This window comes from Streptomyces termitum, assembly GCF_014650175.1.
Taxonomy (GTDB): Bacteria; Actinomycetota; Actinomycetes; order Streptomycetales; family Streptomycetaceae; genus Streptomyces; species Streptomyces termitum.
In genome coordinates, this window is sequence record NZ_BMUL01000016.1 from 1 (window position 1) to 113,927 (window position 113,927).

103 protein-coding genes and 1 riboswitch (1 of these 104 running past the window's edge) are annotated in these 113,927 nt (G+C 73.6%); of the genes, 56 read left to right on the top strand and 47 right to left on the bottom strand.

All coding sequences use genetic code 11. The annotated features are described in order from the left end of the window. Positions 1-886 precede the first annotated feature (886 nt). Both IE219_RS25210 and IE219_RS25215 read left to right on the top strand, forming a co-directional pair. Entirely contained in the window at positions 887-1,291 is a 405-nt protein-coding gene (locus IE219_RS25210; RefSeq protein WP_189981472.1) for a hypothetical protein, read from the top strand. Then, positions 1,284-3,263 (top strand): hypothetical protein, encoded by a 1,980-nt coding sequence (locus IE219_RS25215; RefSeq protein WP_189981473.1) that lies wholly within the window; start codon positions 1,284-1,286, stop codon positions 3,261-3,263. Before IE219_RS25210 ends, IE219_RS25215 begins: the two co-directional genes overlap by 8 nt. A gap of 13 nt (positions 3,264-3,276) precedes the next feature. On the opposite strand, the gene IE219_RS25220 is transcribed toward IE219_RS25215, so the two are convergent. Continuing rightward, positions 3,277-4,554, bottom strand: a complete 1,278-nt coding sequence (locus tag IE219_RS25220) for a serine/threonine-protein kinase (protein WP_268256860.1) — start codon at positions 4,552-4,554, stop codon at positions 3,277-3,279. Positions 4,555-4,579: 25 nt separating this feature from the next. Continuing rightward, the gene (locus IE219_RS25225; protein ID WP_189981477.1) at positions 4,580-6,379 is read right to left on the bottom strand and encodes an HsdM family class I SAM-dependent methyltransferase; all 1,800 of its coding nucleotides are present in this window, start codon (positions 6,377-6,379) and stop codon (positions 4,580-4,582) included. Positions 6,380-6,757: 378 nt separating this feature from the next. On the opposite strand from IE219_RS25225, the gene IE219_RS25230 reads away from it, so the two are divergent. The 6 genes from IE219_RS25230 (at position 6,758) to IE219_RS25255 (ending at position 18,298) form a co-directional block, all read left to right on the top strand. Further along, positions 6,758-8,428, top strand: coding sequence for a PD-(D/E)XK nuclease family protein (locus tag IE219_RS25230; RefSeq protein WP_189981479.1), 1,671 nt, complete (start codon positions 6,758-6,760; stop codon positions 8,426-8,428). Positions 8,429-8,453: 25 nt separating this feature from the next. Further along, a complete protein-coding gene (locus tag IE219_RS25235) occupies positions 8,454-9,623 on the top strand; it encodes a pPIWI_RE_Y domain-containing protein (protein WP_189981481.1) in 1,170 nt (389 codons plus the stop codon). After that, complete coding sequence (locus IE219_RS25240; protein ID WP_189981483.1) at positions 9,623-13,189, top strand: pPIWI_RE_Z domain-containing protein; 3,567 nt, start codon at positions 9,623-9,625, stop codon at positions 13,187-13,189. Before IE219_RS25235 ends, IE219_RS25240 begins: the two co-directional genes overlap by 1 nt. An 8-nt stretch (positions 13,190-13,197) precedes the next feature. After that, on the top strand, positions 13,198-16,098 hold the full coding sequence (locus IE219_RS25245) for a pPIWI_RE module domain-containing protein (protein WP_189981485.1): 2,901 nt from the start codon (positions 13,198-13,200) through the stop codon (positions 16,096-16,098). Continuing rightward, the gene (locus tag IE219_RS25250; RefSeq protein WP_189981487.1) at positions 16,095-17,519 is read left to right on the top strand and encodes a hypothetical protein; all 1,425 of its coding nucleotides are present in this window, start codon (positions 16,095-16,097) and stop codon (positions 17,517-17,519) included. Before IE219_RS25245 ends, IE219_RS25250 begins: the two co-directional genes overlap by 4 nt. Before the next feature lie 290 nt (positions 17,520-17,809). Next, on the top strand, positions 17,810-18,298 hold the full coding sequence (locus tag IE219_RS25255) for a carboxymuconolactone decarboxylase family protein (RefSeq protein ID WP_189981489.1): 489 nt from the start codon (positions 17,810-17,812) through the stop codon (positions 18,296-18,298). 265 nt (positions 18,299-18,563) lie between these two features. Here IE219_RS25255 and IE219_RS25260 read toward each other — a convergent pair whose 3' ends face one another. After that, positions 18,564-18,776 (bottom strand): DUF4287 domain-containing protein, encoded by a 213-nt coding sequence (locus tag IE219_RS25260; protein ID WP_189981491.1) that lies wholly within the window; start codon positions 18,774-18,776, stop codon positions 18,564-18,566. 242 nt (positions 18,777-19,018) lie between these two features. Between IE219_RS25260 and sigJ the strand changes: the two genes are divergently transcribed. The 3 genes from sigJ (at position 19,019) to IE219_RS25275 (ending at position 22,162) form a co-directional block, all read left to right on the top strand. After that, the gene (sigJ, locus tag IE219_RS25265) at positions 19,019-19,957 is read left to right on the top strand and encodes an RNA polymerase sigma factor SigJ (protein WP_189981493.1); all 939 of its coding nucleotides are present in this window, start codon (positions 19,019-19,021) and stop codon (positions 19,955-19,957) included. A gap of 115 nt (positions 19,958-20,072) precedes the next feature. Then, the gene (locus IE219_RS25270) at positions 20,073-21,266 is read left to right on the top strand and encodes an NAD(P)/FAD-dependent oxidoreductase (protein WP_189981494.1); all 1,194 of its coding nucleotides are present in this window, start codon (positions 20,073-20,075) and stop codon (positions 21,264-21,266) included. Next, positions 21,263-22,162 (top strand): NAD-dependent epimerase/dehydratase family protein, encoded by a 900-nt coding sequence (locus tag IE219_RS25275; protein ID WP_189981496.1) that lies wholly within the window; start codon positions 21,263-21,265, stop codon positions 22,160-22,162. Before IE219_RS25270 ends, IE219_RS25275 begins: the two co-directional genes overlap by 4 nt. Positions 22,163-22,183: 21 nt before the next feature. Here IE219_RS25275 and IE219_RS25280 read toward each other — a convergent pair whose 3' ends face one another. The 4 genes from IE219_RS25280 to IE219_RS25295 form a co-directional block, all read right to left on the bottom strand. Next, on the bottom strand, positions 22,184-22,627 hold the full coding sequence (locus tag IE219_RS25280) for an iron chaperone (RefSeq protein ID WP_189981498.1): 444 nt from the start codon (positions 22,625-22,627) through the stop codon (positions 22,184-22,186). Positions 22,628-22,683: 56 nt separating this feature from the next. Continuing rightward, positions 22,684-22,953 carry a helix-turn-helix transcriptional regulator gene (locus IE219_RS25285; protein ID WP_189981500.1) on the bottom strand — a complete coding sequence of 90 codons (270 nt, stop codon included), beginning with the start codon at positions 22,951-22,953 and terminating at the stop codon, positions 22,684-22,686. 19 nt (positions 22,954-22,972) lie between these two features. Continuing rightward, a complete protein-coding gene (locus tag IE219_RS25290; protein ID WP_189981502.1) occupies positions 22,973-23,383 on the bottom strand; it encodes a VOC family protein in 411 nt (136 codons plus the stop codon). Positions 23,384-23,455: 72 nt separating this feature from the next. Continuing rightward, positions 23,456-25,069 carry a proline-rich domain-containing protein gene (locus IE219_RS25295; RefSeq protein ID WP_373298883.1) on the bottom strand — a complete coding sequence of 538 codons (1,614 nt, stop codon included), beginning with the start codon at positions 25,067-25,069 and terminating at the stop codon, positions 23,456-23,458. Positions 25,070-25,184: 115 nt separating this feature from the next. Between IE219_RS25295 and IE219_RS25300 the strand changes: the two genes are divergently transcribed. After that, on the top strand, positions 25,185-26,156 hold the full coding sequence (locus IE219_RS25300) for a D-2-hydroxyacid dehydrogenase family protein (RefSeq protein ID WP_189981503.1): 972 nt from the start codon (positions 25,185-25,187) through the stop codon (positions 26,154-26,156). Positions 26,157-26,264: 108 nt separating this feature from the next. Here the strand turns inward: IE219_RS25300 and IE219_RS25305 are convergent, their stop codons facing one another. Together IE219_RS25305 and IE219_RS25310 are read right to left on the bottom strand one after the other, a co-directional pair. Then, positions 26,265-26,621, bottom strand: coding sequence for a GntR family transcriptional regulator (locus IE219_RS25305; RefSeq protein WP_189981505.1), 357 nt, complete (start codon positions 26,619-26,621; stop codon positions 26,265-26,267). A gap of 2 nt (positions 26,622-26,623) precedes the next feature. After that, positions 26,624-27,667, bottom strand: coding sequence for a DUF1648 domain-containing protein (locus IE219_RS25310; protein ID WP_189981507.1), 1,044 nt, complete (start codon positions 27,665-27,667; stop codon positions 26,624-26,626). Between the two features lie 142 nt (positions 27,668-27,809). Here IE219_RS25310 and IE219_RS25315 point away from each other — a divergent pair, with 142 nt between their 5' ends. Next, a complete protein-coding gene (locus tag IE219_RS25315; RefSeq protein ID WP_189981509.1) occupies positions 27,810-28,784 on the top strand; it encodes a S8 family serine peptidase in 975 nt (324 codons plus the stop codon). Between the two features lie 20 nt (positions 28,785-28,804). Here the strand turns inward: IE219_RS25315 and IE219_RS25320 are convergent, their stop codons facing one another. Then, positions 28,805-29,674 carry an alpha/beta fold hydrolase gene (locus IE219_RS25320; protein ID WP_189981510.1) on the bottom strand — a complete coding sequence of 290 codons (870 nt, stop codon included), beginning with the start codon at positions 29,672-29,674 and terminating at the stop codon, positions 28,805-28,807. A gap of 202 nt (positions 29,675-29,876) precedes the next feature. Between IE219_RS25320 and IE219_RS25325 the strand changes: the two genes are divergently transcribed. Beyond that, complete coding sequence (locus IE219_RS25325) at positions 29,877-31,511, top strand: ABC-F family ATP-binding cassette domain-containing protein (RefSeq protein WP_189981512.1); 1,635 nt, start codon at positions 29,877-29,879, stop codon at positions 31,509-31,511. Positions 31,512-31,672: 161 nt separating this feature from the next. Here the strand turns inward: IE219_RS25325 and cobN are convergent, their stop codons facing one another. Further along, positions 31,673-35,287, bottom strand: coding sequence for a cobaltochelatase subunit CobN (cobN, locus tag IE219_RS25330; RefSeq protein ID WP_189981514.1), 3,615 nt, complete (start codon positions 35,285-35,287; stop codon positions 31,673-31,675). Positions 35,288-35,325: 38 nt separating this feature from the next. Then, a riboswitch (cobalamin riboswitch) is annotated at positions 35,326-35,462 on the bottom strand. Between the two features lie 77 nt (positions 35,463-35,539). On the opposite strand from cobN, the gene IE219_RS25335 reads away from it, so the two are divergent. Genes IE219_RS25335 through IE219_RS25345 form a run of 3 tightly spaced genes read left to right on the top strand, consistent with a single transcriptional unit; the run spans position 35,540 to position 38,906 of the window. Continuing rightward, a complete protein-coding gene (locus IE219_RS25335) occupies positions 35,540-36,778 on the top strand; it encodes a ferredoxin-like domain-containing protein (RefSeq protein WP_189981516.1) in 1,239 nt (412 codons plus the stop codon). Positions 36,779-36,780: 2 nt separating this feature from the next. Then, positions 36,781-37,416 (top strand): precorrin-8X methylmutase, encoded by a 636-nt coding sequence (locus tag IE219_RS25340; protein ID WP_189981517.1) that lies wholly within the window; start codon positions 36,781-36,783, stop codon positions 37,414-37,416. Continuing rightward, complete coding sequence (locus IE219_RS25345; protein WP_189981519.1) at positions 37,413-38,906, top strand: precorrin-2 C(20)-methyltransferase; 1,494 nt, start codon at positions 37,413-37,415, stop codon at positions 38,904-38,906. The genes IE219_RS25340 and IE219_RS25345 overlap by 4 nt, the downstream gene beginning before the upstream one ends. Here IE219_RS25345 and IE219_RS25350 read toward each other — a convergent pair. Beyond that, positions 38,897-40,495 carry a serine hydrolase gene (locus tag IE219_RS25350; protein ID WP_189981521.1) on the bottom strand — a complete coding sequence of 533 codons (1,599 nt, stop codon included), beginning with the start codon at positions 40,493-40,495 and terminating at the stop codon, positions 38,897-38,899. The genes IE219_RS25345 and IE219_RS25350 overlap by 10 nt on opposite strands. A gap of 230 nt (positions 40,496-40,725) precedes the next feature. Beyond that, a complete protein-coding gene (locus IE219_RS25355) occupies positions 40,726-41,454 on the bottom strand; it encodes a cobalt-precorrin-6A reductase (protein ID WP_189981523.1) in 729 nt (242 codons plus the stop codon). A 12-nt stretch (positions 41,455-41,466) separates the two neighbouring features. On the opposite strand from IE219_RS25355, the gene IE219_RS25360 reads away from it, so the two are divergent. Beyond that, positions 41,467-42,588 carry a cobalt-precorrin-5B (C(1))-methyltransferase gene (locus IE219_RS25360; protein WP_189981525.1) on the top strand — a complete coding sequence of 374 codons (1,122 nt, stop codon included), beginning with the start codon at positions 41,467-41,469 and terminating at the stop codon, positions 42,586-42,588. 374 nt (positions 42,589-42,962) lie between these two features. On the opposite strand, the gene IE219_RS25365 is transcribed toward IE219_RS25360, so the two are convergent. The 8 genes from IE219_RS25365 to IE219_RS25400 all read right to left on the bottom strand — a co-directional run bounded on the left by IE219_RS25365 (position 42,963) and on the right by IE219_RS25400 (position 46,838). Next, positions 42,963-43,565, bottom strand: a complete 603-nt coding sequence (locus IE219_RS25365) for an NsdA family TPR-like regulatory protein (RefSeq protein WP_506004933.1) — start codon at positions 43,563-43,565, stop codon at positions 42,963-42,965. Positions 43,566-43,829: 264 nt separating this feature from the next. Then, positions 43,830-43,967 (bottom strand): hypothetical protein, encoded by a 138-nt coding sequence (locus IE219_RS25370; protein WP_189981528.1) that lies wholly within the window; start codon positions 43,965-43,967, stop codon positions 43,830-43,832. A gap of 2 nt (positions 43,968-43,969) precedes the next feature. Beyond that, a complete protein-coding gene (locus IE219_RS25375) occupies positions 43,970-44,170 on the bottom strand; it encodes a hypothetical protein (protein WP_189981530.1) in 201 nt (66 codons plus the stop codon). After that, the gene (locus IE219_RS25380; RefSeq protein ID WP_189981532.1) at positions 44,167-44,325 is read right to left on the bottom strand and encodes a hypothetical protein; all 159 of its coding nucleotides are present in this window, start codon (positions 44,323-44,325) and stop codon (positions 44,167-44,169) included. Before IE219_RS25380 ends, IE219_RS25375 begins: the two co-directional genes overlap by 4 nt. 148 nt (positions 44,326-44,473) lie before the next feature. Then, positions 44,474-45,316, bottom strand: a complete 843-nt coding sequence (locus IE219_RS25385; RefSeq protein ID WP_189981534.1) for a helix-turn-helix domain-containing protein — start codon at positions 45,314-45,316, stop codon at positions 44,474-44,476. Next, the gene (locus tag IE219_RS25390; protein WP_189981536.1) at positions 45,313-46,056 is read right to left on the bottom strand and encodes a DUF6879 family protein; all 744 of its coding nucleotides are present in this window, start codon (positions 46,054-46,056) and stop codon (positions 45,313-45,315) included. The genes IE219_RS25385 and IE219_RS25390 overlap by 4 nt, the downstream gene beginning before the upstream one ends. A 153-nt stretch (positions 46,057-46,209) precedes the next feature. Next, entirely contained in the window at positions 46,210-46,455 is a 246-nt protein-coding gene (locus tag IE219_RS25395) for a hypothetical protein (RefSeq protein WP_189981538.1), read from the bottom strand. Continuing rightward, positions 46,452-46,838: a hypothetical protein gene (locus IE219_RS25400; protein ID WP_189981540.1), complete on the bottom strand. Its 387-nt coding sequence runs from the start codon at positions 46,836-46,838 to the stop codon at positions 46,452-46,454. Before IE219_RS25400 ends, IE219_RS25395 begins: the two co-directional genes overlap by 4 nt. Before the next feature lie 17 nt (positions 46,839-46,855). Here IE219_RS25400 and IE219_RS25405 point away from each other — a divergent pair, with 17 nt between their 5' ends. The 3 genes from IE219_RS25405 to IE219_RS25415 all read left to right on the top strand — a co-directional run bounded on the left by IE219_RS25405 (position 46,856) and on the right by IE219_RS25415 (position 49,093). Then, positions 46,856-46,993, top strand: coding sequence for a hypothetical protein (locus IE219_RS25405; RefSeq protein ID WP_189981542.1), 138 nt, complete (start codon positions 46,856-46,858; stop codon positions 46,991-46,993). A 972-nt stretch (positions 46,994-47,965) separates the two neighbouring features. Continuing rightward, on the top strand, positions 47,966-48,454 hold the full coding sequence (locus IE219_RS25410; RefSeq protein WP_189981544.1) for a helix-turn-helix domain-containing protein: 489 nt from the start codon (positions 47,966-47,968) through the stop codon (positions 48,452-48,454). Positions 48,455-48,523: 69 nt separating this feature from the next. Next, positions 48,524-49,093 (top strand): GNAT family N-acetyltransferase, encoded by a 570-nt coding sequence (locus IE219_RS25415; protein WP_189981546.1) that lies wholly within the window; start codon positions 48,524-48,526, stop codon positions 49,091-49,093. A 1-nt stretch (position 49,094) separates the two neighbouring features. Here IE219_RS25415 and IE219_RS25420 read toward each other — a convergent pair whose 3' ends face one another. Genes IE219_RS25420 through IE219_RS25440 form a run of 5 tightly spaced genes read right to left on the bottom strand, consistent with a single transcriptional unit; the run spans position 49,095 to position 51,600 of the window. Beyond that, positions 49,095-49,769, bottom strand: coding sequence for a nucleotidyl transferase AbiEii/AbiGii toxin family protein (locus IE219_RS25420; protein ID WP_189981547.1), 675 nt, complete (start codon positions 49,767-49,769; stop codon positions 49,095-49,097). Between the two features lie 14 nt (positions 49,770-49,783). Next, positions 49,784-50,137 carry a transcriptional regulator gene (locus tag IE219_RS25425; protein ID WP_189981549.1) on the bottom strand — a complete coding sequence of 118 codons (354 nt, stop codon included), beginning with the start codon at positions 50,135-50,137 and terminating at the stop codon, positions 49,784-49,786. Between the two features lie 52 nt (positions 50,138-50,189). Then, positions 50,190-50,861: a hypothetical protein gene (locus IE219_RS25430; protein ID WP_189981551.1), complete on the bottom strand. Its 672-nt coding sequence runs from the start codon at positions 50,859-50,861 to the stop codon at positions 50,190-50,192. A 50-nt stretch (positions 50,862-50,911) separates the two neighbouring features. Then, positions 50,912-51,325, bottom strand: coding sequence for a PIN domain-containing protein (locus tag IE219_RS25435; protein WP_189981553.1), 414 nt, complete (start codon positions 51,323-51,325; stop codon positions 50,912-50,914). Then, positions 51,322-51,600, bottom strand: a complete 279-nt coding sequence (locus IE219_RS25440) for a CopG family transcriptional regulator (RefSeq protein WP_189981555.1) — start codon at positions 51,598-51,600, stop codon at positions 51,322-51,324. Before IE219_RS25440 ends, IE219_RS25435 begins: the two co-directional genes overlap by 4 nt. 124 nt (positions 51,601-51,724) lie before the next feature. On the opposite strand from IE219_RS25440, the gene IE219_RS32595 reads away from it, so the two are divergent. Then, on the top strand, positions 51,725-51,799 hold the full coding sequence (locus tag IE219_RS32595; protein ID WP_099895366.1) for a 50S ribosomal protein bL37: 75 nt from the start codon (positions 51,725-51,727) through the stop codon (positions 51,797-51,799). 65 nt (positions 51,800-51,864) lie between these two features. Here IE219_RS32595 and cobM read toward each other — a convergent pair whose 3' ends face one another. From cobM to IE219_RS25455, 3 genes are all read right to left on the bottom strand, one after another. Further along, entirely contained in the window at positions 51,865-52,614 is a 750-nt protein-coding gene (cobM, locus tag IE219_RS25445; protein ID WP_189981558.1) for a precorrin-4 C(11)-methyltransferase, read from the bottom strand. Further along, positions 52,611-53,837, bottom strand: coding sequence for a precorrin-6y C5,15-methyltransferase (decarboxylating) subunit CbiE (cbiE, locus tag IE219_RS25450; protein WP_189981560.1), 1,227 nt, complete (start codon positions 53,835-53,837; stop codon positions 52,611-52,613). The genes cobM and cbiE overlap by 4 nt, the downstream gene beginning before the upstream one ends. 262 nt (positions 53,838-54,099) lie before the next feature. Further along, positions 54,100-54,240, bottom strand: coding sequence for a DUF6126 family protein (locus tag IE219_RS25455; protein WP_189981562.1), 141 nt, complete (start codon positions 54,238-54,240; stop codon positions 54,100-54,102). A 128-nt stretch (positions 54,241-54,368) separates the two neighbouring features. Between IE219_RS25455 and IE219_RS25460 the strand changes: the two genes are divergently transcribed. From IE219_RS25460 to IE219_RS25470, 3 genes are all read left to right on the top strand, one after another. Continuing rightward, positions 54,369-55,445 (top strand): LLM class flavin-dependent oxidoreductase, encoded by a 1,077-nt coding sequence (locus IE219_RS25460; RefSeq protein WP_189981564.1) that lies wholly within the window; start codon positions 54,369-54,371, stop codon positions 55,443-55,445. A 6-nt stretch (positions 55,446-55,451) separates the two neighbouring features. Next, on the top strand, positions 55,452-56,075 hold the full coding sequence (locus IE219_RS25465) for an FMN reductase (RefSeq protein WP_189981566.1): 624 nt from the start codon (positions 55,452-55,454) through the stop codon (positions 56,073-56,075). Between the two features lie 159 nt (positions 56,076-56,234). Beyond that, on the top strand, positions 56,235-56,669 hold the full coding sequence (locus IE219_RS25470) for a universal stress protein (RefSeq protein ID WP_189981568.1): 435 nt from the start codon (positions 56,235-56,237) through the stop codon (positions 56,667-56,669). Positions 56,670-56,744: 75 nt separating this feature from the next. Here IE219_RS25470 and IE219_RS25475 read toward each other — a convergent pair whose 3' ends face one another. Then, on the bottom strand, positions 56,745-57,149 hold the full coding sequence (locus IE219_RS25475) for a hypothetical protein (RefSeq protein ID WP_189981570.1): 405 nt from the start codon (positions 57,147-57,149) through the stop codon (positions 56,745-56,747). Positions 57,150-57,314: 165 nt separating this feature from the next. Between IE219_RS25475 and IE219_RS25480 the strand changes: the two genes are divergently transcribed. The 6 genes from IE219_RS25480 (at position 57,315) to IE219_RS25505 (ending at position 63,522) form a co-directional block, all read left to right on the top strand. Continuing rightward, positions 57,315-57,764, top strand: coding sequence for a DUF7144 family membrane protein (locus tag IE219_RS25480; RefSeq protein ID WP_189981572.1), 450 nt, complete (start codon positions 57,315-57,317; stop codon positions 57,762-57,764). Between the two features lie 8 nt (positions 57,765-57,772). After that, the gene (locus tag IE219_RS25485; protein ID WP_229849997.1) at positions 57,773-58,237 is read left to right on the top strand and encodes a hypothetical protein; all 465 of its coding nucleotides are present in this window, start codon (positions 57,773-57,775) and stop codon (positions 58,235-58,237) included. A gap of 70 nt (positions 58,238-58,307) precedes the next feature. Next, positions 58,308-58,544: a DUF2630 family protein gene (locus IE219_RS25490; RefSeq protein ID WP_189981573.1), complete on the top strand. Its 237-nt coding sequence runs from the start codon at positions 58,308-58,310 to the stop codon at positions 58,542-58,544. A gap of 60 nt (positions 58,545-58,604) precedes the next feature. Next, complete coding sequence (locus IE219_RS25495; RefSeq protein ID WP_189981575.1) at positions 58,605-60,596, top strand: FUSC family protein; 1,992 nt, start codon at positions 58,605-58,607, stop codon at positions 60,594-60,596. A 395-nt stretch (positions 60,597-60,991) separates the two neighbouring features. Beyond that, a complete protein-coding gene (locus IE219_RS25500) occupies positions 60,992-62,464 on the top strand; it encodes an APC family permease (RefSeq protein ID WP_189981577.1) in 1,473 nt (490 codons plus the stop codon). 65 nt (positions 62,465-62,529) lie between these two features. Then, positions 62,530-63,522: a hypothetical protein gene (locus IE219_RS25505; protein WP_189981579.1), complete on the top strand. Its 993-nt coding sequence runs from the start codon at positions 62,530-62,532 to the stop codon at positions 63,520-63,522. Between the two features lie 73 nt (positions 63,523-63,595). On the opposite strand, the gene IE219_RS25510 is transcribed toward IE219_RS25505, so the two are convergent. Beyond that, positions 63,596-65,671: a PhoX family protein gene (locus tag IE219_RS25510; RefSeq protein ID WP_189981581.1), complete on the bottom strand. Its 2,076-nt coding sequence runs from the start codon at positions 65,669-65,671 to the stop codon at positions 63,596-63,598. A gap of 271 nt (positions 65,672-65,942) precedes the next feature. Here IE219_RS25510 and IE219_RS31960 point away from each other — a divergent pair, with 271 nt between their 5' ends. Beyond that, complete coding sequence (locus tag IE219_RS31960; RefSeq protein WP_229849998.1) at positions 65,943-67,922, top strand: VWA domain-containing protein; 1,980 nt, start codon at positions 65,943-65,945, stop codon at positions 67,920-67,922. Between the two features lie 53 nt (positions 67,923-67,975). Here IE219_RS31960 and IE219_RS25520 read toward each other — a convergent pair whose 3' ends face one another. Further along, the gene (locus IE219_RS25520; protein ID WP_189981583.1) at positions 67,976-69,094 is read right to left on the bottom strand and encodes a sensor histidine kinase; all 1,119 of its coding nucleotides are present in this window, start codon (positions 69,092-69,094) and stop codon (positions 67,976-67,978) included. Then, positions 69,091-69,744: a response regulator transcription factor gene (locus tag IE219_RS25525; protein WP_189981585.1), complete on the bottom strand. Its 654-nt coding sequence runs from the start codon at positions 69,742-69,744 to the stop codon at positions 69,091-69,093. Before IE219_RS25525 ends, IE219_RS25520 begins: the two co-directional genes overlap by 4 nt. A 90-nt stretch (positions 69,745-69,834) precedes the next feature. Here IE219_RS25525 and metG point away from each other — a divergent pair, with 90 nt between their 5' ends. From metG to IE219_RS25550, 5 genes are all read left to right on the top strand, one after another. Next, a complete protein-coding gene (metG, locus tag IE219_RS25530; protein WP_189981587.1) occupies positions 69,835-71,442 on the top strand; it encodes a methionine--tRNA ligase in 1,608 nt (535 codons plus the stop codon). Between the two features lie 195 nt (positions 71,443-71,637). Next, complete coding sequence (locus IE219_RS25535; RefSeq protein ID WP_229849999.1) at positions 71,638-72,144, top strand: hypothetical protein; 507 nt, start codon at positions 71,638-71,640, stop codon at positions 72,142-72,144. Between the two features lie 66 nt (positions 72,145-72,210). Then, on the top strand, positions 72,211-72,714 hold the full coding sequence (locus IE219_RS25540) for an Imm50 family immunity protein (RefSeq protein WP_189981589.1): 504 nt from the start codon (positions 72,211-72,213) through the stop codon (positions 72,712-72,714). Continuing rightward, complete coding sequence (locus IE219_RS25545; protein WP_189981591.1) at positions 72,701-73,108, top strand: Imm50 family immunity protein; 408 nt, start codon at positions 72,701-72,703, stop codon at positions 73,106-73,108. Before IE219_RS25540 ends, IE219_RS25545 begins: the two co-directional genes overlap by 14 nt. Before the next feature lie 71 nt (positions 73,109-73,179). Then, positions 73,180-73,710 carry a GNAT family N-acetyltransferase gene (locus tag IE219_RS25550; RefSeq protein ID WP_373298884.1) on the top strand — a complete coding sequence of 177 codons (531 nt, stop codon included), beginning with the start codon at positions 73,180-73,182 and terminating at the stop codon, positions 73,708-73,710. A 187-nt stretch (positions 73,711-73,897) separates the two neighbouring features. On the opposite strand, the gene aspS is transcribed toward IE219_RS25550, so the two are convergent. Next, complete coding sequence (gene aspS / locus IE219_RS25555) at positions 73,898-75,682, bottom strand: aspartate--tRNA ligase (RefSeq protein WP_189981593.1); 1,785 nt, start codon at positions 75,680-75,682, stop codon at positions 73,898-73,900. Positions 75,683-75,819: 137 nt separating this feature from the next. On the opposite strand from aspS, the gene IE219_RS25560 reads away from it, so the two are divergent. After that, positions 75,820-77,937, top strand: coding sequence for an ATP-binding SpoIIE family protein phosphatase (locus tag IE219_RS25560; protein ID WP_189981595.1), 2,118 nt, complete (start codon positions 75,820-75,822; stop codon positions 77,935-77,937). Positions 77,938-77,947: 10 nt separating this feature from the next. Here IE219_RS25560 and IE219_RS25565 read toward each other — a convergent pair whose 3' ends face one another. From IE219_RS25565 to IE219_RS25575, 3 genes are all read right to left on the bottom strand, one after another. Beyond that, positions 77,948-79,030: an AI-2E family transporter gene (locus tag IE219_RS25565; protein WP_189981597.1), complete on the bottom strand. Its 1,083-nt coding sequence runs from the start codon at positions 79,028-79,030 to the stop codon at positions 77,948-77,950. A 222-nt stretch (positions 79,031-79,252) separates the two neighbouring features. Continuing rightward, positions 79,253-80,077, bottom strand: coding sequence for a pirin family protein (locus IE219_RS25570; protein WP_189981599.1), 825 nt, complete (start codon positions 80,075-80,077; stop codon positions 79,253-79,255). 177 nt (positions 80,078-80,254) lie between these two features. Further along, complete coding sequence (locus tag IE219_RS25575; protein ID WP_189981601.1) at positions 80,255-80,749, bottom strand: SseB family protein; 495 nt, start codon at positions 80,747-80,749, stop codon at positions 80,255-80,257. A gap of 168 nt (positions 80,750-80,917) precedes the next feature. Between IE219_RS25575 and IE219_RS25580 the strand changes: the two genes are divergently transcribed. The 3 genes from IE219_RS25580 to IE219_RS25590 all read left to right on the top strand — a co-directional run bounded on the left by IE219_RS25580 (position 80,918) and on the right by IE219_RS25590 (position 84,654). Beyond that, positions 80,918-82,744: an acyl-CoA dehydrogenase gene (locus tag IE219_RS25580; protein ID WP_189981603.1), complete on the top strand. Its 1,827-nt coding sequence runs from the start codon at positions 80,918-80,920 to the stop codon at positions 82,742-82,744. Between the two features lie 189 nt (positions 82,745-82,933). Continuing rightward, the gene (locus IE219_RS25585; protein WP_189981605.1) at positions 82,934-84,241 is read left to right on the top strand and encodes a M18 family aminopeptidase; all 1,308 of its coding nucleotides are present in this window, start codon (positions 82,934-82,936) and stop codon (positions 84,239-84,241) included. 68 nt (positions 84,242-84,309) lie between these two features. Then, positions 84,310-84,654 carry a hypothetical protein gene (locus IE219_RS25590; protein ID WP_189981607.1) on the top strand — a complete coding sequence of 115 codons (345 nt, stop codon included), beginning with the start codon at positions 84,310-84,312 and terminating at the stop codon, positions 84,652-84,654. A gap of 19 nt (positions 84,655-84,673) precedes the next feature. On the opposite strand, the gene IE219_RS25595 is transcribed toward IE219_RS25590, so the two are convergent. Further along, a complete protein-coding gene (locus IE219_RS25595; protein WP_189981609.1) occupies positions 84,674-86,491 on the bottom strand; it encodes an NHL domain-containing thioredoxin family protein in 1,818 nt (605 codons plus the stop codon). 227 nt (positions 86,492-86,718) lie between these two features. Here IE219_RS25595 and IE219_RS32335 point away from each other — a divergent pair, with 227 nt between their 5' ends. The 3 genes from IE219_RS32335 to IE219_RS25610 are packed head-to-tail and all read left to right on the top strand — an operon-like array spanning position 86,719 to position 89,589. Further along, the gene (locus IE219_RS32335; RefSeq protein WP_189981612.1) at positions 86,719-88,302 is read left to right on the top strand and encodes a hypothetical protein; all 1,584 of its coding nucleotides are present in this window, start codon (positions 86,719-86,721) and stop codon (positions 88,300-88,302) included. A 3-nt stretch (positions 88,303-88,305) separates the two neighbouring features. After that, entirely contained in the window at positions 88,306-89,055 is a 750-nt protein-coding gene (locus tag IE219_RS25605) for a bestrophin-like domain (RefSeq protein ID WP_189981614.1), read from the top strand. A 48-nt stretch (positions 89,056-89,103) separates the two neighbouring features. Beyond that, positions 89,104-89,589, top strand: a complete 486-nt coding sequence (locus IE219_RS25610; protein WP_189981616.1) for an LURP-one-related/scramblase family protein — start codon at positions 89,104-89,106, stop codon at positions 89,587-89,589. Between the two features lie 25 nt (positions 89,590-89,614). Here the strand turns inward: IE219_RS25610 and IE219_RS25615 are convergent, their stop codons facing one another. Both IE219_RS25615 and IE219_RS25620 read right to left on the bottom strand, forming a co-directional pair. Next, positions 89,615-90,829, bottom strand: a complete 1,215-nt coding sequence (locus tag IE219_RS25615) for a trans-sulfuration enzyme family protein (protein WP_189981618.1) — start codon at positions 90,827-90,829, stop codon at positions 89,615-89,617. A 147-nt stretch (positions 90,830-90,976) separates the two neighbouring features. Continuing rightward, on the bottom strand, positions 90,977-91,786 hold the full coding sequence (locus tag IE219_RS25620; protein WP_189981620.1) for a carbon-nitrogen family hydrolase: 810 nt from the start codon (positions 91,784-91,786) through the stop codon (positions 90,977-90,979). A gap of 163 nt (positions 91,787-91,949) precedes the next feature. Here IE219_RS25620 and IE219_RS25625 point away from each other — a divergent pair, with 163 nt between their 5' ends. After that, on the top strand, positions 91,950-92,777 hold the full coding sequence (locus tag IE219_RS25625; protein WP_189981622.1) for a maleylpyruvate isomerase family mycothiol-dependent enzyme: 828 nt from the start codon (positions 91,950-91,952) through the stop codon (positions 92,775-92,777). 43 nt (positions 92,778-92,820) lie between these two features. Here IE219_RS25625 and IE219_RS25630 read toward each other — a convergent pair whose 3' ends face one another. Together IE219_RS25630 and IE219_RS25635 are read right to left on the bottom strand one after the other, a co-directional pair. Then, positions 92,821-94,134 (bottom strand): MFS transporter, encoded by a 1,314-nt coding sequence (locus IE219_RS25630; RefSeq protein WP_189981624.1) that lies wholly within the window; start codon positions 94,132-94,134, stop codon positions 92,821-92,823. Beyond that, positions 94,131-94,805 (bottom strand): GntR family transcriptional regulator, encoded by a 675-nt coding sequence (locus IE219_RS25635; RefSeq protein WP_189981626.1) that lies wholly within the window; start codon positions 94,803-94,805, stop codon positions 94,131-94,133. Before IE219_RS25635 ends, IE219_RS25630 begins: the two co-directional genes overlap by 4 nt. Before the next feature lie 396 nt (positions 94,806-95,201). Here IE219_RS25635 and IE219_RS25640 point away from each other — a divergent pair, with 396 nt between their 5' ends. Then, positions 95,202-95,903: a hypothetical protein gene (locus tag IE219_RS25640; protein WP_189981629.1), complete on the top strand. Its 702-nt coding sequence runs from the start codon at positions 95,202-95,204 to the stop codon at positions 95,901-95,903. After that, a complete protein-coding gene (locus tag IE219_RS25645) occupies positions 95,900-97,045 on the top strand; it encodes a hypothetical protein (RefSeq protein WP_189981631.1) in 1,146 nt (381 codons plus the stop codon). Before IE219_RS25640 ends, IE219_RS25645 begins: the two co-directional genes overlap by 4 nt. A gap of 3 nt (positions 97,046-97,048) precedes the next feature. Here the strand turns inward: IE219_RS25645 and IE219_RS25650 are convergent, their stop codons facing one another. The 3 genes from IE219_RS25650 to pdhA are packed head-to-tail and all read right to left on the bottom strand — an operon-like array spanning position 97,049 to position 100,627. Beyond that, positions 97,049-98,452: a dihydrolipoamide acetyltransferase family protein gene (locus IE219_RS25650; protein WP_189981633.1), complete on the bottom strand. Its 1,404-nt coding sequence runs from the start codon at positions 98,450-98,452 to the stop codon at positions 97,049-97,051. A 13-nt stretch (positions 98,453-98,465) separates the two neighbouring features. Continuing rightward, entirely contained in the window at positions 98,466-99,446 is a 981-nt protein-coding gene (locus tag IE219_RS25655; RefSeq protein WP_189981635.1) for an alpha-ketoacid dehydrogenase subunit beta, read from the bottom strand. Positions 99,447-99,448: 2 nt separating this feature from the next. Then, on the bottom strand, positions 99,449-100,627 hold the full coding sequence (gene pdhA, locus IE219_RS25660) for a pyruvate dehydrogenase (acetyl-transferring) E1 component subunit alpha (RefSeq protein ID WP_189981638.1): 1,179 nt from the start codon (positions 100,625-100,627) through the stop codon (positions 99,449-99,451). Between the two features lie 363 nt (positions 100,628-100,990). On the opposite strand from pdhA, the gene IE219_RS25665 reads away from it, so the two are divergent. From IE219_RS25665 to IE219_RS25675, 3 genes are all read left to right on the top strand, one after another. Then, positions 100,991-101,650: a response regulator gene (locus IE219_RS25665; protein WP_189981640.1), complete on the top strand. Its 660-nt coding sequence runs from the start codon at positions 100,991-100,993 to the stop codon at positions 101,648-101,650. A 109-nt stretch (positions 101,651-101,759) separates the two neighbouring features. Continuing rightward, positions 101,760-102,191 carry a pyridoxamine 5'-phosphate oxidase family protein gene (locus IE219_RS25670; protein ID WP_189981642.1) on the top strand — a complete coding sequence of 144 codons (432 nt, stop codon included), beginning with the start codon at positions 101,760-101,762 and terminating at the stop codon, positions 102,189-102,191. 15 nt (positions 102,192-102,206) lie between these two features. Next, positions 102,207-103,238 (top strand): phosphotransferase, encoded by a 1,032-nt coding sequence (locus tag IE219_RS25675; protein ID WP_189981644.1) that lies wholly within the window; start codon positions 102,207-102,209, stop codon positions 103,236-103,238. A 21-nt stretch (positions 103,239-103,259) separates the two neighbouring features. Here the strand turns inward: IE219_RS25675 and IE219_RS25680 are convergent, their stop codons facing one another. Beyond that, the gene (locus IE219_RS25680; RefSeq protein WP_189981646.1) at positions 103,260-104,879 is read right to left on the bottom strand and encodes a protein kinase domain-containing protein; all 1,620 of its coding nucleotides are present in this window, start codon (positions 104,877-104,879) and stop codon (positions 103,260-103,262) included. Positions 104,880-105,175: 296 nt separating this feature from the next. Here IE219_RS25680 and IE219_RS25685 point away from each other — a divergent pair, with 296 nt between their 5' ends. From IE219_RS25685 to IE219_RS25710, 6 genes are all read left to right on the top strand, one after another. Continuing rightward, a complete protein-coding gene (locus IE219_RS25685; RefSeq protein WP_189981648.1) occupies positions 105,176-106,795 on the top strand; it encodes a protein kinase domain-containing protein in 1,620 nt (539 codons plus the stop codon). A gap of 131 nt (positions 106,796-106,926) precedes the next feature. Then, positions 106,927-107,727: a hypothetical protein gene (locus IE219_RS25690; RefSeq protein ID WP_189981650.1), complete on the top strand. Its 801-nt coding sequence runs from the start codon at positions 106,927-106,929 to the stop codon at positions 107,725-107,727. Between the two features lie 96 nt (positions 107,728-107,823). Next, complete coding sequence (locus tag IE219_RS25695; RefSeq protein ID WP_189981652.1) at positions 107,824-108,519, top strand: PadR family transcriptional regulator; 696 nt, start codon at positions 107,824-107,826, stop codon at positions 108,517-108,519. A gap of 207 nt (positions 108,520-108,726) precedes the next feature. Beyond that, entirely contained in the window at positions 108,727-109,470 is a 744-nt protein-coding gene (locus IE219_RS25700) for an ABC transporter ATP-binding protein (RefSeq protein WP_189981654.1), read from the top strand. Next, positions 109,467-112,322 carry an ABC transporter permease family protein gene (locus IE219_RS25705; RefSeq protein ID WP_189981656.1) on the top strand — a complete coding sequence of 952 codons (2,856 nt, stop codon included), beginning with the start codon at positions 109,467-109,469 and terminating at the stop codon, positions 112,320-112,322. Before IE219_RS25700 ends, IE219_RS25705 begins: the two co-directional genes overlap by 4 nt. A gap of 122 nt (positions 112,323-112,444) precedes the next feature. Further along, a complete protein-coding gene (locus tag IE219_RS25710; protein WP_189981658.1) occupies positions 112,445-112,999 on the top strand; it encodes a bacterial proteasome activator family protein in 555 nt (184 codons plus the stop codon). Positions 113,000-113,170: 171 nt separating this feature from the next. Here the strand turns inward: IE219_RS25710 and IE219_RS25715 are convergent, their stop codons facing one another. Then, positions 113,171-113,927, bottom strand: the 3' portion of a protein-coding gene (locus tag IE219_RS25715) for an NAD(P)H-quinone oxidoreductase (RefSeq protein WP_189981660.1). Its footprint extends 224 nt past the window's final position; 757 of the gene's 981 nt are visible here — the last part of the coding sequence; the start codon falls outside the window, past its right edge; it ends in the stop codon at positions 113,171-113,173.

Genomic DNA, 113,927 nt, shown 5'->3' on the forward strand with positions numbered 1-113,927 from the left:
CGGGCAGCAGCGGCCGGACGAACTCCCACTCGGCATCCGACAGTTCATGGCGACGTATCACAGCACCATGATCCACCAGCGGTGATCATTTGAAGACACTGCCTAGTGCGGGAACCACTCGGTCAGCAGGTCGGAATCGATGTCGCCGTACCGACTCAACGGAGAAGGAACGCGGTGGGGCCTCGTTCATGGGCACGAGAGGCCGGCCGCCGGGAAAAGAGACACGTCTTCCGCCCGCATGCTGACAGCGTGCCGATCAGGACTGCGCCCTCGTTCCGAAGAGGGGTCCCACATCCACAGCTCAGCCCCTTCCCGGGGAACACCAGAACCGGCCGGCTCGCGGGAAGAGGGCCCGGGTGGCGGTCCGGACCTCTCCCAAAGCCGGCCCTGCCGGGACTCGAGGGCCTCGACCGCACGCTCCCCCCTCCCGCAGCCAACGGAAAACGGCACGTTCGAACGCCACTCCCTCACCACAAGACCTCCGACCTCGAACGCCGCCCCTCCCGACGGCCAAGACTTCACCGAACGCCCCGCCGCCGGCTTGCACGCTGCGTGTTCACGTGATTACAGTCCGGCCGAGCGACCCGCTCGGTGTCCGACACCATGGCGGCGCGGCCTGCCCGGTGCCCAGGTTCCGGGTCGTCGTGTCGTCTTGCCGCGCTCCTCGAGAACGAGGCTGCCCACCGCCTTCTCTCCAGGGCCGGATGGTGCGCGGTCCGTGCGGCACCAGAGGTCCGAGGTTCTCTTTCCCGCCCCGGACCGACACGGGTGGAGGTCGGCGGTCGGGTACGCCCGCGTTCTCTCGCTCTGTCCGGCACACCCGTAGTCGGGCAAGCAAGGCGCCAACGCCGATGAGACATCGGCCGACCCAGCGGAGCGCGGTCCCGTGACGGAGACGACCAACACCTTCTTCATCCCCCTCGACCAGGCACAGGTCAGCCTCGTGGCCGCCGTGCTGCACCGGGCCGCCCGGGACTGCCGGGCCGTGGAAGCGCCCGGAATCTCGGCGAACGACCGCTCGGTGGTCACCCTCGGCCGCATGGCGGCGCGGTGGGCGGCCATCTCGGAGCGCGAGGAGCACTGCGATGTCGTCAGCCTCCACGGCGACCGGCTGTACGGCGTCTCGCTCACCCCGGAGGAGTGGTACCAGGTGCGAGCAGCGCTCAGCGAATACGCCGCGCGTCTGACGCGGGCCGTGGGCAACCCGCCGTCCCCGCACGAGAACCGCAGGCAGGCGACACGGGCCCTGCTCCTCGTGGACCGCATCACGGAGGTCATCACCCGTGACTGACAATCCCGTGGAGCCGGGCGGAACGGTGGAGGAGGAGACGACGGTCCCGGGGTGGCAGCCCGCCCCCTGGACACTGCCCCGCACCGCGGCGGTCGACAACCTCGCCGACGCCCTGCGCGGACACGGGCTCACAGAGGGCGGGGTGCGCGCGATGGCCCGGGCCGCCGTACGCCCGGACGACATGCGGCGGAGGCTCACGGACCCCGCCGAACTGAGGGTGCAGGGCGGGACCTTGCTGATCGCGGAGACACGGCTGTGGTCGGCGACCGTACTTCCCCACCCCGCGAACCCCCGGGAGTACGGGCACCGTCAGTACGCGCTGTCGGGCTCGGGGACGCGACGGTCCGCTCTGGTCGAACCACGGTCTGCCCCGGGCGGCACAGCGGAGTTGGAGATGCGCGCCGGAACACCGTCCAGCCTCGCCCAACGCCTGGAGGACGCGAAGGGCCGGCTGGTCCGGGACAACCCCCTGGCCCAGGACATCGCCGTCGAGGGAGTACTCCAGCCGCTGACCGTGGTCCCCCTGACGGTGGTGCACGAGAACGGCCATCCCGACTGCGCGCTGCTCATCGCGGCCGACGGGTCGAGCCGGATCAGCGCGGTGCACGAGCTCCTCGACTACCGGCCGGCGAAGATCGCGTACGAGTGGGGGGCAGACGATCGGAAGCTCCGCGGCGAGATCAGCCGCTGGGCCCGGCTGGTACGGAAACAGGGGTGGGCGGAGCTGACCGAGGACGAACGGTGCAAGATCCGCGCGCTCAGCGTCCCCGCCCGCGTGGTCGTGGGGTTCCTCCCCGACGCCCGTACGGGGCAGATGTTCCATACGGCTGTACGCAACTTCATCGGCCTCACCCACATCCGTCCGCCGCGCCCCTACGGGCCGGCCGTGGAGAACGAGGCGAAGGCGGACGCCGTCCTCGACAGTCTCGCCGAACCGGGACGGTCCACCACGGCCCACATCACGGAGGCGGAGAAGCGGTGGTTCGCCGGAACCACCTCCCGCGAAGAGCTGAAGACGGCCGGACTGGGCCATGAGCTGGACATCCGCGCGGAAGAGATCGTCCGCTCGCTGCTGGGCGGCGGGATCGGAACCGCGCGGCGGGTCAACGAGGGCATCCGGTCCCTCACCGCGAAACAGCGGCCGAAACGGGAGGAGCGCGTCGACGTCGCCGTGGAACTGATCCTGCGCCCGATGCGCACCGGGCTGAGCGACGACGCCAAGTTCGTCCGTCCGCGCCGCGCGGTGCTCCAGCGCGCGTACCGGCTGCCGGAGATCGAGGAACTGCGGGCCGAGGTGCGGTGGGAAGGCCCCGGAACGGACGGCCGCGCCCTGGAGAAACTGCGCGACGCGGCCCTGGACGAAGCGGACCGGGGCCTGGGCGACAGCGGCAGGCTCGGCCCCGCGCAGACCGAACTCGCGGTGAAGGCGGCCTACCACATGGCGATGGCCGAGCCGATGGCACTGCAGCGCGAAGTCTTCGGCGGCGGGGAGGAGGACGACGACCGGGGGGCCGCGACGGTGCTGCGGGCCATGCTGTCCCGGCGGCGCGGCATCCTCCAGGCGTACGAGGCCGTCCGGGCGGGACGGGCGGGCGAACGGCTCCACGAGGTGGACGAGAGCGGCAGCCTCATGGTCACGGCCGAGGGCCGGCCGAGAATCCTCACGGACGCGCTGGTGCGCCACGCCTACAGCGGCGGGCCGGTGCCGCTCGAAGACTCCCGAGTGGGTGGCAAAGCCGCCTCCGTGAGCTGGGCGTGCGTGCGGGAGAGCGTCGACAGGCTGCGCAGGGACGTGGACGGGATGGCACGCGTGCCCGTGGAAGAGGGCGGGCCGAGCTTCGTCTCCCAAGAGGGCTGGGACCCCTCTCAGGTGAAAGATGCGCGGGACGCTCTCGACCGCGTCAGCCGCAGGATCGCGGGATGGGCGGACCGGGCCGAGGAGCGGGCCGAGGCCGCGGCGACGGAGTCCTGATCTCCCGGTCCGTTCAGCCGCACCGGGCAATGCCTTCCTCAGCCCGGGCCAGGTACACCTCCAGCCCGCGCACACCGGTGGTGTCCTGCCGGATCGCCGTGTAGATGTCCCGGGCCGCCTCGCGGTCGGACTGGACGAGCAGGGAATCCGCCAGATCGAAGCGGAGGTCCAGCACTTCGTGGGCACGCAGGCCGTACTGATCCGCCAGGTCCGGCAGACGTTCCCTGAGCAGATCCACGGCCTTCGCCGGTTCCGTCCCGAGCAGGCGTCGCACCTCGTGGTGGAGGTCCTTGGCGTCGGCCCTCGGCCGATACGTGCGGGAGACGGTGCCGGGCAGCTCCACCCGAGGGCCGGTCAGCGGCACGTCCTCGGGTGCGAACGGCAGGCGGAAGGGGCGGGTGGGGTCCGGGAAGACGTAGTCACCCGGCGGATCGTCCCCATCGGCGGGCAGATGGACACGGAGGATCTTGTTGACCTCGTCCGCGTCGGCGGGACGGTCCGCCGGGTTCTTGGCGAGCAGGCGGTCGACGAGATCCAGTACCGCTCCGGGCAGTCCCTCGCGGAGCCCGCCCAGCGCGTCGGGTGTGACGGCGGTGTGCATGTGGCGGAGTGCGAACTCGTCTTCCTGGGGGAAGACCGCACGGCCCGCGAGCATCTCGTACAGCAGGCAGCCCAGGGCGTAGAGGTCGGACCTGCCGGTGACCTGTCTGCCCTCGTACTGTTCGGGCGACATGTATCCGGGGCTTCCCGGATTCCTTCCCGTCCTGGTGAGTCTGGTGTCGACGGCGGCCCCCTCCACCCGGGCGATGCCGAAGTCCAGGACCTTGGTGTGGCCCTGCTCGGAGACCATCACGTTGGAGGGCTTCAGATCGCGGTGCACGATACCCGCGCGGTGAGCGGCCGCGAGGACGGCACAGATGGGCACGATGATGCTGACGGCCACGGAGAGTTCGAGCGGACCGCACTCCTCCATCAGCTCGTCCAGGGTCGAACCCTGGACGAGCTCCATGACGAGATAGAAGTGCCCGTGTTCTTCTCCCACGTCGTAGACCGATGCCACCCCGGTGTTCGTGAACCGTGCCGCCACTCCCGCCTCCTGCTGGAAGCGCTTCAGCATCTCGTCCCGGTCCGGAATGGTCAGGGCCGCGGCGGGGTTCGCGAACTTCACCGCGACCACGCGGCTGAGCCTCACGTCATACGCCCGCCAGACCATCCCCATGCCACCGGCGCGCAGAGGTCCGTCGAGCCGGTAACGGGAGTTCAGGACGTGACCCTGCCGAATCTCAAACATGCCGTCGGTCTCTTCCCACGGTGCCTCAGCCCCGTCTGTCGTCGTCGATCGGGTCGGCCAGCCCGGCGGCCAGCGCGTCCGCCAGGCGGCGGGCGACGCGGCGGCCGTGCTCGGCTGCCTGGTCCAAGAGTTCGTCGAGCCGCGCGACGTCCCGGAAGGCACGGCCTATCCGGTGCTGCTCGGCCGGCTCCCGGACCGGGAGGAAGACACGCCCCGGATCGAGGCGGCTCGGCCGTCCGGTGGTCCCCGCCGAGGTTCCGGAACGTCCGACACCGGGTCCTCCGGTCAGCGCTCCGGCCAGGAACCAGGGGTCCAACAAGTCCCGCTCGGGACGCAGGACGGTGATGCTCTGTCCGACGGCGGCACCGTACTCCCGCGGATCGGCGGGACGCGCGCTCTGCGGCGAGCCGGCGAACACCAGGACGTCTCCCTCGCTGATGAGCTCGTTCTCGGGGGCGTACGTCCAGCGGCCCGGCGGCATGCGGGACTGTCCGTCGATCAGGTTGAGGAGCGGGACCCGTGCCTCCGCTCCGTCGGGTGCTTCCCGGGCGGAGGAACCGCGCCACATCCGCAGGGCACCGGAACGGCTGAGATCCTCCAGCGAGACGAGCACCTGCGGGTCGGCCGCCGGGACCTCCCTCACCGTGGGAAGGACATCCGTCAGCTCGGCCAGTGTCCGGAGCCAGTGGGTCCGGTCCTCCTCCAGCTGTACCGGATCGAAGGTCTCATCGGGGTCCGTGCGGACGTGGCGCGCGGGGGTGATGTCCACTTCCTCGTCGAGGAGTTCGATGACGGGGACCGCACTGGAGACGGCCAGGTCGAGTTCTGCTCCCGTCCGGAAGTGCCGCCACGCCTCGGTCACGGCGGTGTGCACGGTCTTCCAGTCCGTGCCGGTGGCACGGTTCTCCGAAGCCGCCTCGACCAACGGTTCCACGTCGACGAAGAGCACGTCGGAGGAGGGCGGCTCGTTGCTCGGCTGGGCGATCCAGAGGTGGGTTCCCAGGGAGTGGGTGGAGGCGGAGCCGGACGGCAGGGCCACGACCGCGCGCAGTGTCCCGCGTCGCAGCAGTTCGGCTCGGATGCGGCGGCCCGAGGACCTGGCCGCTGCCGCCGCCGGCATCAGGAAGACCGCGCTGCCGCCACCGTCCAGATGGGCCAGGCAGTGCTGGACCCAGGCGAGTTCGGGCTCCCCCTTCGGAGGCAGGCCGTAGGTCCACCGGGTGTCGTATCCCAGCTTCGAGCGGCCCCAGTCCCGCTGGCCGGACGGGAGGTTGCAGACGACGCCCCGCACCCGTGCGGCGGTGTGGGCGTCCTCCAGGAGAGAGTCCCCCGTGGCCACGGTGACGTCGTGGTACCCGTGGAGCCGCAGTCGCACGTCCGCGACCTCGGCGAGATCGGGCTGGATCTCCTGGCCGAACAGGGAGGCGGTGCCGTTCTCCGCGGCCTGGAGCAGGAGTCCGCCCGTCCCGCACGCGGGGTCCAGCACGGCGTCGGGTGCCGTGCCGTCCGCGGAGCCGGCCAGGGCACACATCAGCGACACCACCGGGGCGGGGGTCACCTCCGCCTGGCGGGCGTGCGCCTCCGTCCAGCGGCTGAGCAGTTCTTCGAACGCCTCGGCCGCGCCGAGGCGATCCCCGAGCGCGTCGACATGGACGCCCAGCTCCGGGGGCAGGCCGCCGGTGTCCGTCTCCGTCCGGTCGGAGTGCCGGGGCGGGTCCTCACCGAGCAGCCGGAACCCGACCGCGGCGAGTATTCCGCCGGGCCGTCCCGGGTCTCGCAGGGCGTCCATGGCCTGCCACACCTCGTCGACCGGCGAGAGTCTCACCGGTCGACCGTGGGCTTCGAGCCAATCCACCACTTCCGGCAGGGAGAACTGCGGACTCGCCGCCGTACCTCCTACCGGGGTGGGAAACTCCGCGTACCTCCGGCGCCAGTTGCTCACCGCCGCCGGCCCGACCCCGGCGATACGGGCGATCTCGGTCGCGGTGACCGTGACTCCGTTCGTCATGGTGATCCTCCTCGCGGGACATCTGCCGAGGATCATAACCCTAGTGATCGTTGATTCAAGTCACTCGAAAGAGTCTGTTGACGCCTTTCACAAAGAAATGCTCCTATGGGGTCCCGTCAAGGTCGATGCCATGGAGATCGCATGCCTGCGTGGACGCCACCCCGTGAGAGCACGTGGACCAGCGGACTGATCCGCGTGTTCGCGGGATCCTTCCTCCGCCCGAACGCCCACGGCAGCTGCCCCTACAAAGGAGCGCTGAAGGCCCGGACCGGGATCAGGCTGGCCCAGGGCCCGCTTCCCGCGTACAAGGCCGACCCCCGGGAGGGCTTCAACCTCGGGCCGCTCGGAGAGACGCTCGACCTGATCGAGTACGAGCACGCCGAACCCGAGGAAGCCCTCCGCAGGGCCCTGGCGGCCACACGGGAGCGGCCCCGGGCCGATCCGGGGCTCGCCTCCTGGACCCGCTCCGCGCTCGAACGCTACTTGGAGAACAGCACCCCGGGCCTGCGGCCGATCCCCTACTCCTGGGTGCTCGTCACCCGACTCAAGAAAACCGACGGCCGCGGCGCCCGACGCTACGAGCAGTGCGTCTGGGGACGCCCGTACGCCTCGGCCGACGGACGGGTGCGAGAACTGCGCGTCCCCGTCGCCAGGGCGCTGAGCGGACCCGGCAGGGAAGCCGCGGAGCACATCGGACACGCCGAACGGGCCGACCTCGCGGCGGCCGCGCAGGTCGTGGCCTTCGGCGAGCCCCACCGGTTACCGAACCGCTTCCACTGGAGCGACGCGGCACAACCCGTACGGGACATCGGCGAAGCGGCCTGGCGAGAACCCGAAGAAGTGAGGATCACCGAGGTCAGCTGCCTCGACGGGGAACGGCGCGAGGTACTCGCCGAAGGCCCCGAGGACGTGGCCCGGCGCTACGCCGCCCACGGCCTCCCGAAGCTGACCGCCGCCGTCTCCGCCGGCGTCTTCCTGCCCGGCCACGACTGCGAGGACTGCAAATACGCGCCCAGCTGCCCCGCTCTGCCCCGCCTCGGCGGCCTCCTGGCCATCGAGGAACGGAACCGGCCGCGCCGTACTTGGTCGATCACCAACGGACGGTCGTACGCCGGCCGTCCGGACCGCGACGAGAGCTGCCCCGCCCGGGAGCGGCTGCGCCGGCTCCGGCTGCCGGACCCCGAGGCCCGCGCCCTCACTCCTCATGTGGTCCGCGGCCACGCCGTGCACACCTGGATCCAGCAGCGCCACGAGGCCCACCCAGGAGTCGCCTGCCGTCCCGACGACGCCCCCGACGGCCGAACCTCCTGGTCGGCGGGGCGTTGGACGGTCCCGCCGGAGCAGGCGGACCTCGGTGCGCGGATGGTCGCCGCACACGCCCGCCACTGCCCGTACGGGCTCTCCACCGTCAGCGAACTGGTCCACGAACGCACCCTCGTGGTGCACGACACCGCCGCCGACGTGGTGGTGCTCGCCAAAACCGACACGCTCTATCTCGACGGCACCTCCTGGGTCTACCGGGAGACGAAGACGGACGCCCGGTCGGACCCCCCGCCGGAGACCGACCTCCTGCGCGAACGGCCGCAGCTCGCACTCGCCGTCCTGCTCAGCACCAGCCCGGTCCTCGGCGAGGACGTCTCCGCCACGCGGGTGGAGCTGGAGGTCCTCGGACCGCATGGCGCCCGGCTCACCGTCATCGACCCCTTCGACACCGAGATCCGCGCCTCGGCACGCCGGGTCGTACGGTCCCTGGCCTCCGACTGGCACGCGGACACCACCGCGATCGCCCGTCCGGGCCCGCACTGCAAGACCTGCGAGATGTCCGTCTGGTGCCGCCCCGGTCTTCCCGACCCGACGAAAGGCTGAGATGAATCCCGACCGGACAGTTCACATGGCCCGGTGGTCGGAGGCGGACGGCGTACTCCTGCTCCGGAGCGTCGCCACCGCCATGGTCCGCCTCAGCGAGGCCGGCGACCCGGGGGCGGCGTCTGCCGTGCCGTACCCCGAGGAGGCGCAGCGGGCCCTGAACACCACGGTCCTCACCTGCCTGCTGCTCAAGGCACGCCCTCCGGAGAGCCTTCCCGAACTCGTCGAATGGGCGGCATGCCGACCGCTGGACCAGTGGCCCGTCACACTTCCGCCCGACGTGGTGCCGCCGGAGGCTCGGCTCCTCTACGAAGCCACCCGGCAACCGACCCAGCTCTGCTACGAATGGGCCGTGGACGCGGAGGACTCCGCGGCCCAGTACTCCGGGCAGCACCACATGAGTGTCGTGGCCCAGCGGTGCCGCGAAGAGAAGTACCCGGAGGCGTACCGGGCCTTCCGTCTCCTGCTGGTGCGACGCCCCGTACTGACCCACCGTGAACTGGCCACCCTCCCCGCGGCGGCGGGCAGCGACCTGGGGTCGCTCGGCGACCTGCTGTACGACGTCTACCAGCCGGCACCGGCCGGCCATCTCGACCGGGAACGGCGCAGCTACGTCTCCTGCGCGCACTGCCACGGCCTGCTGCATCCGACGACCGGGGGCGGACTGTGGTGCGAGCAGCGGCGGTGCCGCGAGGCCGGCACCGTCCGGCGCGGACGCGAGTACCGGGCCGACGAGAACGGCGGAGTCCAGCTGCTGATCAGGCCGCTGCGGCAGTGGGTGTCGGCACCCGGCCTCATGGAGAAACGGCTGGCCGACCAACTGGCGAAGGTCGGGGCAGAGGTCGAACTGTGGCCCGGCTTCGGCGCGTACGGCATGCGCGTACGGTTTCCCGACGGCACGACTCTGGCCGTCGACTGCAAGGACTGGACGAGCCCGGCCCTGCTGGGCCGCCGGGCCGCCCCGCCGCCGCCCGACCCGCCGTACGACCGCTGCCTGTGGGTGATACCGGCCGGCCGACTCCGCGATCACCCCGGCTTCCGAGAGGTCTTCGAGCGCTACCGGCCATCCGCGTCGCCAGAACTCATGACCGACCGGGAACTGCTCCGCACCGCCCGGCGGCTCGTCGCCGCCGGCCGCCCGTACGAGGACATCGACCCGGCCGTGCCCGGGGAAGCACCGGAAGGACTGTTCTGATGCGTGACCGCAGCTCCTGGTTCGCCGAGCTCTCCCCTCGCGTCCGCGCCGCCTGGCCCAAGGACCGCGGCCCGATCCGAGCGACCCGTCTCTTCCGGGTGGAGCTGGGGCTCTACCTGCTGGAACGTCTCCGCCCCGGCGAGCCGGCCCGCGCCGCGTGGACGGTCCTCGGGGGCTATCCCTTCGCCCTGGTCGGGGACCGGACACCGGAACGGGAGAGGATGCTCCAGGTCGCCCGGCACCTGCTGTGGATGCTCCGGCGCCCCCGCACCTGGGAACGCGCACTCAGGCAGTACGCCTCCTTCCCCACCGAGATGCGCGGTTACCTGGTCACCGACCACGACGCGCCCGCCCGACGGCAGGAACCGGCCATCGCCTCCGATCGCTGGAAGACGTACGAACGGGCCCTCACCACCGCTCCCCCCTTCCACCTGCGGCAGCGGCTGAAGATCGCCAGGCCGGGAAGGTCCTACCGCTTCCCTCAGGGCAAGCTCCTCACCTCGGTCCGGCTGCCCGAGCACCTCCCGGTCGGCACCGCCCGGCCGCACGGCCTCCTGCGCCCTCCCGGGGCGGGGCGTCCGATCGAGACGACCTGGGACGAACTGCTGGCGACCGCCGCGTGGATGGACGAGCGGTTGAGGATCACCGACCCGCGCAAGACCTGGCACAACCGGGTGCAGCGAGTCGAACTGGACCTGCTCGATCCCGAAGGAACGGCCTACCGGCCGAGCCGGAAGCTGTCCGTCGACGGCCTCTTCCATCTGGTGGGCATGGTCGGCGCCGGCAAGAGCACGCTGCGGGACGTGCTCACCGTCCAGGCCGCCCGCGAAGGACGGAAGGTGACCATCGTCGTGGGGGACGTCGCCGAGCAGCTGACGCTGGTGGCCCTCTTCCGTACGCTGAAACTGAAGGTCGCCCCCGTCCTGGGGTCCTCCACCCGTGCCCGTAACACCCAGCGCATGCACCGCAGGCTCGCGGGCGCCGGCGCGACGTCCCTGCTCGGCCACAAGGCCAGGCACTTCACCTATCTGAGCACCGCCTGCCCGCTCGACGCCCTGCGCGGTACCGAAGCATCCCAGCCCCTGGACATCCTCGAATCGCCTTGTACCCGCCTGTACTCCGCGGACCCGCGGAAGGCCACGCCGAAACCGGCCGGGGCGAACGTGCCGACCCCGGAATCACCGACCGCCGACGAGCCCGGCGAGACGAGCACCGGCCGATCGGACACCGGGCACGGATGTCCCCTGTGGTCCGAGTGTCCCCGGCAACGCGGCGCCCACGACCTGGTCGACGCGGACATCTGGGTGGCCAACCCCGCCAGCCTCCTCTACGGACTGGTCCCCCGGCACCAGAACCGGGAACGGGCCCGGTTCCTGGAGGCCGCCTGCGTCCGGAGCGACCTGATCATCGTGGACGAGGCCGATCGCGTGCAGATGCAGCTCGACTCGATGTTCGTGCCTTCCGCCACCCTCGTCGGACGCGCACCGGACTCCTGGCTCGACGAACTGCAGGCCCACACGACCGACGAGTTCGCCCGGAACGGGCGCCTGCAGCTGTCGGACACGGACGTGGACCGCTGGTCCTCCGCCCTGACCGCGTCGATCGCCGCCACCAACCGGCTGTACTCGATGCTGATGCGCCACCGCAAGCTCCGCACCTGGGTGCAGGCCGACTACTTCAGTACGTGGACCCTCCAGCAGAAGCTGGTCGAGGACTGGTTCCGGGACCGCCCCGCCTCCGACGGCCACAACGCCCAGGACGAGGCCGATGACGAGACGGACGACGAATTCGAGGAGGATCTCTCCGAGGAGGACGACCCGGACGGCACCGATGCCCACGACACCCCAGAGGACGAGGAACCGACGGACCCGCACGGCGCGCGCCGTGCCGCGGTCATGGAGGTGCTGGACGCCTTCCGCGACGAACCCCTCGGAGGCGTCCGGCCCGGCTCCCCCGAGCTCGCCGAACTGGTGGGTCTCGCCCACGATCTGCTGCACACCCTGGACGAGGACCGCACCCGCGTCAGGGCCACTGCCACACTGCGGAAGCTGTCCGGGGTCGACCCCGCCTCCGCGGACGAGCTCCACGACAAGACCATGCGGTTCGAGTTCACCCTGCTGCTCGGGGTGCTCCAGCAGCGCCTCGACGTCCTCACCGAGCTGTGGCCGACGGTGGAGGCCGCGCTCAACCTGGAATCGACGGACAACCAGCTGTCCCGCCGGCCCCCGCTCGACTACGGCCCCCTCGTCCCGGAGTCCCCGATGGGCAACATCCTCGGATTCCAGTTCCTCACCGAGGAACCGGACGCCGTACCGGGCTCCGGAAGCGCCATACTCCGCTTCTTCCGCTGCGCCGGGGTGGGCCGGTCCCTGCTGACCTCACTGCACGAGGTGTCCTCGCTCGACGGCGCCCCGTCGGCCAACGTCCTCCTGATGTCGGGGACCAGCTGGGCGGGCACCGCGGTGGGCGCCCACGTACTGGCGCCGGTCCGCGCCATCCTGAAGTCCTCCCCCAAGGAACGCAGTGCGCTGCGCCGCACCTCCTTCCGGAAGATCTTCATCCCGGGGCCCGACGGGAAGCCCCTCCACCTGTCCGGCATGCGGCCCGACCGCCGGCCCAAGGTCCTGGAGCTGATGCTCGAAGGTCTCGCCCGGCCCCGGGGAGACCAGCTCCAGAGCGACTTCGAACAGGAACTGAACCTGATCGGGAGCGCCAGGAGGAAGCGCCTGCTGGTGCTCGTCGGCTCCTACGAGGAAGCCCGCCGGGGCTTCCAGCTCCTCGACGGCATCCCCCGATGGAAGGGAAAGGTGCGCCGGCTGATCGCGGACGACGCGGAGCTGGAGATCTCCTTCGGTGGGGCCACGCCGGGAGACCCGTCCACGGTGACCGAGCCCGGAACGCTCCGGCGCGGTGACGTCGCCTCCTTCGGATCCATGGATGCCGAGATCCTCATCGCACCACTCATGTCCGTGGAACGCGGGCACAACATCCTGAACGACGCCGGACAGGCGGCGATCGGCTCGGTCTTCTTCCTGGCCCGGCCCCACCCCCGCCCGCACGACATCGGTCTGGCGGTCCAGGGCATCAACAGCTGGGTGACCCGCCTGGTGGACGGCGACGGATTCGACGAGTTGGTCTCCTCGGCTCCGGACCTCAACCGGGCCGGACGCACCTTCCGCCGGGAGGCACGCGCCCGGTGGCGTCACCTGCTCACCCGGAGAATGGCCTGGCGGCATCTGAATGACGAGGACAAGGCCGCTTTCACCTGGGACCGGCTGGTCGTGATGTGGCAGGTGATCGGACGTCTGGTACGGGGCGGGGTCCCGGCCCGGGTCGTCTTCGTGGACTCCCGCTTCGCCGAACGCGAGGCCGCCGGCCTGGGGCCCGACACCTTCCGCACCGGACTGCTCGCCAGCATGGTCCACGTCCTGGCCCCGTACTTCGACGACGCCGGACCGCTCCCCCTCGATCAGCGGCAGCTGGTGCAGACCCTCTACGAGCCCCTCTACCTGGCACTCAAGAACGTCCCCACCCACCAGCCGGACGCACCGCGCCGCGCGACATGAGGAACCCCGTGATCCGCTACGACACCATCAGACTCGCCGGTTACGTCCCCGACCCGGACGCCGAGTGGACCGTCCCCTACTACACGCTGGCCCTCCCCCGGCCCCAGCGGAAGCTGCTCCTCGACCTCTACCGCCTGGGACTCAAGCGACCGGACGACTGCCTCGCCGTCCCGGTCGGCCGTCTCAACTCCCTCTTCCAGGCCCTGGCACCCGAAGTGGTCTCGGTGGCGAAATGGCTCGACGTCTCCCACGACGAGCCCTGGCTGTACGCCCGCGACCCCGTGCCCGCCGACGTCTTCGCGACACTGATGCACGCCTGGGTGAACGACCTGCGTCCCGAGCCCGAGCACCGGCAGGCGGTCCGTGAGGCGCTCGACGCGTTACGCCCCGGCGAACTCCGCTGGGAGCGGTGCGAAGTCCCCATGCTGGCCCGGACGCCGACGCCCGCCGGTACGGCGCAACCGGACGGGCGGCTCTACCAGTTGCTCCCCGACGCTCTCGCCGGTCTGGCCCTGGACCTGGCCCCGTTCTCCTACCCCGGCGGATCCCTGGGATTCCGCGGTGTGGCCCGACGGCCCTCCGACCGGGGTGCCGAACTGCTCTCCTGGCCGCCCGACCGGTACGAGGACCGCGACGGGCGGACGTGGTGGTTCTCGGCCCTCCTCACGCTGACCCTCCAGACCGTCCCGTTCTCCCCGGAGTTCCGGGTCCACCTGCGGTGCGGTGTCCGGCGATGGGCGACTCGGACGGGGCCGAACGGCCTGTACCTCCCGCCCCGGCGCGCCGCCTCGGTCTACCTGCTGGCGAACGCGCCGTGGATCGACGACGGTACGGAGAGCCGGGCCTCCGCCCGCTTCTCGGTGGGACGCCTCCGGTATGACCGCGCACTCCGCACCCGCCGATGGGAGGCGGGCGGGCCCGACGGAATGCTCTCCCGGTTGCGGCTCCGGCAGCCGTTTCCCCAACCCGACAACCTCATCGGCGACCCGACCCGCTGGCTCGCCGGTACGGGGGGAGTCACCGCCGCCGTGGTGCACAGTGCTCCGATGGGCTCGCACGGGGTGAAGGCCGGCTTGATGCCCGGTGATCGCGTCCCGCTCACGGAATGGTTCGAGCAGGCCCTGCCCGAAGGGCTGGTCCGGACCCCGGACCCGGTGCGGGCGAACCGCCGGCCCGCCGTGCGGAGACCGGCCGGGCGGCGTACCGGGGAAGTCCTCGACCCGGACACGCGGGAAACCACGGACCGCCGCCGGGACATGGCCGAACTGCTGGCGGGAGAGCCCTTCCGGGCCGAATTCCTCTGGCTCACCGAGCCCATCAGGGACGCGGGCGTCCAGGCACTCGCCACCCTGCTCGGCCTCGACGGGGAACCCGTGCGGAAACCCGCCGGGGAGGCGTCCTCCTCTGACGGGGAGACGCTCTCGTGGCAGACACCCGAGCTCTCGGTGGAACTGCGCCTGGCGCGTATCGGCGGACTCGCCGACAGTCTCGCGCTCTCCCCCGTCGATCAGAGGAGGACCAGCGCCCTGCACGCGGCCATCGCGGACCGCCGCGCCCAGGTCGTACGGCGTCTGCCCGCCGCGTCGGCGGGCGACCGCGTCTCGCTCACCCTGCTGGAGATCCATCCCAAGGACGCCTACGTTCCGCGCTCCGCCGATCCCAAGTTCGCCCTGCGGCTGGGGTTCCGGGACGCGAAGCGGGTGACCCAGTTCGTGGTGAACCCGCGCCGGGTGCCGGGCAAGCCCGCGAAAGCGGACGAGGCCCGGGCCAGGAAGCTCGAAGCGTGCTGGACGGACGGCTTCCGTCAGCTCGGCCACCGCGCCGTACCCGCCCACGGTCTCGGTCCGGAGATCCCCGCGGACACGCAGTACGCCGCCCTGTGGCTGGTCAAGCGGCGCCGGGACGGACCGACCCGCCGGGCGGACCTCGTGCCGATCGCCGTCCGTGTGCGCCCCGACGACCCCGCCCCGGAGCGCATCACCGGCTGGGACGTCAGGACCGGCGAGTGGGTCCCGTACCCGATGCTCCTGATGCGCCTGGCCGAATCGGCCGAACTGCCGACCGCCGACGATCCCGACGATCCCGACGAGGAGCCGCTCCCCGAAGGCACGGGCAGCCCCGCGGGGACGGAAGACGGCGACACCCCCGATCAGGACGAGGACCAGAACGGCCCCACCGAACGGCATCGGAGGATCGTGGCGGACGCCGTGCAGGAAGTCCTGTTCGGCCTGCGCGACCGCCCGACCCTGCTGCTGGTCCACGCCCAGAACGCCCGCCGGCTGTGGCCGTGGCTGCAGGACGGCCACATCGAGCCGGACAGGGTCCGGATCCACGGCCGGCCGGCCCAGCGGCTCGCCGTCCAGGGCCCCGGCCTCCGCCTGGTCCGGGTCCGGGAAGGCACCGACACCGAAACCCCCCAGTGGTGGGGCCACGGACCGCAGACCTCGGACGATGGAGAAGAGGAGGAGAGGGTCGGCATCGCCACCGGGCTGTGGAGACCGCCTGGCCACGCCCCGCGGAACCGGGTGTTCGGTAGCACCGGCGAGAAGGCGGGGCCAGGTACGAAGGCGTCCGTCATGGCATCGCGCTGGGCCTTCCGCGCCTACACCAGGAAGGGGAAGACGGGTTCCACGATCGACACCGATCGGCCGGCGTGGAACCCCGGACTGCTGGAGATCGTCGTCGCGGGATGCCTGCCCGACGACGACCCCGAGCTGTGGGCGACTCTCGCCCACCGGCTGCGGCAGTCGCCCGGACGGGCACCCCTGCTCGCCCTGCCGCTCCCGCTCCACCTGGCTCGCAAGGCCACCGAGTACGTCCTGCCCACCACCCGGGACCAGCCGACGGAGCCCGAAGAAGACGACGGAGCCGTTCAGCTCTGCTTCGACCTAGGAGTGATCGCCCCATGAGCAACACCGACCTCCACGGCATGTGGGCCGACGCCCACGTCTCCTACTCCGCGCCGACGGGGCCGGGCATCGCCCACCGCTCCGACCCGCTCGCCGAACAGGCGGCGGCGTGGAACACCCGGCTGACCGAAGCCGCTCCTCAAGGAGCCCTGCTGACCGACAACGCCATGTTCGCGTCGCTGCGCGGCGGGAGCACCCAGCACCTGCTCCACGTCACCCACTCCTTCGACCGCATCATGCACGACGGCGCGCTCCGGCCGTCGGGCGGCTGCCTGGTGGGAAGCCTCTACTGCGCACCGCTCACGCCCACGTCCGGAGGACTGCGCATGCACAACCTCGCCGAATACGTCCTCACCAGGGAGGCACCCGCCTCCCTGGCCCGCTCCCCGTTCTCCGGGCAGGTCACGACCCCGTTGGTCCTGGAGGTCACCACGCCGCGCCACGGCTACCGCGGCCTGGCCGGCATCGACTACCTCCGGCTGGGCTCGATCCACCTGCACAACTACCGCGAGCTGGAGGACCTCCTGGGACCCGCGGAACGGTGTGAGCTCCGCGAGGCGGTGGTGAGCCGGGTGAGGAACTCGGCGGACTTCCTCGGCCTGGCGGCCGCCATCGCCCACCGGCCGGAACCGGCGGAGCACGAGGCGTTCCCCCGCCTCCTCTCCGAGACCATTCCCCGGCTCCCCGTCCTGGGCTACGTCTACTTCGAGGCCCTGTCGGAGTACCTCATGCTGTACTCCCGCTCGCCCCACACCCAGCGGTTGGCGGAGCGGGGAGAATTCAACAACTGGCTCTACAAGAAAGTGCTGTTCGAGGGGTTCCCCGGAACAGCGGGCCACTTCGACCTGGCGCGGTTCCGTCCCGGCTTCGCCCTCCTGGAAAAGATCCTGGCCCAGGTGGACCCGAGCATCGAGGCGGCCCATGCCCGAGCTCATCTCACCGCACGGATCAGCCACCTGACCACCGCTCGTTTCCTCGGACCGGAACAGGCCCCCGAGCAGTGGCATCGCATCCGGTGGGACTTCGACCACGTCGCGGAGGCCTTCGGCCCGCTCCTGGGGCACCTCATCCACCGCGAGCTGCGCCGCTTCCACCGGTACCCGGACTTCTACCACTTCTTCGACACGCGCAAGGCCGTCCAGGCATGGAACTACTGGAACCACATGGACATCGCACTGCCCTTCAACGGGACCATTCCCAAAGGGGAGATCGGCATCAATCCCGCCTACTCCGAGCTGGACTACCGGGTCTGGCGGGCGGAACTCGGCGACGACGGCCTTCTCCACCCGGTGCAGGAGGTCCCCCTGCGACTGACGCCCCGACTGGTCGACACCCAGCACACCCTGATGCGTGACAGCCGGACGGCGGGCAGGCGCGACATCCCGCGGAAGACCCGACGGCTGGCCGACTCGGTTCTCTGACGGCGAGCACGCCCAGGCGGAGAAGCGGGGTGCTTCCCGGTCCGAACGGGTGGGCCCGGCCCCCGCCGACCGCGCCCATGGTGAATCCCCAAACCGATGACCTGGGGATTCACCATTCTCCGACCTCGGCGAGAACCATCCGGGGGCCTTCGGCAGGGCAGCTTCGCTCCCCTTCCTCTGCCGCCTTCTCTCTTTCTTCTTTCCGGGATCCGTCACATCTCCGGGAGCGCGTCCGTCAGTCCTGTGAACGCGCCGAACGGAGCGAGAACGAAGCGATGAGGAGAGACACCATGACGAAGCCCTCGATCTCCCGGATGCCGAACCCCGGCGAGTTCGTGCCGGAGCTGGCCGACATCAGTGCCGCGCTGTTCCGGGCGACCGGGAACCAGTCGGTGCCGCGGACCACGATCAACCTGGTGCACCTGCGGGCCGGACAGATCGTCCACAACACCTATCTGACGGTCCTGAACACCGGGTTCCTGCGGAAGGCGGGCGAGTCCGAGGAGCGGATCACCGCCGTCGCCTCCTGGCAGGACGCCCCCTTCTTCACGGAGGCCGAGCGGGCGGCGCTCGCCCTGGTGGAGGCCACCCTCCAGCCCGCTCCGCACGGCCGGGAGCGCGTCTCCGACGAGCTGTACGCCGAGGCCGCCCGGCACTACGACGACAAGGCGCTGGCCACCCTGACCGTCGCGATCGGCCAGATCGGCTTCTTCATCGCGCTCGCCGTCATCGGCAAGCCGCAGCCGGTCACCTCGCTCGCCGCCGAGCAGTGGGACTGACCGCCGGACGAGTCGGGGGACGGGGCCCCGGGCGGGCCGTCGGACGGGCCTTGTCGGAGCCGGGGGTCACGGTTCCCGGCATGGCGATCAGACCTTCGACGCGGTGGCGTGACCGGCTGGACGACGAGGCGGCCCGGCTCCGGGCCGGGACCCTCTGGCGCTGAACGCGATCAACGAGGGGCACGGCGTCGCCGTCGAGGGGCTCGCCGCCCGGCGCGGCATCGACCGCACCGAGATCACCGACGACTGGCGCGACTGGTGACGGTCACGAGCCGCTGCCCTCGGCGAGGGTGTGGGCGACGAGGGCGTTGGCGTGGCCGTGGCCGAGGCCGTGCTCGGACTTGAGCCACCCGACCAGTTCCATGTGCCTGGTCAGCGGGGAGGAGCGGATGAGCTCCTTCCACTCGGCGATCGGGCGGCCGTACTTCTTCTCGATCGAGGGGAAGTAGCTGGCGGGGCCCTTCACGGCGTCGGTCATGGGTGCCTCGTTCCGTAGGTGGTGGATCCTGCTGATGACGGTGCGGGAAGAGCGCGGTCGGGCCGTGGCCGGCGGGGGCCGCGAGGAGAGAGCGATGGTACGGGGGGAGCGTCTCGGTCGTGACGGGCCTTCCTCACCGCGGGGTTGTCGCTCATATGACCGACGCGATCGAGCGGACTCATCGCCCCGGCGGTGTGTCCTGGGTCACCTTCCGGGGCCGTGGGGGTGCCTAGGATGGCCGCATGGCGCTGACCGTGGGGGACGTGGAGCTGTTCGAGCGGGCGCGGCCGCGCCTGGAGGCCATCGGGTACCGGCTGCTCGGCTCGGCGGGGGAGGCGGAGGACGCCGTGCAGGAGACGTTCCTGCGCTGGCAGGCCGCCGACACCGGGCGGATCGAGGTGCCCGAGGCGTGGCTGACGAAGGTCCTCACCCACTACTGCCTGAACCAGCTGACGTCGGCGCGGGCCCGGCGCGAGACGTACGTCGGGCAGTGGCTGCCGGAACCGCTGCTCGCCGGGGACCCGATGCTCGGCCCCGCCGACACCGCCGAGCAGCGGGACTCGGTGTCGTACGCCGTGCTGGTGCTCCTGGAGCGGCTGTCGCCGAACGAGCGGGCGGTGTACGTGCTGCGGGAGGCGTTCGGCTACCCGCACCGGGAGATCGCCGCGATCCTTGACGTCAGCGAGGCCGCCAGCCAGCAGATCCACCACCGGGCCCGCAAGCACGTGGCGGCCGGGCGGGCGCGGACCGAGATCGACGGGGCGGCGGCGCGGCGGGTCGTCGAGGAGTTCCTGGCCGCCGCGACCAGCGGCCGTACCGAACCGCTGATCCGGCTGCTCACCTCGGACGCGGTGGCCGTCGGCGACGGCGGCGGCAAGGTCCCGGCGCGGGCGAAGGCGTTCGAGGGCGCGGTGGCGGTGGCCACGTTCCTGCGCGGCCTGTTCAAGCCGGGTCCGGCGAAGCGGAAGCTGGTCGGCGGGGTGCCGGAGATCCACGTGGTCTCGGCCAACGGCGGGCCCGCCTTCCTGGCGGTCGTGGACGGCCGGATCGTCGGGGTGAGCTGCCTGGAGGTCACGCCGGACGGCGTCGTCGCGGTGCGCAGCCAGGTCAACCCGGACAAGCTGGAGCGGGCGAACGCGTGGTGGCGGGGGCGGGAGGACGAGCCGCTGTACGTGCTCTGACCCGCCCCGCGCATGGTGTGATGCAGGTCACGTCTCATATCTGTCAGGGATCGCCCGGCCGTCCGGTTCAAGGGACGACACAGCACGGCGGAACCCCCCAGACAGGAGCACGGACATGCAGCACCGCATCGTCGTCCTCGGCGCCGGCTACACCGGCGCCGTCGCCGCCGGCCGCCTCGCCAAGCGGCTGCACCGCGAAGACGTCTCCCTCACCCTCGTCAACGCCGAACCCGACTTCGTCGAGCGCGTCCGGCTGCACCAGCTCGCCACCGGGCAGGAGCTCGCGCCCCGCCCGTTCGCCGGCATGTTCGCGGGCACCGGCGTGGCGCTGCGGCTCGCCCGGGTCACCGCCGTCGACGCCGACCGCCGCACCGTCGCGCTCGACCCGGCCGACGGCGGCGCGGCGGAACTCCCGTACGACACCCTCGTGTACGCGCTCGGCAGCGGCTGGGACGACGGCGGGGTGCCCGGCGTCGCCGCCCACGCCCACGAGGTCTCCAGCCGGCCCGGCGCCCTCCGGCTCCGCGACCGGCTCGCCGCCCTCGGCGCGGGCCGGGGCGTCCTCGTCGTCGGCGGCGGACTGACCGGCCTGGAGGCCGCGGCCGAGATCGCCGAGGCCCGCCCCGACCTCGCCGTCTCCCTCGCCACCCGCGGCCCGCTCGGCGACCGGCTCTCCCCCAAGGGCCGCGCCCACCTGCGGAAGGTCCTGGCCGGGCTCGGCGTCACCGTCCACGAGCACACGGCCGTCGCGGAGGTGGCCGCCGACCGGGCGACGACCGCCGACGGAACGGTCCTGCCCGCCGACGTCACCGTCTGGACCACCGGCTTCGCCGTCCACCCGATCGCCGCCGCCACCGGGCTCGCGCGCACCGACCGGGGGCAGATCGTCGTCGACCGCACCATGCGCTCGGTCTCCCACCCCGACGTGTACGCGATCGGCGACGCCGCCATGGCCACCGGCCCCGGCGACCTGCCGCTGCGCATGTCCTGCGCCTCGGGCGTCCCCATGGCCTGGCAGGCGGCCGACGCCCTCGCCGCCCGGCTCACCGGCGGCACCGTCCCCGAGGTGCCCGTCCGCTACTTCCAGCAGTGCGTCTCCCTCGGCCGGGGGAACGGCCTGATCCAGTTCGTCACCGCCGACGACCGGGCCGTGGACCGGGCCCTCACCGGCCGGCTCGCCGCCCTCTACAAGGAGCTGATCTGCAAGGGGGCGGCCTGGGGCGTCGCCCACCCCACCCTCGGCCTGCCGGCCCGCCGCCGCCGCGCCACCGCGGCCGCCGCCCGGACGACGGCCCCGGCCACCGCGTGAGGGTCCTGCTCGCCGGGGCGACCGGCGCGATCGGACGGCCGCTGGTCCGCGCCCTCGTCCGCGACGGACACGAGGTGCTGGGCCTCGCCCGGTCGGAGGGGTCGGCGGCGGCGGTACGGGCCCTGGGCGGCACGCCCGTCCGCGCCGACGCCCTCGACCGGGAGGGGCTGCTGCGGGCCGTGGACGGGCTGTCCGCCGACGCGGTCGTGCACCAGCTGACCGCCCTCAGGACGCCCCGCCGCACCCTCGCCGCCGACGATCCGAGCACCGTGCTGCGGGACCTCGGCACCGTCCACCTCCTGGAGGCGGCGGGCGTCCTCGGCGCGGGCCGGTTCGTCACCCAGTCCCTCGTCCTCGGCCACGGCTACCGCGACCACGGCGACCGGGTCCTCACCGAGGAGGACCCCTTCGGGGTGCGCACCGGCACCGTCGCCGACCACGTGGTCACCGGCCTCCTCGCCGCCGAGGAACGCCTCTTCGCCGCGGACCACGTGGTGGGGATCGCCCTGCGGTACGGGATCTTCTACGGCCCCGGCACCTGGTTCGACCCCACCCCCGGCAGCCGCACCGTGCCCGTCCCCCTCGGCGGGGGCGGCACGGTCCCGTGGGTCCACGTCGACGACGCCGCCGGGGCGACCGTCGCCGCCCTGGAACGGGGCCGGGCGGGCGAGGCGTACACCGTCACCGACGACCGCCCCGCCACCTGGGGCGAACTCGCCGCCGCCCGCCCCGGCCGCCGCCTCCTCCTCCCGGCCCCCCTCCTCCGCCTGGCCGTCCCCTACCTGGGCTGCCTCATGCTCGACACCCACCTCCGCACCTCCCACGCCAAGGCCACCCACGACCTCGACTGGACCCCCCGCCACCCGGACCACCGGTCGGGGATGCGGGCGGGGTGAGGGGGCGGGGGCGGGGCAGGGTCAGGAGGTGGCTCGGGTGAGGAGGGTGGTGATGAGGGACTCGGTGGCGGGGGTGAGGGCGGTGAGGGCGAAGGCGGTGGGCCACATGGCGCCGTCGTCGAGGGCGGCGGAGTCGTTGAAGCCGAGGGTGGCGTAGCGGGCCTTGAACTTGCCGGCGCTCTGGAAGAAGACGACGACCTTGCCGTCGCGGGCGTAGGCGGGCATGCCGTACCAGGTCTTCGGGGCGAGGTCGGGGGCCGCCTTCTTCACGAGGGCGTGGACGCCCTCGGCGAGGGCGCGGTCGGCGTCGTCCATCTCGGCGATCTTCGCGAGGAGGTCGGCCTCGCCGTCGGCCTTGGCCCTGCCCTTGGCGCGGGTGCCGCGGACCTCCTTCGCGCGCTCCTTCATCGCCTCGCGCTCCTCGGCGGTGAAGCCTTCCTGGGCGGTGTTCTCGGTGGCGGCCATGGTGCTTCCCCCTGGGGTCGTGGTGCGGTGGTGTTCCGTCGTTCCCTGCTGTGTTCTCAGGCTAGGTTTCCGGGGTCCCCGGGGGCTTCTCCGAAACTGACCGGTGCGCGGAGCGCGGTGACGTACGCGTACGGGGTGGTGCCGTACGCCTCCGTGAAGGCGCGGTGCAGCGCCTCCGGCGTCAGGCCCGCCTCGCGGGCGAGGGCCGGGACGTCGAGGGGGCGGGCGCGGTGCCGGGAGATCCGGTCGCGGACCCGGCGCAGGGTCCGCAGCCGTCGGAGCCGTACGTCCTCGGCGCGGGCCGTCGCCCATCCGGGGTGGCACATGGCGGGTCCTCCTGCCTGCTCAGCGGGCTTCCTGGACGCGGATCAGGTTGCCCGCCGGGTCGCGGAAGGCGCAGTCGCGGACGCCGTACGGCTGGGTCGTCGGCTCCTGGACGACCTCGGCGCCGCCGGCCGCGACCTTCGCGAACACCTCGTCCAGGTCCGGGGTGGCGAGCAGGATCCAGCCGTACGTGCCCTTCGCCATCATCTCCGTGATGACCCGGCGCTCCTCCTCCGTGACGCCCGGGTCGACCGCGGGCGGGGCGAGCAGGATCGACGTGCCGGGCTGACCGGGCGGGCCGACGGTGATCCAGCGCGTCCGGCCCTGGCCGACGTCGGCGCGGACCTCGAAGCCGAGGAGGTCGCGGAAGAAGGCGAGGGAGGCGTCCGGGTCCTCGTGCGGGAGGGCGGTGGTGTGGATGGTGAGGTTCATGGGCGTGACCGTAGCGGGGCGGCGGGGGCGGCGCTTCTCCGTTCCGGACTTCCTCCGGGAGGGGCCCGGGCCTCAGGGGTCCGGGGTGTCGTCGGCCAGGAAGTCCGTGACCGCCAGGGCGAAGAGGAGGGCCAGCGCCAGGCCGATCACCACCCAGCCGGTGGGGTACGGCCACAGCACGTACGCCACCGCCGCGGCGGCCACCAGGATCCACACGATCCAGGCGCGGAAGCGGCGGACGAAGCCGCCGACCGGGCCGAGCCGCATCCCGGCCCGGTCCGCCGTCGCGCGGGTGGCCCCGATGCCGGAGCGCCACAGGCCGCGCGCCAGGACGGCGGGGCGGCTCGGGCCGGTGAGCCAGGCGGCGAGGGCCACCAGGACGCCGAGCGCGGCGCAGACCCGGACCGAGGTGCGCAGGTAGCGGACGAGCGCGTCGTAGACCGAGCCGGCGGCGGCCGGGGAGACGTCGGAGGGCAGGGCGTTGAGGTAGACCGTACGGAAGACGGTGAGTGCGATGCCGAGGACGAGGGCCGCGGCGGCGAAGCCGAGGGCGCCCGCGACGAGGGCCCGGCGGCGGCGCACCGCGAGCAGGATGCCGCCCGCGAGGAGCACCACGGCGATCACCGGCAGCCAGGTGCCGAGCTTCTGGAGCAGCGCGAAGCCGGTCTTGGCCTTGCCGATGTCGTCGGAGCGCAGGACGGTGAAGTCGGTGTGGATCTCCGGGATGTCGGCGGCGACGGTGAGGCCGGAGGCGACCAGGCGTTCCTTGACGCGGTCGATGACCGGGGCCAGGTCGATGGTGACCTGGTCGGTCTCGATCTTCACCGCCCCGTCCTCGTCGCCGGTCAGGGCGCGGTCGAGGGAGGTGTGGACGGCCCGGTTGGCGTCGGTCCAGACCGTCTCGAAGGCCGGGGAGGCGACGACGTCCTGGGCGCGCTGGTGCACGAAGTCGCCGACGGCGCTCTCCAGCGAGCCGCCCAGCTTGCCGAGGGCCTTCTCGACCAGGGGCCGCTGGTCGGGGGCGACGCCCTGGAGGAGCGAGGCCAGGTCGATGTGGTCCATGACGGCGGTGGTCACCCGGTCGGCGACGGCGGCCTGGACGTCCGGGTCGGAGGCGAGCGGCCGCACGGTCCGCACGTACCGGTCGGTGTCGCCGACGATGTCGGCGGTCCAGGCGGCGACGAGGCCGAGCGGGACGAGGAGGCAGCCCAGGAAGACGAGGACGCCGGAGAAGAAGGAGCGGAGCCGGTGGTGCTCCCTCGCCGGCCGGGCGGCCTTCTCCCGCGCCTCCAGGGCGGCGATCCTGGCGTGCAGGGCGGTGAGCTCGTCCGGGGCGGGAGGAGTGCCGGAGCCGGGAGGGGCGGCGGGGCCGGAGGATTCGCCGCCGCCTGCGGGCATGGCGCCGCCCACGGACTTCTCGCCGCCGAAGGGCTTGGCTCCGCCCACGGACTCGGCGTCGCCGACGGGCTCGGCGCCGCCGAAGGGCTTGGCCCCGCCCGCGGGCCTGTCGTGAGCCGTCGGCGGCTCGTCGGGAGCCGTCGGCGGGCGGACGGGAGCCGTCGGCGGGTGGTCGTGCGGCGGGTGGCCCGTGGGGCCGTCGTCCCGGGGCGGGTCCCCGTTCCCTCCCCCGTCGTGCCCCCGGCTCTCCCCCGGGCCGTCTGTCGCGGCGTCGCCCGTCGTTCCCATGCGGCCACTCTGGGGGCGGGACGCCGGTCCGGCCCGCGTACGGGTCCGTACGGGTGACGGCCCCGGCGCCCGCCCGGCCGGGTCCGGAACCGGGGCCGTACGCGATCATGCGGGCATGACTTCTCCGCTGCCGCGCTGCGCCGTGCTCGACGACTACCAGGGGGCCGCCCTCGCCTCCGCCGACTGGGGGCCGCTCGCCGGGCGGGTCGAGGTGCGGACGGTGCGCGAGCACCTGGACGGGCCGGACGCGGTGGCCGCCGCCGTCGGCGACTGCGAGATCCTCGTCGTCATGCGCGAGCGGACCCCGCTGGACGCGGACCTGATCGCCCGGCTGCCCCGGCTGCGGCTGGTCGTCACCTCCGGGATGCGCAACGCCTCGATCGACCTGGCCGCCTGCCGGGAGCGCGGCATCACCGTCTGCGGCACCGCCAGCGGTTCCGAGCCGCCCGCCGAGCTGACCTGGGCGCTGATCCTCGGGCTCGCCCGGCACCTCGTCCCCGAGGCGCGGGCGGTGCGGGAGGGCGGGCCCTGGCAGTCGACGGTCGGCACCGACCTGGCGGGCCGGACCCTGGGGCTGCTGGGGCTGGGGAAGATCGGCGGGCGGGTCGCCGCCGTCGGGCGGGCCTTCGGCATGGAGGTGCTGGCCTGGAGTCCGCACCTGACGCCGGAGCGGGTCGCCGCGCACGAGGGCGTACGGCTCGCGGGGAGCAGGGCCGAGCTGTTCGCGGCGAGCGACGTGGTCTCGCTGCACCTGGTGCTGTCCGACCGCACCCGGGGGATCGTCGGCGAGCCGGAACTGCGGGCGATGCGCCCGTCCGCGTACCTGGTGAACACCTCGCGGGCCGGGCTCGTGGACGGGTCGGCGCTGCTGCGGGGGCTGCGGGAGGGCTGGTTCGCGGGGGCGGGGCTCGACGTGTACGAGACGGAGCCGCTGCCCGTCGGCGACCCGCTGCGCACCCTGCCGAACGTCCTCGCCCTGCCCCACCTCGGCTACGTCTCCAGGGCCAACTACGCCCGCTACTTCGGACAGGCGGTGGAGGACATCACGGCCTGGCTGACGGGCGAACCGGTCCGGGTGCTGGGCTGATCCCGTACGAGCACCGGGCCGGGCCCGCAGAGGTTGCGGGCTGATCGCGGTACGGGTGCCGGGCCGGGCCCGTGCGGCGTCGTCGGGTCGGGCCCGGACCGTACGTCCTCAGGCCAGGCTCGTCCGGGCCAGTTCCACGAACTCCTCCTCCGTGAGGCCGAGTTCGCGGGCCTGGGCGGCGGCCTCGCGGAGCCGGGCGACGAGCCGGGCGCGGTCGGGGGCGGCGGCGCCGGGGACGACGACGGCGCCCCGGCCGCGCCGGAGCTCGATGAGGCCCTCCTCGCGGAGCCGCTGGTAGCCGCGCAGGACGGTGTGGACGTTGACGCCGAGGGAGTCGGCGAGTTCCCGTGCGGCGGGGAGCCGCTCGCCGGGCGCGGCGGAGCCGTCGGCGAGGGCGCCCCGGACGCAGGCGGCGATCTGGTCGCCGAGCGGCACGGAGGAGGCGGGGTCGACACGGAAGAGCACGGTCAGAGCCTCGCATCCCGTTCGGCGAGGGTGTTGAGGAGGGCGGCGGCGGTGCCCGCGTCGGGCACGGTGACGACGAACTCGCGGCCGTTTCCGCGCCGGACGGCCAGGGCCTCGCCGGAGCGGAGCACCACGCCGGAGCGGTGGGCCCGGACCCGGTAGCCCCAGCCGCCGAACTCGCGCAGGGCCCGCACCTCGCGGACGTCGGCGCCGGTGATCTCGGCGAGCGGCACGTGGACGCGGGGCCGGGGGAAGAGGGTGGAGCGGACGGTGAGGCCGTGCCGGTCGACGACCACCCGGACGCGGGCGAGGGCGAGCCCGGGCACCGCGACGGCGACGGCGAGCAGCAGCAGCGGCCACGGCCCGAGGAGCGCGGCGAGGACCCCGCCGGCGAGGAACAGCAGGGCGAGCGCGGTGAGCGGGGCGGACGCGGTGGCGCGGGACCAGCCGGCGGCCTCGCCCGCGCCGAGGTCGAGCCGGGGCGCCCCGGGGGAGATGCGGATGCCGGTGGCGGTGGCGTCCTCGGGCGGGACGAGCCGGGACAGGCCGTGTCCGGCGAGGGCGAGGACGGCGCCGGCGCCGAGCGCGATCGCGAGGTGGGAGAGCGGGGAGCGGACGTCGGCGGCGGTGGCGGCGTCGAGGTTGTCCCGGACGACCAGGCCGAGGAGCGTGCCGATGAGTCCGGAGGTCAGCCAGGCCCCCCACAGGGCGCTGCGGTGGGTGAAGACGGTCCAGGCGGCGCCGAGGGCGAGCGGGACGGCGGCGGCGAGGACGGCGAAGGCGGTGGGCCCGGTGAAGCCGTCGGGGACGCCGTCGAGGCCGAAGTGGGTGGCCAGCGGGTCGGGGAGCCGGTCGCTCCACAGGGCGATGAGCAGCGGGGTGACGGCGGCGGCGAGGACGAAGGGGAGCGCGGTGAGGACGCGGAGCCGGAACGGCACGTGCAGGCCGAAGCGGACCGGGGCGTCCGGCACGGCCTGAGCGCCCGGCGTGGACGGTGCGGGCGGGGTGTCCGGCGCGGACGACGGACGGGACTCGGCAGGGTTCATGACAACCTCCTTGTTCGCACTCTACTAGAACAAGTGCGTTTACGAGAGAGGGTGCGCCGCTCCTTCTCCGGATGCGGCGCCCGGAGCGCGCCTGTTCACTGGTCCCCACGCTGACGAATGCCGTCGAACGGGGAGATTCCGCATGCGCCGCCGGCCCGCCGCCCTCACCGCCCTGCCCGTCCTGACGGCACTGACCGCCGCCCTCCTCACCGGCTGCGGCAGCGATCCGGAGCCCGACCCGCTGCGCGGGCAGCAGTGGGCGCTCGACGCGCTGAAGCTGCCCGGGGCGTGGAAGACGTCGAAGGGCGACGACACGGTGATCGCCGTCGTCGACACCGGGGTGGACCCGGGACACCCGGACCTCAAGGGGCGGCTGGTGGACGGCTACGACTTCGTCGACGGGGACGACGACCCCAAGGACCTCAACGGCCACGGCACCCACGTCTCCGGCATCGCCGCCGCCCACACCGACAACGGCGTCGGCATCGCGGGCGGCGCGCCGGGCGCCAGGATCATGCCGGTGCGGGTGCTGGGCGCGGACGGCAGCGGCAGCGACGCGAACATCACCAAGGGGATCGTCTGGGCCGCCCAGCACGGCGCCGACGTCATCAACCTCTCGCTCGGCGAGTCCGGCCTGATGGCCCGGCTGCTCCAGGGCGGCGTCCTCAACCAGGCGATCTCCGCCGCCGACGCGGCGGGCGCGGTCGTGGTCGCCGCCGCGGGCAACGACGCGACCCTCCTCCAGCCGTACAAGGTGGCCACCCCGGTGCTCGTCGTGAACGCCGCCGACGCGCAGGGGCGGCCCGCCTCCTTCACCAACTTCGGCGCGCAGGACGCGGTCGCGGCCCCCGGCGTGGACATCCTCTCGACGCTGCCGACCTACACGTCGAAGGAGACCCTCAAGAACACCACCGGGTACGGGAAGCTCTCCGGCACCTCGATGGCCGCACCGTACGTCTCCGCCGTGGCCGCGCTCCTGCACCACCAGGGGCTGAGCCCGGCCGAGATCAGGCAGACGATCCGGAGCACGGCGAAGAACCCGGCGAACGCCCCGAAGCTGGGCCTCGGGAACGTGGACGCGGCCGCCGCCGTGAAGGCGGCGGCCGACAAGAAGTAGCCCCCGGAGGGCGGTGCGGGTCAGCCCTCCAGGACCTCGCGCAGCTTCTTCGCGAACTCCTCCGGCGCCCCGTGCTGCCCGAACTCCCCGCCCAGGAAGCCCGCGTGGTTGCCGGGGAAGACGGCGAGCGGGGTGCCGAGGAGGGCCGCGATCCCGGCGGCGGAGCGGGCCGCGAACTCGCCCGCGGACTCCTCACCCGCGGCGATCACGACGCGGGTGGGCGCCGCCTTCAGGGCCTCGGCGTCGGGCTCGTAGGAGGTGCAGCCGCGCATGTTCCGGCCGAGCAGCGGGTCGTCACGGCGGCCGTCGTCCCCGGCCGGCAGGCCGAAGGTCTCCGGCGGGGCGGCCGGCAGGGAGGCCCAGTCGGCCGGGAAGGGGCCCTGGTGGCCGGTCAGCGAGATGAACTTCGCCATGCCCGCCGCCCAGCCCTCCCGCTGGTAGACGTCGTACACGTCGGCGCAGGCCGCGGCGGCCTCGGCGCGGTCGGGGAGGGCGGCGGAGGTGGGCGGCTCGTGGGCGACGAGGGTGTGCACGAGGTCGCCCCGACGGGCCACCGCGGCGAGGAAGTTGACGGCTCCTCCGCTGCTGGCGAAGGCGTCCACCGGACCGGCGTCCAGCGCCTCGACCAGGCGGATCAGGTCGTCGGCGTGCTCCTCGGGCCGGATCTCGACCGGGCCGCCCTCGTCGGTCGTGCCGCGGCCGGTGCCGCGCGGGTCGTAGGTGACGACGGTCCGGTCGGGGAAGTGGGAGGCGAGGGTGGCGAAGCCGGTCGCGTCCATGGGGGAGCCGACGAGCAGCAGGGGCCGGGGGTCCGTCCCGGTGCCGGGCCGGACGTCGTAGGCCAGGGTCGCTCCGTCGGTCGCCAGGGTGCGGGTGGTGGTGTCGGCCATCGTTCTCTCCTCCGTGGGTGCTGTCACAGGAGGAGACACCGGGCGGCACCGGAACTCATCGCCGGGGCGGGAACGAATGTCCGCCACCCTCCCACAGGACAAGCCAAGACGAGACGATCCGTCTTGTGAAGCCCGCGCCCATGCCGTACGGTCAAGCCATCGAGACGAACCGTCTCGTTTCCCCGACGGAAGGAGACCGCCCTTGTTCCGTGCCCGACTCACCGAGGTCACCAAGCGCCACGACGACCGGCACGCACCCCGCCGGACCGTCCTCGACCGCGTCTCCCTCACCGTCCGGCCCGGCGAACGCCTCGGCGTCGTCGGGGACAACGGCTCCGGGAAGTCCACCCTGCTCCGGCTCCTCGCCGGGGCGGAGACCGCCGACAACGGCACCGTGGACATCGACGCGCCCGGCGGCCTCGGCCACCTCGCCCAGACCCTCGACCTCCCCCCGACCGCGACCGCCGGCGACGCCGTCGACCACGCGCTCGCGGAGGTACGGGAGCTGGAGCGGGCGATCCGGGACGCCGAGGCGACCCTCGACCCCGCCGGACTCGACCCGGCCGGACTCGACCGGTACGCGGCCCTCCTCGCCGCCCACGAGGCGCGCGGCGGCGCCGGGGCCGACCGGCGGGTGGAGACCGTGCTGCGCCGGCTCGGCGAGCGGGCCCCGCTCGACCGCGCCCGGCCGCTCGGCACCCTCTCCGGCGGGCAGCGCGCCCGCCTCGCCCTCGCCGGAGTGCTCGCCGCCGACCCGGAGCTGCTGCTCCTGGACGAGCCGACCAACGACCTGGACGACGCCGCCGTCACCTGGCTGGAGGAGCGGCTGCGCGCCCACCGGGGCACGGTCGTCGCGGTCTCCCACGACCGCGCCTTCCTCGACCGGGTCGCCACCGCCGTCCTGGAGGTGGACGAGGACCGGCACACCCTGCGCCGGTACGGCGACGGCTACGCCGGCTACCTCACCGGACGCGCCGCCGAACGGGCCCGCAGGGTGCGGGAGCACGAGGAGTGGAAGGAGGAGGCCGCCCGCCTGCGGGCCCTCGCCGACGTCAACATCGACCGCTTCTCGGCCATCCCGCGCAAGGCCCCCGCCGCCTTCAGCGGGGCGGGCGCCTTCCGGGCCAGGTCCCGGGCGCACGGGGCGATGAGCCGGATCCGGGCCGCCCGGGAGCGGCTGGCCCGGCTCGACGCGCACCCGGTGCCGGCGCCGCCCGAGCCCCTGCTCTTCCGCGCCGCGCCGGAGGGCGAGGGCGCGCCGGTCGAGCTGACCGGGGCGGCCGTCGCGGGCCGGCTCGCGCCGGTCACACTGCGCCTGGAGCCGGGCGAGCGGCTGCTCGTCACCGGGCCCAACGGCGCGGGGAAGAGCACCCTGCTGAAGGTCCTGGCCGGGGAGCTGGCCCCGGACGCGGGGAGCGTGCGGGCACCGCGCCGGACCGGGCTGCTCCGCCAGGACACGGCCCCGCCCACCGACCCCCGCACGGTCGGCGCGGCCTTCGGCGAGGGCCGGGAGGGCGAGCTGCTCGCCCTCGGCCTCTTCACCGCCCGCGACCTGGCCACCCCGGTCCGGCTGCTCTCCGCCGGGCAGCGGCGGAAGCTGGAGCTGGCCCGCCTGGTGACCGCCCCGGCCGACCTGCTGCTCCTGGACGAGCCGACCAACCACCTGGCGCCCGCGCTGGTGGAGGAGATCGAGGCCGCGCTCGCCTCCTACCGGGGCACCCTGGTCGTGGTCAGCCACGACCGCCGCCTCCGCGCCGGCTTCCGGGGCCGCCGCCTCGCGCTGGAGGCGGCAAAACCGGCGGACGCCGAAGGGGTCGCGGCCCTGACGGGGGCCTAGGTCCTGTCCGGCGGATCTTCGTGGATCAGCCCGCGGCGTCTGGTGCGTTCTCTCGGCGTGCGCCCGGGTCGCCCTCGTACTGGACGTACTAGGGCGATCCGGGCGTGCGGCGAGAGGACGTGCCAGGCGTCGCGGGCCCGCGAAGATCCGCCGGACACGGCCTAGCCCTCGTCCTCCAGGTCGCCCTCCGTCTCCAGGAAGACCTGGCGGAGGGCGGCCAGGGTCTCCGGGTCCGGCTTCTCCCACATGCCGCGCGACTCGGCCTCCAGGAGGCGTTCCGCGATGCCGTGCAGGGCCCAGGGGTTGGCCTCCTGGAGGAAGGCCCGGTTCGTCTCGTCGAGGACGTACTCCTGGGTGAGCTTGTCGTACATCCAGTCGGCGACGACGCCGGTCGTGGCGTCGTAGCCGAAGAGGTAGTCGACGGTCGCGGCCAGTTCGAAGGCGCCCTTGTAGCCGTGGCGGCGCATCGCCTCGATCCAGCGCGGGTTGACCACCCGGGCCCGGAAGACCCGCGAGGTCTCCTCGACCAGGGTGCGGGTGCGGACGGTCTCCGGGCGGGTCGAGTCCCCGATGTACGCCTCGGGGGCGGTGCCGCGCAGCGCGCGGACGGTCGCCACCATGCCGCCGTGGTACTGGAAGTAGTCGTCCGAGTCGGCGATGTCGTGCTCGCGGGTGTCGGTGTTCTTCGCCGCGACCGCGATCCGCTTGTACGCGGTCTCCATCTCGGCGCGCGCCGGGCGGCCTTCGAGCCCGCGCCCGTACGCGTACCCGCCCCACACCGTGTACACCTCGGCGAGGTCGGCGTCGGTGCGCCAGTCCCGCGAGTCGATGAGCTGGAGGATGCCCGCGCCGTAGGTGCCGGGGCGGGAGCCGAAGATGCGGGTGGTGGCGCGCCGCTCGTCGCCGTGCTCGGCCAGGTCGGCCCGGGTGTGGGCGCGGACGTGGTTCGACCCGTCCGGCTCGTCCAGGGCCGCGACCAGCCGGACGGCGTCGTCGAGGAGGGCGATGACGTGCGGGAAGGCGTCGCGGAAGAAGCCGGAGATGCGCAGCGTGACGTCGACGCGCGGGCGGCCCAGCTCCTCCAGGGGGATGGCCTCCAGGCCGTTGACGCGGCGGGACGCCTCGTCCCACAGCGGGCGGACGCCGAGCAGCGCGAGCGCCTCCGCGACGTCGTCGCCGGCGGTCCGCATGGCGCTGGTGCCCCACAGGGAGAGGCCGACGGAGGTGGGCCAGTCGCCGTTGTCGTCGCGGTAGCGGGTGAGGAGGGAGTCCGCGAGGGCCTGGCCGGTCTCCCAGGCGAGCCGGGACGGCACGGCCTTCGGGTCGACGGAGTAGAAGTTCCGGCCGGTCGGCAGCACGTTGACCAGTCCGCGCAGCGGTGAGCCGGACGGGCCTGCCGGGACGAAGCCGCCGTTCAGCGCGTGGACGGCGTGGGTGAGTTCGTCGGTGGTGGCGGCCAGGCGCGGCACGACCTGCTCGCAGGCGAAGCGGAGCACCGCCGCGACGTCGGGGCCGTACGGCTCCGCGAGCGCGGCGACCGCGTCGGCCGACCAGTCGGCGGCCTCCATCGCCTCGACCAGTTCGCGGGCCTTCGCCTCCGCCTCGTCGGCGGTGCGGCGGGTCGCGGCCGACTCGTCGAGGCCGAGCGCCTCGCGCAGGCCGGGCAGGGCCTGGGTGCCGCCCCAGATCTGGCGGGCGCGCAGGATGGACAGGACCAGGTTGACCCGGTCGGGGCCGGCGGGCGCGGTGCCGAGGACGTGCAGGCCGTCGCGGATCTGGGCGTCCTTGACCTCGCACAGCCAGCCGTCGACGTGCAGCAGGAAGTCGTCGAAGCCGTCGTCCTCCGGCCGCTGCTCCAGGCCGAGGTCGTGGTCGAGCTTCGCGGCCTGGATGAGGGTCCAGATCTGGGCGCGGATCGCGGGCAGCTTCGCCGGGTCCATGGAGGAGATCTGCGCGTACTCGTCGAGGAGCTGCTCCAGGCGGGCGATGTCGCCGTACGAGTCGGCGCGGGCCATCGGCGGCACCAGGTGGTCGACCAGGGTGGCGTGCACGCGCCGCTTGGCCTGGGTGCCCTCGCCCGGGTCGTTGACGAGGAACGGGTAGACCAGCGGGATGTCGCCGAGGGCCGCGTCCGGGCCGCAGGCGGCGGAGAGGCCGGCGTTCTTGCCGGGCAGCCACTCCAGGTTGCCGTGCTTGCCGAGGTGGACCATGGCGTCGGCGCCGAAGCCGCCGTCCTCCGCGCGGGCCGCGATCCAGCGGTAGGCGGCCAGGTAGTGGTGGGAGGGCGGCAGATCGGGGTCGTGGTAGATCGCGATGGGGTTCTCGCCGAAGCCGCGCGGCGGCTGGATGAGGACCAGCAGGTTCCCGCGCCGCAGGGCGGCGAGGACGATGTCGCCCTCCGGGTCGCGGGACCGGTCGAGGAACATCTCGCCGGGCGGCGGACCCCAGTGCTCCTCGACCTTCTCCCGCAGTTCGGCCGGGAGTTCGGCGTACCAGCGCCGGTAGTCGGCGGCCGGGATGCGGACCGGGTTCTTCGCCAGCTGCTCCTCGGTGAGCCAGTCCTGGTCGTGGCCGCCGGCGTCGATGAGGGCGCGGATCAGCTCGTCGCCGTCGCCGGAGACCAGGCCGGGGAGGTCGGCCTCGGGGCCGAAGTCGTACCCCTCCGCGATCAGGCGGCGCAGCAGGGCGACGGCGGAGGCGGGGGTGGCGAGGCCGACGGCGTTGCCGATGCGGGAGTGCTTGGTGGGGTACGCGGAGAGGACGAGCGCCAGCCGCTTCCGGGCGTTCGGGATGTGCCGCAGGCGGGCGTGGCGGACGGCGATCCCGGCGACGCGGGCGGCGCGCTCGGCGTCGGCGACGTAGGCGGGCAGGCCGTCGGCGTCGATCTCCTTGAAGGAGAACGGGACGGTGATGAGGCGGCCGTCGAACTCGGGGACGGCGACCTGGCTGGCCGCGTCCAGCGGGGACAGGCCCTCGTCGTTCTCCTCCCAGTTCGCCCGCGAGCCGGTCAGGCACAGCGCCTGGAGGACGGGCACGTCGAGCCCGGCGAGCGCCCCGGCGTCCCACGCCTCCTCGTCGCCGCCCGCCTGCGCGGCGGCCGGCTTGGTGCCGCCGGCGGCGAGGACGGTGGTGACGATCGCGTCGGCCTCCCCCAGCACGGCGAGCAGCTCCGGCTCGGGGGCGCGCAGGGAGGTCACGTACAGCGGGAGGGCGCGGGCCCCGGCGTCCTCGACGGCGTCGCAGAGGGCGCCGACGAAGGCGGTGTTCCCGCTCATGTGGTGGGCGCGGTAGTAGAGCACCGCGACCGTCGGGCCGTCGGTGGCGCGCGCGGTCCGCTCCAGCGGGCCCCAGGTGGGGGCGGCGGCCGGGGCCTCGAAGCCGTGGCCGGTGAGCAGCACGGTGTCGGAGAGGAAGCGGGCCAGCTGCGCCAGGTTGGCGGGGCCGCCGTGCGCCAGGTAGGCGTGGGCCTCGGTGGCGACGCCGACGGGCACCGTGGAGGCGGCCATCAGCTGGGCGTCGGGGGCCTGTTCGCCGCTGAGGACGACGACGGGCCTGCCGGTGGCGAGGACCGCGTCGAGCCCCTCCTGCCAGGACCGGACGCCGCCGAGGAGGCGGACCACGACCAGCTCGGCGCCGTCGAGCAGGCCCGGGAGGTCGTCGAGGGGCAGCCGGGAGGGATTGGCGAAGCGGTACGCGACCGGGGCCCCGGGATCGGCGGAGTTCGCCGCGCGGGCGCTGAGCAGGTCGGTGTCGGAGTGCGACAGCAGCAGGAGCATGGCGAGGCTCAGGCCCTTCCTCGGGGTTTCCGCGCCCCGGGTGGTGATGGTCGGCGGGAGTCTCTGACTCGCCCGTGCCGTCGCCGGCCCGGGCTCACAGTGGCGGGACCGCGCCGGATTCGCACCGGGCTTCCTCCCCGGGGTCCTGGGACCCCATGCCGATCTGCATAGTAGAGCGTGCGCCCACCGGACCGGAGGGCCCCGGGAGAGTCGACCGGATCACACCCGGTGGCCGTCCGGTTCCCCCTGGGTATGCTCGCCGCCATGCCGCCGACCCCACCCACTCCGCCCGAAGCGGGCGAAGCTCTCATAAGGGACCGTGGCGACGCGTGCCCGGGGGCGCTCCGGCTGCATGCCGCCGCCGACGGGTACCTCGCCCGACTCCGGCTGCCCGCAGGCAGACTGACGCTGCGTCAGCTCGATGTGCTGGCCGGTGCGGCCGAGGCGCTCGGGGACGGCTCCCTCAGCGTCACCTCGCGCGGCAACGCCGAGCTGCGCGGCCTCGACGGCGGCTGCGGCGCCCGCCTGGCCGGCCTCCTCGCCGACGCGGGCCTGCTGCCCTCCCCGACCCACGAGCGGGTCCGCAACATCGTCGCCTCCCCCGCCGCCGGACTCGACGGACTCGGCCACGCCGACGTGCAGTTGTGGGCCCGCGCGCTGGACGCCGCCCTCTGCGCGGAGCCCCGCGCGGCGGCCCTCTCCGGCCGTTTTCTGCACGTCCTCGACGACGGCCGCGGCGACGTCGCCGGCCTCGGCGGGGATGTGACCTTGGTCGCAGCCCCGGGCGGCGCCGCGACCCTCGTCCTCGGCCCCCGGGCGCTGCGCGTGGCCGCCGCCGACGCCGTGCCCGCCGCCCTCGCCTGCGCCCTCGCCTTCCTGGCCGCCGCCGAAGCGGCCGGGACCGGCGCGTGGCGCCCGCGCGAGCTGCCCGCCGCGCACCTCCCGGAGTGGGGCGCCGCGCTGGCCCGCGCGGGGATCGCCGCGGAGCCCGTACCCCTTCCTTCCCGTCCGGGGGTGCTCCCGCCCGCACCCGGTCCGCTCGGGGAGCGCGCCGTGCACGTCCTCGCCCCCCTCGGCCGGCTGACCGCGGCGGCGCTGCGGGCGCTCGGCGCGGGCGCGGACGAGGTGCGGCTCACCCCGTGGCGGGGGGCCGTCGTCGTCGGCGCGACCCGCGACCGGCTGCCCGCGCTCGCCGCCCACGGCCTGGTCACCGCCCCCGGCGACCCCCGGACCGGCGTCACCGCCTGCACCGGCGCGCCCGGCTGCGCCAAGTCCCTCGCCGACGTGCGGGCGGACGCGGCGCGCGCCCCCGGCGGGCCGCTGCCCGTGCACTACTCCGGGTGCGCCCGCCGCTGCGGACACCCGCACGGACCCCGGACCGAGGTCACCGCCCTCGGCCCCGACACGTATCTGCTGGACGGCGCCCCCGTCCCGCGCGCCGCCCTGGCCGAGGCCGTCGCGGCGGCCCGGACGAGCCCGATGGAGAGCTGAGGATGTACGAGTACGAGAAAGACGGCGCCGAGATCTACCGCCGTTCCTTCGCCACGATCCGCGCCGAGGCGGACCTCTCGGGCATGCCCGAGGACGTCGCCACCGTCGCCGTCCGCATGATCCACGCCTGCGGCATGACCGACCTCGTCCGGGACATCGCCTACTCCCCCGGGGTCGTCGCCCGCGCCCGCGCGGCGCTCCGGGCCGGCGCCCCGATCCTGTGCGACGCGCAGATGGTCGCCTCCGGCGTCACCCGCCGGCGGCTGCCCGCCGACAACGAGGTGCTGTGCGCCCTGTCCGACCCGGCCGTCCCCGGGCTCGCCGCCGAACTGGGCACCACCCGCTCGGCCGCCGCCCTCGAACTGTGGCGGGACCGCCTCGAAGGCTCCGTCGTCGCCATCGGCAACGCCCCCACCGCCCTCTTCCACCTCCTGGAGATGATCGCGAAGGGCGCGCCGAGGCCCGCCGCCGTGCTCGGCATCCCCGTCGGCTTCATCGGCGCCGCCGAGTCCAAGGACGCGCTGGCCGCCAACGACCTCGGCCTCGACCACCTGGTGGTGCGGGGCCGGCGCGGCGGCAGCGCCATGACCGCCGCCGCCCTCAACGCGATAGCGCACGAAGCGGAGATCCAGCAGTGACCGTTGCGAAGGGCAAGCTGTACGGCGTCGGGCTCGGCCCCGGCGACCCCGAACTCCTCACCCTGGCCGCCGTGAAGGCCATCGCCGGGGCCGACGTGATCGCCTACCACTCGGCCCGCCACGGCCGCTCGATCGCCCGGTCGATCGCCGCCGGGCACCTGCGCGAGGACCACGTCGAGGAGCGGCTGGTGTACCCGCTCACCGTGGAGACCACCGACCACCCCGGCGGCTACCGGGGCGCGCTCGACGACTTCTACGAGGAGGCCGCGGCCCGGCTCGCCGCCCACCTCGACGCGGGCCGCACGGTCGCCGTCCTCGCCGAGGGCGACCCGCTGTTCTACGGCTCCTACCAGCACATGCACAAGCGGCTGGCGCACCGGTACGAGACCGTCGTCATCCCCGGCGTGACCTCCGTCAGCGCCGCCGCCGCCCGGCTCGGCGAGCCGCTGTGCGAGGCCGAGGAGGTCCTCACGATCGTCCCCGGCACGCTGCCCGAGGACGAGCTGGCCGCCCGTCTGGCGGGCACCGACTCGGCGGTCGTGATGAAGCTCGGCCGCACCTTCCCGACCGTGCGGCGGGCCCTGGAGCGGGCCGGCCGGCTCGACGACGCGCGCTATGTGGAGCGGGCGTTCATGCCGGGCGAGCGGACCGGGCACCTCACCGACGTGGACCCGGAGACCGTCCCGTACTTCTCCGTCGCCGTCCTGCCCTCCCGGATCGACCAGGAGCCGCCGGTACGGGAGCGGGGCGAGGTCACCGTCGTCGGCACCGGCCCGGCCGGGGCACCCTGGCTCACCCCCGAGTCGCGCGGCGCCCTCGTCAACGCCGACGTCCTCGTCGGCTACACCACCTACCTCGACCGGGTCCCCGTGCTGCGCCCCGGCCAGATCCGGCACGGCTCCGACAACAAGGTCGAGTCGGAGCGGGCCGAGTTCGCCCTCGACCTGGCCCGGCGCGGCCGGAAGGTCGCGGTCGTCTCCGGCGGCGACCCCGGCGTCTTCGCGATGGCGACGGCCGTCCTGGAGGTCGCGGCGGAGGAGCGCTACGCGGACGTGCCCGTCCGGGTCCTCCCCGGGGTGACCGCCGCCAACGCGGCCGCCGCCGCCGCGGGCGCCCCCCTCGGCCACGACTACGCGACGATCTCCCTCTCCGACCGGCTCAAGCCCTGGGACGTCATCGCGGCCCGGCTGCGCGCCGCCGCCTCCGCCGACCTCGTCATCGCCCTCTACAACCCGGGCTCGAAGTCCCGCACCCACCAGGTCGCCGCCGCCCGCGACCTCCTCCTCGAACTCCGCTCCCCCGACACCCCGGTCGTCGTCGCCCGCGACGTCGGCGGCCCCGGCCAGTCGGTCCGCGTCCTCACCCTGAAGACCCTGGACCCGGCGGAGGTCGACATGCGCACCCTGCTCCTCGTCGGCTCCTCGCAGACCCGGGTCACCACCCGCCCCGACGGCACCACCCTCACCTGGACCCCGAGGCGCTACGGCTGACGGGTGAAGGTGCCCAGGCCCTCGGCGTCCAGGTACTCGACGGTGAGGGACCTCCCGTCGGCGGCGAAGGTGACGCCGGTGCGGCCGACGGCGTTCTCGCCCCGGGTCTCCATGCTGAAGGTGTTCCCGCTGTAGGGGGCGAGGGGGTACGACTGGGGCCGCGGGCCGAGGCGGAGGGTGAGGGTGCCGTCCTTCGCCGCGACGACCTCGGCGCGGCCGTAGTAGGCGCTGGTGTAGGTGCCCGTGAGGGCGTCGGCGGGCCGGGCGGGGGCCGCGTCCTTCGGCGGGTGGGCGTAGTCGGTGCCGGAGCGGGCCGCCTCCACCTGCTGCCGGTAGAGCCCGTCCACGAGGGGGAGCCAGTCCCGGCTGACGCTCCCGGTCCCGGCGAGGTCGAAGAAGTCGAGGGCGACGGCGTCGGCGACGCCGACCGGGGAGGAGTTGGTGAGGACGACGATGCCGAGGTCCTCGCCGGGCAGCATCGTCACGTTGGTGTGCGCGCCCAGGGCGAAGGCGCCGGTGTGGGAGAGCTTGAGCCGGCCGGCGTCGTCGTAGCCCACGTTCCAGCCCAGGCCGTAGAAGCCGGTGCGGCCGGCCGGGGCGTGCGGCGGGCTCGCGACCGCCTCGGGCCAGTGGGTGCGCCGGAGGGCCTCGGCGTCGACGATCCGCTTCCCGTCGAGTGCGCCGTCCGCGAGCTGGAGCCGCAGCCAGACGGCCATGTCGCGGGCGGAGGAGCTGACACCGCCGGCCGGGGACTGCGCGTCCGGGTCGCGCACGTGCGCCGCCTTCCACTCCCCGCCCTCCTTCACGTGGCCCCAGGCCCGGTCGGGGGCGTTCACGAAGTCCTCGAAGCGGGAGCTGGTGGACGTCATCCCGGCGGGCCGGTAGAGCACGTCCTCGGCCAGCTCCTCCCAGCCGACGCCCTTCTCCTCGGCGACGGCCTGCGCCGCCGCCGTCAGGCCGAAGTTGGTGTAGGCGTAGCTCGCGCGGAACGGTGTCAGCGGCTCGTACCGCAGGTGGGACAGGATGTACTCCCGGTCGTAGCCGAGGTCTTCGAGGAGGTCGCCCGCGTGGTCGGGCAGGCCGCTGCGGTGCGCGAACAGGTCGGCGGCCGTCACGTGCGCGGTCACCCACGGGTCCTTGAGGGCGAAGTACGGCACCCGGGGGGCGACCGGCTTCTCCCAGCCCTCGACGCCGACGGCGCCGGAGACGACGGTGGAGGCGATCGGTTTGGAGACGGAGGCGAGCTGGAAGACGGTGTCGGCGTCGACGCGGGCGCTCTCGCCGGCCTTCCGCACCCCGTACCCCTTGAGGTGCACCACCTTCCCGTGATGGACGACGGCGACGGCGACGCCGGGCACGCCGGTCCGCTCCATCGCCGCCTCCACCACCCCGTCCAGCCGGTCCACGGCCCGCCGGACGTCGGCGTCGTCCAAGACGGGCGGGGGCTGGGCGGGCGGCGGGGTGGCCGCGAGCGAGGGGGTCGGCGTGGGGGTGGGGGCGGGCGTGGGGGCCGGCGGGGACGGGGCGAGCGCGGTGGAGCCCAGGAGCGCCGCCAGTCCCGCCGCGACGAGCCAGCGGACGGTAGCCACGCCTCCATTGAACGCCGGGGCACCCGTTCTGTCGCGCGGGGCCCTCGTCCACGGGGACAGGGCCTAGGTCCTGTCCGGCGGATCTTCGTGGATCAGCCCGCGGCGTCTGGTGCGTTCTCTCGGCGTTCTCTCGGCGTGCGCCCTCGTACTGGACGTACTCGGGCGATCCGGGCGTGCGGCGAGAGGGCGTGCCAGGCGTCGCGGGCCCGCGAAGATCCGCCGGACACGGCCTAGGCGCGGGCGTGGACCCAGGCGGCGGCCTCGTCCGTGGACGTCACCGCCGGTACGCCCTCCGGCACCGGCGGGCGGCGGACCACGACCACCGGCAGGCCCGCCTCGCGGGCGGCGGCCAGCTTCGGGGCGGTCGCGGCGCCCCCGGAGTCCTTCGTCACCAGGACGGCGATCCGGTGCCGGGCGATCAGCTCCCGCTCGCCGTCCAGGGTGAAGGGGCCCCGGTCCAGGAGGAGTTCACAGCGGGCGGGCATCGGCACGTCGGGGGCGTCCACCGACCGCACCAGGAACCACTCGGGGCGCTCGGCGAAGGCGGCGAGCCCCAGCCGGCCGGTGGTCAGGAAGACCCGGTCGCCGAGCCCGCCGAGGAGCCCGGCCGCCTCCTCCAGGGAGGCCGCGTCGCGCCAGTCGTCGCCCTCGCTGCGGACCCAGCCGGGGCGGCGCAGCGCCAGCAGGGGAACATGGGCGGTGGCGGTCGCCCGGGCCGCGTTGAAGCTGATCCGCTCGGCGAAGGGATGGGTGGCGTCGATGACCGCGTCCACGGCGTGCTCGCGCAGCCACTCCGCCAGCCCCTCCGGCCCGCCGAAGCCGCCGATCCGCACCTCCCCGGCGGGCAGCCGGGGCGCGGCGACCCGCCCCGCGAGGGAACTCGTCACCCGGGTGCCGGGGTGCAGCAGTCCGGCCAGGGCGCGGGCCTCGGCCGTCCCTCCGAGAATGAGCACGTGCATAGGAGCCCCTTCGTGAGCGGTACCGGCGGCGGGCGCGAGGCCCAACTCAAGCACACCGGCCTGCGGCCCGGGTGGACGACCGGCGCGTGTGCGACGGCCGCGACGACCGCCGCGTACACGGCGCTGCTCACCGGCGACTTCCCCGACCCGGTGACGATCACCCTGCCGAAGGGCCAGACCCCGGCCTTCGCGCTGACGGCGGAGGCCCTGACGGCGGACTCCGCGATGGCGGCGGTGGTGAAGGACGCGGGCGACGACCCGGACGTCACCCACGGCGCGGTCGTCCGCTCGACGGTCCGCCGCCTGCCGCCGGGCTCGGGCGTCGTCTTCCGCGCGGGCGACGGCGTCGGCACGGTCACCCTCCCCGGCCTGCCCCTGGAGGTCGGCGAGCCGGCCATCAACCCGGTGCCGCGCCGCATGATGCGCGAGCACGCGGCCGGGGTCGCCGCCGCCCACGGCACCACGCCGGACGTCGAGGTCACGATCTCCATCGACGACGGCGCCGAGATCGCCCGCTCCACCTGGAACCCGCGCATCGGCATCCTCGGCGGCCTGTCCGTCCTCGGCACCACCGGGATCGTCGTGCCGTACTCCTGCTCGGCCTGGATCGACTCCATCCGGCGCGGCGTCGACGTGGCCCGCGCGGGCGGCCTCACCCACGTCGCCGGCTGTACGGGCTCCACCTCCGAGCGCACGGTCCGCGAGGTGTACGACCTGCCGGACATCGCCCTCCTCGACATGGGCGACTTCGCGGGCGCGGTCCTCAAGTACGTCCGCCGCCACCCGGTGGACCGCCTCACCGTCTGCGGCGGCTTCGCGAAGCTCTCCAAGCTCGCCGCCGGCCACCTGGACCTCCACTCGGCCCGCTCCCAGGTCGACAAGGGCTTCCTGGCCGCCCTGGCCCGCGAGGGCGGCGCGTCCGCCCCGCTGGCGTCCGAGATCGCCGCCGCCAACACGGGCCTCGCCGCCCTCCGCCTCGCCGAGGCCGCCGCCGTCCCCCTGGGCGACCTCGTCGCCGCCCGCGCCCGCGACGAGGCCCTCACGGTCCTGCGCGGCGCCCCGGTCACGGTCGACACGCTCTGCATCGACCGCGCGGGCACCCTCGTGGGCCGCTCGACCCCGAAGGGACCGTGACCCCGCGCGGACGGTCCGAGCGGGTCCGGACGGTCAGCGCGATTCGCGCGTCATGCAGGCGAAGACGGGCGAGTCGGGGAACGGCTGCTGCCTGCCGATCGTCCGGCAGCTCCGTGATCATGGAGGACCACCAGCGGGTCTCCGCCGGGAGGGGGCAGCCGAAGGCGAATCCGACCGGCTCCCCGTCCTCGGTGGCGAAGGCGGCGCTCCAGCCGGACCGCGCGGCATAGGCGGACAGCCGCTCGTCGAAGCGTTCCACGTCGTAGAACGGCCCGGTGAGGCCGAAGCCCGGTGCCGGACCTCGGCGTGGATGTCGAGGAGGTGCTGCCTGATCTCGGGGAGTCGCTCGGCGGTGTAGTGCCGGATCTCGGTGGTCATTGCGGCCTCCTCGGGCGGTACTGGTCCATCCACTCGGTCGCGCACCGGGCGCCGGAAGCCACGGATCGCAGTTCCGTCGTGAGCTCCGTGAGCAGCCGGGTCGTGCGCTCGGTCAGCGAATCACCCGGTTGCGCGGGCAGTACAGAGAGGGCGGTCGAGCATGCCTGCTCGGCTTCGCCCTGCCGGAGCTGGGCCAGTGCCAGGTGGCACCGGTAGTACGACCTGTTGCGGTTGAAGCCGGGCCGCAGCAGGACCAGGGTGTGGTGGAGATGGGCTTCCGCCTCCTCGTGGCGGCCGATCCCGGCATGGACGAGCGCGGACAGGCCGTGCAGCTCCGCCCTGTCGTAGAAACCCATCCAGACAGGCCGGTCGGCACGGGGATCGGCGACGTCGAACGCCTTGACGGCATGTTCCAGCGTTCGTAGCGCGGCGATGCCCTGCCGGGCCCCGGCGTAGGCACCGGCGAGGCGTGCGTGGGCCAATGAGCGGAAGATCGGGTCCTTGCGGCAGGCCGAGGAGGAACGCGCGGCGGTCGCTGCGGCGGTTGTCGGCTCTCCGGCACCTGCCGGGTCCGCCGACCGCTCGCCAAGGCTTACCAGGGAGCTTGCTGTCTAGCAAGCACCAACACTGGCGGGAGAGAGCAGGGCGCGAAGGAGAAACAGCCAGGCCCCAGCGCTGTAGCACTGGGGGCCTGGCCGACCACTCCCTGAGCCTGGGGGCAACAGGAGGGCCGGTCCGGAATTCGAGTTGAGAACAGGGCTGGTGATCCTCGCCTCAGCGTCCTGATTCGACCGCCGAGGTTACTGGCGTGGGTGGGGCAGGCGTACGGCCCGCTGGCCAGCGTCGGCGCCCGCGCCCAGGAGTCAGGAGGGCGGGGCGGGGCGTCCGCAGTCCGCTTCGGCAGGGTGGAGCCGTACGGTGGGCGCGGCGCCGCTGCCCGAGTCGGGGATGTGCTCGATGGCGGCGCCGGTGATCGGTTGGCCGCAGCGGTCGCACGTCATCGTCAGGTGGTCTCCTTGTCGTCGTGGCAGCGGCACCAGCAGGAGCGGGGCAGGATCTCCGTCGGGCCCGTGGAGAGGGCGAGGACGAGCCCCCCGGGGTCGCAGGAGGCGTGCCCGTAGGAGAGGGTGCACGCGCCGGAGATCGTCCGGGTCCCGCGGGGTGCCGCCGGATCGGTGCGGAGGTACAGCGGCTGTTCCGTCATCCGGTCGCCGCCGGCGGGGTGCTGCTGGCGTTGGTGAACGTGTAGAGCGGCAGCTCGCCCCGCTCGGCCGCGCAGGCGCGGTGGGCGTAGATGTGGGTCGGCAGGCTGCCCGTCGAGGGGCTGGACCGGGCCGCGTACTCGGCCCGGATGCACACGTCGGCCCCCGGCTCCGGACAGTGCGTACAATGCCGGGCTGAGCTGCTGGTTTGCGTCGCCATGATGCGACGGTAGGGCGTGCAATTGCGCGGGCGTCGAGGGATTGCCCTGGATTTCTCGCAGGGCCCTGCCGGTTCCTCGGATTGCTCACACAGGGCCGAGAGAGGTCCTCACGCGGCCGATGAGGGCACGCGCTTGTCGACGCTGGACGGCGGACTCCCATAGCCAGTCCCAGGCCCGTTCGTACGTCTCAATGGACGCGGCGTCGGCGAGCCACATCTCGGTGCCGATCGTCTCGACGATGACGAGGCGCCGGTCGTAGATCCAGAAGCCGTGCGACGGCGCGGCCCGGAGCTCGGCGGCGAGGGGCACGATGCCGAGTTCCACGGTGCCCAGGCCGATCACGGACATGAGCCGGTCCAGCTGCGCGGCGTGGACGTGAGGGAGGCAGGTCCGGGTGTGGAGGGCGGCCTCGTGGACGAGGAACAGGAACCGCTTCTCGGGGTCGTAGAGGGCCTCCTGCCGCCGCATCCGCATGCGGACGGCGTCCTCGACGTCCCGGGGCGACTGGCGGAACTCCGCTGCCGCAGAGATGGTGGCGTGCGCGTACTCCGGCGTCTGGAGCAGGCCGGGAATGCAGAACGGTTCGAGCGCCCGGGTGACCGTGGTGACGGCGGTCTCGGCGATGGCCTGCTCCTGGCGGGGACGGTGGCCGGCGACGAGCTGACGCCGCCAGGACCGATAGGTGGTCTCCAGCCCCAGGAGGCGGGCCTTCAACTCGGGCACGGTCTCCGGGCGGCCGACGGCGGCGGACCATGCCTCCAGGTCGGTCACGGCCGGGGTCTGCTTCCCGGTCTCCAGCTTGGACACCTTGGACGCCTGCCAGCCGAGCTTGGCGGCGAGCTCCTTCCCGTTCAGGCCGGCCTCGGCGCGGAGCTCGCGGAGGCGCGCGCCGAGGCTTTCCCTACCGGTCTGGAAGTCGGTCGTCACATGGCCGACGGTACCCGCTGTGCGTAGTCGCGGGTGGGGATCGCGTGATGCCACGCGGCGTCGCGGGCCTGGCAGGCGGCGGCGATGTCGGCCGGGTCCTCGGAGAGGATCACGCCGAGGGTGGTGTCGTCCTCGTCGAACACGAACCGGGCGAGGATCTTCGAGTCGAAGAGCCAGAAGTCGTAGTCCGGCAGGCCGAGCGCCATGGCCTGTGACCGGGTGAGGTTGCGGATGTCCTCGCCGGAGGCAACGTTGCCGAGGCCGGAGGCGAGGAGGAACGCCTGCCCGTCGGTCATCGGCTCGTCGACCAGGCGGACCCGCTCGAACCGGCGCCCCTCGGCCGCGGCCCTGGCGGTGTTCTCGCGCCACGCGTTCGGCGGCTCGGCGGTGAGGTCGGCGCCGGCCTTCCAGGCGGCCCACGACTCGCTGTTCCGGTCGGAGGCGTACCCGCGGCGGGTCTCCAGCCGCCAGGCGGTGTGCTCGAACTCCTGGAAGAGGTGGCGGATCTCCGCGAACGGCACCATGCCGCGCGGCTCGTGGCGCGGGGCGAACCGGGTGAGGAGGCTACGCGGGACGGTCACGAAGGTCTCGTGCTCCTTGACGTGCCGGAGCTCGGCGAGCTGCTCGGGCGCGGTGACGCGGTCGCCCTGGACGAGGATCTGATCGGTGCCCTCGACCTCGTAGAGGGTCGGGCAGTCGCCGTCGCGGCTGGTGGTGCCGAGGAACCTGAGCGCGGACACGGGGTCTCCTGTCGGTCGGGAGAGCCCAGGATGGCCCGAACTTGCTCGGGGCGGGCGGGGGTTGCTTCGGATTGCTCGCGTAGCAGACGACCAGAACGGTTGCTCGAAACAACGAAGCCGCCCCCTCCGCCGAGTTGGCGGAGGGGGCGCGGGTCAGCGTCCGAGGAGCTGGTAGAGGCCGAGGCCGCCGGCGGCGGCGAGTCCGGCGATGCTGGCGAGGGGCCACCGGGAGCGCTCCAGGGCGTCGAGGCGGGACTCGTGGTCGGTGAGGCGCTGATCGGTCTGGTCGCCGCGCTGGACGAGGAGGGCGGGCGAGCCGTCCACGCGGGCGAGCCCGACCTCGACGCTGCCCCGGAGCTGCTCCGGCTCGACCGCGACGGGCTCGGTCGGCTGCGTCACGAGCGGTCCTCGGTGGCGCGGGCCGCGCGGCGCAGGGCCTCACCGAGGTCCCGTTCGAACGCGGGGCTGTCGAGGCGCAGGCGCACGGGCACGGTGTCGGTGGGCTTCTCGTACGCGGGCGGGCGGGCCCAGCCGAGGAGGATTCCGGCGATCAGGCGGAGGGGCTCCCAGCCGATGCGGGCGGCGCCGGTCTCGGCCAGGCGCAGGAGCACGTAGTAGACGAGGGTGATCGCGGCGGTGATGCCGCCGGCGACCGCGGCGGAGTCGGCCTCGATGCCGAGGGCGCCGGTGACGGTGAGGACCCACCCGGCGAGGAGCGGGACGACGGTGCGGAGGAGCGAGGCGAGCAGGCGAAGGCACCACTGAACACCTACTGCCGACACGGAAGCGAGGAAACGTCATGAGCACCGTCATGGTGGAGATCGGCCCCCGGCCGACCGGCCCGGATGAGCCCGGGCAAGTGATCGTCCTGGACGATCTGGAGGTGCCGGCCGAAGGCGCCGTCCCGGGCTGCAACGACGACAACCCGTACCGGTAGGAAGACGACCGGCCGCACAGAACCACGGGGGCTCCGGGTGTTCTTCCGCCCGGGGTCCCCGCACTCCCGCCGTCCCGTGAAAGGCTGGTCCCATGGCGACCCGCCGCATCGGCCTGGACCGGCTGCCGCCCGCCGCCCGTACCGCCGTCGAGCCAGGCCGCGCGCGCCCGGTCGACTGGGCCTGGGCCACCCGTGGCGCGGCCTGGCTCGACGCCGGGTACTGGGCCGTCTGGCTCGTCGCCGCAGGCCATACCCCCGCGTCCGCCGAGCGCTGGGCCGCCGAGGTCCCCTCTTGGAGCACCGCCCCCGCCGAAGGCGTCACCGCCTTCGCCGCCGCCAACGCCCGCCTCTGGTCCGAGAACGCCGCCGCCGACCCGAGTGCCTGGACCCGGCGCCTCGCAACCGCCGCCACGACCTGGCACACGTACCGCCGCTCCGGGTGGTCCCCGTGGCTCCGCCCGGATGTCCCAAGGGCACCGGTCCCGGCCTGCCGCTGCCGCCTTCCAGGACCGGCCCGCACTCGGAGAAACCACCTGGGCCACCACCGGGCGCCGCCGTCTGCCCGGGCCCACGAAAGCACGCCACGACGGCGGGACAGCCGGGTGGTCGTGCGCCACGTATGTCTCCATCAGCCACCCACCGGTACCGGCCACTCCTCCTCGTCGTTCACGCGCCTCAGCCCAGGTCAGCCGGAGGACGCCCCCTGCGGATGCCACGCGGCGGGGGCCTTGACCACTTAAGACAGGGCGTTCACGGCAAGCCGCTGACCTGGGACAAGACGGTCGCCCTCTTGCGCTCCTGCAAGATTTCTATTCAGATTCGGATAGAAGTTTAGCTTCCGCAGATTCAGCGATCTCTTCCTGAATAAGGTGACGCATGAGCGGGGCACCCCATCCCTCCCCGCAGACCCTTATCGAATCGCGGCGGAGGTAGCCTGTGCGTGCGGCCCGACGAGTGACCAGGATCGAGACGGTGAACCGCCGCACGGGCGAGATCCAGGACCTCACCGTGCACTCGTCGCTCAGCACGGGTTCGGGCATCTGGTTCCGAGGAGGTGGCTACACCACGATGGGGTACGAAGCGCACAACGCCCTCGCCGAGGCCGACCTCAGCGGGGCCTCCTACAAGCTGTTCCACAAGATGTGCGCCCTGCAGAACCGCAAGGACCACGGCTTGGTGCGCGTCGAGAACCAGACCAGGTTCGCCGAGCAGGTCGGCATGTCCCAGTCGTCGGTCTCGCGCGCGCTGAAACAGCTCGCCGAGCACGGGTTCATCTATCCCGACGGGCGGGACTGGCGCCTGCGGGCCGATTTCGTCTTCAACGGCAATGGAACCGCCCAGGGGCAGGCCATCGGGAAAATCCCCGCTGACGCCCCCGACCCGTACGCGGACGCCGGAAACGGCGGCGGACTCACACTCATCGACGGCGGCGCCGGAGAACGTACCGACGACCGGACGTGACGCGACCGCGCTCGTCCGAGCCCGGTAAACCGGGCGACAACGGGGTCCGGGCGTTCGGAGAATGCGTGGATGGCCGACTTCTCGCGCAAGCCCACGCTGACCGGTGATCTCGTCGTGCTCCGTCCGGTGACGGAGGAGGACGTGCCCGCGCTGCTGCCGATGTTCGAGGATCCGGAGGTCACGCGGCTGACCGGGTCGCACACGCGGTTCGACGAGGGGGAGCTGCGGGCCTGGTACGGGTCGCGGGGGGAGCGGGACGACCGGCTGGACCTGGCGGTGGTGGAGCGGGCCACGGGGCGGGTGGTGGGGGAGGCGGTCCTCAACGAGTGGGACCCGGGGAACGAGAGCTGCGCCTTCCGGATCTGCTGCGTGCCGGAGGGGATCGGGCGGGGGCTCGGCACGGAGGCGACGCGGCTGATCGTCGGGCACGCCTTCGAGGGGCTGGGGCTGTACCGGGTGTGGCTGGAGGTGTACGCGTTCAACCCGCGGGCCCGCCGCGCCTACGAGAAGGCCGGTTTCCGGCCGGAGGGCGTGCTGCGCGGGGCGCTGCTGTGGGAGGGCGAGCGGGTGGACGCGACGCTGATGTCGGTGCTGGCGCCGGAATGGGCGGGGCGGGCGGAGCGGGCGGCGCTGGGCTGAGTCAGGGGTCCTCGTCCGGCGGGGCGCCTTCCAGGAGGCGTTCGCCGATGTCGTCAGCCCAGTGCTGGGCCCAGCGGCGCAGGGCGGTGATCCGGTCCGCGTCGAGGCCGAGCGCGGTGAACTCGTCGTCGTCGATCCAGACCGTCCCGTCGAGCTTCGCCCGGAGCTCTTCGAGGTCGAAGCCGTCCCGGGCGTGCTGCCTGCCGAGCTCTTCGAGCTCCTCCGGGCTCCAGCGGGCCGCCGCGGCCCGGACGTCGACGAGGTCGCGGGCCATGCCCCGGTCGGCGAGGGCGCGGACCTTGGTGCCGACGACGTCCCGGAGGGAGAGGAGCAGGCCGAACTCGCGCCGTTCGGGAGGCCCGCACAGGACCTCCTTGAGGACGTCGACCTCGCACGCCTCGCCGGTGGCGGGGTCGGTGGCGATGAGGCGGGCGGAGAGCGGGTCGGTCTCCACCGTCCGCACCCGCCAGCCGCGCGCCTCCAGTTCGGCCCGCAGGTGGGCGGCGATCTCGCCCATTGGCCGGGGGTTCTCGGTGGCGACGTCGAGGTCCCGGCTCAGCCGGTCCACGAGGCCGTGCGCCTGGACGGCGTAACCGCCGGTGAGGACGAGGGGGTACTCCGTGCCGGCCGCGAGGACGTCGTCGAGGAGGCGGCGGTGGAGCCCGGTGAGGCGCATCCCGTGCGGCCGGTTCAGCCCGCGCGGCCGGCGGCCGGCACCGGCGCGAGCTCGTGGAAGGCGTCCTCCCAGACGACGCGGAGGTCCTTGCTGACGAGGGCGCGCAGCACGGGCCACATCTCGACGAGCAGGTCGCGGTTGAGGTGGCGGACGAGGTCGTCGCGGCCGCCCTCGGCGAGGACGGTGCGGTAGCAGCTCATCCGCAGGCGGGGCCGGTCGAGGTCGTACTCGGTCAGTCCCGACCAGGCGAGGTGGAGCGGCAGCCGGACCGTGCCCCGGTCGGGGCCCCGCAGGGCGGAGAGGTCGGCGGGGAGCCGCCGGGCGAACCGCTCGCGCCGCAGTTCCGAGACGGTCGTCTGCTGTGCCATACGCGATTATCCCCACACCCGGCGGTCCCCGTGTCCCCGTCCGCCCCTCCGGTCACGGGTAGCCGATCTCCGCGCGGTCCTCGTCCAGGTCGGCGAGGCCGAGCCCCGGGTGGAGGGCGGTGACGACGTCCTGGGTGAGCGGGCGCAGGGCGAGGACGTGGCGGACGGCGTCGAGGTCGACGGCCGTCTGGTAGTAGTCGGACGCCCACGCGGCGTACGCCTCCGGGGTGCGGTCGACGAGCAGGGCCAGGAAGCGGGCGGCGCCGTCCGGGTCCTCGTGGTCGGCCAGTGCGGTGAGGTCGACGGGCCCGGTGCGCCAGGCGGTGTCGCCGGTCTCGCGCCACAGGCAGGCGGTGGTGACGTGGACGTCGTCCTCGTCGAGGAAGGCGGATTCGGTGAGGTACTCACGGAAGGCGTCGGGGACGCCGTCGAGGACGCCGGGCCAGGGGGCGCCGTCGGCGAGGGGGCCGTACGGGCTGATCGGCGACTCGTGGTCGAAGACGCGGGCGAACGCGCCGGCCGGGGAGAGCACGATCGTGTACTCGCCGCCCTGCCCGTCCTTCATGGACGCCAGCTGCTCGGTCTCGGACCAGTGCGCGTCGTAGGAGTAGAACCGGCCCTCCCACCGCGGGCTGAGCACGGCGTCCAGCATGGCGAGCCCCCGGGAGTGGTCGCGCAGTTCCTCGATGCCCGGCAGCGCCCGGGCGACGTCGTAGACGGTCATGGGTCCATTGCAGCGCATGCGGGGGCCGGTGCGGCACGGGCCCCGGGGCGTCAGACCTTGACGACGAGGATCCGGTCGGGGACCAGCTTCTCCAGGTCGTCCGTGTCGGACGTGAAGAGCATGACTTCGCCCGGCTGTCGCCGTGCGACGACGGCCAGTACGGCGTCGATGGCGTACTTGTGCCCGTGGAGTCCGGCGTCGGCGAGGAGGCGGCGGGCTTCGCGGGCCTCCTCCTTGCCGACGTCCGCGACCCGGACGCGGGAGAGCACCCAGTCCCAGCGCCGCTCGGTCGTCCTGCCGTCGTACGCCTCGACGAGGGTCATGGGCGAGGTCACCACCTCGACCTCTCCCCGGGCGGCCGCGTCGAGACGGGCCATCATCACGCGGTCGCCCCGTACCGCGAGCGACAGTGCCTGGCTGTCCAGGACGAAGACCTGGAGCGGCCGGTGCGCCGGTGGCGTCACGCGGCCTCGCTCCCGCGCGTCTCCCGAGCCTGCCGGCGGCGCTCGTGCTCGGCATGGAATGCGTCCATCTCCGCGCGGACGGCGGCCCGCTCCTCCTCCGTGACCGGGCCGTGCTCCTCCTCCAGCCAGCCGACCAGTTCGCGGAGCCGGTCACGGTCGCGCTGCCTGCGCAGCGCCTCCGTGATGTACGCCGACAGGCCGCGCTCGGCGGTCTCGGTGCGGATCTCCTCCAGGAGGTCCTCGGGGATCGTCACCGTCACCTTTTTGGTAGCCATACTCATGACCATACTTCCCGGGCTCGGCGCGGTGCGGCGTTTTCGGAAGGTCGCACCCGGATGCGGGTCCCCGGGCGTGAATCTACGCTTACCGGGACATCACCCCCGTGAGAGAGGGAGTCCCATGGCGAAGCGCGGCAACAAGAAGCGGGCGCGCAAGAAGAAGAAGGCGAACCACGGCAAGCGGCCGAACGCCTGAGGCGCCGGGGCCCCGGGGAGGGGAGACTCCCCGGGGCCCCGGCGCGTCCGCGTCCGGCGGGTCCGTCAGCAGGTGTGGCGGTCGCGGGCCGGGTCGTAGAGGTGGCTGTCGCGGAAGGCGGAGGCGGCGAGGGTGCGGCCGACGAGGATGACGGCGGTCTTGGTGATGCCGGCCTCCCGCACCTGGTCGGCGATGTCGGCGAGGGTGCCCCGCAGGATCGTCTCGTCGGGGCGGCTGGCGAGGGCGACGACGGCGGCGGGGCAGTCCGCGCCGTAGTGGGGGAGGAGTTCGGAGACGATCCGGTCGGCGTAGCGGGCGCCGAGGTGGAGGACGAGCAGGGCGCCGCTGCGGCCGAGGGTGGCGAGGTCCTCGCCCTCGGGCATGGGGGTGGCCTGCTGGGCGACGCGGGTGAGGACGACGGTCTGGCCGACGGTGGGGACGGTGAGTTCCCGCTTGAGGGCGGCCGCGGCGGCGGCGAAGGCGGGGACGCCGGGCACGACCTCGTACGGGATGCCCAGCGCGTCGAGCCGCCGCATCTGCTCGGCCATGGCGGAGAAGACGGACGGGTCGCCGGAGTGGAGGCGGGCGACGTCGTGTCCGGCCGCGTGGGCGGCGGCGATCTCGGCGACGATCCCGTCGAGGTCCATCCGCGCGGTGTCGACGAGCTTGGCGCCGGGCGGGCACTCGGCGAGGAGTTCGCGGGGGACGAGGGAGCCGGCGTAGAGGCAGACCCCGCAGGCGGCGAGGGTGCGGGCGCCGCGGACGGTGATGAGGTCGGCGGCGCCGGGGCCCGCGCCGATGAAGTGGACGGTCATGCCTCTGGAGAACCCTTCGTTACGGACCATTGGGTGACGGGCATCGCGGTGCGCCAGCCGGTGAAGCCGCCGACGGGGACGGCGGTGGAGACCGCGAGCCGGACGAGTTCGCCGCCGTGGCGGCGGTACCGGTCGGCGAGCAGCGCCTCGGATTCGAGCGTCACGGTGTTGGCGACGAGCCGGCCGCCGTCGGGGAGCGCGTCCCAGCAGGCGTCGAGGAGGCCGGGGGCGGTGAGGCCGCCGCCGATGAAGATGGCGTCGGGGGTCTCCAGGCCGGCCAGTCCGGCGGGGGCGGCGGCGGTGACGACGCGGAGGCCGGGGACGCCGAGGGCGGCGGCGTTGCGGATGATGCGGGCGGCCCGTTCGGGGGAGCGTTCGACGGCGACCGCCCGGCAGGTGCGGTGGGCGCGCATCCACTCGATGCCGAGGGAGCCGGAGCCGCCGCCGACGTCCCAGAGAAGTTCGCCGGGGGCGGGGGCGAGGGCGGCGAGGGTGGCGGCGCGGACGTGCCGCTTGGTGAGCTGCCCGTCGTGCTCGTACGCCTCGTCGGGCAGGCCGGGGACGGCGCCGAGGCGGCGGGTGCCGGGGTCGCGGACGCAGTCGAGGGCGAGGACGTGGAGGGCGTCGGTGCGCGGGTGCGGCCAGTCGGCGGCGGTGGCGTCGAGGGTCCGCTCGGCGGGGCCGCCGAGCTGTTCGAGGACCCGGATCCGGGTGCCGCCCCAGCCGGCCTCCCGCAGCAGCGCGGCGACCCGCGCCGGGGTCTCGGGGCCCTCGCCGAGGAGGAGCAGCCGGCGCCCGGGGTGGAGGGCGGCGCGCACGGTGTCGAGGGGGCGGGCGACGAGCGAGAGCGTCTCGACGGCCTCCAGGGGCCAGCCGAGGCGGGCGCAGGCGTAGGAGACGGAGGAGGGGTGCGGGTGGATGTCGAGCGGCCGGCCGGGGGCGGTCTCGGCGAGGGTGCGGGCGATGCCGTGGAAGGAGGGGTCGCCGCTGGCGAGGACGGCGATCCGGCGTCCGGCGTGGGCGGCGAGGAGGCCGGGGACGGCCGCGCGGAGCGGGGACGGCCAGGGGACGCGGTCACCGGGGCAGGCGTCCTCGGGGAGGAGGGCGAGCTGGCGGGGGCCGCCGATCAGCACCTCGGCGGTGCGCAGGGGGCGGCGGGAGGTCTCGGGGAGCCCGTCCCAGCCGTCCGCGCCGATTCCGACGACCGATATCGCACCGTTCACGCCGGGGACTCTACGTGAGGGCGGCGGGCGGGCGGCACGTGGCGGACCTCACGGGGCCCGCCGGGAGGCCGCGCGGGGCGTCCGTACGGGGGCTCGCCTCGCGGAGCTCGTACAAGAGGTTTTGTACGAGAGGTTTTGTACGACGGGTTCCGTACGACGGGTTTCGTGCGACGGGTTTCGTGCGACGGGTTTCGTGCGACGGGTTTCGTGCGACGGGTTCCGTGCGACGGGTTCCGTGCGGCTCCGGGGAGTGGGGCCGTGCCTACTTCTGCGCGTTCTGGCCCACGTAGAAGAGGATCCAGACGAAGCCGGCGAAGGCGTGGGTGGCGAAGACGTAGACGAAGACGCGGAGCATCACGCCCCGCTCCTTCCAGCTCTCGTTGTCGTGCGTCTTCTCGGTCATGGCGTCCAGGGTACGGGCGCCGCGGCGGGGGCGGGAATGCGGGCGGGGGTGGCACCGTTGACAGTGATGGTTTAAGATTCAACCACTAGCCGGAAAGCCACCGGCGAGAACCGCGAGAGGTGACCACGATGCAGTTCGGGATCTTCACCGTCGGCGACGTGACGGCCGACCCCACCACCGGCCGCACCCCCACCGAGCACGAGCGCATCAAGAACACGGTCGCCATCGCGCTCAAGGCCGAGGAGGTCGGGCTCGACGTCTTCGCGACCGGCGAGCACCACAACCCGCCGTTCGTCCCGTCCTCCCCCACCACCCTCCTCGGGCACATCGCCGCCCGCACCGAGAACCTGATCCTGTCCACGTCCACGACCCTCATCACCACCAACGACCCGGTGAAGATCGCCGAGGACTACGCGACCCTCCAGCACCTCGCCGACGGCCGCGTGGACCTGATGATGGGCCGCGGCAACACCGGCCCGGTCTACCCGTGGTTCGGCCAGGACATCCGCCAGGGCATCCCGCTCGCCATCGAGAACTACGCGCTGCTCCACAAGCTGTGGAGGGAGGACGTGGTCGACTGGGAGGGCAAGTTCCGCAGCGCCCTCCAGGGCTTCACCTCCACCCCGCGCCCGCTCGACGGCGTCCCGCCGTTCGTCTGGCACGGCTCCATCCGCTCCCCGGAGATCGCCGAGCAGGCCGCGTACTACGGCGACGGCTTCTTCGCCAACCACATCTTCTGGCCCAAGCAGCACACCGAGAAGATGGTCCGGCTCTACCGCCAGCGGTACGCGCACTACGGGCACGGCACCGAGGAGCAGGCCATCGTCGGCCTCGGCGGCCAGGTCTTCCTGCGGAAGAACTCGCAGGACGCGGTGCGGGAGTTCCGCCCGTACTTCGACAACGCCCCGGTCTACGGCCACGGCCCCTCCCTGGAGGAGTTCAGCAGCCAGACCCCGCTGACCGTCGGCTCCCCGCAGGAGGTCATCGAGCGCACCCTGTCCTTCCGCGACTACGTCGGCGACTACCAGCGCCAGCTGTTCCTCGTCGACCACGCCGGACTGCCCCTCAAGACCGTCCTGGAGCAGCTCGACCTCCTCGGCGAGGAGGTCGTCCCGGTGCTCCGCAAGGAGTTCGCGAACCTCCGCCCCGCGGGCGTCCCCGAGACCGCCCCGCTCCACCCGGCCCTCGTCAAGAAGGAGGCGTAACCCGACATGCGCACGCTCAAGCTGGTCGCCGTCTCGGCCGGCCTCAGCAGCCCCTCCTCCACCCGGCTGCTCGCCGACCGCCTCCTCCAGGCCACCCGCTACAAGCTCGCCGAGCAGGAGTACGCCGTCGACGTCGAGGTCCTCGAACTGCGCGACCTCGCCGTGGACATCGCGCACCACTTCACCACCGGCTTCCCCTCGGAGAAGCTCCAGGGGGCCCTGGACCGGGTGACCGGCGCGGACGGCGTCATCGCGGTGACGCCCGTCTTCACCGCCTCCTACAGCGGCCTGTTCAAGTCCTTCTTCGACCTGGTCGACCCGGCGGCGCTCACCGGCACGCCCGTCCTGATCGGCGCGACCGGCGGCACCGCCCGCCACTCCCTCATCCTCGACCACGCCCTGCGCCCCCTCTTCTCCTACCTGCGGGCCCTGATCTCCCCGACCGCCGTCTACGCGGCCTCGGAGGACTGGGGCAGCGGCGGCGACGCGTACACGGAGGGCCTGCCGGCCCGGATCACCCGGGCGGGCGAGGAGTTCGCGGCGCTGGTCTCGACGGCGGGCCGGAGGCACGAGGAGGAAGAGGAGGTCGTCCCCTTCGAGAAGCAGTGGGCCGACCTGCGCTTCGACTGACCCCCGAAGAGGCCCGAAGGGCCCCTGTCCGAAAGTCCCCCGAAGACCCTCCGAAAGACCCTCGGAGGGCCTTCGGCCGTTTTGTTACGTTGTGGACAGAGGCCGTCGCGGGCAGAGGCTCCCGGCGGCGGGCGACCCGACGACGGACGGAGGTCGGCGATGACCGGCGGCAGGATCGTGGTGGGCGTGGACGGCTCCGAGCCCTCCCTGAAGGCACTGAAGTGGGCGGCCGCGCAGGCGGCGCTCACCGGGGACACCCTCCACGCGGTGATCAGCTGGGAGTACCCGGCGTCCTGGGCGACGCTGATGCCGGGCGTCCCGCCGGAGTTCGACCCCGAGCAGCTCGCCCGGCAGATCCTCGACCAGTCCCTCGAACAGGCCCTCACCCCCGAGGAGGCCGCCGCGGCGACCCGCACGGTCGTCGGGGGCAACGCGGCCCAGGCCCTCATCGACCAGGCCGAGGGCGCCGCGCTGCTCGTCGTCGGCGACCGCGGCTACAGCGGCTTCAAGGCCGCCGTCCTCGGCTCCGTCTCCTCCAACGTCGCCCAGCACGCGCCCTGCCCGGTCGTCGTCGTCCGGGGCGAGACGGCCTGACCCCGCGCGAAGGGCCCCGCACCGGCCGGTGCGGGGCCCTTCGCGCGGTACGGCCCTTCGCGCGGTACGGGGGGATCAGTACGGCGCCGGGTGCCCCGTGGCGTCCTCGTGCGTGTAGAACAGGTAGAACATGCCCGCGGTGACCGCGCCCGCCATCGCCAGGCCCAGGCCGCTGGAGGACAGGACGCTGGCGCCGGAGAGGCTGTAGAGGAAGCCGGTGGCGCCGCCGGTGACCGCGCCCCAGGCGACCGCGCGCAGTTCGCGGGGCAGGACGTGGGCGTACGTCCGCAGGGCGTACAGGGCGCCCGCGAGGACGACCGCGGAGATCAGGCCGAGCCAGAGCTGGCCCCAGGTGAGGCCCCCGCCGTGGCGCGAGACCGTCGCGGCGTACAGCCCGTACAGGACGCCGATGACGGCGGGGAGGACGGCGCCGTGCAGTCGCACGGGGCGCCGCGCGGGTACCGCTGCGTGTGCGGCCATGGCGGGAGCTCCTTCGTCTCGCCCCCCTGCTGCTGCACCCTCCAGGGCACACCCGCCGCCGGTGTCCCGCAAGTGGATCAGGAGCCGCCGCGCCTCCCCGGGGCCCTCACCCGTTCGGCTCAGTCCGGCGCGTCGGATTCGCACATCTGATCCCACGATGGGGGCATGAGCCAGAACAACGCACCTCCCCGGCCGGACGCCCCGCGTCCGGGCAAGTCGGGCGACGCGGCGGCCTGGGCCTCCGGCGGCACCCTCTTCGCCGGCGTCCTCATGCTGGTCACCGGCTTCATGGACGTCTTCCAGGGCATCGCCGGCATCGCCGAGGACGACGTCTACGCCCGCATCGGCGACTACGTCTTCAAGTTCAACCTCACCACGTGGGGCTGGATCCACCTGATCCTCGGCGTTGTCGTCGCCATCGCCGGCTACGGCATCCTCAAGGGCGCCGAGTGGGGCCGGGTCGCGGGCATCGCCCTGGCCTCGCTCAACATCATCGCCCAGTTCCTCTTCCTGCCCTACCAGCCGTGGTGGGCGCTCTTCTCCATGGCCATCTCGGTCTTCGTGATCTGGGCCCTGGCCTCGGACGACGCCTACGGGCCCGGCGAGCGGTACTGAGGTCCCGGATGCCCCCACGACACCTCCGGCGCCCCGGCCCGTCCCGGCCCCGGCGCCGGGGCGCGGCCGCCGCCGCGCTCCTGGTCCTCGCCGCCGTGACCGGCTGCGACGCCGCCAAGGAGACGGCGGGCGACCTCGTCTCCTCGGCGACCGCCGCCGTCGCCTCGGCCGCCCAGCGGAAGATGGACGAGATCAAGGACGGGGTGAACGCCACCGGCGACGTCCGGGCCGGGCCGACCTCCACCGACGGGGACCGCACGGTCGCCACGATCACCGCCGCCAACCCCAAGGACACGACCGTCGACTACGCGGTCCTGGTCACCTTCCGGGACGACGGCGGGAACCTGCTCGACACGGTGGTCGTCACCCTCGACGGCGTCCCCCCGGGAGGCTCCAAGTCCGGTACGGCGCGCAGCAATCGCACCCTCTCCGGCCCGACGACCGCGGAGATCGGCCAGGCCCTGCGGCACTGACCGCGCGCACCGGCCACGCCCTCGCCGGCCTCGACCTGCGCGACGGGCGCTGATCGGCCACGCTGGGGGCATGGACAACGAGCAGATCCTCGACGACATCGGAGCGCTCGTGGAGGAGGAACGCGCCCTGCGGCAGCGCACCGGCGGCCTCCTGCCCGAGGAGCGGGAGCGGCTGGCCGAGCTGGAGGTCCGGCTCGACCAGTGCTGGGACCTGCTGCGGCAGCGGCGCGCGAAGGCCGAGTTCGGCGAGGACCCCGACACGGCCGCCCTCCGCCCCGCCTCCGAGGTGGAGTCCTACCGCAGCTGACCTGCCCCTTCCGGCCGTCCGGACGGACCGGGGCGGCCCCGGGCGGCGTACGTTGAGGGCATGGTTCGTGACGGGTCGAAGTCGCTCACCCCGCCCGCGTGGCTGACCGCGGGCCTGCGTCCCGCGCCCGCGCCCGTCCCCTGGGCGGCGGTCGTCCGCGCCGCGCTCGCCCTGTCGCTGCCGCTCGCGGCCGGGCTGGCCCTGGACCGGCCCGCGTACGGCGCCCTGGTGTCGATGGGCGCCCTGTCCGGCGTCATCGGCGACACCGCCGACGCCTACCGGATGCGGGTCTTCAACATCGCCGTCCCGCAGCTCTTCGGCGCGCTCGGCGTCACCCTGGGCACCCTCGTCTTCGGGCAGGGCTGGCTCGCCGTCGCCACCCTCACCCTGGTCGCCCTCGTCTCCGGCATGATCTCGTCGATCGGCGCGGTCGCCTCCGCCGCCGGACTGCTCCTGCTGCTGAACGCCGTGGTCGGCGCCGGTCTGCCGATGCCCTCCCCCTGGTGGACCGCGCCGCTGCTGCTGACCCTCGGCGGCCTCGTCGTCCTCGCCCTGACCCTGCTCGGCTGGCCGCTGCGCCGCACCGCGCCCGAACGGACCGCCGTCGCGGCGACGTACCGGACGGTGGCCGAGCTGTACGAGACGGCCGGCACGCCCGGCTACGAGCGGCGGCGGCACGCGGTCACCGCCTCCCTGAACCAGTCCTACGACCTCGTGCTGGCCCGCCGCACCCGCCAGCACGGCCGCACCTCCTCCCTCGCCCGGCTGCTCGCCCAGCTCAACGTCCTCATCCCGCTCCTGGAGGCCGCGCCCGCCGCCGACCTGCGGGCCCGCGTCCACGGCCCGCTGCCGCCCGCCGTCGCCGCCACCGTCCGCGCCCTCGCCGACACCATCGAGGAGGGCGGCGCGAGGGAGCGGCCCGCCCTGCCCGAGCCGCTGTTCGCCGCCCCCGCCCGCCCCTCCGAGCGGGCCGTCGAGCACGCCCTGCGGCACGCCGTCACCGTCGTCCACGAACCGGAGTCCGACCCGTCCCCGAGGTCGTCGACCAGGGGGGACCTCCACGCCGACGACCGGCTCGGCCGGCCCGCCGCGCTCGCCGTCCGGGCCCGCCGCGCCGCCCGCGCCGTCCTGCTGTCCGAACCCTCCTGGCGGTACGGCCTGCGGCTCGCGCTCTGCATCGGCCTCGCCCAGGCCCTGGTGTCGCTGATCGCCGTGCCCCGCTCGTACTGGGTGGCGCTCACCGTCACCTTCGTCATGAAGCCCGACTTCGGCTCGGTCTTCTCCCGCGCCGTGCTCCGCGCCGTCGGCACCTGCCTCGGCCTGGTCCTCGCCGCGCTCGTCCTCGCCGAAGTGCCGCGGGGCTGGTGGGACGTGCCGGTGATGGCGGTCCTCGCCGCCCTCGTCCCCGCCTTCTCCGCGAAGGGCTACGCCTTCCAGACCGCGGCCGTCACCCCGGTCATCCTGCTCCTCTCCGACACCCTCAACCAGGAGGGCTTCGGCCTCGTCCTGCCCCGCCTGTACGACTCCCTCATCGGCTGCGGCATCGCCCTCGTCGCCGGCTACCTGCTGTGGCCCGAGTCCTGGCACAGCCGGATCGGGGACCGGCTGGCCGAGGCGGTCGCGGACACCGCCGCCTACGTGGACCGGGCCTTCGGCCCCGATCCGGACGGCGGCGGCGCCCGGCTGCGGGCCCGCCGCAAGCTCTACCGGGACCTGTCGGCGGTGCGCTCCGAGTTCCAGCGGGCGCTGACCGAACCGCCGCCGACCGGCCCCCGGGCCGCCGCCTGGTGGCCGCTGGCCATCGCCGTCGAACGGATCGTGGACGCCACCACCGCCGCCCGCATCCGGGTCGCGCACGGCGCCCCGCCGCCCGACCCGGCCGAAGTCGCCGCCGTCGCCCGCGAACTGAGGGAGCTCGCGGAAGGTCTGCGCGCCTCGGCGACCCTGGTCCCGGTCCACGCCGACCTGCCCGAGGACACCGACGGGGTGCTCGCCCCGGTCCGCCAGGAAGTCCGCGCGGCCCGCGCCATCGCGGGACCCGAACTCGGCTGAACCCGCCGGTCCCCGACCCGCCGGACGCGGCCCGCCGGCCCACGGCCTGCCCGGGCCCGGCCCGGGTCCGGGCGGACGGGCCCCGGGCCCGAACGGCTCCGAGCCGAACCGCTCCGGGCGGCGGCCCGGTTCCGCCGTGTCACCGTGCGCCGGGGCGCACAGGCGGACTTACCGGCGGTCACCGGAAGGAACACTCCTATCCGCCATGACCGGAAACCGCCGGGCCTACTACGATGCGCTCGACCCGCCTCTCCGTGACCGGCGCCCTCCCCCCTCCGGGCGCGGCCGGCCCGACGGGCCCCCACCCCCTCACCTCTCCGCCCGCACCCCTCCCGTCCCGTCCCCTCCCTCGTCCCGAACCCCCCATCCGCTCCGAGGACTCCGAGGACACCGCCATGCGCTCGACCACCAGCAGAGGGCTCCAGCCCAATGTCCTCGGCACCTTCGACACGATCGTGATGGCCGTGGCCGGCAGCGCCCCCGCCTACTCGATCGCCGCCACCACCGCCGTGCTGTTCGCCGCGGTGGGACCGGCCGGTCCGGCGGCGCTGCTGTACTGCGCGATACCCATGTTCGGGATCGTCCTGGCCTACGCCCGGCTGGGCCGGATCGACGTCAACGCGGGCGCCGGATACTCGTGGGTGGGCCGCACCCTCCACCCCTTCCTCGGCTTCCTCTCCGGCTGGGCGCTGGTCCTCGCCGCGACCGTCTTCATGGTGGCGGGCTCGCTGCCGGCCGGTTCGCTGACGCTGTCCCTGATCGACCCGGAGCTGGCCCGCTCGACGCCGCTCTCCGCCGCCGTCGGCGCCGGCTGGTTCCTGCTGATGCTCGGCGTGGTCCTGGGCGGCACCCGGCTCACCGTACGGGCCCAACTCCTGATGTCCGGCGTCGAGATGCTCGTCCTGCTGGCCTTCGTGGCGGCGGCGGTGGCGCACCGGGGCCGGGCCGTCGCCTTCGACTGGTCCTGGTTCGGCTTCGAGCACTTCCACGGCACGGAGGGCTTCGCGGCGGGCGCGCTGATCGCCGCGTTCTACTACTGGGGCTGGGACGTCACCAGCAACCTCAGCGAGGAGACCCGGAACAGCCGCCGCACCGCCGGGCTCGCCGCGCTGGTCGGCGTCGGCTTCGTCTTCCTCCTCTTCGAGGCGTTCACCGTCGCGGTGAACGTGCTGCTGCCCGCCGACCGCATCGAGGCCGCCGGGCCCAACGTGCTCGCCGTCCTCGGCGAGGAGATCTGGCCGGGCGCGGGCGGCAGGCTGCTGATCGTCGCCGTGGTCCTGTCGACGGTCGCGACCCTGGAGACGACCCTCCTCCAGGTCACCCGGACCCTCTTCGCGATGGGCCGGGACCGGACCCTGCCGGCCGCCCTCGGCCGCGTCCACCGCCGCTGGAACACGCCGTGGGTCGCGGTCGTCGCCGTCGGCGCCGCCGCGCTCGCCCTCTTCGCCGCCGCCGCGGCGGCCGGCTCCCTCCAGCAGAGCCTGCGCGACGCGGTCTCCGCGATCGGCCTCCAGATCGCGTTCTACTACGGCCTGGCCGGCATCGCCGCCGTCGTCGCCTACAAGGCGCTGCTCCTGCGCTCCGTCAAGAACCTGCTCCTGGGCGGGGTGTGGCCGCTGCTGGGCTCCGCGTTCATGCTGTGGGCCTTCGTCGAGTCCCTCGGTGAACTCTCCACCACCGCCCTCACCATGGGCATCGGCGGGCTCCTCGCCGGGGTCGTGCCGATGGCCGTGTACTGGCGCCGGGGCAGCGACTACTACCGGCCCGCCCGCCTCGACGCCGTCAGCGCCCTCGCCGCCGCCCGCGAGGCCGCCCCGACGGGCCCCGCGTCCCGGCTCCGCGACCAGAACTACGCCACCGACTTCTGAGCCCCGCGCCCCCGGTCCCCGCCGCCCTTCCGGGCACCGGGAAGCCCCTGGAGAGGAGGAACCCCATGGCCGTGCGCCGTCGCCGCGTCCTCGGACGGTCCCGTACGGGCCGCTTCGCGCCCGACTTCGATCCCGACTTCGGCGACCGCGCGCTGACCGAGGCCCGGCACGACATCGTCATCGGCCGCTGGCAGGGGGTGCGCGACCTGCTCGCCGCCACCGGCGACGACTGGGCCCGCCGCACCCACCGGGTCCGGCTGCTGTCGCACGCCGCCGCGGGCAGCTCCACCGTCGAGACCTGGCGGGCCGCCGAACCCGGCAACCCGGACGCGGCCGTGCTGCGGGCCGCCACCGAGGTCGTCCGGGTCTTCGACGCGGCCATCGCCGCGGGCCGGGGCGCCGCCGTCGACCGGGCCCGCGTCGACACCGCCGTGGCCGCCTGCCGGAGCGCCGCCGAGGCCGCGCCCGCCGACCCGATGCCGTGGGTGTCGCTGCTCTCCGTGGCCCGGCTGTACGAGGGCGGCGTGCCCCGCCGCGAACTGCGGTACTGGTTCGACGAACTGCGCCGCCGCGACCCGTACAACACCGAGGGGCACGTGCAGGTGCTGCGCTACCTGTCGGCCCGCTGGCACGGCACGCACGGCGCCATGTACGACTTCGCCCGCGACGCGGCGGGCGTCGCCCCGCCCGGCTCCCCGCTGCCGGTCCTGGTGCAGGTCGCCCGGGTCGAGGAGTACCGCTACATCGCCGAGGGGGCGCTCGGGCGCGGCCCCGTGCGCGGCTTCGACCAGCACTGGAAGCACGAGCTGGCGGTGACCGAACTGCGGCGCACGTACGACCGCTGGATCGGCGGCCGGGAGCCGGGGGCGCCGGTGGTGCCGGAGGAGGTCGGCGAGCTGAACTTCCTCGCGCACGCCGCCTGTTACGCGGGCCAGGTGGAGTCGGCGCGGGAGCTGATGGGGCTCCTCGGGGCGCGGGCGGCCTGGGTGCCGTGGGCGTACACCGGCGACCCGAGGGAGCAGTTCGTCCGCTTCCGGGAGGGGCTGGGGATCGGCTGACCCCCAGCCCCTCACGGGCCCCCGGGCCCTTCCCGGCGGGCGGGCTCTTTCCGGCGGGCGGGACCGGTCGGCGTCAGACGCCGATGTCGGAGCCGTCGGTGCGCCAGACCGCGACCACCGACGGGCGGACGATCTTCCCGGGGCCGTCGGGCCAGACGGAGGCCGGCTTTTCGACGGAGGCGCCGTCGATCTCGCCCGGGTGCTGCACCGCGACCAGGACGCGGCGGTCCTGGATGAGCGGGCCGCAGGTCTCGGCGCCGCGCGGCACGGTGAGGAACTGCTTCAGCTCGCCCCGGCGCTCGCCGTGCACGGCGACGCCGAAGAGGCCGTCGTGCGAGCCGAGCTGGTTGCCGTCGGTGGAGATCCACAGGTTGCCGTGCGGGTCGAAGGCCACGTTGTCCGGGCAGGAGATCGGGGAGACCTTCTCCTTCGGGTAGCCGGAGAAGTAGGTGGCCGGGTCGTTCGGGTCGCCCGCGACCAGGAAGAGGCGCCAGGCGAAGCCGTCCGAGGCCGGGTCGTCCCAGTGCTCGGCCAGTTCCAGGATCTGGCCGTGCTTGTTCAGGTTGCGCGGGTTGGCCTCGTCGGCGCCCGCCTTGCCGGGCTTGCCGCGGTCCGTGTTGTTCGTCAGGGCGACGTAGACGCGGCCGGTGCGCGGCGACGGCTCGACGTCCTCGGGGCGGTCCATCTTCGTCGCGCCGACCTTGTCACCGGCGAGGCGGGTGAAGACGAACACCTCCTCGGCGGTCATGCCGGGCACGTGCGAGACGGCGCCCTTCGCGGAGGCGGTGGCCAGCGGGATCCAGGTGCCGGAGCCGTCGAACTCGCCGTCGTTCGGGAGCTTTCCGGTGCCGTCGATCTCGGCCGCCGGGGAGTCGCCGGTCAGCTTGGCGACGTACAGGGTGCCCTCGTCGAGCAGCGTGAGGTTGTGGGCGTGCGCCCTGCGGGACCCACCCTTCATCATCCGCTTCGAGGAGACGAACTTGTAGAAGTAGTCGAACCGCTCGTCGTCGCCCATGTAGACGACCGGGCGGCCGTCGGCGGTCAGGCGCGGCTGGGCGGCCTCGTGCTTGAAGCGGCCGAGCGCGGTGCGCTTCTTCGGCGTCGAGTCGGGGTCGTACGGGTCGAGCTCGACGACCCAGCCGAAGCGGTGCGCCTCGTTGGGCTCCTGTGCGAGGTCGAAGCGCTTGTCGAACCGCTCCCACTTGCGCTCGGTGGCGCCGGTGCCGATGCCGTACCGCTTGTCGGTGGCGGAGGAGCCGTTGGCGAAGTACTGGTTGAAGTTCTCCTCGCCGTGGAGGGTGGTGCCCCACGGGGTGGTGCCGCCGGCGCAGTTGTTGAGCGTGCCGAGGACCGTGCGGCCCGCGCGGTCGGCGGAGGTGCGCACCAGCGCGGAGCCGGCGGCCGGGCCGGTCAGCTCGAAGCGGCTGGTGGTGTGCAGGCGGCGGTTGAGGTGGTGGCGGGCGACCGGGGTGAGGCGGCCGGTGCGGCGCTCCTCCTGCACGACGACCACGGACAGGCCGTGCGCGGCCCAGGCGATCTCGACCTGCTCGCGGGTCGGGTTCTGGGCGTCGTAGCCGCGGAACATCAGGACCTCGTCGGTGTACTCGTGGTTCGCGACGAGGACCTGCCGGTCCTTCTCCCCGCGCAGCGGGAGGAGGGAGAGGAAGTCGTTGTTGTAGCCGAACTGGCCGGCCTGCGCCTTGGCGGTCTGCTTCCCGGCGTCGAAGGCCGGGGCGCCGCGGAGGATCGGCTCGCCCCAGCGGATCACGACGTTCTGGCCGTAGCCGGTGGGGACGGTGACCTGGTCGGCGGTGTTCGGCGCGACCGGCGAGAAGCGCAGGCCGCGGGCGCCGTCGGCCTTCGGCGCGGGCTTCGGGCCGTGGCCGTGGCCCGGGCCGTGCGCCTCGGCGGCGGGCGCGGAGCCGAGCACGAGGGAACCGCCCGCGGCGGTGGCGGCCGTGACGACAGCGGCGGCGCGGAGCGCGGAACGGCGCGAGAGGACGCCGGCTATGACGTCGCCGACGTACTCGTTGTCGCTGGTGTTGGGCACCTCCTGGAAGCAGGCGTCCCCACAGCGGAACCGGCAGGTCAGGGCGGAACGGCCGCCTCCGTGCGGGTGGGTGCTCAGCAGCGGCAGCAGTTTGCGCACTTCGTCCTCCTCCGGCGCACACTGCGCCGACATGGTGTGCCGACAGGGTGTCGGGAATCCGTTCGGCGGCGACGCTAGGCGCGCGCAGGGACCCGGGGACGGCCGCGGCGTGAACGCCGAATGAATCCGGGGCGACCGTGGACGACGGGCGCACGGAGGCCCCGGAGGGCGGCCGCTAACCTTACGTATCCGCCCTGGCCAGGGATGAAAGTCCCGAAACGCCCAGTACGGACATTCACACTGCACCCCACTCATGCGAAAGGGCTCGCACATGGGTATTCGGAGCATGCTGCGCAAGGTCTTCGGCCGGAACCGCGAGGAATCCCCGGCAACCTCCGTCCCGCCCCAGTCGCGTGAGACGACGGAGACCGCGGAGACCGCCGAGACCGCGGAGACCGCGGAGACCGCGGAGACGACGGAAGCGGCACGGGCGACGGAGACGCCGCAGACCCCGCAGACCCCCGAGACGCCTCCGGCGAAGACCCCGGCCCCGGAGTCCTCCTCCGCCCCGGCACTCCCCGAGGACGAGGCCCGCCGCGCGGCGGACGACCTGGTCGCGGCCTCCTTCGACAACCCCCAGATCCCCAAGGCGAGGAAGCCGGAACCGGAACTGGAGAAGCCCGCGGCGGAGGCAGCGGCCGAGAAGCCGGTGGCTGAGGCGGAGAAGCCGGTGACCGAGCCGGTGGCCGAGGCCGAGAAGCCTGCGACGGAGCCGGAGGAGCCTGCGGCTGAGGCCGAGGCGGAGCCGGTAGCGGTGGCCGAGGCCGAGGTGGAGCCGGTAGCGGTGGCCGAGGTCGGGGTAGAGCCGGCAGCGGTGGCGGTGGCGGTGGCCGAGAAGCCGACGGCGGAGGCTGTGGCTGAGCCGGTGGCCGAGGTGGGGCTCAAGGCTGAGAAGCCTGCGGCGGCTGAGGCCGAGGCGGAGCCGGTGGCGGAGAAGTTGGTGGCGGAGACTGCGGAGCCGGTCGCGGAGCCGGAGGGGGTCACGGAAGCGGTCGCGGTTACGGAGCCCGCGCCGGCCGTCGAGCCGGAGCCGGTTACGGAGCCGGAGCCGGCCGCAGAGCCGGCCGCGGTTACGGAGCTCGCGCCGGTCGAGGAGCCGGTGACGGCGGAGGCGACGGAGCCCGCCGCCGAGCCCGTCGCGGAGCAGGCGGCGACGGAGTCGGAGCCGGCGGCCGCGACCGAGGAGCAGTCCCCGGCCGCGACGGCGGAGGAGACGGCCGTCGCCGAGGCCGCCCCGGCCGAGGCCCCCGCAGCCGAAGCGGCTCCGGAGGAGACGCCCGCCGTTGAGGCCGCGCAGGACGAGACGCCGAAGGCCGAGCCCGTGCAGGACGAGGCCCCGGCCGCCGAGGCCGCCCCTGTGGAGGAGCCGCAGGCGGAGGCCGAGACCGCTCCGGTCACCGCCGAGGTCGAGGCCCCGGCCAAGGAGTCGGCCGAGGAGCCGCAGGCCGAGGCCGTCGTCCCGGCGGAGCCGGAGACGGTCACCGCCGAGGCACCGGCGGCGGAGCCGCAGGCCGAGGCACCGGCCCCCGAGGCCGCTCCGGTCGCCGCCGAGGCGGAGGTCCCGGCGGCGGAGGCGGCCGGGACGGCCGGGCCCGCGGTCGCACTGTCCGCGGTCAAGGCCGCCGCCCCGCACCTCGCCGACGCCTACAAGGCCGCCGGCACCGTGCTCCGCAAGCAGGGGCTCGACGGGGCGCGGACCGCCGTGTACCTGGTCGTCGACCGGTCCGGCTCGATGCGCGGGTACTTCAAGGACGGCTCCGTGCAGCGGCTCGCCGAGCAGACGGTGGCGCTCGCCGCGCACCTGGACGAGGACGCGACCGTCACGACCGTGTTCTTCTCCACGGACGTCGACGGCACCGCCGACCTGACCCCCGCCACGCTCTCCCCCACCGGCATCGAGGAGATCAACGGCACCCTCGGCCGACTGGGCCGCACCCACTACCACCGCGCCGTGGAGGAGGTCCTCGCCCACCACGAGAAGACCGACCCGTCCCGCCCGGCCCTGGTCGTCTTCCAGACGGACGGCGCGCCGGACGCGAAGACGGCCGCCACGCAGGCCCTCGCCGCCGCCGCGGACCGACCGCTGCACTGGCGGTTCGTGGTCTGGGGCGAGGAGGAGAACAAGGCGTTCGACTACCTCAGGAAGCTCGACGGCACGCCCCGTACCGCCGTGTACTTCCCGGGCGCGGCCCCCATGGAGACGGCCCACGCCGCCTTCTACCGCGGCCTGCTCGCCGGCCTGGAGCTGTAGGCCCCGGCCCGGCCCGGGGCGCCGCGCACACGAGGTGCCCCGGGCACCGGGCGTCAGGTGCCCGGGGTGGCGGTGACCGGCAGGGTCACCGCCACCACGAGCCCGCCGCCCTCCCCGGCGCTGCGCGCGACCGCCGTGGCGGTCCCGCCGTGGGCGGCCGCGATGGACCGGACGATGGAGAGCCCGAGCCCGACGCCGGGCCCCGTCCGGTCGCGGCCCCCGCCTCTCCGGAAGGGCTCGAAGAGGCCCTCGACCTCGTCCGGCGGGACGACGGGCCCGGTGTTGACGACGGTGAGGACGCCCCCGTCGACCCGTACCTCGACCCGCCCCCCGGGCACGTTGTAGGCGACCGCGTTCGCGACGAGGTTCCGCACGAGCTGCCGCAGCAGCACCCGGCTCCCCCGCACGACACCCACCCCGCCGCCCTCGCCTCTCCCGTCCCCGACGGCCACGTCCGCGTACTCCTCCGCGACGACCTCGGCGAGCGGCACGTCCTCCCGTTCGGCGAGGCCCCGTTCGCCCCGGGCGAGGAGGAGCAGGCCGTCGAGGAGCCGCTCGCTGTGCCGGTTGGTGTCGAGGAGGACCTGCCGGACCTCGCAGTCCTCGTCGAGCCCGACCTGGAGGGCGGCCCGCTGGGTGGCGAGCGGGGTGCGCAGTTCGTGCGAGGCGTTGGCGATGAACCGCCGCTGGCTGTCGAAGGCGGCCTCCAGCCGGCCGAGCAGCGCGTCGATGGTGTCGCCGAGCTCCTTCAGCTCGTCGTCGGGCCCGCGCACGGCGAGCCGCTCGTGCAGGTTCCGTTCGGAGAGGAGGCGGGCGCGGGCGGTCATCTCGTGGACGGGCCGCAGGACGCGCCCGGCCGTCCACCAGCCGACGGCCACGGCGCAGCAGGCGACGGCGAGCAGGGACAGGCTGGACCAGATGAGCATCTGCTCGTTCGCGACCCGGCTGATGTCGTCCCCGAGCCGGTACGCCTCCACGGCGCTGCCGTCGGCGGCCCGCGCCACGACCGCCTCCGCCCCCTCGTCGGTACCGGCTCTGACCAGGACGTTCACCACGATCAGCAGGAGCGCCCCGAGGCCGAGGAAGGCGCCTCCGTAGACGAGGGCGATCCGGGTCCTGATGGCCGACCCGGCCCCGAGGTATCCGCGCGGCGCGGCGGCGGGCGCGCTCACAGCTGGTACCCCACGCCCTGGACGGTGCGGATCAGCGCGGGCTCCCCCAGTTTGGCCCGCAGCTTGCTCATGCAGACGCGGACGGCGCCGGTGAAGGGGTCGGCGTGGGCGTCCCAGGCGCGGTCGAGGAGTTCCTCGGCGGAGACGGCGGCGCCGTCGGCCTCCAGGAGGATCTGGAGGACGGAGAACTCCTTGGGGGAGAGGTCGAGGTCGCGTCCGTCGCGGACGGCGGTGCGCCGGACGGTGTCCACGCGCAGCCCGCCGCGTTCGAGGAGCGGCGGCAGCGGCGGGGCGGAGCGGCGGCGCAGGGCGCGGACGCGGGAGACCAGTTCGGGGAACTCGAAGGGCTTGCCGAGGTAGTCGTCGGCGCCGAGGTCGAGCCCCTCGACGCGGTCCTCGACCGCCGCGGCGGCGGTCAGCATCAGGATGCGGGTGCGGGAGCCGGCGGCGACGAGCCGGCGGGCGACCTCGTCGCCGTGGACGCGGGGCAGGTCGCGGTCGAGGACGAGGACGTCGTACGCGTGGAGGGCGAGCCGCTCCAGGGCGTCCGCGCCGTCGTGGACGGTGTCGACGGCGAAGCCGGCCCGGCGGAGCCCGGTGGCGACGAACCCGGCGAGGACCCGCTGGTCCTCCGCTACCAGTACACGCATGCCCTCCATCTTTCCCGCGCCGTCCCACCCTCCGGACCCCGGGGTTCCGGGATGTGAGTGGATCTTCGCGGGGCCGTTAGGATTTCGGCCATGGCGGCCACTGGATCCGAGAAGCAGGGGGCGAAGGCGTTCTACGTCACGACCCCCATCTACTACGTCAACGACGCTCCTCACCTGGGCCACGCCTACACGACCGTCGCAGGCGACGTGCTCACGCGCTGGCACCGTCAGCGCGGCGAGAAGGTGTGGTTCCTCACCGGCACGGACGAGCACGGTCAGAAGATCATGCGCACGGCCGAGGCGAACGGCGTCACTCCCCAGGAGTGGTGCGACAAGCTCGTCGAGGAAGCCTGGAAGCCCCTCTGGGAGCACCTGGACGTCGCGAATGACGACTTCATCCGCACCACGCAGAAGCGGCACACGGACCGCGTCCAGGAGTTCGTGCAGGACCTGTACGACAAGGACGAGATCTACAAGGGCGGCTACGAGGGCCCGTACTGCGTGGGCTGCGAGGAGTACAAGCTTCCGGGCGACCTCGTCGAGGCCGAGGACGGCACGAAGCTCTGCTCGATCCACAAGAAGCCGGTGGAGATCCTCAAGGAGGAGAACTACTTCTTCAAGCTGAGCGAGTACGGCCCGAAGCTCCTGGAGTTCTACGAGGCGAACCCGGGCTTCATCCAGCCGGAGTCGGCCCGCAACGAGGTCGTGAACTTCGTCAAGCAGGGCCTCCAGGACCTGTCGATCTCCCGCTCGACCTTCGACTGGGGCATCCCGATCCCGTGGGACGAGAAGCACGTCATCTACGTGTGGGTCGACGCGCTCCTGAACTACGCGACGGCCGTCGGCTACAACGAGAACCCGGAGAAGTTCGCCGAGACCTTCCCGGCCGACGTGCACCTGGTCGGCAAGGACATCCTGCGCTTCCACGCGGTGATCTGGCCCGCGATGCTGATGGCGCAGGGCCTGCCGGTCCCCGGCCGGGTCGCGGCCAACGGCTGGCTGATGGTCGGCGGCGAGAAGATGTCGAAGTCGAACCTGACCGGCATCAAGCCGCAGGACCTGACCTCGCACTTCGGCGTGGACGCGTACCGCTGGTACTTCCTGCGCGCCATCGCCTTCGGCTCGGACGGCTCCTTCTCCTGGGAGGACTTCACCGCCCGCTACACGAGCGAGCTGGCGAACGACTACGGCAACCTCGCCTCCCGCGTGGCGGCGATGGTCGGCAAGTACTTCGGCGGCGCGCTGCCGGCCGCGACGGCCGACGGGGACGCCGAGAAGGCGATCCACGAGGGCCTGGCGAAGGCCGTCGCCACGGCCGACGCCAAGATCGGCGAGGAGCTGGACTTCCAGGGCGGCATCCTGGCGGTCTTCGACTTCGTGAAGCAGGTCAACGGCTACATCACGGAGCAGGAGCCGTGGAAGGTCGCCAAGGACGAGTCGGAGGAGGGCCGGGCCCGCCTGGCAACGATCCTGTACACGGCCGCCGAGGCGCTCCGCGCGGTCGCCGTCCTCCTCAACCCGATCATGCCGGACACCTCCGGGAAGCTCTGGGACTCCCTCGGCGCCGAGGCGTCCCTGGGCGCCCTGGCCGACCAGCCGGTCCAGTCCTCCGCCACGTGGGGGCAGCTCCCCGCCGGCGCGACGGTGACGAAGGGCGCGGTCCTCTTCCCGCGCCTGGAGGACCCCAAGAAGGACTGACGCCCGCACTCCGCGCGAAGGCCGCCGCCCGCCCCGGGCCGGCGGCCTTCGCCGTACCCGGGTCACGCCGGGGCCAGGACTGTGGTGACGGTGGACATCGGCACTCCCCCTCGAAGACGGCGGAGCGGGCCCACACCCACCCCCCTTCGTAAACAAAGGTTCCCACAGTCCTGCTCCGTAAACTACAGTTTCCCCATGACGACGAACGGACCGGGCCCCGCCCCCGAGGAACTGACCACGCTCGAAGCCGCGCTGCACGACGCCCTCACCCCCCTCGCCACCTCCCTCCGCGCCCGCGGCACCGGCCGGACCGAGCAGGAGATGTGGAAGGGCGAGCCCGTCGACATCGCCCTCTCCGTCCTGGCCGCCTGGAAGGTGGTCGACCAGGAGGTCAAACGCCTCACCGCCATCGCGGCCGGCACCGCCGGCTCCTACGGCGCGAGCTATGAACAACTCGGCGCCGTCTGGGGCATCACCCGCCAGGGCGCCCGCAAGAAGTGGCCCGAAGCGGTCACCCGCCCCGCCCCCGGCACCACCACCCTCACCCTCTTCGGCGGCCGCGCCGACCTCACCCCCGCCGGCCCCGCCTGGACCTGGACCGCCACCGCCGCCGACGGCACGAGAAGCCCCCTCTCCCCCGCCCCCACCAAGGAAGAAGCCGCCGCCCACGCCGGCGCCTTCCTGAAGCAACACACCACCTGAACCCCCCGAGAAGCCCCGCCACGACTTCCGCCAGACAGGCTCCCGAAGCCGAGGAGAACCACCCCTGTGATCGATGCCCTTGACCTGATTCACGCGCATGACCTCATCGGCCTCTACGGATCGGCTTCCCCCCTTGAGGAAATTCGCCCGCGCTCCGTCAACCTGGACTGGCGGGGCCCGGCGATCACGCTCCGGGTGGACGTCTCGGGTCTCCCGGCCGGACTTCCCCAGGACTGGAAGGCCGCGGAGGTCGACACCGTCCAGTGTCATCTGAAGTTTCTCGCCGTGGAGGATTTCTCTCTGTCCAGGTGGGATCCCCCCGTACCTCCCACCTCCCTCGTGGTTGAACCCCTGGGAAAGAATCGAAGGGTCCGGATCCAATTGTCGGGACCTGGAGTGGACCTCCGCTTCACCAGCCACAAGTCGGTGCACATAGGCCACGTGAGCGCTTTCGGCATCACCCCTGACGGCACAGACGGAGGCCCGCACCTCTTCCTGGGGAATCTCGACAGACGGCGCTACCAGACCGTCCCGGAGACCGAAGAGAAGACCTTCTATGAGCGGATCTGACTGGACGACCCTGATCGGGTCGACAGAGGAAATAACGGACGCGTACACGACGCCTCCCCGCCTGAACGCATGCGAACTGCACTACACGCAGATCGACGAAAGAGGCAGGTCGGCGACTTTGATGCTTGAGACCACGGAGCTACCCGACAAGCCGGCACCCGTCTGGGCAGGCAGGGAGTACAACACCGTTGAGATTTATCTGAGGTTCACGGGAGTGAAGGGTCTGAAAATTGACGGCTGGGAGGCAGGTATCCGCGACGCAGAAATTATTTTCACCCCCCAGGGAAGCAAGGGCGTCCGAGTCTCTGTCGAATCAGCGGGTTCACAATTCTCTTTCGAGGCGTCCGAGTCCTCTTTGATCCGGACACGCCCCTACCTCGCAGGAAAAGAATGATCCCGGGTTCAGCTCCTGGATTCCATCGCTCGCGGTGGCCAAGAGAACAAGGGCGACGGAAGTGTCGTCCAATGAGCGCGATGAGGGAAGGCGGAACAGTGCGGGAGGAGAACGTTCTTGCCGAGGTGATCGTCACCGGGCGGCTGGAGCTTGTGCCGTTGGGGGTGGGGCATGCCGAGGAGATGGTGGGGGTGCTGGGGGATCCGGCGCTGCACGGCTTCGTCGGGGGTGTGCCGGAGGGGCTGGAGGAGTTGCGGGCGCGGTACGCGCGGTGGGAGGCGGGGGCGCCGGAGGCGGGGACCAGTTGGTGCAACTGGGTGGTGCGCGCTCGTGGGGAGGGGCGGCTCGTCGGGACCGTGCAGGCGACCGTCATCGGTGAGGAGGCCGAGGTGGCGTGGGTGGTCGGGAGCGCCTGGCAGGGCCGGGGGTACGCCTCCGAGGCGGCCCGCGCGCTCGTCGGGTGGCTGCGGGACCGGGGGCGTACCGTCGTCGCCCACGTCCACCCGGACCACCACGCCTCCGCCGCCGTCGCCCGCGCCGCCGGGCTCGTACCGACCGGTGAGGTGCACGACGGGGAGGCGCGGTGGCGGCTCCCGGAGTGAGCGGAGGAGCCGGGCCGGGAAGGGAAGGGACCGGCCGGGCCGTCGTCGGGGCGGTGCGTCCGCGGTCCGGGGGCGGCCCGGGGGCGGCCCGGGGGCGCCGCGGGGTTTCTCGGCGGGCTGAGGGTCGTGCACGCGAGGGGCCCGGAACCACGGGTGTGGTTCCGGGCCCCTCGGGCGGCGCGGGTGGTTACTTGGCCGGGTCCGCCGACGGCTTCTCGACGGGCTTGCGGAGCTGGATGTTCAGCTCGCGCAGGCGGGTCTCGTCGAGCTCGGTGGGGGCGCCCATCATGAGGTCCTGCGCGTTGCCGTTGAGGGGGAACGCGATGGTCTCGCGGATGTTGGGCTCGTCCGCGAGGAGCATGACGATGCGGTCCACACCGGGGGCGATGCCGCCGTGCGGCGGGGCGCCGTACTGGAAGGCGCGGAGCATGCCGGCGAACTCGGTCTCGACGGTCTCGCGGTCGTAGCCCGCGATCTCGAAGGCCTTGAACATGATGTCGGGCTCGTGGTTCCGGATGGCGCCGGAGGAGAGCTCGATGCCGTTGCAGACGATGTCGTACTGCCAGCCGAGGATGTCCAGCGGGTCCTTGGTCTCCAGGGCCTCCAGGCCGCCCTGGGGCATCGAGAAGGGGTTGTGCGAGAAGTCGATCTTGCCGGTCTCCTCGTCCTTCTCGTACATCGGGAAGTCGACGATCCACGCGAAGCGGAAGACGTTCTCCTCGAAGCGGCCGGCGCGCTTGGCGGCCTCGACCCGGACCGGGCCCATGATCTTGGAGACCTCGTCGAACTCGCCGGCGCCGAAGAAGACGGCGTGGCCGGGCTCCAGGCCCAGGCGCTCGGTGAGGACCTTGACGTTCTCCTCGGTGAGGAACTTGGCGATCGGGCCGGTCAGGATGCCGCCCTCACCGACGCGGATCCAGGCCAGGCCCTTCGCGCCGAGCGAGATCGCGTAGTCGCCGAGGGAGTCGAAGAACTTGCGCGGCTGGTCGCCGGTGTCCGGGACCGCGAGGGCGCGCACGTGCCTGCCGGCGAACGCCTTGAACTCGGAGTCCGCGAAGACGTCGGTGAGGTCGACGAGTTCGAGGTCGGTGCGCAGGTCGGGCTTGTCGTTGCCGTACTTGAGCATCGACTCGCGGAACGGGATCCGCGGGAAGGGGGAGGTGACGTGGCGGCCGCCGCCGAACTCCTCGAACAGCTCGGTCATGAGCTTCTCGATCGGCTGGAAGACGTCCTCCTGCTCGACGAAGCTCATCTCGACGTCGAGCTGGTAGAACTCGCCGGGCGAGCGGTCGGCGCGGGCGTCCTCGTCGCGGAAGCAGGGCGCGATCTGGAAGTAGCGGTCGAAGCCCGAGATCATGAACAGCTGCTTGAACTGCTGCGGGGCCTGCGGGAGCGCGTAGAACTTGCCCGGGTTGAGGCGGGACGGGACGACGAAGTCACGGGCGCCCTCGGGGGAGGTCGCGGTGAGGATCGGGGTCGCCATCTCGTTGAAGCCGAGGGCCACCATCTTGGAGCGGATGGCGGCGATGACGGCGGAGCGCAGCATGATGTTGCGGTGCATGCGCTCGCGGCGCAGGTCGAGGAAGCGGTACTCCAGGCGCCGCTCCTCGTTGACGCCGTCGTCGGCGTTGATGGTGAAGGGGATCTGCTGGGCGGCGCCGAGGACCTCGACCTCGCCGACCTCGACCTCGACCTCGCCGGTGGGCAGCTCGGGGTTGACGTTCTCCGCGCCGCGCGAGACGACCTTGCCGTCGACGCGGACGACGGACTCCTTCGTCAGCTTGTCGAGGGCCTCGTAGGCCGGGGTGCCGGGGCGGGCGACGAGCTGCGTGATGCCGTAGTGGTCGCGCAGATCGATGAAGAGGATGCCGCCCAGGTCGCGCCGATTGTGCAGCCAGCCGCTCAGCCGGACGTCGGTGCCGACGTCAGAGGCGCGGAGCTCGCCGCAGGTGTGGGACCTGTACCGATGCATCGTCGTTCATCCACTCTTCGGTTCGATGGGGAGACTCACAGCTAGTTAAGTCGTCATCAAGCGTACCGGGACACTCAAGATCAGGATTCGAATACTCTCGGTGGCGACCTGCTGTCCGATATTCCTAAAGTGGGGCAATGCGCACCGAGGACGTCCTGGCCGCGATCGCGACGGGCCTGTGGCGCTGGGACAACGCCTCCGGGACCGTCTCCCTCGACGCCGAGGCCGCCCGGCTGCTCGGGCTGCCCGCGGAGCCGGTGCGGCTCACCGAGGCGGCCGTCCGGTCCCGCTTCCATCCGGTGGACTGGAACGAGATCGACGGCGTGGTCCAGCTGGCGGTGGCCGAGGGCACCCTCGCCGAGGCCCGGCTGCGGATCATGGACGAGCGGGGGCGGATCGTCCGGACGGTGCGGAGCCGGTCGAAACCGCTGGTGGAGAGCGGTGACTACCAGCTCGTCGGCACCCTCCAGGAGATCGCGGACCCGCAGCCGGGCACGGCCGGGCCGCACACCCCGATCACGGGCGACTGGCGGCGGTCGCGGGAGGCGTTCCTGCTGGACGCGGGGCGGGCGCTGGCCGAGGCCCGGTCGACGGCCGAGGTGCTGCGGGTCGCGGCCTCCCTGTCGATGCCGGGCTTCTCGCCGGACGGGCTCGCGGTCTTCGGGCTGGCGGGCGACCGGCTGACCGTGATCGGCCACCACGGGCAGCGGGACGGCGACGAGGGCCCCTTCAGCTCGATGACGCTGTCGACGGACTACCCGGCGGCGGAGGTGGTGCGGACCGGGCGGGCGCTGTACCTGCCGTCCCCGGAGGAGTACCGGCGCCGCTTCCCGGCGACGTGGCCGCTGGCCGAGCAGTTCGACCGGCAGTCGTGGGCCTTCGTGCCGCTGGTGGTGGCCGGGCGGACGATGGGCGCCTGGATGGCGGCCTTCAAGCACCCGGTGGCCTTCACCCCCGACGAGCGGTCGGTGCTGACGACGGTGGCCCGGATGCTGGCGCAGGCGCTGGCGCGGGCCGGGGTGGCGGAGTCCGAGCGGGAGCTGTCGCAGGGGCTCCAGCGGACGATGATGCCGGTCCTCGGGCCGGGCATCCCCGGCATCCGGGTCGCGGCCCGGTACGTGCCCACCGGCGGCGGGCTCCAGGTCGGCGGCGACTGGTACGACATGATCCGGCTGCCCGGCCGGTCGGGCAGCGCGCCGGGCCGGGTCGCCCTGGTCATCGGGGACGTACAGGGGCACGACGTGCGGGCGGCGGCCCTGATGGGACAGCTGCGGATCGCGCTGCGGGCGTACGCCTCCGAGGGGCACCGGCCGGACGCGGTGCTCTCGCGGGCCTCGCGCTTCCTGTACGGGGTGAACGACGGGGACGACGGCGGCCCGAACGGCGGCCCGCGCTTCGCGACCTGCCTGTACCTGGAGGTGGACCTGGAGACGGGGGCGGTGGAGATCGCCCGCGCGGGCCATCCGGAACCGGCGGTGCGGATGCCCGACGGAACGGTTCTGCAACGGCCCACGGCGGGCGGGCTGCCGCTGGGCATCGTCCCGGACACCGACTACCCCACCACCCGCTTCGCGCTGGCGCCCGGCGAGACGCTGATGATCTGCACCGACGGGCTCCTGGAGACCGGCGGGCACGATCTGGACACCGGCTGGGAGCGGGTCCGGCGGCTGCTCGAACAGCACCGGGGCGAGGATCTGGAGGAGCTGGCGGACCGCCTGGTGGAGGCGGTGCACGGGCCCGGCTCGCACCACACCACCGGCCCGCTGGCGGACCGGCGCGAGGACGACATCGCCGTCCTGCTGCTCTCCCGCCGTCCGGTGGAGGCGGCCCGGCCGGCGCCGCGCCGCACCCTGATGACGATCGCGCAGGCGGAGCCGGAGCGGATCGCGGAGGCGCGCGAGCAGGTGCGGCAGCTGCTGCACGACTGGGCGGACGGGGACCAGCTGGACGCGGCGGTCCTGATGGTCTCCGAGATGGTCACCAACGTCCTCGTCCACACGGACGGCGACGCCCTGCTGACCGCGCAGGTGGCGGCCGGGGAGGAAGGCCGGCGGCTGCGGGTGGAGGTCTCCGACGCCAGCGACGAGCTGCCGCACAAGCGGCACCCGGGCGAGATGGCCTCCAGCGGGCGGGGCCTGGTGCTGATGGAGATGCTGGCGGACGCGTGGGGCGTGGAGCCGCGCGGCGAGGGCAAGACGATCTGGTTCGAGCTGTCGGAGCCGGTGGAGCCGGTGGCGGCCGCGGAGGCGGGGTAGGGCGGGTGCCTCACCCGTTCGGCGGAGGCGGGGTCCCCGGTTCGGGGTGGTGGGTGCCGTAGCGGGCACGGAGCTCGACCAGGACGCCGGTGGCGGCGGCGGTGAGCGGCACGGCGAGGAGCATGCCGAGGATCCCGGCGACGGAGGCACCCGCGGTGATGGCCAGCATGACGGCGGCGGGGTGCATCTGGACGGTGCGGCTCTGGACCATCGGCTGGAGCACGTTGCCCTCGATGACCTGGACGGCGAGGACGACGCCGAGGACCCACAGGGCGATGACGAAGCCCCGGTCGGCGAGGGCGACGAGGACCGCGACGGCGCCGGAGAGGAAGGCTCCGAGGTACGGGATGTAGGCGGTGACGAAGACCAGGGCGGCGAGGCCGATCGCGCCGGGCACGTCGAGGACCAGCAGGCCGACGCCGATGAGGACGGCGTCCACGGCGGCGACGAGGGTGGTGCCGCGCATGAAGCCCTCGACGGCCTCGAAGGCGCGGCGGGCCATGGCCTCGGCGGTGTCGCCGGTGGCGGCGGGGACGAGGGAGCGCAGGGCGCCGGCGGCCCGGTCGGAGTCGCGCAGGAAGAAGAAGATGAGGAGGAGGGCGAGGACGGCGGTGGCGAGCATCTGGCCGACGACGCTGAGCCCGGAGATCACCCCGGAGGCGGCGGTGCCGCCGAACTTCTCCAGGAGCTGCTTGGCGTTGGCGGCGAGGTCCTCCAGGGAGGTGCCGGCGGCGCCGAGGTGGTCGGCGATGTCGGCGGCGGCCTGCCGCAGCGAGGCGAGGATCTGGTCGCCGGTCTCCAGGAGGGCGGCGACGACGATGTACGTGGCGCCGCCGACGACCACCAGGACGGCGGCGACGGTGACGGCGGCGGCCAGCGACTTGTTGACCTTCATCCGCAGCAGCCTGCGGTAGAGCGGGCCGAGCAGCGCGGCGCCGAGGATCGCGAGCAGCACCGGGGTGACGGCCGCCTTGAAGACGACGCAGAGCCAGACGAAGACGGCGGCGACACCGGCGACGAGCAGCAGGACGGCGCACCAGGCGGCGACCTTGCGGGCGGGTTCGGGGAGGAGCGGCGCTCGGCTCGTCTGCACCCGTCCATCAGAGCACGCGCGCGTGGTGCGCGGCCGGGCGTGACGGGCCGTCCGGGTGACGGCCCGTCACGCCCCTCCCGGGGCTCGGGGGGAGTGCCCCGGGAAGCCGGAAGGGGGCCCTTCCGGAGGGAGCCCTTCCGGGACCCCCTTCCGAGGGGCCTTCCCCTGAGGAGTCCTCCCCTCAGGGGTCCTCCCCTCAGGGGAAGGCCCCTCAGGGGGTCCCTACTCGCCCATCCCGTGGACCGCCGGAACGGTGCCGAGGCGGCCCGCCTGGAAGTCCTCGAAGGCCTGGCGCAGTTCGGCCTGGGTGTTCATGACGAACGGGCCGTAGTGGGCCATGGGCTCGCGGATCGGCCGCCCGCCGAGGAGCACGACCTCCAGGTCCGGGGTGTGCGCGTCCTGCTTCTCGTCCGCCTTGACGGTGAGCGAGCCTCCCCCACGCTCGGCTTCGCTCGCGCGGGAGGTACCCCCACCGCCGAAGACGGCGGTCTGCCCGAGGTGGATCGGGCGGCGCTCGGCGCCCGCGGTGCCGCGGCCGGCCATGACGTACGCGAGGCCGTTGAAGTCCTCGCGCCACGGCAGGGTGATCTCGGCGCCGGGGCGCAGGGTGGCGTGGATCATCGTGATCGGGGTGTGGGTGATGCCGGGGCCCTCGTGGCCGTCGAGCTCGCCGGCGATGACGCGGAGCAGCGCGCCGCCGTCGGGGGAGGTGAGGAGCTGGACCTGGCCGCCGCGGATGTCCTGGTAGCGGGGGGCCATCATCTTGTCGGCGGCGGGGAGGTTGACCCACAGCTGGAGGCCGTGGAAGAGGCCGCCGCTGACGACGAGGGACTCCGGCGGGGCCTCGATGTGGAGGAGGCCGGAGCCGGCGGTCATCCACTGGGTGTCGCCGTTGGTGATGGTGCCGCCGCCGCCCTGGGAGTCCTGGTGGTCGAAGGTGCCGCCCTGGGGGGCCGTGGTGACGGCGAGGACGGGGCGCGGGGCGGCGTCGGCCCGGGCGGCGACGCGCGGCAGGGTGAGCGGGTTCTCGACAGTCACGGCGGGCATGGCGGGACCTCCTTGGTACGGCCTGAGGAGCACGGGAGCCGAGGGCTTTCGGCCTGCTCGGCCCGTCCTCGTACCCTCACTTTAGTTGAATGATGAACTTCCTGCCACCCGGAACGCGGAACGCCCGGGAGGAATTCCTCCCGGGCGCTCTCCCCACTTCGTCACGTCCAGCGTGCGTCAGCCGTACATCCGCCGCATCGCGAAGTCCACCATCTGCTCTACGGCCTTCGCGTCGAAGACGATCCGGTGCTCGCCCTCCATGTCGAGCACGAAGCCGTAGCCGGTCGGGAGCAGGTCGATCACCTCGGCCCCGGTGATCACGAAGTACTTCGACTCCTTGCCCGCGTACCGCCGCAACTCCTTGAGCGAGGTGAACATCGGGATGACCGGCTGCTGGGTGTTGTGCAGGGCCAGGAAGCCGGGGTTGTCGCCGCGCGGGCAGTAGACCTTGGAGGTCGCGAAGACCTGCTGGAAGTCCTCGGCGGCGAGGGTGCCGGTGGTGAAGGCCCGGACGGCGTCGGCGAGGGAGGGCGGCGAGGGCTCGGGGTAGAGGGGAGCCTGCGGCTGCCCGTACCCGGCCTGCATCCCGGCCGTCCCGGCCTGCATCCCGGGGGCCCCCTGCGGCATCCCGTACTGCTGCTGCGCACCGGGATTCTGCTCGTAGCCGTACATGGGCCCTGAGCCTACTGCGTCACAGTTCACCCGAAAGGGGTTGCCCTTATTACCCGTGGGTAGCATCATCGTGGGGAACGGTGAGCTACTCATGAGTAGCGAACGGTTCTCCGCACCCGCAGTACCCGTACGAGGAACCCCCTCCCCGATCCTTACGGAGCCGTCGCCATGGGGCACTACAAGTCGAATCTCCGCGACATCGAGTTCAACCTCTTCGAGGTGCTCGGCCGCGACAAGGTGTACGGCACCGGTCCGTTCGAGGAGATGGACGTCGAGACCGCCCAGAGCATCCTCGACGAGATCCGCCGTCTCGCCGAGAACGAGCTGGCCGCGTCCTTCGCCGACGCCGACCGCAACCCGCCGGTCTTCGACCCGGAGACCAACACGGCCCCGGTCCCGGCCACCTTCAAGGCCTCGTACGACGCGTTCATGGAGTCCGAGTACTGGCGCCTGGGCATCCCCGAGGAGATCGGCGGCACCGTCTCGCCGCGCTCCCTCATCTGGGCCTACGCCGAACTCCTCCTCGGCTCCAACCCGGCCATCTGGATGTACTCCTCCGGCCCCGCCTTCGCCGGCATCCTCTTCAACGAGGGCAACGAGCAGCAGAAGAACGCCGCGCGGATCGCCGTCGAGCGCCGCTGGGGCTCCACCATGGTCCTCACCGAGCCCGACGCGGGCTCCGACGTCGGCGCCGGCCGCACCAAGGCGGTCCGGCAGGAGGACGGCTCCTGGCACATCGAGGGCGTCAAGCGCTTCATCACCAGCGGTGAGCACGACATGGAGGAGAACATCCTCCACTACGTCCTCGCCCGCCCCGAGGGCGCCGGCCCCGGCACCAAGGGCCTCTCCCTCTTCCTCGTCCCCAAGTACGAGTTCGACTGGGAGACCGGCGAGCTGGGCGAGCGCAACGGCGTCTACGCCACCAACGTCGAGCACAAGATGGGCCTCAAGGCGTCCAACACGTGCGAGATGACCTTCGGCGACAAGCACCCCGCCAAGGGCTGGCTCATCGGCGACAAGCACGACGGCATCCGCCAGATGTTCCTCATCATCGAGTTCGCCCGCATGATGGTCGGCACGAAGGCGATCTCCACCCTCTCCACGGGCTACCTCAACGCCCTGGAGTACGCCAAGGAGCGCGTCCAGGGCACCGACCTGGCCGACTTCATGGACAAGGCCGCGCCCAAGGTCACCATCACCCACCACCCCGACGTGCGCCGCTCCCTGATGACGCAGAAGGCGTACGCCGAGGGCATGCGCTCCCTCGTCCTCTACACCGCCTCCGTCCAGGACTCCATCCAGCTCGCGGAGGCCGCCGGCGAGGACGCCAAGGCGCTGCACGGCCTCAACGACCTGCTCCTGCCGATCGTCAAGGGCTACGGCTCCGAGAAGGGCTACGAGCAGCTCGCGCAGTCGCTCCAGACCTTCGGCGGCTCCGGCTTCCTCCAGGAGTACCCGATCGAGCAGTACATCCGGGACTCCAAGATCGACACCCTCTACGAGGGCACCACCGCCATCCAGGGCCAGGACTTCTTCTTCCGGAAGATCGTCCGCGACCAGGGCGCCGCGCTGAACACCCTCTCCGAGGAGATCAAGAAGTTCCTCGCGGTCGGCACCGGCGGCGAGGAGCTGGCTGGCGCCCGCGACGCGCTCGCCAAGGCGGCCGTCGACCTGGAGGCCATCGTCGGCAAGATGATCACCGACCTCACCGCCACCGGCGAGGACGTCAAGAACATCTACAAGGTCGGCCTCAACACCACCCGCCTGCTGATGGCCTCGGGCGACGTCGTCGTCGGCTACCTGCTGCTGCGCGGTGCCGCCGTCGCCGCCGAGAAGCTGGAGACCGGCGCCGGCAAGGACACCGCCTTCTACCAGGGCAAGATCGCGGCCGCGAAGTTCTTCGCCGCCGGCGTCCTGCCCGGCGTCTCCGCCGAGCGCGCCCTCGCCGAGGCCGTCGACGGCTCGCTGATGGACCTGGACGAGGCCGCCTTCTAACGGGCCCCCGTCCACACCCGCGCGGCCCGTCCCCGGGGAGGGGGGCGGGCCGCGCTCCTTCGTGCGCGGCCCGCGCCGGGGCCGGGGCGTCCGAGCGGCTCCCCCGGGCCCGGCCCGACCGGGGTGACCAGGGGTGACCAGGGGTCACCGGCCCCGGGAGGCCGCGGGGCACCCCCGTAAGGTGGGCTCATGACCAGCGCAGCCTCCCGCCCCGCGTCCGCTCCCTTCGGCCGCGAGCACACCGATGACCTGATGTCCTTCCTCGCCGCCTCCCCCTCGCCGTACCACGCGGTGGCCAACGCCGCCGAGCGGCTGGAGAAGGCGGGCTTCCGCCGCGTCGAGGAGACCGCGGCGTGGGACGGGACCAGCGGCGGGAAGTTCGTCACCCGCGGCGGCGCGATCATCGCCTGGTACGTCCCCGAGGGCGCCGGCGCCCACACCCCGTACCGCATCGTCGGCGCCCACACCGACTCCCCCAACCTGCGCGTCAAGCCGCAGCCCGACATGGGCGCGCAGGGCTGGCGGCAGATCGCCGTGGAGGTCTACGGCGGCACCCTCCTCAACACCTGGCTCGACCGCGACCTCGGCCTCGCCGGCCGGCTCACCCTCCGCGACGGCGAGCACCGGCTCGTCAATGTCGACCGGCCGCTGCTGCGCGTCCCGCAGCTCGCCATCCACCTCGACCGGGGCGTCAACGACGGCCTCAAGCTCGACCGGCAGCGCCACATGCAGCCCGTGTGGGGCACCGGCGAGGTCCACGAGGGCGACCTGATCGCGTTCGTCGCCGAGGAGGCCGGCGTGGACGCCGAGGACGTGGCCGGCTGGGACCTGATGGTCCACGCCGTCGACGCCCCCGCCTACCTCGGCCGCGACCGCGAGCTCGTCGCCGGCCCGCGCATGGACAACCTGCTGTCCGTGCACGCCGCCGTCGCCGCCCTCACCGCCGTCGCCGGCCGCGCCGACCTGCCGTACATCCCGGTCCTCGCCGCCTTCGACCACGAGGAGAACGGCTCCGAGGCCGACACCGGCGCCCAGGGCCCCCTCCTCGGCACCGTCCTGGAGCGCTCCGTCTACGCCCGCGGCGGCTCCTACGAGGACCGCGCCCGCGCCTTCGCCGGCACGGTCTGCCTCTCCTCCGACACCGGCCACGCCGTCCACCCCAACTACGCGGAGCGGCACGACCCGACCCACCACCCGCGCGTCAACGGCGGCCCGATCCTCAAGGTCAACGTCAACCAGCGGTACGCCACCGACGGCACCGGCCGCGCGATCTTCTCCGCCGCCTGCGAGAAGGCCGGCGTGCCGTGGCAGTCGTTCGTCTCCAACAACGACATGCCCTGCGGCACCACGATCGGCCCCATCACCGCCGCCCGCCACGGCATCACCACCGTCGACATCGGCGTGGCGATCCTCTCCATGCACAGCGCCCGCGAGCTGTGCGGCGCCGAGGACCCCTACCTCCTCGCCAACGCCCTGGTCGCGTTCCTGGAGGGCTGAGAACGGTTTCCGGGCGGGGCCCGCGCGCGAAACATCCGCGAAAGGCCCCGCCTGGCAGCGTCGTCCCCATGCACCGTCATGAGGGACCGCCCCCGCGGACGTTCGTCCCGCTCGCCGTCACCGCCGCGCTCCTCGTCCTCACCGGGGCGGGGCTGCTGATCGACGCGTACGACGAACGGCCGCCGTGGGGCACCGACATCGCCTACGAGGGCGGCTACATCCTGGCCTCCCGCATCCGCGGCTACGACACGGACGGCTCGCGGACCCGCTCGCTGCTCGCCGGGGAGTGCGCCCGCATGGAGCGCGACGGGATGGGCGGCGACCGGGCCGTCCACGACCCGGCCGCCTGGGTGGAGGGCTGCCTGGACGGGGCCGCCGGGCACCCGTCCAGGAATCAGGGGCTCATCCGCTGAGCCTCCGCCCGCCTCCGCCTCAGGCGGACTCGTCCAGTCCCGCGAGGATCAGCGGGAGGCGGGAGGCGCCCGTGTCCGTCAGCTTCACCGGGACGCCCCAGTCCTGCTGGTGGACGTGGCAGGCCGGATATGCGTTGGCCGGGTCGTCGTCGCAGGACGCGGCCATCGCGGAGACGTGCAGGACGCCCTCGGCCAGCTCCGGGTTCAGCTCCAGGTCGCGGAAGAGGTCCGTGCCCGTGCCCTCGCCGGACAGCAGCAGCTCCGGCGGGGTCGAGGAGACAAGGAGCCGGGTCGAGGGACCGTACCGCTCGTCCAGCTTCTGGCCCGTCGGGGCGCGGAAGACGACGTCCAGGCGGAAGGCGCCGGGCGCCACCTCGGTCGCCTCGCGCCGGGTGCGGTGCGCCACCGCCTCCACCCGCACGGCCTCCTCGGGCAGCCGCAGCCGGGTCAGCCGGTGCCGGGCCGACTCCACGACCACGATCTCCCCGCCGTCCACCACGGCGTCGCTGGGCTCGCGCAGATCGGTGGCGAGGGTGGTGACCTCGCCGGTGGCCGGGTCGTAGCGGCGCAGCGCGTGGTTGTACGTGTCGGAGACGGCGACCGAGCCGTCCGGCAGCGCCGTCACGCCCAGCGGGTGCTGGAAGAGGGCCTGCCCGGCCTCGCCGTCGCGGTGCCCGAAGTCGAAGAGGCCGGTGCCGACGGCCGTGTGCACGGCGCCGTCGGCGTCGATCCAGCGCAGCGCGCTGGTCTCCGAGTCGGCGACCCACAGCCGGTCCCCGGCCGCGGCCAGCCCGGACGGCTGCGCGAACCACGCCTCCGCGCCGGGACCGTCGACCAGGCCCTCGTTGGTGGTGCCGGCCGCGACCCCGACGGTCCCGGTCTCCGGGTCGTACGTCCAGATCTGGTGGACGCCGGCCATCGCGATCCACACCTTCCCCCGCCACCAGGCCACGTCCCACGGCGAGGAGAGGTCGACCTCCAGCGCCGGGCCCGAGGTCGGGGAGCCCTGCCACCACTGGCGGCCGGTGCCCGCGATCCGCTCCAGCGCGCCCGTCGCCGGGTCGAAGCGGCACAGCGCGTGGTGGACGGTGTCCGCGACGACGACCGTGCCGTCCGGCAGCGGTGCCAGGCCCTGCGGCTCGCGCAGCTCGCCCTCGGCGCCGATCCGGCGCACCACGGTCTCCCCGTCGGCGGCCAGCTCGACGAGCTGGTGGCGGGTGGTGTCGGAGACCAGGAAGGTGCCGCCGGGGAGGGCGAGCGCCTTGCCGGGGAAGCGGAGGTCGGTGGCGACCGGCTCCGGCGGCACGTACGGGCCGTCGCCGCGCCGCAGCGTGCCCTTGGCCGCGTGCTCGGCCTCCAGCTCCTCGACGAGGGTCCGCAGCGCGTTGGCGTGGCCCTCGCCCGCGTGCTGGGCGACGACGTACCCCTCGGGGTCGATCACGACCAGCGTCGGCCAGGCCCGGACCGCGTACTGCTTCCAGGTCGCCAGCTCCGGGTCGTCGAGGACCGGGTGGTGGACCTCGTACCGCTCGACGGCGTCGACGACCGCCCGGTGCTCGGCCTCGTGCACGAACTTCGGCGAGTGCACGCCGACGACGACGAGCGTGTCGCGGTGCTCCTCCTCCAGCTCGCGCAGCTCGTCCAGGACGTGCAGGCAGTTGATGCAGCAGAAGGTCCAGAAGTCGAGAAGGACGATCTTGCCGCGCAGGTCGGCGAGGGTGAGGGCGTCGCCGCCCGTGTTGAGCCAGCCGCCCTTGCCGATCAGCTCGGGGGCACGGACACGGGCACGGGGGCGGGGGGCGGGCGCGGGGGTGGGCGCCGGGACGGCATCGCTCATCCCTCCAGCTTGCCACCCGGCCGTGAACGGGCCGTCACGGGAGTACGTCCCTGATGGGAGGGGCCTTCCCGGCGGGGGGGTTCCCGGGGCACGGGGCTCCGGGGCGCGGGGGCTTCTCCGGGGGAGGGGTGGGGCGGGGGCGTACGGGTGGATCGGTGGGGCCGGGTGGGGGGTGTCCGCGTGTCCCGGGCGGGCGGGTCGGCGGCGCGGACGGTGGCATGGGACGCATGACGCATGCGGGCAGATCATCGGACTACTCCCGCTTCCGGGGGAGGCGGGCCGCGCGCGCGGGGACCGGGCTCCTCGTCGGGCTGCTCGCCCTGCCCGGCCTCCTCCTCGCCCTGGGGAGCACGGCGCGGGCCGGCGGGGTGGGGGACAGGGCCCTGCGGATGACCGTCACCGTCAACACCCTCGCCGCCGGCTCCGCACGCCTGCCCGCCGTCCGGGCCGGGGCCGAGGTCGTGAAGCGGTACCGGCTGGAGAACCGGGGCGAGGCCGGGCTGTACGGGGTCCGGGTGCACGACCCGGCCGTCCCCGCCGGCGCCGTCCGCTGCCCCGGCCGGCCGCTCGCCGCGCTCTCCGTGATGGAGTGCGTCGCCCGCTTCCGGGCCGCCCCCGGCACCCACCGGGCCACCGCCCGCGCCGAGGGCGGTGTGCCCTCCCTGGGCCGGACCCTCACCGCCACCGCCCACTCCGGATACGCGGGCGTCGCCGGGGCCCTGACCCTCGCCGAACGCGCGGTCCTCACCGGCCGGACGGGCACCGCCGTCGTCACGTACACCGTCGCCAACCGGGGCAACCGCCCGCTCCACGACGTCCGCGTCACCGACCCCGGCCTGGGCCTCACCGGCCGGGGCGTGCAGTGCGGCGGACGGGCCGGGACCGTGCCCCTGCTCGCCCCGGGCACCACCGCGCGCTGCACCGCGACGGTACGGCGCCCGCCGGGCGTCCACCGCAGCACCGGGCTCGCCACCGGGACCGACCGGACCGAGACCTACGCCCCCGGGGGCCGTCGACTCCCCGCCCCGCTCCTCACCGCCCGCGCCCGCGCCTCCTTCGCCGTCCCCGCACCCCGCCCACCGGGCGGATCGACGCCGCCCGGTGGGTCCACCACGCCCGGTGGCGCCGCCGTGCCCGGTGGGTCCACCGCGTCCGGAGGAGGTACGGCTCCGAGTGCCGGGGCCGCCGCCGGGGCCGGGGGCGCGCCGCCGGCCGCTCCGGGGGTGCTGCCCGTCGGGCCTCCCGCGTTCGGCCTCGTGCCGGGGGCGGAGGCGGGCCTCGGGGCCGGACCGGGACGCGTCACCGGGGAGGCCGGCGAGGGGCTGGTGGAGGCCGCGCCGGGGACCGGGACCGGCCCGGGCGCGGACCTGGCCACCGGTCAGGGGGCCGGAGAAGGCGCGGGGACCGGGGCGGGAGCGGCAACCGGAGCAGCAACCGGAGCGGGGAGCGGGAACGGAGAAGGAGCCGGAGAAGGGGCCGGAACGGGGAACGGAACAGGGGCGGGGAACGGAACCGGAACCGGGTCGGGGAGCGGAACCGGGGCCGGGGAAGGGACCGGGTCGGGGAGCGGAACCGGCACCGGCACCGGCACCGGAACCGGAACCGGGAGCGGGGGGCGGGAGGGCGAGTCGCCCGGGACGGCGCCGACCGAGGCCGCGCACCGGGCCGCCACCACCGACGGGGAGGGGTTCGTCCGCCGGCTGCGGCGGCGGGCCCGCGAGGCCGACGACATGTCGGTCGTCATGATGCTGCTGCTCATCCTCGTGCCCGCGGCCCTCGCCGCCGCGCTGCTCGGGAACCGGAGGACCTGACCCGTGGACCTGATCGAAACCCTCGTCGTCGTCGGCGGCGTCGCCCTCCTCGGCGCCCTCTCCGTCGTCCTCAAGACCCGTCTCTTCCCCGCCGCCGAGGACGACGACGAGCGCGAGGACGTCGCGGAGTACATCGCCATGATGGTCTCCGTCCTCTACGCGATCGTCCTCGGCCTCTGCCTGGTCTCCGTCTGGGACACCCGGTCCGCCGCCTCCGACCACGTGCAGGCCGAGGCGAGCGCCCTCCACCAGACGTACCTGCTCGCCGACGCGCTCCCCGAGGACCGGCGCGAACCGCTGCGGGAGGCGGCCCGGACGTACGCCGACCACGTCGTCGCGGACGAGTGGCCGCTGATGGAGGCCCGGCAGCCGCTCGGCCCGTCCGGCTGGGAGCTCCTCGAACGGCTCCGGCAGGCCGGCGAGGTCGGCGACACCGCCACCGTCTCGCAGCAGATCGCCGCCCAGGAGGTGCTGGCCCAGCTCGGTTACGTGGACGACGCCCGGCGCAGCCGGGAGGCCGCCGCGCAGGAGAGCCTGTCACCGGTGCTGTGGGCCGGCCTGATCATCGGCGGTCTGCTCACCCTCGCCTTCATGTTCCTCTTCGGGATCAAGCGCAGCACCACCCATGTGGTGATGGTGATGGGGCTGGCCGGGTTCATCGCCTTCACCGTGCTGCTGATCCACCAACTCGACGCGCCCTTCGGGACGGTGCTCGGGACGAACGCGGACGCCTTCACCCGCTACTTCACGTGAGGCGGTGTTTCACGTGAAACACCGGAAGCCGCACGGTAGACATTCACCATGAAATACCTCGTACGGGACAAGATCTTCGCGATCGGTGACGACTACTGGATCGAGGACGAGCACGGCCGCCACGCCTTCCTCGCCGACGGCAAGGCGCTGCGGCTGCGCGACACCCTGGAGTTGAAGGACCCGGACGGGCGGGTGCTCATCACGCTGCGGGAGAAGTTCTTCAGCCTGCGCGACACCATGACGATCGAGCGGGACGAGCGGACCCTCGCGACCGTGCGCCGCAAGCGGCTCTCGCTGCTGCGCAACCACTACCGGGTGGTGCTGGTCGACGGGACCGAACTGGACGTCAGCGGGCGCATTCTGGACCGGGAGTTCGCCGTCGAGTACGACGGCGAACTCCTCGCCCACATCTCCCGCCGCTGGTTCCGCGTCCGCGACACCTACGCGGTGGATGTCGTCCGGGAGGACGCCGACGCGGCCCTGCTGATCGCGGTGGCCGTGTGCGTGATCCGGATGGCGGAACGGGAGGACTGAAGGGGCCCGGGGCGTTTCCGGCGCCCTAGAGGACCTTGGCGAGGGCCTGGTCCAGGTCCGCCCACAGGTCCTCGACGTGCTCGATGCCGACCGAGAGGCGGACCGTGCCGGGGCCGATGCCGGCCGCGGCCAGGGCCGCCGCGTCGAGCTGCCGGTGCGAGGTGGAGGCCGGGTGCATGACCAGGGTCTTCACGTCCCCGAGCGAGACCGACAGGGAGGCCAGCCGGACCGCCTCGACGAAGGTCCGGCCGGCCTCCCGGCCGCCCGCGAGGTCGAGCGAGACCACCCCGCCCGCGCCGTCGGGCAGCAGCCGCCGGGCGATCTCCTCGTCCGGGTGGCCCGCGAGACCGGGGTAGCGGACGGCGGCGACCGCCGGATGGTCCGCGAGGCGGGCCGCGAGCACGGCGGCGGAGGCGCAGTGGCGCTCCATCCGCAGCGCCAGCGTCTGCATCCCGCGCAGCGTCAGCCAGGCGGCGAAGGGGTCGGTGGAGGCGCCCAGTTCGACGGCGAAGTGGCGCAGCCTGCCCAGCAGCTCCGGGTCGTCGCCGACCACGACGCCGCCGAGGACGTCCGCGTGGCCGGAGAGGTACTTGGTCGCCGAGTGGACGACGAGGTCGGCGCCGAGCGCGAGCGGACGGCACAGCAGCGGGGAGGCGAAGGTGTTGTCGACGGCGACCGGAACGCCGGCCGCGCGGGCGACGGCGGCGAGCGCCGGGATGTCGGAGACGCGGGTGGTCGGGTTGGCGACGGTCTCCAGGTAGAGCAGGCGGGTGGTGGGCCGCAGGGCGGCGGCGACCTCGTCCGGGTCGGTGCCGGAGACGTACGAGACCTCGACGCCCCAGCGGTCCGCGAGGTCGGCGAGGACCGCGTACGTGCCGCCGTACAGGCAGCGCTGGGCGACGACGTGGCCGCCGCCCGACAGCAGGCCGAACAGCACCGCGTTGATCGCGCCCATCCCCGACGCGAAGGAGATCGCGACGGCGCCGCCCTCCAGTCGGGCCACCGCCTCCTCCAGGGTGCGGACGGTCGGGTTGCCCATGCGGCTGTAGAGGAAGGAGTCGCCGGAGTCCATGGACGCGGCGAGGGCGTCGGCGGACGCGAAGGTGAAGACGTGGCCCTGGTGGAGCGGGACCCCGAGCGGCGTGCTGCCGGTGACCTCGACCCGGGGCGGGTGGACGGCGAGGGTCTCGGCGCGCAGGGCGGGATCGGCGGGGGCGCGGTGGCTGTCGCTGCTGCTCATGGGGCCAGTCTCGGAACGGACCCGGCCGCCCCGACAGGGCCAATCGCGTTTCCTTGGCATCCCTCGGGGAACCGGGCCCCGGCCGTCCCCCGCCCGGCCGCCGTGTCGGGCCGGGCCCGGGAGCGGTCCCCCGGGCCGGGCGGGGGCTCAGCGGGACGGGTGGGGGCGGCGGGGGGCCGCGATGCCGAGGAGGCGGTCTTTGAGGGCGGGGAACTGTTCGCGGATCTCGGCGGGCTTCGACGGGTCCAGGACGACGCGCAGGACCTCCTCCCCCGGGCCCGCCTCCGCCAGGACCTCGCCCCAGGGGTCGACGACCAGCGAGTGGCCGGCCTGCTCGACGCCCGCGTGGGTGCCCGCCGTGCCGCAGGCCAGGACGTACGCCTGGTTCTCGACGGCGCGGGCGCGGGCCAGCAGGGTCCAGTGGCCGAGGCGCCGGGCCGGCCAGCCCGCGGGCACCACGAACGCCTGCGCGCCCGCGTCGACCAGGCCCCGGAACAGCTCCGGGAAGCGGAGGTCGTAGCAGGTGCCGACGCCGACGGTGAGCCTCGGCAGGTCCACGGTCACCAGGTCCTCGCCCGCCGCCATCAGCACCGCCTCGCCCTGGTCGAAGCCGAAGCGGTGGATCTTCCGGTAGGAGGCGGCCAGCTCCCCGTCGGGGGAGAAGACCAGCGAGGTGTTGTAGAGGGAGCCGCCCGCCGCCTCGACGAAGGAACCGGCGTGCAGCCAGACCTCGGCGTCCCGGGCGGCGGCGGCCATCGCCTCGTAGGTGGGGCCGTGCAGCGGCTCGGACTCGGCGGCGAAGAGGTCGGCCGCGAAGGCGCCCACGGGCCACAGTTCGGGGAGGACGACGAGGTCGGCGGCGCCCCTCTCCTCCCGTACGAGCCGGGCCGCCCGGGCCCGGCGTTCGGCGACCGGTTCGTCCGGGTCTACCGCGATCTGGATCAGCGAGGCGCGCACACTACCACCGTCCTGGCGTTCAAGCCGTCAACACCGGCCTACGATCGTCACACGAAAGCACTGCCGGGGTGCTCCCGGGGAGCGTAACTTAGCGATCGAGCCTCCCATTCCACTGTCGCCCAGTCGTGTTTTCAGCCCGCACCGAAGAACGTCGAGGGGTCCCGTGACCGTCCATCCCAGCCTCCAGAACTACGCCGACGCCTGGACCCATTCCATCGAAGCGATAGCCGAGCTGGTGCAGCCGCTCGTCGAGGGCGAGTGGAACCGGGCGACCCCGTGTCCGGGCTGGTCGGTGCGCGACATCGTCTCCCACGTGATCGGCATGGAGACGGAGATGCTCGGCGACCCCCGGCCGATCCACTCCCTCCCCCGCGACCTCTACCACGTGCGCGGCGACTTCGCCCGCTACATGGAGGTGCAGGTCGACGTCCGCCGGCACCACACGGCGCCGGAGATGACCTCGGAGCTGGAGTACATCCTGATCCGCCGGGCCCGTCAGCTCCGCAACGAGACCCGCTCCCCCGACCACGTCATCCGGGCGCCGCTGAGCACCGAGCAGACCCTGGAGCAGGGCTACCGGCTGCGGGCCTTCGACACCTGGGTGCACGAGCAGGACCTGCGGGCCGCGCTGGGCGTCCCGGGGAACCTCGACTCCCCGGGCGCGTACGTGGTGCGGGACCTGCTCCTGGAGGCGCTGCCGAAGGTCGTCGCCAAGGACGCGGGCGCGCCGGCGAACTCGGCGGTCGTGGTGGACGTGACCGGCCCGGTGGAGTTCCTGCGGACCGTGCGGGTGGACTCCGAGGGGCGGGGCACGATCGACGGGGCGCCGTCGCTGGGCCCGGCCGTGACCCTGGCGACGGACTGGGAGACGTACTCCCGGCTGGCCTGCGGGCGGATCCGGCCGGACGAGGCGGAGGACCGGATCAAGACCGAGGGCGACCCGGAGCTGGCCGCCGCGATCCTCGCCCGCTTCGCGGTGACGCCGGGCTGACCCCGGCCCGCGCCAGGGTCGGGGCCGGGGCCGGGGCCGGCCGTCACACCGGCACGTGGACGGCCTCGACGCGGCTGGCGACCAGCCGCTCCCGCTCGCGCCGGTGGGTGCGGGACTTGAGGCGGAGGATCTGCGCGACGCCGAGGGCTTCGAGGACGAAGACCGAGGAGAACGCGATCCGGTAGTCGCCGCCCGTCGCGTCGAGGAGGACGCCGACGGCGAGCAGGGTGGTCATCGAGGCGACGAAGCCGCCCATGTTGACGATGCCGGAGGCGGTGCCCTGGCGCTCCGGCGGGTTCGCCGGGCGCGCGAAGTCGAAGCCGATCATGGAGGCGGGACCGCAGGCCCCCAGGACCAGGCAGAGGGTGACGAGCAGCCACATCGGCGCGTGCGCGCCCGGGTGGGCGAGGGTCGCGCCCCACACCAGGGCAGTGGCGGCGACGGTGCCGAGGGCGAGCGGGGCGCGGGCGGCGCCGTGCCGGGCGACGATCTGGCCGTAGACCAGGCCGACGGCCATGTTGGAGACGACGACCAGGGTCAGCAGCTCGCCGGCGGTGCCCCGGGAGAGGCCCTGCGCCTCCACCAGGAACGGCAGGCCCCACAGCAGCAGGAAGACCATCGCCGGGAACTGGGTGGTGAAGTGCACCCACAGGCCGAGCCGGGTACCGGGCTCGCGCCAGGACGCGGCGATCTGGCGGCGGACGAAGGCGGCGCCCGCGTGCCGCACCGGGGCGGGCTCGTACCCCTCCGGGTGGTCCTTGAGGAAGACGAGCAGCAGGACCAGGACGACGACGCCGGCGAGGGAGCTGCCCACGAAGGTCGTCGTCCAGCCCAGGCCGTGCAGGGCGCGGGAGAGGAAGACCGTCGAGACCAGGTTGCCCGCCATGCCGAGGAGGCCGGCGATCTGGCCGATGAAGGGGCCTTGGCGGGCCGGGAACCAGCGGCTGCCGAGCCGCAGGACGCTGATGAAGGTCATGGCGTCGCCGCAGCCCAGGAGGGCGCGGGAGGCGAGCGCCATGCCGTACGACGGGGAGAGCGCGAAGCCCAGCTGGCCGAGGGTGAAGAGGACCACGCCGAGGGTGAGGACCTTCTTCGTGCCGAGCCGGTCGACCATGAGGCCGACGGGTATCTGCATGCCCGCGTAGACCAGCAGCTGGAGTATGGAGAAGGTGGAGAGGGCGGAGGCGCCCACGTGGAAGCGGTCGGCAGCGTCGAGCCCGGCGACGCCGAGCGAGGTGCGGAAGATGACGGCGACGAAGTAGACGCCGACGCCGACGCCCCACACCAGGGCGGCGCGCCGGCCGCCGGGCGGGTCGCCGGGGAGGGTGACGGCGGAGCCGTAGCCGTCGCGGCTCATCGGCCCTCACCCCGGACCAGGCCGCCGACGCGGCCCAGGTGGCGGCGGACCGCGGCGGCGGCGCCCTCCTCGTCGCCGGCTTTCAGCCGGTCGAGGATCTCGGCGTGCTCGGCGATGTTCTGCGCGACCCGGTCGGGGTGCGCCTGCATGACGGCGACGCCCATCCGCAACTGCCGGTCGCGGAGCTGGTCGTAGAGCCGGGAGAGGATCTGGTTGCCCGCGTAGCGGACGATCTCGGCGTGGAAGCAGCGGTCCGTGACGGCCACCTCGCCGAGGTCCCCGGCCCCGGCCCGCCGCTTCTGCTCCTCCAGCAGCTCCTCCAGGCGCTCCACGAGCGCGGGCGGCGCGGGCACCGCTCGCCGTACCGCGAACTCCTCGACCAGCAGCCGGGTCTCGACCACGTCGGCGATCTCCTGCGCGGATACGGCGAGGACGAGCGCGCCCTTCTTGGGGTAGAGCTTCAGCAGCCCTTCCATCTCCAGCTTGAGCAGCGCCTCCCGCACGGGCGTCCGCGACACCCCCACGGCCTGCGCCAGCTCTCCCTCGGTGAGCAGCGTGCCCCCCTCGTAACGCCGGTCGAGCACGGCCTGCTTGACGTGCCGGTAGACCCGGTCGGCGGCGGGCGGCTGCTTGGCGGCGGGAACCGCGGGAGAGGGAGCTGGTGATGGCATGCGCACAGCATAGATACAACAGAGATGCGAAAGGCAGCCCTGTCCACGATGCGGACGGGCCGCTCCGGGGTTCCCCTATGCTGCTCGCCGGGTCCGCGCGGGCGGACCCCACGACGGGAGGGGGACCCGGTCATGGCGGAGACCGACGACGCGCGGACGGCGGCGGAGCCGACGGTCACGGAGACGTCCGGAACACGAGCCGCCGGAACGGCCGGAGCCGCCCCGTCGGCGGCCGTGCCGGCACAACCCGCGGCCACGACCTCGCCGGTGCCCGCGACGACGACCGCTCTGGCGGCGGCCACGACCGCCGCCGCGCCGGAGCCCGCCGCCGCGCCCGTGCGACGGACGTCCGCGGTGCGGCGGGGGTGGGCGTCGGCACGGGCGCGGCACGCACGGATGAGCACCACCGACCGGATCGCCCTGTACGCCTTCGTCGTCACCGCGCTGGCCTTCCTCTTCCCGCTCGCGCAGTCGGCCTGGGCCGCGCTCTTCCCCGAACGGCCGCTCGCGCTGAGCGTGCGCGTGGAGCGGAGCCCCTGCACCACTCCCTGGCTCCTCACCCCCGGCAACGAGGGACTGGAGGAGGGGTTCAAGACGGCTCAGGACGGCCAGTACCTCCGCTGGGAGAAGGAGGGCCGCATCCTCCGCTCCGGCTCCGTCGTGGCGGGGGTCCTCGCCCGCGGCACCGTCGACGACGCGGTCGTCGTCCGGGACATCTCCATCACCGTGACCGGCCGGGACGCGCCCGTGCCGGGCAAGGCGATGCAGTCCGGCGGCTGCGGCGCGGACGATCCGCCGGAGTTCCTCGTGGTCGACCTCGACGAACTGCCGCTGAACCGGCCGGTGTCGGTCTCGTACCTCCAGAACAGCCCGACCCAGGCCGCGGCGCGCGAGGCGCGGAAGAAGCTGGGCGACCCGATCTCGCTGCCGGTCCAGGTGGGCCGCGACAGCGTCTACTCCTTCTTCCTGACCGGACGCACCCTGCGCTACGACACCCGCTGGATCGCCACGGTCACCTGGTGGGACGGGAAGGCCGATCACACCGACCGGATCGACAACGGCGGGCAGCCGCTGCGGGCGACCGGGACGGCCCGGTGAGCGCCCGGCGCGGCCGGTTCGTGCGGGCGGCGCCGTACGGGGTGCTGGCCGGGGTGGTGCTGAGCGCGCTGCCCGCGCAGATCCGGTGGGCGGACGAGATCGGCCGCGTCGGCCCGGTCAGCGAGCCGCTGGACAAGCTCCGCTTCCTGCTGGTCTCGCCGACCCTGCTGTACGGCGGCCGGACGGGCGCCGCCGCGTTCCTGCACGAGGCGCTGTGGGCGGTCCTGTTCACCGGGGTGCTGGTGCTGGGCGCGCGGGCGCTGGCGGTCCGTGCGGCCCGGCCGTCGGTGCGGGCGGTGCTGTTCTGCTGGTCCCTGCCCTTCCTCGCCCCGGTGGCCCATCTGCTGGCGCTGTACGCGCTGGAGCTTCCCGCCCTGGTCACGGACGCGGCGCGGCGGGACGCCTCGCTGACCCAGCTCCTGTGGTCCGCACAGGCGTCCTCGGCGCACGCGATGGTGCTGGGCACCCTCGGGGCCGTGGCCGCCTTCGCCGTCTGGAAGCCCGACCCGTCCCCGGACGTGCCGACGGACCTCCGCGCCCTGCCCCGGGCCCTGTTCCTGTTCATGCGCGGCCCGATGGAGACCCTGTGGCGGCGGATCGGCGTCACCTGCGCCGCGTCCTGCGCCGCCGTGCTGCTGCTGTTCCTGGTGCCGTCCCTAGGCCGTGGCCTCCTCGACGGGGCGGCCTTCCCGCCCGCGCCGGGGAACGCCCCGTACTCGCTGTCGGGCATCTTCCTGTTCTACGCCCGCCTCTACGCCGCGCAGGGCTTCCTGCTGGCCTTCGCCCTCCCCTTCTTCGTGCTGCGCGCCCTGGACGGGGTCCGCACCGGGCCCGCCTCCGCGCTGCTGATCGGGTGGAGCGCGTACGTCCTGGGCGCGTTCGTGTACGGCGGGGTGGCGGAGGCGGGGGTGCTGGCGGGGCAGCGGCTCCCGGTGCGGCCCGAGACCCTCCACGAACTGCTGCTGCCCCCCGCGTCCCTGGAGCACAGCCTGCTGGGGGCACCGGTCGCCGGGATCTTCCTGGCGCTGTGCTCCTGGGCGGCCGGCCGGGTCTCCGCCGCCCGGAAACGGAACATCCGGCCGGATGGTGTCCGGCCGGATGTTTCACGTGAAACGGTCACGGAGGACGTCACGTCCTCCTGAGCGTCACGCCCAGGTCATGAGGCGCTTCGGCTGTTCCAGGATCGCGGCGATGTCGGCGAGGAACTTGGAGCCGAGTTCGCCGTCGACCAGGCGGTGGTCGAAGGAGAGGGCCAGCGTGGTGACCTGACGCGGCTTCACCTTGCCCTTGTGGACCCAGGGCTGGAGCTTGATCGCGCCGACCGCGAGGATCGCGGACTCGCCCGGGTTGAGGATCGGCGTACCGGTGTCGACGCCGAAGACGCCGACGTTGGTGATGGTGAAGGTGCCGCCCTGCATGGCCGCCGGGGTCGTCCTGCCCTCGCGGGCGGTGGCGACCAGTTCGCTCAGGGAGCGGGACAGCTCCGGCAGGGTCTGGGCGTGCGCGTCCTTGATGTTCGGCACGATCAGACCGCGCGGGGTGGCCGCGGCGATGCCCAGGTTCACGTAGTGCTTGAGGACGATCTCCTGCGCCGCCTCGTCCCAGGCCGCGTTGATCTCCGGGTTGCGCCGGACGGCGACCAGGACGGCCTTGGCGATGAGGAGCAGCGGGTTGATCCGCAGACCCGCCATGTCCTTGTCGGACTTGAGCTCCTCGACCAGCTTCATCGTGCGCGTGATGTCGAAGGTCACGAACTCGGTGACGTGCGGGGCGGTGAAGGCCGAGCCGACCATCGCCGCCGCCGTGGCCTTCCGGACACCCTTGATCGGCACCCGGGTCTCCCGGGCGTCCGGCGCGGCCGGGGCCGCCTGGACGGCCGGTGCGGCGGGGGCCGCCGGAGCGGGGGCCGGGGCGGGGGCCGGGACCGTCTCGGCGACGGGGGCCGCCGCCTTGTGCACGTCCTCGCGGGTGATGACGCCGTCCGGGCCGGTCGGGACGACCGACGCCAGGTCCACGCCGAGGTCCTTGGCGAGCTTGCGCACCGGCGGCTTGGCCAGCGGCCGGGACGCGCCGGCCGCGGGACCGTGCCCGTTCAGCTGCCCGGGCACGGAGACGGGCACGGGAGCGGGAGCGGGGACGGCGGCCTCGGGCGCGGGGCCCGCCGGGCGGCGGGACCGGCGCTTGGTGGAGCTCGCGGCCACCCCGTAGCCGACGAGGACCGGCTGGCGGCCCTCCGGCTCCGCCTCGGCCGCCGCCTCGGGGGCGGGGGCCGGCGCGGCCGGCGCCGGGGTCTCGGCGGGGGCGTCCCCGCCGACGTTCACCGAGATGATGACCTGGCCGACGTCGACCGTGGTGCCCTCGGGGAAGAGGAGCGCGTGGACGGTGCCGTCGAAGGGGATCGGCAGTTCCACGGCGGCCTTCGCCGTCTCGACCTCGCAGACGACCTGCCCGTCGGTGACGGCGTCACCGGGCTGGACGTACCACTTGAGGATCTCGGCCTCGGTGAGGCCCTCGCCCACGTCGGGCATCTTGAATTCGCGGATCGTCATGGTCGTGCTCTCCTCAGTACGCCAGCGAGCGGTCGACGGCGTCGAGCACGCGGTCAAGACCCGGCAGGTACTCCTCCTCCAGGCGCGCCGGCGGGTACGGCGCGTGGTAGCCGCCGACCCGCAGGACGGGGGCCTCCAGGTGGTAGAAGCAGCGCTCGGTGATCCGGGCGGCGATCTCCGCGCCGGAGCCGAAGAACACCGGCGCCTCGTGGACGACGACCAGCCGGCCGGTCTTCTCCACCGAGGTCTGGATGGTGTCGAAGTCCAGCGGGGAGATCGAGCGCAGGTCCACGACCTCGACCGACTTGCCCTCCTCGGCGGCGGCCGCGGCCGCCTCCAGGCAGGTCTTCACCATCGGGCCGTAGGCCACCAGGGTGAGGTCGGTGCCCTCGCGGGCGACGCGGGCCCGGTGCAGCTCGCCGGGGAGGGCCTCGGTGTCGACCTCGCCCTTGTCCCAGTAGCGCCGCTTGGGCTCGAAGAAGATGACCGGGTCGTCGCTCAGGATCGCCTGCTGGAGCATCCAGTAGGCGTCGGAGGAGTTGGCCGGGGTGACCACCTTGAGGCCCGCGACGTGCGCGAAGAGCGACTCGGGGGACTCGGAGTGGTGCTCGACGGCGCCGATGCCGCCGCCGTACGGGATGCGGATGACGACCGGCATCTTCACGGTGCCGAGCGACCGGGCGCGCATCTTGGCGAGCTGGGTGACGATCTGGTCGTACGCCGGGAAGACGAAGCCGTCGAACTGGATCTCCACGACGGGCCGGTAGCCGCGCAGCGCGAGGCCGATCGCGGTGCCGACGATGCCGGACTCGGCGAGCGGGGTGTCGATGACCCGGTCCTCGCCGAAGTCCTTCTGGAGGCCGTCGGTGATGCGGAAGACGCCGCCGAGCTTGCCGACGTCGAGGCCCATGACGACAACCTTGGGGTCGTTCTCCAGGGCGGTGCGCAGCGACTCGTTGAGCGCCTTCGCGAGGGGGAGCTTCTGAACAGCCATGATTACTCGGCCTCTCCGTCCGCGAAGGACGCCTGGTACGCGGCGAACTCCGCGCGCTCCTCGTCGACGAGCGCGTGCCCGTCCGCGTACACGTTGTCGAACATCGCCATGTGGTCCGGGACGGGCATGGCGCGGACGACCTCGCGGACGTGCTTGCCGAGCGCCTCGCTCTCGGCCTCCAGCTCCTCGAAGAAGGCCGCGTCGGCGTGGCCCTCGTTCTCCAGGTACGCCTTCAGGCGCAGGATCGGGTCCTTCGCCTCCCACTCCTCGCGCTCCGCGTCCCGGCGGTAGCGGGTCGGGTCGTCGGAGGTGGTGTGGGCGGCCATCCGGTAGGTGAACGCCTCGATGAGCGTGGGGCCCTCGCCGCGGCGGGCGCGCTCCAGGGCCCAGCGGGTCACGGCCAGGCAGGCGAGGACGTCGTTGCCGTCGACGCGGACGCCGGGGAAGCCGAAGCCCTGGGCGCGCTGGTAGAGCGGGACGCGGGTCTGCTTCTCGATGGGCTCGGAGATCGCCCACTGGTTGTTCTGGCAGAAGAAGACGACCGGGGCGTTGTAGACCGCGGAGAAGACGAAGGACTCGTTGACGTCGCCCTGGCTGGAGGCGCCGTCGCCGAAGTAGGCGAGCACGGCGGAGTCCGCGCCGTCCTTGGCGACGCCCATGGCGTAGCCGGTGGCGTGCAGGGTCTGCGAGCCGAGGACGATCGTGTACAGGTGGAAGTTGTTGCTGTTGGGGTCCCAGCCGCCGTTGTTCACGCCGCGGAACATGCCCAGCAGGTTCGTCGGGTCGACGCCGCGGCACCAGGCCACGCCGTGCTCGCGGTAGGTCGGGAAGACGTAGTCGTCGTCGCGCAGCGCGCGGCCCGAGCCGATCTGGGCGGCCTCCTGGCCGAGCAGCGAGGCCCACAGGCCCAGCTCGCCCTGGCGCTGGAGAGCGGTGGCCTCTGCGTCGAAGCGGCGGGTGAGGACCATGTCGCGGTAGAGGCCGCGCAGCTCCTCGGCGCTCAGGTCGATGTCGTAGTCGGGGTGCTGGACGCGCTCTCCTGCGGGCGTCAGCAGCTGGACGAGCTCGGGCTCTCCCGGCTTGGCCTGGGCGGTCTTCTTGGCACCGGTGCTTGCGCCGGTGCGCTTGGCGCCGCTGCTGCGTCGCGTCGTCTTGCGCGCGGCAGTGCTCTCCACGGTCACGTGCGTGCTCCTCCGTCGGTCCGGCCCCCGGGTTCGCCGGTAGGGCCTGGGGTCGCCCCTGCCGAAGGCAAGGGGAGGCTCTCCGCCTTATCCGTACCCTGCGCACGGGGTGGGTGCGACGCGGCCGGGGTCGGCGTGACAGGTGTCCCGGCGAGCGCCGTCACAGGCACGTTACCCATTGCGCGGCATTCCCGCGAAACCCACTTGACCTGCGATTTTGCTTGGATTTCCAAGTAAATCGAGAAAAGCGGGAGCACGCCCTGGTCAGCGCGTGGGCAACGGCCCGACACCGTCGTCGGAACATCCGGCACCGTAACCCGCGCACCCCGGGCACCGGAAGAGCCAATATGTGAGACTGGCTGCGTGCGCGAAGAAGGAAAAATCCGGGTTTTTCTGCTGGATGACCACGAAGTCGTCCGGCGCGGCGTCCACGAGCTGCTCTCCGTGGAGGACGACATCGAGGTGGTCGGGGAGGCCGGGACCGCCGCGGACGCCCTGGTCAGGATCCCCGCGACCCGGCCCGACGTGGCCGTGCTCGACGTGCGGCTGCCGGACGGCAGCGGGGTCGAGGTGTGCCGGGAGGTCCGTTCCCAGGACGAGTCGATCAAGTGCCTGATGCTCACGTCCTACGCGGACGACGAGGCGCTCTTCGACGCGATCATGGCCGGGGCCTCGGGGTACGTCCTCAAGGCCATCAGGGGCAACGAGCTGCTGAACGCGGTGCGGGACGTGGCGGCCGGGAAGTCGCTGCTGGACCCGGTGGCGACGGCGCGGGTCCTGGAGCGGCTGCGCGACGGGAACAACCCGAAGCGCGACGACAAGCTGGCCCACCTGACCGACCAGGAGCGCCGGATCCTCGACCTGATCGGCGAGGGCATGACCAACCGGGCCATCGGCGAGCGGCTGCACCTGGCCGAGAAGACCATCAAGAACTACGTCTCCAGTCTGCTGTCGAAGCTGGGCATGGAGCGGCGCTCGCAGGCCGCGGCGTACGTGGCGCGGATGCAGGCCGAACGGCGCTGAGCCGCCCGGCCCGGGCCTCCCGGCCGGGCGGTCGTCGGGACCTAAGGCCCCGTGAGGACGGGGCCGGGGCCCCTTTTCCCGGCGGGGTCCGGGGGCGGACAGTGGAGGCATGTCCACCGAGGAGATCCGCGCCATCGAACTGCTCGGCCGCGTGACGTACGGCCGGGTCGCCGCGAGCATGCGGGCGATGCCCTTCGTCGCGCCCGCCCGGCACGTCGTGTCCGGCGGCAGCGTGCTGATCCGGATGCACGAGGGCCTCGGCCACCACCAGGCGTGCCACGGCAGCGTCGTCGCCTACGAGGCGGACGACTTCGACGCCGAGGGCACGTCGCTGTGGTCCGTGCAGTTCACCGGCACCGCCGAGATCGTCGAGCCGACGGCGGCCGAGCGGGCCGCGTTCGGCCCCGAGCCTGCGGCCGTGGACGGTGAACCGTTCCTGCCCGTCTTCCTCCGGATCGAACCCCAGTTCGTCACCGTGCACACCCTGGAGTACACCCGGGCGGGGGATTCCGAAGAGCGACACCTTTACCACGTAGCGTGATCTAACATCTGCGGAGTGCCGCGCTCATCTGCTCACCCCGTGCCTCCCGTCGGTGCCCTGCTGCGCCGTCATCCGCACGCCGGCGACCCCCTCGCCTGCGTCCCCGTCACCGAGGGCCTGCTCAACCGCGGCTATCGGCTCGCCACCACCCGGGGCTCCTACTTCCTCAAACAGCACCTCGACGCCCCCACCGCCGACCGGGACACCATCACCCGCCAGCACCGGGCCACCCACCGGCTGCACGCCCTCGGCCTGCCGGTGGCCCCGCCGCTGGCCGACAGCCGCGGCCGGACCGTCGCCGTCATCGGCGGGCGCTGCTACGCGCTGCACCCCTGGGTCGAGGGCCGGCACCGCGACGGCGCCCAGCTCACCCCCGGCGGCTCGCGCCGCCTCGGCGCCCTCCTCGGCCGGGTCCACACCGGCCTGGACCGGGTCATGGAGCCCCCGCCGCCCGGCGGCAGGACCGACGGCGACCGGCACGACAGCGCCCGCCCCGAGGACACCTTCGCGCTCATCGAGGAGCTGCTCCGGCTGGTCCGCGCCCACCGCCCCCGGGGCAGCTTCGAGTTACTCGCCGAGCACCGCCTCCGCGAACGCCGCCGGCTCCTCGAACGGCACGGCCACCGGCGCCCCCCGGCGCCCGCCACGGCCGGCTGGGTGCACGGCGACTTCCATCCGCTGAACCTGCTGTACCGGGGCGCCGAACCGGCCGCGATCATCGACTGGGACCGCCTCGGCGTCCGCCCCCGGGCCGAGGAGGCCGTGCGGGCCGCCGCGATCTTCTTCGTCCGCCCGGACGGCGTGCTCGACCTGGCGAAGACCCGCGCGTACGCGCGCGCGTACCGGCGGGCCTCCGGCGCCGACGGCACGGAGCTGGCCGCCGCCGCGCACCGCGTCTGGTGGGAGCGGCTCAACGACTTCTGGACGCTGCGCTGGCGCTACCAGCTGAACGACCGCAGGGCCGACCCGCAGTTCCCCGCGGTGTCGGCCCTGGCCGTGTGGTGGACCCGGGAGTACGACGCCGTCCGGGACGCCTTCGCGTCCTGACGGGCCGGCCCCGGGCCGGGATCATCCGTTGGTGCTGCCCGCCGCGCCGGGGCTCGGCGTGCCGCCACCGCCGCCGGTCGGGCCCTCGGGGGACTCCGGCCCCGTGGGCTGGCCGCCGCCCGTCGTCGGCGTCGTGGTCGGCTCGCCCGTGTCGGTCGGGTCGGTGGTGGGCTCGTCCGTCGCCGTCGGCGCCGTGGTGGGCGTCGAGGTGGTCGGCGGGGGCGTCGTCGGCCGGTAGGTCGGCGTCCACGGCCGCTGCGTGGTGCCACCGCCGCCGTCGGTCGGATCCTCGCTGTGGTCGCCGGACGGCTCCTCGGACGGCGGGGGCTCCTCCGTGGCCGGGGCCGAGGTCTTCGTCGGGCTGGTCGGCGTGGTGACCGGGCCGTCCTTGTCGTCGTCCTTGCCGGCCATCTGGACCGCGTAGACGATGCCGGCGACGATCGCGACCAGCGCGAGCGCGGCGAAGAGCACCATCCGGTTCCGGTTGCCCCGGCCGCCGCCCCCGGCGGTCGCGTAGCCGCCGGTGCCACCGGTGCCGCCCGTGCCGTCGTCGTAGCCGCCGTACCCGCCGTAACCGCCGTCCTCGGGGTTGGGCAGCGGGACGAGACGGCCCTGGGCGGTCTCGCCGAGCGGCGGGTGCCCCATCGCGGTCGTGGCGGTCATGCCGGCGGCGGGCGTGTGACCGCCCTCGTGGACGGCGACCGGACCGGTGCTCCAGGTGCCGGTGTGCCCGCCCTGCTGCCGGAGCATCTCCAGGCCGTACTGGATCAGCCCGCGCATCTCCTCGGCGCTCTGGAAGCGGTCGTCCGGCTCCTTCGCCAGCGAGCGCATCACCAGGCCGTCCAGCTCCGGCGGGGTGGAGCCGCGGACCTCGGACGGCGGCACGGCCGTGTCCTGCACGTGCTGGTAGACCACCGACAGCGGCGTCTCACCCGTGAAGGGCGGCCGCAGCGCGAGCAGTTCGTAGAGCAGGCAGCCGGTCGCGTACAGGTCGGAGCGGTGGTCGACGGCCTTGCCGAGCGCCTGCTCCGGGGAGAGGTACTGCGGGGTGCCCATGACCATGCCGGTCTGCGTCATGGTCGCCTGCGCGCCGTGCAGCGCGCGGGCGATGCCGAAGTCCATGACCTTCACCGCGCCGGTGTTGGTGATGATCACGTTGGCCGGCTTGATGTCGCGGTGCACGATGCCGTGCTGGTGCGAGTAGGCCAGCGCCTCCAGGACACCGGAGACGATCATGAGTGCCTGCTCGGGGCCCGGCGCCTCGGTGCCGATCAGCAGGTCGCGGATGGTGCGGCCCTCGACCAGCTCCATCACGATGTACGGCACCGGACGGCCGTCCACCAGGTCCTCGCCGGAGTCGTACACCGCCACGATCGCGTGGTGGTTGAGCCCGGCGACGGACTGCGCCTCGCGCGTGAAGCGGGCCTTGGAGACGGGGTCCTCGGCCAGGTCGGAACGGAGCAGCTTCACCGCCACCGTGCGGCCCAGGCGCACGTCCTCGGCGGCGAAGACCTCGGCCATGCCGCCGCGTCCCAGACGGTGCGTCAGGCGGTAGCGGCCCTCGCCGACGACGCGGCCGACTCCCCACGATTCCCCGGCAGCGCCCGGCACACCGCCCCCTGCCTCGGATCCGGGTTCCATGAGTCCTCGCCGTCGTCTGTTCCGTGCCGTGTGTCCAGTCGTCACGCTACAGGCTCCGTGCGACATCACGGTCCGCGATGACGGAGCGTGCGCCCCTTCCCCCGTACACCTGTGCAAATTCCGTGAGTTTCCTCCCTCCCTTCCCCTCCGTCGGCTGTGCGGAGGGTCACGGAACGGGCACTCGGCTTGACGTGTCAGGGGCCTGGGGCAGACTTGGCGCAGAATCGGCCGGAAAACCGCGGCCGGCCGGAGAACACCGACGGACCGACGCCGCGGGGCGCAGGGGGACAGCACACATGAGCCACGACGGCGCCCAGGGAGGCCGCTACACCGGCGGTTCGGTCGCGAACGGCCGCTACCAGCTGCGCGACCTCCTCGGCGAGGGCGGCATGGCCTCCGTCCACCTCGCGTACGACAGCGCGCTCGACCGCCAGGTCGCGATCAAGACGCTCCACAGCGAACTGGGCCGCGAGCAGTCCTTCCGCGAGCGGTTCCGCCGCGAGGCGCAGGCCGTGGCGAAGCTCTCGCACACCAACATCGTGTCCGTCTTCGACACCGGCGAGGACACCCTCGACGGCGGCCTCATGCCGTACATCGTCATGGAGTACGTGGAGGGGCAGCCGCTCGGCTCGGTGCTCGCCTCCGACGTCCGCCAGTACGGGGCGATGCCCGCCGACAAGGCGCTGAAGGTGACGGCGGACGTGCTGGCCGCCCTCGAGGTCAGCCACGAGATGGGCCTGGTCCACCGCGACATCAAGCCCGGCAACGTGATGATGACCAAGCGCGGCGTGGTCAAGGTCATGGACTTCGGCATCGCCCGCGCCATGCAGTCCGGCGTGACGTCCATGACGCAGACCGGCATGGTCGTCGGCACCCCGCAGTACCTCTCCCCGGAGCAGGCCCTGGGCCGCCCGGTGGACGCCCGGTCCGACCTCTACTCGGTCGGCATCATGCTCTTCCAGCTCCTGACGGGCCGCCTGCCCTTCGACGCGGACTCGCCGCTCGCCATCGCGTACGCGCACGTGCAGGAGGAGCCGGTCGCCCCGTCGTCCGTCAACCGCTCGGTGACGCCCGCGATGGACGCGCTGGTCGCCCGCGCCCTGCGGAAGAACCCGAACGAGCGGTTCCCCAGCGCCGCCGTCATGCGCGACGAGTGCCTGCGGGTGCTGGCCGCCGGGCAGTCCGCCGCTCCGGCGATCGTCGCGGGCGGCCCGGTCAACAGCGGCGCCGGCGTCGGCTCGGCGGTCTTCCCGCCGGTCGGCCAGAGCACCCCGCCGCCGGCCGCCCCGCACGTGCAGCAGCCGTACCAGCCCCACCCGTACGGCCCGCCGACCCCGGCGCCCGCGCCCTCCTACGGCTACCCGCAGCAGGCGCCCACGCCCGCGCCCGCCTTCCAGACCCCGCCGCCGGTCTCGTACGCGCCCGCGCCGGTGCACGCCCCCTCCTCGGGCGGCGGCTCGCGCCGCAGCATGCCGCTGGTCGTCGGCGCGGTCCTGGTCGCCCTGATCGCGGTCGGCGGCCTGGTCTACGCCCTCGTCAAGAAGGACCCCCCGGGCACCGAGGCGGGCGGCACGGGCGGCGGGACGCAGCAGACCCAGCAGAACCCGACCGAGGCCCCCGGCCACAAGGGCCCGGACCTGACGAAGACCATCGACACGAAGAAGTGCACCCAGCCGCGGGAGTCGAGCAGCGACCCCGAGAAGTTCGAGGTGCCGAACTTCACCTACAAGAACCTCACCTCGGTGAAGGACTGCGTCCGGGCCGCCGGCTGGAAGATCACCAAGCAGACCCCGGTGGACGAGATCACCTACGGCGAGGACACGGTCCTCAGCCAGTACCCGCCGGCCGGCACCGAGATCGGTCCCGACGACGCCGAGTTCACCCTGGAGATCTCCACCGGCAACCCGGCGAAGTAGCGGGTCAGGGGCCGCCCGGCCCCCGGCCGCCACCCGGACGGGGCGCTCCCGCCCCGGTCCGGATGCCGGGTTCCTCCCGATATGTGACGCTGAATCGGACACCTCGGCGGCACGGCAGGGAGGGTTCCCCGGTGACTCCCACACGCGGCGGGACGGGCAGGAGCGGGCGTGGCACCGGCCGGAGACGGCCACGCGCCCGCCGCGCGCCCCGAAGGACCGCCCTGGCCTGCGCCGTCACCCTGTACGGGCTCACCGGCGCCCCCCTCGCCCACGCCGAGGACCCCGTCCCGGCCACCCCGAGCGCCCGCGCCGCCGGACCCACCGGCACCCCCTCCGCACCCTCCGCCCCTTCTCCCTCCACCACGCCCACCGGGACGGAAGCTCCCACCGGGACCGGGCGGCCCCCCGCGCCCGCGCCCACCGGGACCGGTGCCGCCCCCGGCACCACCGCCCCCGCGCCCCCCACCGCCCCCACCGGGACCGCACCCGCGCCGCCCACCCCGACCGGCACCCCCCGGGCCGGACTGCCCGCACCGGCGCCCGCGCCGAGCGAGGCGCCCGAGCCCAGCGACACCCCCTCGCTGGCCGGCCGGACCGCGGGCGAGGGGCTGGCCCGACCGGGCCGGAGCGAGCCCGCCGCACCGCCGGACGACGCCCAGGAGGCCCCCGCGGACGCCCCCGCAGATGACGGAACCGCTACAGAATCCGACGGCGGGCGCCCCTCGGAGGAGGCCGCCGAGGTACCCCGGGAGGACGCCGGGCTCCCTTCCCGGCCGGCCCCCGCCGACCTCCCCGCCGCCTTCCCCACGCTCCCCCCGAGCACCCCGGAAACCCTCTCCGACCAGCGACTTCCCGGTCTCACCCTGGGCATCGGACTGACCCTGACGGGGCTCGGAATCGGCTTCCTCGGGGTGCGGCTGCGCCGCCGCTGACTCCTTCCGGATCCGCCCGGTCCTCCCTGAGGGGGATCTTCCACATCCCCCTCCCGATGGTTGTCCCGCTCGGCATACCCGGTATACATACTGAGTATGTCGATCCGCCACGGGCTCCTCGCCCTCCTCGAACACGGGCCGCGCTACGGCTCCCAGCTGCGCACCGAGTTCGAATCCCGCACCGGCTCCACCTGGCCGCTCAACGTCGGCCAGGTGTACACGACCCTGGGCCGGCTCGAACGGGACGGCCTGGTCGCCCAGAACGGCGAGGACGGCGCCGGTCACGCGCTCTACGCGATCACCGACGCCGGCCGCGACGAACTGCACACCTGGTTCGAGAAGCCCGTGGACCGCGCCAGCCCCGCCCGTGACGAGCTCTCCATCAAGCTCGCCATGGCCGTCGGCGCCCCCGGCGTCGACATCAGCGAGGTCATCCAGGCCCAGCGCCGCCACACCGTGAAGGCCATGCAGGACTACACCCGCCTCAAGGCCCAGGCCCTCACCGCCCTGGAGAGCGGCGGGACGCACGAGCGCGACGACGTCGCCTGGCTCCTCGTCCTGGAACAGCTCATCTTCCAGACCGAGGCCGAGGCCCGCTGGCTCGACCACTGCGAGTCCCGGCTGATCCGCTTCTCCGCCTCCGCCGCTTCCGCCCCCCGGCCCGCCACCGCCTCCGAACCCGGCCCCGACCCGGGACCCCGGCCCGCGACCGGGTCCGAGGACGGGGCCGGGGGCGCCGGGGCCGGGCGGGGCGGGGCGCCGGTGGCGCCGGGCGCGCGCCGGACCCGCTGACCACGGGCCCCGCGCCCCGTACCACTCGCTTCTCCGTCTTCTCCTCTCCACCGGCCCGCTCCACCGGCCCGCTCCACCCACTCGCTCCACCCGCCGCGGACCTCTCGCGGACTCTTCGACCACTCTCCCGGCCGGACGCCCCTCGGGGCCGGACGGCCGTGTTCACCGCTCGCCGCGCGCCCACGCGCGCCTTAGGGGGGACTCTCGATGTCCACACCGCTCACCCCGCAGCCCGTGCTGCGCCTGCAGAACCTGACCCGGGTCCACGGATCCGGAGCCACCGAGGTGCACGCCCTGCGCGGCATCGACCTCGACGTGCACCCCGGCGAACTCGTCGCCGTCATGGGGCCGTCGGGCTCCGGCAAGTCCACTCTGCTCACCATCGCCGGCGGCCTCGACGTCCCGACCTCCGGCCGCGTGATCGTCGAGGACACCGACATCACCACCGCCGGCCGCAAGGAACTCGCCGCCCTGCGCCGCCGCAGCATCGGCTACGTCTTCCAGGACTACAACCTCATACCCGCGCTCACCGCGGCCGAGAACGTCTCCCTGCCGCGCGAGCTCGACGGCGTCTCCGCCCGCAAGGCCCGCGTCGAATCCCTCGCCGCGCTGGAGGAGATGGGCCTCGGCCACCTCGCCGACCGCTTCCCCGACGAGATGTCCGGCGGCCAGCAGCAGCGCGTCGCCATCGCCCGCGCCCTCGTCGGCGACCGCCGCCTCGTCCTCGCCGACGAGCCCACCGGCGCCCTCGACTCCGAGACCGGCGAGTCCGTCCTCGCCCTGCTCCGCGCCCGCTGCGACGCGGGCGCCGCCGGCGTCCTCGTCACCCACGAGCCGCGCTTCGCCGCCTGGGCCGACCGGGTCGTCTTCCTCCGCGACGGCGCCATCGTCGACCAGACCGTGCGCAGCGAGGCCGACTCCCTCCTCACGGGCCGGGTGGCGGACGCGTGAAGACCTGGTTCCACTCCTGGCGGGCGGCCGTCCGCATCGCCCGCCGCGACGCCTGGCGCGCCAAGGGCCGCAGCGCCCTCGTCCTGTCGATGATCGCCCTGCCCATCCTCGGCGTCAGCGCCGTGGACCTCACCTACCGCAGCTCCGAGCTCTCGCCCGCCGAGAAGCTGGAGCGGACCATCGGCACCGCCGACGCGTCCTTCCAGGACACCGGGTTCGCCGGGACCCCGATCCTCCAGAGCCCCTCCGGCGACAGCTACCGGCCGGCCAAGGACTTCGACGGCGCCTGGCCCGACGGCAAGGGCGACGTCGCCGCCGCGATCCCCGCCGGTGCCACCTGGATCACCGTCACCCACGGCCGCGCCAAGCTGACCACCGCCCACGGCCTGCTCCAGACCGAGGTGCGCGAGCTCAAGGCGAGCGACCCGATCGCCCGCGGCCTCAGCACCCTCCTGGAGGGCCGCGACCCGGAGAAGGCCGACGAGGTCACCGCCACCTCCGCCTTCCTGGAGCAGAGCGGCCTCACCGTCGGCTCCACCGTTTCCGCTCGCAATTTCGACCGGCAGTACCGCATCGTGGGCTCCTACGAGCTGCCGAACGCGCTCAACGAGGCCGAGGTGACCGCCCTTCCGGGCGCCTTCCTCCAGGACTACGCCAAGGCCGCCGAGAAGTCCGGCGCGCTCGCGCCCGAGCTGTACACCACCTACCTGGTGAAGAACGGTTCGGGTTTCACGTGGAACGACGTCCAGAAGATCAACCAGCGGGGCGTCATGGTCGTCTCGCGGGCCGTGGTGCTCGACCCGCCGGCCGACTCCGAGGTGCCGCTCTACCAGATCAAGGGCTGGGGCGACTACGCCTCCAGTCCGGCCGCCGACGCCGCCCTGCTCGCCTCCCTCGCCACCGTGGTCGGCCTGGCGATGCTGGAGATCTGTCTGCTGGCCGGCCCCGCCTTCGCGGTCGGCGCCCGCCGCTCCCGCCGCCAGCTCGGCCTGGTCGGCGCCAACGGCGGTGCCCGCAGCCACATCCGCGCCATCGTGCTCAGCGGCGGACTCGTCATCGGCGTGGCCGCGGCCGTCATCGGCACCGTCCTCGCCCTGGCCCTCACCCTGGCCCTCCAGCCCTTCCTGGAGGAGTACATCGGCCAGCGGTTCGGCTCCTTCGACATCCGGCCGCTGGAGCTCTTCGGCATCGCGATGCTCGCCGTCCTCACCGGCCTGCTCGCCGCCGTCGTCCCGGCCGTCACCGCCTCCCGGCAGACCGTCCTCGCCTCGCTCACCGGCCGCCGCGGCGTCCGCTCCACCAGCAAGGTGCTGCCCCTGATCGGGCTGGGCGCGTTCCTCCTCGGCGCCGCCGTCGCCCTGTACGGCTCCGTCGTCAGCGACCAGGTCGTCCTCGTCGCCGCCGGTTCCGCCCTCGCCGAGCTGGGCGTCGTCGCGATGACCCCCGCCCTGGTCGGCTTCTTCGGCCGGGCCGGCCGCTGGCTGCCGCTCTCGCCGCGGCTCGCGCTGCGCGACGCCGTCCGCAACCGGGGCCGTACGGCTCCGGCGGTGGCCGCCGTCCTCGCCGCCGTCGCCGGCACCGTCGCCGTCACCACCTACGCCGCCAGCCGGGAGGCCCAGCAGAACGCCGAGTACACCGCCTCCCTGCCGCACGGCGCCGTCTCCTTCTTCCAGATGGAGGAGGGCGGCCGGGACGTCCCCGCCGTCGCCGAGGCCGTCCAGCGCTACCTGCCGGTCGACACCCGCGCCGACGTCTCCCGCATCGTCGTCGGCCGCTCCAACTGCCCCTCCTGGGGCGGCGGGAACGGCTGCGGCCGGTACGAGGTCGTCGTCCCGCAGGCCAACCAGTGCCCGCTGTGGGTGACCAACCCCGACGGCAGCGACCCCGCCGACAAGTTCACCCCCGAACAGCGGCGGAACCTGGTCCTGAACGACTGGCGCTGCTCCGAGGGCAACAGCGGCAGCCTCTACGTCGACGGCGGGCTCCTCGTCGGTGACGCCAAGCTCCTGAAGGTCCTCGGCATCACCGACCCGGGCGCCGCCAAGGCCCTCGACGAGGGCAAGGCCGTCGCACTGCAACGGTCGCTCGTCGACAAGAACGGCACCGTCGCCGTCAAGAAGATCACCGACGCGGAGGCCGCCGACAAGGCCGCCATGGAGAACCGCCCGGTGCCCGGCGAGGTCAGCGCCGTCCCCTCCTACCTGGTGCCGGGCAAGCCGACCGCGTACGGCCTCCAGATCCTCATGACCCCGGCCACCGCGAAGGCCGCCGGCCTGAACACCGTCCCCGTCGGCGCCTACTTCAGCACCGACCAGATGCCCGGCGACGAGCAGCGGCAGAAGCTCGACGCCGAGATCGCCAAGATCGGCGCCGGGATCGACCTCACCGTCGAGGAGGGGTACGTCCCCGAGAGCGGCATCGTCCTGCTCGCGCTGACCGTCTTCGCCGGCCTGGTCACCATCGGCGCCGCGGGCATCGCCACCGGCCTCGCCCAGGCCGACGCCGAGGCCGACCTGAAGACGCTGGCCGCCGTCGGCGCCCCGCCCCGGGTCCGCCGCACCCTCAGCGGCTTCCAGTGCGGGGTGGTCGCCGCCATGGGCGTCGTCCTCGGCACGGCCGCCGGCCTGCTGCCCGCCGTCGGCCTGCGGCTCACCGAGGGGCGCCAGCAGCTCCGCTTCTACGAGCAGAACCTCGCCGAGGGCTGGGGCACCGGCACTCCGCCGAAGGTGCCGATCGTGATCCCGTGGGAGACCCTGACCGGCCTCCTCGTCCTCGTCCCGCTCGGCGCGGCCCTGCTCGCCGCCCTGGTGACCCGGTCGAAGGGAGCGGTGGCCCGCCGCGAGGCGACCTGATGGTCTTGGCGCGGCCGCCCGCGTGACCTTTCGTGTCCGGAACGTGCCCGGGGCAGGGGGGATGATCTCCCTCCGCCCCGGGCACACCTGGTGGGGAAGCACGTGTGCGAGAGAATGGCGGCATGGAGATGCCGAGGAACGACAGGTCGCCGGAGAGCCCCCCCGTCCTCATCGTGGGACAGGACGGAATGGCACTCGGCGACGCCCAGAGCGGCGACGAGTTCCGGGAGGTCCCGGTGACGGAAATGGTCGAGCAGCCTGCGAAGGTCATGCGGATCGGCAGCATGATCAAGCAGCTTCTGGAGGAAGTCCGGGCGGCACCTCTCGACGAGGCCAGCCGGGTCCGGCTGAAGGAGATCCACGCCAGCTCCGTGAAGGAGCTGGAAGACGGCCTCGCGCCGGAACTGGTCGAGGAACTGGAGCGGCTGTCCCTGCCGTTCACCGACGAGGCGATTCCCTCGGATTCGGAACTGCGGATCGCGCAGGCCCAGTTGGTGGGCTGGCTGGAGGGCCTCTTCCACGGCATCCAGACGGCGCTGTTCGCCCAGCAGATGGCGGCCCGCGCCCAGCTGGAGCAGATGCGGCGGGCCCTGCCGCCCGGCGCCTCGCACGACGACGAGGACGACCCGCGCGGACACGGGCACGGCCGGGCGACCGGTTCGGGGCCCTACCTGTAGGGCCGTGTCGTCGCACGTCGAACGATGAGTGTCCGAAGGGGCCCGGCGTCTGCCGGGCCCCTTCGCCGTGCGGGCCGGTCCGCCGGGCCTCTGGGGGCGGTACGGTCCTGCCCGCCGGACTCCAGGGCGTACGGCCCCGCCCGCCGGGCCCCTCCGGTGGGCGGGCCCGTGTCACGGCGCCAGCAGCAGCACCTTGCCGACGTGGGCGCCCGACTCCAGGATCCGGTGCGCCTCGGCCGCGTCCGCCATCGGCAGCGTCCGGTCCACGACCGGACGGACCGCCCCGCCCTCCACCAGCGGCCACACGTGCTCGCGGACGGCCGCGACGATCGCCGCCTTCTCCTGCTCCGGGCGGGCCCGCAGCGTCGTCGCCATCACGGCGGCCCGCTTGGCGAGCAGCGCGCCGAGGTTCAGCTCGGCCTTGACCCCGCCCTGGAGGCCGATGACGACCAGGCGGCCGCTGACCGCCAGGGCCCGCACGTTCCGCTCCAGGTACTTGGCGCCCATGATGTCCAGGATCACGTCCGCGCCCGCGCCGTCCGTGGCCGCGTCCAGCTCCTCGACGAAGTCCTGGGTGCGGTAGTCGATCAGCACGTCCGCGCCGAGCTCGGCGCAGCGGGCCAGCTTCTCCGGGCTGCCCGCGGTGACCGCGACCTTCGCACCGACCGCCTTCCCGAGCTGGATCGCCATCGTGCCGATGCCGCTGGCCCCGCCGTGCACGAGCAGCGTCTCGCCCGGCCGCAGGTGGGCGATCATGAAGATGTTGGACCAGACCGTGCAGGCGACCTCCGGGAGCGCCGCCGCCGTCGCCAGGTCCACGCCCTTCGGGACCGGCAGCAGCTGCCCGACCGGGACGGCGACCCGCTGGGCGTAGCCGCCGCCGGAGAGCAGCGCGCACACCTCGTCGCCGACCGACCAGCCGGAGACC

Coding starts and splice junctions, on each gene's coding strand:
- IE219_RS25220 (WP_268256860.1), bottom strand. CDS start 4,554: ATGTTTGAGATTCGGCAGGGTCACGTCCTGAACTCCCGTTACCGGCTC.
- IE219_RS25235 (WP_189981481.1), top strand. CDS start 8,454: ATGGCCCGGTGGTCGGAGGCGGACGGCGTACTCCTGCTCCGGAGCGTC.
- IE219_RS25240 (WP_189981483.1), top strand. CDS start 9,623: ATGCGTGACCGCAGCTCCTGGTTCGCCGAGCTCTCCCCTCGCGTCCGC.
- IE219_RS25250 (WP_189981487.1), top strand. CDS start 16,095: ATGAGCAACACCGACCTCCACGGCATGTGGGCCGACGCCCACGTCTCC.
- IE219_RS25255 (WP_189981489.1), top strand. CDS start 17,810: ATGACGAAGCCCTCGATCTCCCGGATGCCGAACCCCGGCGAGTTCGTG.
- IE219_RS25260 (WP_189981491.1), bottom strand. CDS start 18,776: ATGACCGACGCCGTGAAGGGCCCCGCCAGCTACTTCCCCTCGATCGAG.
- sigJ (WP_189981493.1), top strand. CDS start 19,019: ATGGCGCTGACCGTGGGGGACGTGGAGCTGTTCGAGCGGGCGCGGCCG.
- IE219_RS25270 (WP_189981494.1), top strand. CDS start 20,073: ATGCAGCACCGCATCGTCGTCCTCGGCGCCGGCTACACCGGCGCCGTC.
- IE219_RS25280 (WP_189981498.1), bottom strand. CDS start 22,627: ATGGCCGCCACCGAGAACACCGCCCAGGAAGGCTTCACCGCCGAGGAG.
- IE219_RS25285 (WP_189981500.1), bottom strand. CDS start 22,953: ATGTGCCACCCCGGATGGGCGACGGCCCGCGCCGAGGACGTACGGCTC.
- IE219_RS25290 (WP_189981502.1), bottom strand. CDS start 23,383: ATGAACCTCACCATCCACACCACCGCCCTCCCGCACGAGGACCCGGAC.
- IE219_RS25295 (WP_373298883.1), bottom strand. CDS start 25,069: ATGGGAACGACGGGCGACGCCGCGACAGACGGCCCGGGGGAGAGCCGG.
- IE219_RS25300 (WP_189981503.1), top strand. CDS start 25,185: ATGACTTCTCCGCTGCCGCGCTGCGCCGTGCTCGACGACTACCAGGGG.
- IE219_RS25310 (WP_189981507.1), bottom strand. CDS start 27,667: ATGAACCCTGCCGAGTCCCGTCCGTCGTCCGCGCCGGACACCCCGCCC.
- IE219_RS25315 (WP_189981509.1), top strand. CDS start 27,810: ATGCGCCGCCGGCCCGCCGCCCTCACCGCCCTGCCCGTCCTGACGGCA.
- IE219_RS25320 (WP_189981510.1), bottom strand. CDS start 29,674: ATGGCCGACACCACCACCCGCACCCTGGCGACCGACGGAGCGACCCTG.
- cobN (WP_189981514.1), bottom strand. CDS start 35,287: ATGCTCCTGCTGCTGTCGCACTCCGACACCGACCTGCTCAGCGCCCGC.
- IE219_RS25335 (WP_189981516.1), top strand. CDS start 35,540: ATGCTCGCCGCCATGCCGCCGACCCCACCCACTCCGCCCGAAGCGGGC.
- IE219_RS25340 (WP_189981517.1), top strand. CDS start 36,781: ATGTACGAGTACGAGAAAGACGGCGCCGAGATCTACCGCCGTTCCTTC.
- IE219_RS25355 (WP_189981523.1), bottom strand. CDS start 41,454: ATGCACGTGCTCATTCTCGGAGGGACGGCCGAGGCCCGCGCCCTGGCC.
- IE219_RS25370 (WP_189981528.1), bottom strand. CDS start 43,967: ATGACGTGCGACCGCTGCGGCCAACCGATCACCGGCGCCGCCATCGAG.
- IE219_RS25375 (WP_189981530.1), bottom strand. CDS start 44,170: ATGACGGAACAGCCGCTGTACCTCCGCACCGATCCGGCGGCACCCCGC.
- IE219_RS25405 (WP_189981542.1), top strand. CDS start 46,856: ATGAGCACCGTCATGGTGGAGATCGGCCCCCGGCCGACCGGCCCGGAT.
- IE219_RS25415 (WP_189981546.1), top strand. CDS start 48,524: ATGGCCGACTTCTCGCGCAAGCCCACGCTGACCGGTGATCTCGTCGTG.
- IE219_RS25420 (WP_189981547.1), bottom strand. CDS start 49,769: ATGCGCCTCACCGGGCTCCACCGCCGCCTCCTCGACGACGTCCTCGCG.
- IE219_RS25425 (WP_189981549.1), bottom strand. CDS start 50,137: ATGGCACAGCAGACGACCGTCTCGGAACTGCGGCGCGAGCGGTTCGCC.
- IE219_RS25430 (WP_189981551.1), bottom strand. CDS start 50,861: ATGACCGTCTACGACGTCGCCCGGGCGCTGCCGGGCATCGAGGAACTG.
- IE219_RS25440 (WP_189981555.1), bottom strand. CDS start 51,600: ATGGCTACCAAAAAGGTGACGGTGACGATCCCCGAGGACCTCCTGGAG.
- cobM (WP_189981558.1), bottom strand. CDS start 52,614: ATGACCGTCCACTTCATCGGCGCGGGCCCCGGCGCCGCCGACCTCATC.
- IE219_RS25455 (WP_189981562.1), bottom strand. CDS start 54,240: ATGACCGAGAAGACGCACGACAACGAGAGCTGGAAGGAGCGGGGCGTG.
- IE219_RS25460 (WP_189981564.1), top strand. CDS start 54,369: ATGCAGTTCGGGATCTTCACCGTCGGCGACGTGACGGCCGACCCCACC.
- IE219_RS25465 (WP_189981566.1), top strand. CDS start 55,452: ATGCGCACGCTCAAGCTGGTCGCCGTCTCGGCCGGCCTCAGCAGCCCC.
- IE219_RS25470 (WP_189981568.1), top strand. CDS start 56,235: ATGACCGGCGGCAGGATCGTGGTGGGCGTGGACGGCTCCGAGCCCTCC.
- IE219_RS25475 (WP_189981570.1), bottom strand. CDS start 57,149: ATGGCCGCACACGCAGCGGTACCCGCGCGGCGCCCCGTGCGACTGCAC.
- IE219_RS25480 (WP_189981572.1), top strand. CDS start 57,315: ATGAGCCAGAACAACGCACCTCCCCGGCCGGACGCCCCGCGTCCGGGC.
- IE219_RS25485 (WP_229849997.1), top strand. CDS start 57,773: ATGCCCCCACGACACCTCCGGCGCCCCGGCCCGTCCCGGCCCCGGCGC.
- IE219_RS25490 (WP_189981573.1), top strand. CDS start 58,308: ATGGACAACGAGCAGATCCTCGACGACATCGGAGCGCTCGTGGAGGAG.
- IE219_RS25495 (WP_189981575.1), top strand. CDS start 58,605: ATGGTTCGTGACGGGTCGAAGTCGCTCACCCCGCCCGCGTGGCTGACC.
- IE219_RS25500 (WP_189981577.1), top strand. CDS start 60,992: ATGCGCTCGACCACCAGCAGAGGGCTCCAGCCCAATGTCCTCGGCACC.
- IE219_RS25505 (WP_189981579.1), top strand. CDS start 62,530: ATGGCCGTGCGCCGTCGCCGCGTCCTCGGACGGTCCCGTACGGGCCGC.
- IE219_RS31960 (WP_229849998.1), top strand. CDS start 65,943: ATGGGTATTCGGAGCATGCTGCGCAAGGTCTTCGGCCGGAACCGCGAG.
- IE219_RS25525 (WP_189981585.1), bottom strand. CDS start 69,744: ATGCGTGTACTGGTAGCGGAGGACCAGCGGGTCCTCGCCGGGTTCGTC.
- metG (WP_189981587.1), top strand. CDS start 69,835: ATGGCGGCCACTGGATCCGAGAAGCAGGGGGCGAAGGCGTTCTACGTC.
- IE219_RS25535 (WP_229849999.1), top strand. CDS start 71,638: ATGACGACGAACGGACCGGGCCCCGCCCCCGAGGAACTGACCACGCTC.
- IE219_RS25545 (WP_189981591.1), top strand. CDS start 72,701: ATGAGCGGATCTGACTGGACGACCCTGATCGGGTCGACAGAGGAAATA.
- IE219_RS25550 (WP_373298884.1), top strand. CDS start 73,180: ATGAGCGCGATGAGGGAAGGCGGAACAGTGCGGGAGGAGAACGTTCTT.
- aspS (WP_189981593.1), bottom strand. CDS start 75,682: ATGCATCGGTACAGGTCCCACACCTGCGGCGAGCTCCGCGCCTCTGAC.
- IE219_RS25560 (WP_189981595.1), top strand. CDS start 75,820: ATGCGCACCGAGGACGTCCTGGCCGCGATCGCGACGGGCCTGTGGCGC.
- IE219_RS25570 (WP_189981599.1), bottom strand. CDS start 80,077: ATGCCCGCCGTGACTGTCGAGAACCCGCTCACCCTGCCGCGCGTCGCC.
- IE219_RS25575 (WP_189981601.1), bottom strand. CDS start 80,749: ATGTACGGCTACGAGCAGAATCCCGGTGCGCAGCAGCAGTACGGGATG.
- IE219_RS25580 (WP_189981603.1), top strand. CDS start 80,918: ATGGGGCACTACAAGTCGAATCTCCGCGACATCGAGTTCAACCTCTTC.
- IE219_RS25585 (WP_189981605.1), top strand. CDS start 82,934: ATGACCAGCGCAGCCTCCCGCCCCGCGTCCGCTCCCTTCGGCCGCGAG.
- IE219_RS25590 (WP_189981607.1), top strand. CDS start 84,310: ATGCACCGTCATGAGGGACCGCCCCCGCGGACGTTCGTCCCGCTCGCC.
- IE219_RS25595 (WP_189981609.1), bottom strand. CDS start 86,491: ATGAGCGATGCCGTCCCGGCGCCCACCCCCGCGCCCGCCCCCCGCCCC.
- IE219_RS32335 (WP_189981612.1), top strand. CDS start 86,719: ATGACGCATGCGGGCAGATCATCGGACTACTCCCGCTTCCGGGGGAGG.
- IE219_RS25610 (WP_189981616.1), top strand. CDS start 89,104: ATGAAATACCTCGTACGGGACAAGATCTTCGCGATCGGTGACGACTAC.
- IE219_RS25615 (WP_189981618.1), bottom strand. CDS start 90,829: ATGAGCAGCAGCGACAGCCACCGCGCCCCCGCCGATCCCGCCCTGCGC.
- IE219_RS25630 (WP_189981624.1), bottom strand. CDS start 94,134: ATGAGCCGCGACGGCTACGGCTCCGCCGTCACCCTCCCCGGCGACCCG.
- IE219_RS25635 (WP_189981626.1), bottom strand. CDS start 94,805: ATGCCATCACCAGCTCCCTCTCCCGCGGTTCCCGCCGCCAAGCAGCCG.
- IE219_RS25640 (WP_189981629.1), top strand. CDS start 95,202: ATGAGCACCACCGACCGGATCGCCCTGTACGCCTTCGTCGTCACCGCG.
- IE219_RS25650 (WP_189981633.1), bottom strand. CDS start 98,452: ATGACGATCCGCGAATTCAAGATGCCCGACGTGGGCGAGGGCCTCACC.
- IE219_RS25655 (WP_189981635.1), bottom strand. CDS start 99,446: ATGGCTGTTCAGAAGCTCCCCCTCGCGAAGGCGCTCAACGAGTCGCTG.
- IE219_RS25670 (WP_189981642.1), top strand. CDS start 101,760: ATGTCCACCGAGGAGATCCGCGCCATCGAACTGCTCGGCCGCGTGACG.
- IE219_RS25680 (WP_189981646.1), bottom strand. CDS start 104,879: ATGGAACCCGGATCCGAGGCAGGGGGCGGTGTGCCGGGCGCTGCCGGG.
- IE219_RS25685 (WP_189981648.1), top strand. CDS start 105,176: ATGAGCCACGACGGCGCCCAGGGAGGCCGCTACACCGGCGGTTCGGTC.
- IE219_RS25695 (WP_189981652.1), top strand. CDS start 107,824: ATGTCGATCCGCCACGGGCTCCTCGCCCTCCTCGAACACGGGCCGCGC.
- IE219_RS25700 (WP_189981654.1), top strand. CDS start 108,727: ATGTCCACACCGCTCACCCCGCAGCCCGTGCTGCGCCTGCAGAACCTG.
- IE219_RS25710 (WP_189981658.1), top strand. CDS start 112,445: ATGGAGATGCCGAGGAACGACAGGTCGCCGGAGAGCCCCCCCGTCCTC.